Raw genomic sequence first — 90,908 nt, 5'->3', positions numbered from 1 at the left:
CGAGCCCTCGAAGCCGACGGCATCCTCACCCGCCACGACTGGCACCCCGAATGGAACTACACCCTCAACCCCACGACACGCACAGATTAATCATTCGCGAGCCCTAACCGCAGGATCCCGGCGTTGTTCACGAGGATGTCGATGCCGCCGAGCGCCTCGATCGCCTCGCCGACCCTCAGCCTCGTGTCGGACTCGTCGGCGAGGTCGACGCGGTGGAAGGTTCCACCGATGCGCTCGGCTTGCGCCCGACCCGGCTCCTCGAGCACGTCGAGCACCGCGACGGAGGCGCCCTCCGACGCGAGCCGGGCGGCGATCGCCGCGCCGATCCCGCGGGCTCCGCCGGTGACGATGGCGCGGCGACCGGCGAGCCGGACGCCGGCGGGGGAGAGAGGGACGTCCATCTTGCGCACTCCTTCGATGCCGGGATCGTCAGCCCGGCAGGCGCTCGGCCGTCCAGCCGTCGCGGGTGCGGGTGTACTCGACACGGTTGCTCGGGCCGTCGGCGTCGCCACGCCAGAATGTGATCCGGCGAGGCACCACCCGGAACCCGATCCACGTCGGCGGCGCCGCGAGGGTACCCTCGGGATGCGCCCCAGCGGACGCGGCCCACGCGCGTCGCCGTTCGGCGGTGCCGAGCCCGGCGAGTTCGGGCGAGTTCGACCAGGCGAGCAGCTGGAGGTACCGTGAGCGCGCCCGGTACGCGGCATCCGCCTCCGCCGTGGAGGCCCGCTCGGCGTCGCCGACCACGGTGAGCTGCCGGCCGAGGTCGACCCACGCGAACGCGAGCGACACCCGGGGGTTCGCCGCCAGCTCGCCGGCCTTCCGGCTGCGCGCATCGGTGTGGAAGTACAGCGCCTCGCCGTCGAACTCGCTGAGCAGCACGTTGCGGGTGTGGGGGTACCCGTCGGCGCCGATCGTCGCGAGCGTCATCAGCGGCCGGAGCTCATCGGTGTTCGCGGGGAACCAGAGGCCGAGCAGTTCCACCGGGTCGGCGAGCGTCTCGTCGGGGTCGGGCTGGTCGGTGCCGAACGTCTGCGTGCTCGTGACGATGATGCGGCCCGCCTCGTTCACCGCTCGGCCCTCCGGGGCCGGAACCGCGCGATCTCCTCGAGCGATCGCGCGCTCTCCTCGACGGCGGTCTCGAAGATCTGCGCCCCGCGCTCGGCTGTCGCTGCGGTCGGATCGCCGATCACGCCAGAGGGGTCGAAGTCGTCGCTCAGCCAGCCGAGGATCACCGGCGTGGAGTGGAACCCGATGCGCGGAACCTCCGCGAGGTGCTCGGGCACCATGCGCCGGGCGTGCGAGAGGTCGACGAGGTCGGGGCGCAGGTGCAGCATGAGCGACGTCTCGCCGTGCCCGCCGTGGATGCCCATGTCGAGTTCGTCGGGCCCCGCGACGCCGTCGCCAGCGGGCACCGGGTAGCCCATGAAGAAGGTCTGCAGGCCGAACCGACGGCGCAGCTCGCGCAGCGCCACCTGCAGGAGGGCGACGTTGCCGCCGTGGCCGTTGAGGAACACGAGCTTGCGCGCGGGCGTCGTCGCGATCGACCGGCCGAGATCGACGAGCGTGGCCATGAGGGTCTCGGCCGTGAGCCACATGGTGCCCGGTGCCCAGCTGTGCTCGTCGGACTTGGTGTAGGCGAGCGGATGCAGCAGCCACGCGTCGACGCCGCGGTCGACCGCCAGGTCGACGGCCGCCGTCGCAACGGCCTCGGCCATGATGCGGTCGGTGGCGAGCGGCAGGTGCTCGCCGTGGTGCTCGATCGCGCCCGTCGGCAGCACGAGCACGGAATCGGACGTGAGGATGCGGGCGACCGCGGGCCCGGCGAGTTCCTCGAGCAGTCGGCTCACGCGGACGCACCGCTGACCATGAGGGGGTTGCTCTCGGCCGTCGCGGGAGTCGGCGCGGGCAGCTTGCCGGGATTGAGCAGCGCGAGCGAGTCGGTCTCGGCCTTGAGGTCGCGGGTGCGCTCGATCTCGACGTCGACGAACCACTGGTGCGGGTTGTGGGTGCTCACGCCCAGCTCGTTGAGGGCCGAGAAGCCGGCGACCACGGCCTCCTCGCTCTCGTACTCGCCCGCGAGCATGCCGATCGGGCGGCCCTTCTGGGCCTCGATGTGCAGCATCCCGCCGGGGTAGACGGCGTGCACCTCGTCGATGCGTTCGACGAGCGCGTCGCCGCCGACCTCGACGTGGAAGTACCTACCCGGGTAGGCCTTCTGCAGCCACTCGATCGGGTGATTGTACGAGATCATGCTGAGCCGCATGATCTCCTGCGCGCCCTCGCGCACCTCCTCGACGACGCCGCCCGCCGATTCGACGAGGGCGGATGCCGCGGCGACCGTCCGGGCGTCGAGGATCGTCCGCAGGCTCGCGCGACCCTTCGGGATGCCGGTGTTGGACGGCAGCGCGTCGGCGAGTTTCGGCAGGTCTGCCGACACGAGGCGCGGCGTCGGCTCGAGCCCGCCCACCCGCATGACGACACCGAGGGCGTCGTGGAAATCGTCGAAGCTCGCATAGAACGCGCGCCACTCCTGTAGCGGCTCGAGCTGCACCGTCGCACGGGCGATGATGCCGGCGGTGCCGTAGTTGTGGAGGTAGGGCTGGGCGGCTTCGCCCTCGACGTGCACGAGCTCTCCGTCGCCCACCGCGTGCACGACGTCGAGCGCGACGACGAACGGGCCGCCGGCGATCACCCCGTGCGCGATCGAACCCGTGCCGCCCGACCCGCCGGCGAGGAACCCGCCGATGGTGCTCTGCGCCGTCGAGGGGTACATGAGCAGCTGCTGGTCGATCGCCCAGGCCTGGTTCTCGATCCTGGCGAGCACCGCGCCGGCCTCGGCGGTGACGTACCCGTCGCCGATCTCGACGATCGCGCGGGCCCGACTCGTGTCGAGCACCAGCCCGCCGGCCATGGGGATGCCTTGGCCGTAGTTGCCTGTGCCCTTGCCGCGCGGAGTGATCGGCACGCCGTGGCGTGCCGCCGCGGCGACCACCTGCCCGATCTGCTCGGCGTTCGCCGGGTAGGCGACGACGTCGGCCAGCCCGAGCGGCAGCTTCGCCGAGATGACAGGTGAGAGCCGGCATCCGTCGACGGAGGCGCGTTCGCGGGTTGCGAGGTCGATGCTCACGCCGCGCTCGCCGAGGAGGGCGGTCAACTCGGCGACGAGTCCGGCGAGGTCGGGAGTCGGGGTCATACGTGTCTTCCTTCGAGGCGGCCGGGGAACCGGGAAGTCTGCGGGTCGGGGAGGCGACGGATGCTGCTTCCCCGACCCGTGACTCGGACTAGAAGCCGAGGGACTCGTCGATGAACTCGTTCGTGTAGATGTCCTCGGGTGCGAGGTCGGCCGGGATCTCGAAGCCCTGCTGCTTGTAGATCGGAACGACGATGTCGAACAGCTCCTGCACGCGAGCGGCGTCGAGGTTGCCGATGGTCTCGTCGGGGCCGTTGCCGATGAGTTCGCTCACCATCGTCTCGACGGAGTAGTCGGCGACGTCCTGCGAGTAGACCCAGCCCGTGTCGTACGCGTCGACGAGTTCGAGGATCAGCTCGTTCGTGGCTGCCGGGTCGGCGTAGTAGTCGAGTTCGGCCTGCTGGAGCACCGGAACGAGCCCGGCGAGGCAGTCGGAGTACTCGGTGACGTTCTCGGGCTTCAGCGACATGACCGCCGCGTACTTCGGGTAGCCGGCATCGTTGATGAGCTCGTAGTCGACGGGCTTGCCCCACTCCGAGACCTCGTTCTCGTAGATGAACGGCTCGGCCGAGGCGAAGCCCTGTTGGGCGATCTTGCCGCCCTCCGACACGAACACGGCGGGGCTGCCGTCGTAGGTGGCGTCCACCTGGTCGGCGCTGAGCACGCCCGCGCCCACGAAGTAGTCGATGTAGGTGCCGCCGGGGAAGACGCGGATGGTCGCGCCGGTCTCACCGAGGTCGGCGATGCCGGTCACGTCGGGGTAGGTCTCGGGGTCCCACATGATCATCTGCGGGTCCTTCTCGAGCGGGGCGAAGACGCCGACGGTGGGCAGGTCGCTCGCGTGCGCGATCGCCTCGTCGGTGCCGACGTACGCCATGAAGATGGTGTCGTCGTTGTACATCTGCGCGTTCGGCTGCGTGAAGCCGGTTGCGGGACCGCCGGCGAGGATCGTCACGTCGACGCCCGTGTACTCGTCGCCGGCCATCAGCGGGCCCGTGACCGACTTCACCGAGTCGTCGATCGTGTAGCCGTCGCCGACGAGCTCGTAGAGGTGGCCGTGCTCGGCCTCGGGATTCCAGTCGGTCTGGATCCTGATGTCGGCGGGGCACCCGGCGGCCGCCAGGTCGATCGAACCGACCTCGAGGTCGGCTGTGTCCGCCCCGGCGTCGTCGCTCGCGGGGCCGCTGCAGGCGGTGAGGGCCAGGCCGCCGGCCATGAAGCCGGCGACCAGGGTCGCTCGGGTGGTGGTGATTCGCATGGGATCTCCTCTGGTGGTGGGGGTGGTGCGGGCTGTGGTGGGGTGGTGCGGGCTGTGGTGGGGTGGTGCTGGAGTGGTGGGTTCGCTGGGCCTGTCGAAGCGAGCGTGCCGTGCACGGCATCCCGTCGACGGGCTCGTGGACCTCAGGTCAGGCGAAGTCGTACCACTTGCCGACGACGCGTCTGCCGAGCCAGCCGAAGAACCAGAACACGACGACGCCGAACAGCGACGCGAGGATGATCGCGGCGAACAGCGCGTCGGATTCGAGGCGGGCGGTGTACTTCGAGATGAGCGCGCCGATGCCCGGCGTGCCGCGCTGGAAGAAGAAGTCGCCGACGATGGCGCCGACCACGGCGAGACCGGCCGAGATGCGCATGCCCGCGAAGATCGCGGGAAGCGCGGCGGGGAACTGCAGCTTCTTCAGCACGATCCAGCGGTTCGCGCGCTGCAGCGTGAACAGCTCCCGCTGGGCGGCGTCGATCGACTGGAGGCCGAACAGCGTGTTCGAGACCATCGGGAAGAGCGCGATCAGGATTGCGACGATGACACGGGCGAAGAAGTCGAAGCCGAACCAGAAGCCGATGAGCGGCACGAGCGCGAGGATCGGGATGGTCTGCAGGATCACCGCATACGGGTAGAGCGAGCGCTCGATCCACTTCGCCTGGTTCATCGCGATCGCCCAGACGACGCCGAGCACGATCGCGACCAGCAGGCCGGTGAGGGCGACGGTGGCGGTGTTCCACAGGGCCTCGTACATGTCGGGCGCGACATCGGGGTCGAAGTAGACCGCGAGCACCGCATGCGGCGGCGGCATGAGGTACGACTTCGATGGGTCGAGGAGCACCGATCCGACGAAGTACCAGCCCGCGATCATGAGGATCGCCACGGCGACGGGCGGACCCCAGCTCGCGATGCCGCCACGTCGGCCCCGGCGCCTGAGCGGCACCGGCGCGACCGTGGTGGGCGCGATCTCCTGCCCGGCCTCGCGGTGCTCGATCATGCCCTCGGTGCTCATGCGCCGTGTCCCGCTCGGAGTGCGTGCGAGACCTCGCCGACGAGGGCGGCGAACTCGCCCGTGTAGCGGATGTCGGGATCGCGCGGCATCGGGAAGGGCACGTCGAACGTGTCGACGATGCGCCCCGGCCGGCCCGACATCACGACGACCTTCGTCGAGAGGTAGACGGCCTCGCTGACGGAATGCGTGATGAACAGGCCCGCGAACTGCTGCTCGACGAAGAGCTTGAGGAGTTCGTCATTGAGGTACTCGCGCGTGATCTCGTCGAGGGCGCCGAACGGCTCGTCGAAGAGGAAGAGCTCGGGATCGAGCGTGAGCGAGCGGGCCAGCGACGCGCGCATTCGCATGCCGCCCGAGAGCTGCCGTGGCAGGTGCTTCTCGAAGCCCGAGAGGCCGACGAGCTCGATCGCCCTGCGCGCCTTCTCGCGTCGCACGGCCTGAGTGTCCCACTGCAACTCGGCGAGCAGCTCGACGTTGGCCTGCACGTTCCGCCAGGGCAGCAGGGTCGGATCCTGGAAGACGTAGCCGACGCGACCCGTGTTCACGGTCGCGGTGCCCTCCGACGCCGTCTCGAGACCCGACGCGATGCGCAGGAGCGTGGACTTGCCGCAGCCCGATGGGCCGACGACCGTGACGAACTCGCCGCGTCGCACGGTGAGGTCGACGCCCGAGAGCGCGATCGTGCCGTTCGGGTAGGTCAGCTGCACGTGCTCGAAGTCGATCAGCGTGGGCGTGGGCGTGGGCGTGGGCGTGGGCGTGGCGGTGGTCGTGCTCGTGATGGCGGGTGCGCGTTCGGTGGTGGCCATGCGCGTCTCACCCCTTTCCGATGAGGGCTGCGGATTCGTTGCGGCTCGGCGCCGGCACGGTCGTCGGCTCGGCGATCTGGTAATGCACGGTGCTGCGGGCGACGATGCGGCCCGAGTGGATGACGATCCGGTCGACGGATGCCTCGGCGATGACGGCCCCGAGGCTCGCGCCGCGCACCGCCACGAACTCGGCGGCGGCGCCCGGTTCGGCGCCGGCACGGGGCATCCGCATGATGTCGCGAGCACCGTTGGAGACGAGGTGCCAGGCCTCTTCGAGCCCGAGGTGCCCTGCGATCACGAGCAGTGCCGCCGTCTCGAGGGCGTCGCTGCGGCCGAGCGGGTTGAACGGGTCGCGCACGTTGTCGGCGCCGGCGCCGACGATGACGCCCGCATCGATGAGCGGACGCAGGGCGGTGAGCCCGCGCGGGGTGGCGACCGGATGCTGTCGGCCCTGCAGGTAGAGGTTGGTGATCGGGAGGCTGACGACGCCGATGCCGGCCTCGACGAGTTCGGCGATGACCTCGGCGAGCTCGTCGGCGGGCAGGGTGCCGAGTCGCACGCTGTGGCCCGCGGTGCGCACGAGGTGCTCGGGCCAGCCGCGCACGATGCGGGCGAACTCGCGCATCGTGACGGGGCCGTCGAGCGCCTCGTCGGTGTGCAGGTCGACCCCGATGCCGCGGCGCTCGGCGATGGCGAGGAGCCGGCGGGTCTCATCGTGCGCGTCGTCGGCGAGGTGCGGCGCGCCGCCCGCGAGATCGAGCCCGCGGTCGAGTGCGCCCTCGATGGTCGCGTCGTCCATGCCGACAGGAGGGAGGGCCACGAGTTCGAGGTCGATGAGGCCCGCGAGGTCGTCGCGGAGCCGCACGAGCGCGTCCACTCCCCGGTACGGGCGTTCGCCCGGCAGCAGGTTGACGTGGCTGCGGATCGCCGTGGTGCCCGTACGGAGCAGCTTCAGCGCCGCGTCGCGCGCGCGGCCGTAGATGTCGTCTTCGCTCAGACGCTCCTGATAGGCGTGGAAGGACTCGATCGCTGCGGCGAGGTCTCCGAAGGGCGGGTTGATCATGTCCCATGTGAGCGCCTTGTCGAGGTGCGCGTGCGGCTCGGCCGCGGCCGGGAGCAGCACGTATCCGTCGAGATCGACGACGCCCGCGGCATCCGTCACCGTCGCCGTGCGGGCAGGCAGCACCCGGGCGACCGTGTCGCCGTCGAGCACGACGTCGGCGGTGCGACCGTCGACGAGGGTCGCACCGCGGAGCACGGAGACGGGGTGTGGGAGCACGCGGTCGGGCCTCCTCGCGGTTGGCGGATTCGGCACTGTATCCGGCGAACGAGTGTTGATAATGTGAACATTCCCGAGCGTACGGACGGCCCGTTTCAGCGCGGTAACCCGGATGTTTCAGTCGCGAGAAGCGGAGCGTCGCGAGCGCGGCGGCACGCAGGAGGACGGAGATCATGGACGCCCAGGTGGACCGCCAGGTCGAACTCGTCGGCGCGCGAATCCGCAGCCTCCGGCGTGCCCGTTCGCTCACGCTCGTGCAGCTGGCCGAGCAGTCGGGGCTCTCGCATCCGTTCCTGAGCCAGGTCGAGAACGGCCGTGCCCGCCCGAGTTTCGCCTCACTCGACCGCATCGCACGCGCGCTCGGCACCACCCAGGTCGAACTGTTCGCCGTGCTCGCCGAACCCGGTCGCAACACCACGCCGACCGAGGGCGCCGTCGTCATCGACTCCGGCGCCGTGTCGGGACCGTTCGCGGAGGGCACCGCCCGCGTATTCGAGACCGGCGCGGTCTCGTTCACGCCCATGGAGATCGTGTCGAGCGCCCGGGACTTCGGCGAGTACTTCGTGCACGACGAGGAGGAGTTCTGCTACGTGCTCGAGGGTTCCGTCGAGGTCGACCTCGACGGAGAGGTCGTGCCGTTGCGCGCAGGCCAGGCCATCTACTACCGGGGCGGGGTGTCGCACCAGTGGCGATCGGCCGACGGCGGAACCTTCCGGTTGCTCTACGTGAAGCAGCGCCTCCAGGGTGCCGGTCCAGAGCGCGCATGACGATCGCACCCGAGTTCGGCGTCGTCGTGCGCGCGAAGACCGCGATAGCCGACGGCGTGGTGCGCATCGACCTGGAGCGCGACCCGCCCGAGCGCTCTTCAGCTCCTGCAGGAGATCTGGTCCCATCCCGCCTGGGGCGGGCATGTGGCCCATTCTCCTGCAGGAGCTTCAGCTTCTCCCGGGGGGAGCCCAGGTGAGGGACGGGGGAGGCGCCGTCAGCGGCCGACGCGGGCGTGCAGGTCGCGCACGAGGTCGCGTTCGTCGGCCGTGACGAGCGCGTAGTCGCGCACCACCACGCGCCCGGCGACGATGACGTGCCGGGGTCGGCGCCCGGGCGACGCCCACAACAGTCCCGCGACGGGGTCGGCGACGCCCGCATCGGCGACGCCCGCGACATCCCACACGCACACGTCGGCCGCCGCGCCGGGCCGAAGGTGGCCGAGCTCGGGCCGGCCGAGCCCGAGCGCCGACCCTTCGGTGGCCATGCCGAGCACGTCCTGCGCGACGAGCGCCGGCCCGCGCAGCCCCGAGACCTGCATCGCGAGGCGGGCGTCGGCGAGCAGGTGCCCGGCGTCGTTCGAGCCGCCGCCGCTCGTGCCGAGCCCCACGATCACGCCCGCGTCCCGGAGGGCGGCCACCGGTGCGACACCCCAGCCCATCATGACGTCGCAGCCGGGCGCGTGGGTGGCGGTGACGCCGGATGCCGCGAGCCGGGCGATCTCGTCGTCGGTCGCGTCGCACAGGTGCGCGAGCGTCACGTCGGGCGCGAGCCAGCCCCATTCCTCGAGGAGCTCGAGGGGGCGACGCCCGTACCGCTCGAGCGCGACGGCCACGTCCACCTGCTCGTTCGACTGCGTGCGACGACGCAGGTCGTGCCGCGCGGCCACCTCGCCGAGGAGGCGGAACGTCGCCTCGGAGTCGCTGTGCACGCCGGCCGGGCCCACGGCGAGCTGCAGCATCCCGTCGCGGGAGACGCCGCCGGGTCCGAGCGGGAGGGCTTGCGCGATCGCGTCGGCCGAGGCCGCGGCCTCCTCGGGGTCGTCTCGCGCGGATCCGCGGACGAAGGCGATGCGCGCGCCAAGGGAGGCCGCGGCATCCGTCACCGCCTTCGCGATGCCGACCGTGTCGGCACCGCTCGGCCAGGTCAGGTGGTGATCGGCGACGGTCGTGACGCCCGCGAGGAGGCCCTCGGCGAGGCCGACCCGCGCCGCGACCGACGTGAGCCCGGGGTCGATGCCGGCGGCGGCGTAGGCGGCCGCCATCGTCGGCAGCCAGGCCGACATCGGGACGCTGCGGGTGCCGGGCAGCGTGCGGAACGCGCTCTGCAGCAGATGATGGTGGGCGTTGACGAGTCCGGCGGTGATGACGCATCCGGTGGCGTCGATGCGCTCGGGCGCCGCGCCGGTCCCGTCCACGACGACGCCGCCGGCGAGGTGCAGGTCGCCGGTGCGCACGGTGGCGGCGTCGACGAGGATCGCCTCTGCGCCGCTGAGGGTGAGCATCAGCCCTGCACCCGGCTTGCGTGACCGACGATGGTCACCACGATCGTGATGACCGCCGAGATCGCCACGCCGAGGGCGATATGCGCGTTCAGCGCCAGCGCGCCGGCGGCGGCGCCGGCCCCGATGAGCGCGATCGCCCCGGCGCGCCGCCGCCACGGGTGCGCTTCGACTCGGGAGCCGAAGACCGAGTCGGCCGCGAGCCCCGTGATCGTCGAGGTCACGACGACCGTCGTGACATCCTTCACCGCGATATGGCGGGCGGCGCCCGCCTGTGCGCCCATGGCGAGGCCGAGTGCCGTGGTGACGGCGAGCAGCACGGGCTGGGCGGGGTCGTCGAGCGTGATCATCACGGCGCCGGATGCGACGAGCACGAGTGCGACGATCGCGAAGACGACGGTGGTGCGCAGGCTCCACCCGGCCGCGAGATCTCGGAGGAGTCGCCCGGCCACCGCGGCGCCGAACATGAACCCCGCGAGCGCGAGCACCGGGCCGGCGATCGGCAGCCCGTCGGCGCCCGTGAGGGCCATGCCTAGGATGACGATGTTGCCTGTCATGTTGCCCGTGAACACGCGGTCGAGTCCCAGGTAGCCGACCGCGTCGATGACGCCGGTCGAGAAGGTGAGGGCGAGCATGAGGCCAAGGTGGGTGCCGGCGGGATGGCGGCGCAGCGTCGAGATCAAGGGACTCCAAGAGGGGGCGGCCCCGTGTCGACACCGTCGGCGAGCACCCGGGGGGACTGGGCGGTACTCTCGACCAGAATGACACAGGTCCGGTCGGGGCCACACGCGGACGGGGTGCTGGATGGGCGGATTTCGGGGAGTGCTGCAGGCGGGCGAGGGCGTGGGCGATGCGACCTACCTGCCGGCCGAAGCCGCGGCGCTCGGCTGGGGGCGGCTGCCCGCGCGCGGCGACTCGCCCGTGCTCACCGTCGACCCCGGCGACGAGGTGATCATCGACACGCTGAGCCACGAGGGCATCCTCGAGGACCAGGGCCGCGACCCGGTCGCGTTCTTCGCGGCGCACGGCGTGCCCCGCGAGCACGTGCTCGACGAGGCCGTCGCGCTCGCGGCATCCGACCATCCGCACGACCCGGCGACGGACGGACCGCACGTGATCACCGGGCCGATCCACGTGCGTGGCGCGCGGCCCGGCGACCTGCTGCGCATGACGGTGGTCGACGTGACGCCGCGGGTGCCGTACGGCGTGATCTCGAACCGGCACGGGCGCGGCGCACTGCCGGGCGAGTATCCGCAGCGGGCCGGCAATGTGAGCGTGTTCACGCCGATCGAGCAGGATGCCGCGGGGCGCTGGTTCGGCGCCCTGCCCCTGGTGGAGGGCGGCGAGCGCAGCGTGCACTTCCCGCTCGCGCCGTTCCTCGGCACCATGGGCGTCGCCGTGGACGCCGATGAGCGCCCGCACTCGGTGCCGCCCGGCCCGCACGGCGGCAACGTCGACATCAACCTCCTCACCGAGGGCGCGTCGCTGTACCTGCCGGTGCAGGTGCCGGGCGCGCTCGCGTACGTCGGCGACCCGCACCTCGCGCAGGGCGATGGCGAGGTGGCGCTCACGGCGCTCGAGGCGTCGCTGCGGGCGACCATCCGGTTCGACGTCGTGCCCGCCGAGACCGCGGTGCGCGAGTTCGGCGAGGTCGCGGGCCCGCTCGCCGAGACGAGCGAGTACCTCGTGCCGACGGGCCTCGACGCCGATCTCGACGTCGCCATGCAGCACTGCGTGCGCCAGGCGATCGGCCTGCTCGGCGCCCGCTACGGCATGGCGCCGCACCTCGCCTACGCGTATCTCAGCGCGGCGACCGACTTCGACATCTCGCAGGTCGTCGACGTCGTGAAGGGCGTGCACGCGCGCATCCGCACGAGCGACTTCCGGCTCGTGCGGCGGGGCGGGGGTGCCGCGTGACCGAGCGGATGCCGCGGCCGCACGCCGCGGGCGACGGCGAGGTGCCCGTCTTCCTGCCCGACGGGGTCGAGGCGCCGGCTGGGCTCGTCGAGGCCGCGCTGGGGTACGAGGCGGCCCTCATGGCCGACGACCTCGAGTCGCTCGCAGAGTACTTCGCGCCGGGGCCCGACACGCTGCGTGGCGATGAGGGCGGACTCCTCGTCGGACACGACACGATCACGCGGTTCCGCGGGCGGCGCGGCGGGGCGCCACAGCGGCGCATCGAGGCGCTGCACGTGCGGCCCATCGACGACGACCACGCGTGGCTCGCGGCGGTCACCGCCCCGCTCGGCGGCGGTCGCGGGCTCGTCGGCCAGCTCTGGGAACGCCGCGACGGCGCATGGCGCATCTCGGCCGCGCACGTCTCCGCGCCGCCGCGGGCCATGGACCCGAGGGTGTGGCGCGTGGTCGGGGATCCGCTCCTCGGCCCGACCGGCTCGGGCCCGCTCGACGGGCACACGATCGCCGTGAAGGACGTCATCGCCGTCGAGGGGTTCGCGCTCGGCGCGGGCGTGCCCGCATACCTCGCGGGCGCCGCCCCCGCGCCCCGGTCGGCGCCCGTGCTCGATGCGCTGCGGGCGGCCGGGGCATCCGTTCGCGGCATCGCGCAGACCGACCAGTTCGCCTACAGCATCGCCGGGCGCAATGCGGCCTACGGCACCCCGCCGAACCCCGCGGTGCCCGGCGCGATCTCGGGCGGCTCGTCGAGCGGCCCGGCATCGGCGGTGGCCATGGGCCACGCGACCATCGGGCTCGGGACCGACACGGCGGGGTCGATCCGCATCCCCGCGTCGTACCAGGGCCTCTGGGGGCTGCGCACTACGCATGGCGCCATCAGCGTCGACGGCGTGCTGCCGCTCGCGCCGAGCTTCGACACGGTCGGCTGGCTCACGCGTGACGGTGAGACGCTCGCCGCGGTGACGCGAGCGGCGTTCGAGCGGATGCCGCAGCAGCGCGTCGATGCCGTGCGGCTCGCGACGGCGGCGCTCGAACTGCCGGCGCTCGACGCACCAGCCCTCGTGCTCGCGCCCGCGCTCGCCGACTCGGCGACCCCCGAGGTCACCCGAGCCTTCGCGGCCGGGCTCGACGCGCTGCGTTCGTCGGGAGGGCGCGTGGACGTGCTCGACGACGACGCGCTGGTCGCCGGCGCGCTCGACGAACTGTACGAGGCGTTCCGCACGGTGCAGGCGGCCGAGGCGTGGGCGCAGCACGGGTCGTGGATCACCGCGCACCCGGGCGCACTGGGCGAGGACATCGCGGCACGCTTCGCTTGGGCGGCCTCCGTCACGGCCGACGCCGAGGCCGCGGCTCGCGAGCGCCTGGCCGTGGCGCGCACCGCACTCGACGCCGCGCTCGGCGACGCCGTGCTCGTGCTGCCGTCCGCGGCATCCGTCGCCCCACCCGTCGACGCGGCGGGCGCCGAAATCGAGGCGATCCGGGCGGCGACGCTGCGCATCACGACCGTCGCCGGCGCGACGGGCCGGCCCGCCCTCTCGGTGCCCGGCCTCATGGCCGGCGGCGCGCCCATCGGCGTGTGCTTCGTCGGGCCGCGCGGCACTGACCTCGGCCTCGTCGAGCGCGCACAGGAGTGGGCGACGGCACTGAAACACGGCTGAGTCGTCGCGCCGACCGCGAGATGTTCCCATGTTGTTGTGGATACGGGTGGCGGGGAGCCATACCGTGCGTGGGAGTTCCGGACTTCGGTACGGACTTCCTCAGTTAGGAAGTCGGTGAGGAGGTCGGTTCGTCGTCCTCGAACAACGGTGTCTGGAGGCCGAGCGGGGTCAGGCGATAGCGGTTGTCACGGCGGCCGCGGCCGGGGGCTGTCGACTCGATGTGTCCTTCGTTCTTGAGCGTTCGCAGCCAGTGTTCGGCGGTCTTCGAGGTCAGATCGAGCAGGTCGCTGACTTCGCTCTTGGACAGTTCGCCGTGAACTTCCAGGAGTCTCAGGATCTGGCGGCGGCGGTTCGGGCGTGGTCGTTTGCCGCCTTCGCGCACGCTCGTCGCAGAGTTCGAGAGCGTGTAGCTTGCGCCACGCTTCAGTCCGGTCTGGTCGATGAGTTCGCGTGCGACGAGGTCTTGAAGCTCCTTCGTCGCGCGGTTGCTGTCAGCGATACCGGTTGCTGCCCGGTACCGCGCGTTGGTCATGGTCTCGCCGTGCCGCATGAGCGCAAGTCCAACGCACTGGGCATCGGTGAGGCCATCGCGGCCGAGCAGCTGGAGCCAGGTGAAGGTCTCCTCGTCGAGCAGCGTGTGGTTGGGGAGCGTCACTTCGAATGAGGTGGTGCCGTCCTTGAACCGCGGCGGGCTCATCCCGGCTTCGCGAAGCGCTGCAAGCATGGTGCGGATTCCCGAGCCGCGGTTCTCGCAGACAGTGCGGTCTTCACCGGGGATCTGCACGTCTTCGAGCATCTTCAGCAGCGAACCGTTTCGTGCGGAGGACGTGCCCTCATCGCCGAGATGCTCGACGTCGACCGCTCCGAAGAGGCCGCCGGGGTTCATGATGCGCAGCCGGTCGGGATACATTTCGATCTGCACCTGCGTACCGCGGGAGCCTGGGGTGAGATCGCGGTGAACGAGCGCGTTGACAACCGCTTCGCGTAACGCTTCGGGCGGGTATTCCCAGGTATCGCGCCGTCCGGCGCCGACGATGAGCGCACGTTTCTTCATGTTCCTCTGTACGACCCTGAGCGCTTCTTCGACCATGACTGGGATCGGTCCGTCGATGCTTGCGTTATCCAGGAATCTGAGACCGGCCGCGTCACGCACGCCCGTGATCGTCGGGTAGGAGACGAACGTCACGTCGAGTTGCGGGAAGAACTGTTGCGGGTAGCGTCCCAGCGCGAGAAGTCCGGCGAGTGTCGGGTGATCTGCCCCGTCGGAGCCTCTGGCGATCACTTTGGTCATCCTGAGGATGACGGCGTCGGCCTCATCCGCGAAGATGCGCGCGTTCGTTCCTGCACGTAGGCGGCTGGTGTACCTCGTGACTTCCGCGGTATCGAGGTCGTCAATAGTCGCTTCGAGGACGGGTTCATGGTCGAATGTGGGCTGACCGCGGTCGGCCACGAGTTGGTGCACCTCCTCCGCGGTGAGTCGTCGGTCGTCGTCGCCGACCCGGATGAAGGCGCCGCGGTCCAGGCCGCGTGACTTGACGTAGCAAGGCTTCTGGTTGCGCGGGAGTTCTGGGATATCGGCGATGACCAGCGTCTGCCCGTCGACCTCGGCGAAGTCGATTTCTGGCACCAGGGGCGGCACCATGTCGTCGCGTGCCCACGACGCGAAATCGGCCATGATCTTCGTCGGCTCGCGGACTCCAACTGCAGTGAAGTTGCCGCCCTCATCAAGGCCAAGGATGATCGTGCCGCCGCCAGGTGTGTTCGAGAACGACGAGAGCGTCTCCAGCACGGACTTGGGAAGGGCGGTCTCGGCTCGTTTCGCCTCGATGGAGGTCGCCTCGGCGCCGAACTTGCGCAGGGCTGCCACGACCTGAGTGGCGTCGTTCATCGGCCACCTCCTCACACGGGCAACAGATTAGTATCTTAGCCCATTACGTTAGGATATAGTGACGCTCGGTTAGGATGTTGTCAACCGGGCGAACTCGGTTCCTGATGGCTGCCGCTCCTCGGGCGCGGAATCGACGACGCGGTAGCGTCGGTGCGGCCCTCGTCCAGCACGCACGCACAGCAGTGGGCAACGGCACTGAAACACGGCTGAAACCGTCGCGTCGTAGCCTGACGCCCTGAACCGCAGATCCAGGGAGTCACATCATCGCCGTGCCCATCGACCCGCCGGCCCGCCTTCTCATGGGGCCGGGCCCCGTCAACGCCGACCCGCGCGTGCTGCGCGCGATGTCGGCGCAGTTGGTGGGCCAGTTCGACCCGTTCATGACGGCGACCATGAACGAGACGATGGAGCTCTACCGGGGGGTCTTCCGCACCCGCAACGAGGCGACGCTGCTCGTCGACGGCACCTCGCGGGCGGGCATCGAGGCGGCCATCGTGTCGCTCGTCGCCCCCGGCGACCGCGTACTCGTGCCGATCTTCGGCCGGTTCGGGCACCTGCTCGCCGAGATCGCGCGGCGTGCCGGGGCCGACGTGCACACCCGCGAGATCGAGTGGGGCGGCGTGTTCTCCGTCGGCGCCATCGAGCGGGCGATCGTCGAGGTGCGGCCCGCGCTCCTCGCCATCGTGCACGGCGACACGTCCACCACCGTGGCCCAGCCGCTCGATGAGCTCGGCGCGATCTGCGAACGCCACGGCGTGCTCTTCTATACGGATGTCACCGCCTCGCTCGGCGGCAATCCCTTCGAGCTGGACGCGTGGGGCGTCGACGCCGCGACCGCCGGCCTGCAGAAGTGCCTGGGCGGCCCGTCGGGCAGTGCGCCCATCAGCCTCTCGCCGGCGGCCGTCGAGCGCATCGAGGCGCGGAAGAGCGTCGAGGCCGGCATCCGCGCCGACGGCGACGCCGTGCTCGACGAGCCGATCCGCTCCAACTACCTCGACCTCGGCATGATCCTCGACTACTGGGGCGAGCGGCGGCTGAACCACCACACCGAGGCCACCACGATGCTCTACGGCGCCCGCGAGTGCGCCCGGCTCCTCCTCGAGGAGGGCATGCATGTCGCGATCGAACGCCATCGGCTGCACGGCTCGGCGATGCTCGCGGGCGTCGAGGCGCTCGGCCTCGACGTCTTCGGCGACCGTGCGCATCGCATGCACAACGTCGTGGGCGTGCACATTCCCGACGGCGTCGACGGCGAGCGCGTGCGCCGGGCGCTGCTGGAGGACTTCGCCATCGAGATCGGCACGTCGTTCGGGCCCCTGCACGGCCGGATCTGGCGCATCGGTACCATGGGGGTCAACGCCAGGCGGGACGCGGTGCTCACCACGCTCGCCGCGCTCGAGCAGGTGCTGCGGGCCGAGGGACATCCGCTCACCGCCGATTCGGGCGTGGGCGCGGCGCGCGACGTCTACTCGGAGACGGCGGCATGACCCGCGCGCCCGGCCCCGGATCGCTCGCGGCGGCCGAGCGCGTGATGCAACGATGCGACCGGCTCGCCGAGATCTCGGGGAGCCCCGACCTGCTCGAGCGCGTGCACCTGTCGCCTGAGCACCGGCGGGCCAACGAGCTCGTCGCCGAGTGGATGACGCAGGCCGGCCTCAGCACGTGGCAGGACGCCGGCGCCAACCAGTGCGGCCGCATCGAGGGCGCCGAGCCCGGACTTCCCGCCCTGCTCATCGGCTCGCACCTCGATACCGTGCGCGACGCGGGCCGCTACGACGGCATGCTCGGCGTGCTCCTCGCCGTCGAGGTCGCCGCGCGGTTCGCGAGTCGCGCCGCCGAGCTTCCGTTCGCGCTCGAGGTCGTCGGCTTCTCCGACGAGGAGGGCACCCGGTTCGGCAACGCCCTGCTCGGCAGCCACGCCCTCGCCGGCACCTTCCCCCCCGAGTGGTGGGGGCTCGCCGATGGCGACGGCGTGACCCTCCGGCAGGCGTTCGCGGACTTCGGCCTCGACCCGGCCCGCATCGGCCGAGCCGCCCGCCGGCCCGAGTCGCTCATCGGCTACCTCGAGGCGCACATCGAGCAGGGCCCGTACCTCGAGGAGGCCGACCTCCCCCTCGCCGTGGTCACCTCGATCGCGGGGGCGCGGCGGTTCGAGCTCACCATGACCGGGGTCGCCGGGCACGCGGGCGGCACGCCCTACGAGCGCCGCCACGACGCGCTCATCGGGGCGAGCGAGCTCGTCGTGGAGGTGGAGTCGGTCGCCCGGGCGAGCGGCGTGATCGGCACCGTCGGGCGCATGCAGGCCTTCCCGGGCGGGGTCAACGTGATCCCGGGCCGGGTCGAGTTCAGCCTCGACCTCCGGGCCTCCACCGACCACGAGCGCGACCGCGTGCTCGCCGAGATCATCCGCCGAGCGAACGTGATCGCCGAGCGGCGCGGGTTGCGCTTCGAATCCACGGAGATCTACCGGGCGGATGCCACGGCGTGCGCGCCATGGCTGCAGGACGCGATCGCGAGCGGCATCCGCCACGCCGGCAGCGAGGAGCCGATGGCCATGTGGAGCCGCGCCGGACACGACGGCATGGCCGTGAGTGCGGTTGCCGACGTCGCCATGTTGTTCGTGCGCTGCGGCCGGGGTGGCATCAGCCACTCTCCCGACGAGATCGTCGACGTGCGGGATGTCGCGGTCGCCCTCGACGCGTACGAGGCCGCCGTCGTCGAGGTCGCCGAGCGCGTGCGCGCCGAACCCGGCCGGCTCGGCTCCGACCGACTCGGGGCGGCGTGATGGAGCAGAGCCTGCGTGAGGCGATCCTCGTCGACTACGCCCGGCGACGACCGGGTTGCGGTTTCGATGGTGCCGGCTCACGGGTGACGGATGCGACGGCAGTGCGTTCCGTGCACCGGCGCAACCCGCTCTGCGGTGACGAGGTCGTTCTGCGGCTCGAGGTCGCAGCGGGCGACGCGACGATCACGCACCTGCGTTGGGACGGCCGCGGGTGCATCGTGTCGCAGGCGTCGGCGGCGATGCTCGCGTCACGTGCCGAGGGGATGACGGCGGCGCAACTCCAGCGCCTCTCGCGGGAGGTGCACGAGCTCATCGTCGATCAGTCCGGCGCACCCGGCGACATCGACGAGAACGACGACCTCGCGACGCTCGCCGGCATCGGCCGCTTCCCGCTCCGGGCGCGCTGTGCGGCGCTCGCCTGGGACGCGCTCGATGAGGCGATCGGGCGCGACTCGGCACCGGTCACCGGTCACGATCGAGGCCCGGAGTGAGGTCGCCGCACTCGACGGCGGCGACGCGGTGCTCTGAGAGGTATTCGTTCGCCCCGGTGTCACCCGAGACGCTCGCCGTGACCGCCGGCCAGTGCGACCGGCCGATGAGCACCGGATGTCCCGGCCGGCCTCCGAACACGGCGCGCACGAGCGCCGTGGCGGCATCCGGTCCAGCCCGATCGAGCACCCGTCGACCGACGCTCGCCGGCAGGTCGGGCAGGTCGACGAGGCTCACGAGAACGCACGCGGCGTCCGTCGACTCGGCGAGCCCGAGCCCGGCGCGCAACGACGCCGACAACCCCAGCGACCAGTCCGGTGCCACCACGACCCGGGCGTCGTGGGGCACGAGGGCGCGAGCCGAGTCGGCCTCGGCCCCGAGCACCACGGCGACATCGCCGCAGCCGGCCGCACGGAGCATCCGGCAGCCGAGCGCGACCCACGGCTCGCCCGACGCGTCGTGCATCAGCGCCTTGGGCCGACCCATGCGGGCGCCCGCGCCGGCCGCGAGCAGCAGACCGAAGGGTCGGAGGATCATGGCTACAGTTAACCGGAGCCGCCCGGCGCGGCAGGCAAGGAGCACGACGTGAGCGACCGAACCGAGGCCGGTGAGCGATTCCGAGACGAGCTGCGCGCGTGCCTGCACGTCGAGCGCTGGGTCGACGAGGTGGCGGATGCCGCGCCGTACGCCTCGCTCGATGCGCTCCTCGCCGTGGCGTCGGCGGCTGCGACGCCCCTCACCCCGGCCGAGATCGACGAGGCGCTCGCGGCGCATCCGCGCATCGGCGAGAAGCCCGCCGGCGACGGCGCCGCGGCGCGGTTCTCGCGCGCTGAGCAGTCCTCGGCAGACGCCGGCGACGCCGAGCTCGCCGCCGCGATCGTAGCCGGCAACCGCGCCTACGAGGAGCGGTTCGCCAGGGTTTTCCTCATCCGCGCCGCCGGGCGGTCGCGGTCGGAGATCCTCGCCGAGCTCGACAGGCGCCTCGCACTCGATGGCGCGAGCGAGCTCGCCGTGGTGGGCGAGCAGCTCCGCGAGATCATGCTGCTGCGGCTCGAGAAGCTCTTCGCGGATGCCGCGACCCCGATCAGTGCGCCGGCATGAGCGCGCGCAGCCACGTCACGAGCCACGTGCTCGACGCGTCGCTCGGCCGGCCCGCGGCCGGCGTCGCGGTGCGGCTCGATCGGCTCGACCGTCTCGCCGACGGCGGCTGGTCGCCGGTCGCCGACGAAGTGACCGACGCCGACGGCCGGGCGTCGCAACTCGGCCCCGAGGCGCTCGATCCCGGGGTGTACCGGGTCGTGTTCGACACCGGCGCGTACTTCGGCGATCGGCCGACGCTCTACCCCGAGGTGGTGATCGTGTTCGAGCTCGCCGAGGCATCCGAGCACTACCACATCCCGCTGCTGCTCAGCCCGTTCGCCTACTCGACGTACCGGGGGAGCTGAGCGTCGGGCTGCGGTGTATCCGATTCCCGGAATGACGAGCGCGATCGGCCACGACGTTGCGGCGTCCGGGTTCAGTTCGTGCAGCGCGGTCATCTCGAGACGGTACCGCACCCTGGAATGGTCGCAATTGGGGCTCGCTCGCGATGGTCGCTCAGATGCACGTGACCAGGCGGCCGTCGGCAGACGGCCGTCCGACACGTGCGATGACGGAGTTCGCCAGCGCCGTCAGTTCTGCCTCGCCCTCCAGTTCCACTGTGAGGCGGCGGCCGGCGAGACGATGGAACTCCGACCGTCACGCAATGACCGACGGCCTGATGGCACCGGGCCTTTCCGCGGATTGCCATCTCGCCGGAACCTCGGTACCGGGGTGCCGAAGTGCCCGAGTGCCGAAGTACTGCGCCCCGAGAAACGGATCACATTCGCCGACGCGAACCAGGATCAGCTCGACGAGCCCGGGCCGGGACCCTGGCGCAGATCGCGAGAACGGAATTCGCTCAGGCCCCGCCCAGCGCGCCGCCACGCTCCAGCAGCACACCCCGCGGTTCGTCGCCGACCGGCCGCCCGCGCAGCCATGTGCCCGCGACGACGCCCCGCAGCCGCGCGCCCGCGTAGGCAGACACCGGATTCCGGTGCGCGAGCGCGGCCGGCTCCACGGTGAACTCCGCGTCGGGGGCGAACGCCACGAGGTCGGCGTCGGCGCCGAGCGCGATGCCGCCCTTGCGCTCGAGCCCGACGAAGGCGGCGGGCGCCGATGACATCCAGCCGAGCACGCGGTCGAGAGAGATGCCGCGTCGGGATGCCTCGGTCCACACGTTGGCGAGGCCCAGCTGCAACCCCGAGATGCCGCCCCAGGCTCGGCCGAAATCGCCGTCGAAGCCGAGCTTCAGCTCCGCCGTGGCCGGCGAGTGGTCGGAGACGACGAGGTCGATGGTGGCGTCGAGGAGCCCCTCCCAGAGCCGGTCGCGGTTCGCCTCGTCGCGGATCGGCGGGCAGCACTTGAACTCGGTGGCGCCGTCGGGGATGTGCTCGGCGTCGAGGGTGAGGTAGTGGGGGCACGTCTCGACCGTGACCCGCAGCCCCTCGGCCTTGGCGTCGGCGATGAGTGGCAGGGCGGATGCAGACGAGAGGTGCAGGATGTGCGCGCGTCCACCGGTCGCCCGGACGCCGTCGATCACGCGCTCGATCGCGGTGAGCTCCGCCTCGGGCGGCCGCGACGCGACGAACCGTCGATAGCTCGAGCCGCCCGCGTTCTCGTGCGCGGCGAGCACGGCCGGGTCCTCGGCGTGCACGATGAGCAGGCCGTCGAACTCGGCGAGCTCCTCGAGGGCCGACGTGAGGCCCGCCGGGTCGAGGTGAGGGAACTCGTCGACGCCCGAGGGCGCGAGGAAACACTTGAAGCCGAACACGCCCGCGTCGTGGAGCAGGCGGAGGCGGCCGGAGTTGCCCGGCACGGCGCCGCCCCAGAAGCCCACGTCGACGAACGACTGCGTCGCGGCCGCAGCGCGCTTCATCGCGAGGGCGTCGGGGTCGATCGTGGGCGGGATGCTGTTCAGCGGCATGTCGAGGATCGTCGTCACCCCGCCTGCGGCCGCGGCCTGTGTCGCAGAGGCGAAGCCCTCCCACTCGGTGCGGCCGGGTTCATTGACGTGCACGTGCGTGTCGACGAGGCCCGGGATCAGCCGCTCGCCGGGCGGGATCGTCACGCGAGACCGTGCCCGCAGCGGTGCACCCACGGGCTCGATCGCGGCGATGAGGCCACCGCGAACGCCGATCGCCGCCGAGCGGAAGGCGCCGTCGACGAACGCGGCCCCGGTGTCGACGACGAGGTCGAAGTCGGGATCGAGGTGGTCGCCCGGTGACGTCATGGTTCCTCCTGCTGCGACCGTATCAACGCCGGGTTTCCGGCTCGTTGCGCGTGGCGACGGCGGCCGGCGGCGTCCGAACGCCGACATATGATCGACCTCTCGACGAGGGGACGGAACATGCTCGAACTTGCCGCCGAGATCGGCGAACGCCTCGCGCGCGGCGAGCGGTTCGCGCTCGCCACGGTCACGGCCGTGGCGGGTTCGGCGCCGCGTGCCCCGGGCGCGTCGATGATCGTGGACGCCGACGGCCGGGTCACCGGCAGCGTTTCGGGCGGCTGCGTCGAGGGCGCGGTGTACGAGCTGTGCGAGCGGGTGCTCACGGGCACCGGCGTCGAGCGCGGGCGCTTCGGCATCGACGACGAGAGCGCCTTCGCGGTGGGGCTGGGCTGCGGCGGCGAGATCGACGTCTTCGTGCAGACGGCGGATGCCACTCGCTTCGCAGCCGCCCCCTTCGAGCGTGCGCGCTCCGGCGCGTCGAGTGGCCTCGCGGTGCTCGTCGCGGGCCCGGGGCAGCTCCTCGGCCGGGTCGTCGTGCCGGGTTCCGCCGACATCCTCCGGGACGCCGACCTCGCGGCATCAGGTGTTCGCGGTCTGACGGCGGCCCGCATCGACGCCGAACTCGACCGACGCATCCGATCGGGTCGGTCGGGGCTCGTTCGCCTCGACTGCGAGGGCGACGAGCTCGCGTTCTTCTGCGAGAGCCGGCTCGCGCCGCCCCGCATGCTCATCACGGGGGCGGTCGCGTTCGCCGAGGCGCTCTCGGCCGCCGCGGCACTGCTCGGCTACCGCGTGACCGTGTGCGACCCGCGTCCCCTGTTCGCGACGCCCGAGAGGTTCCCCGCCGCCCACGATGTCGTCGCCGGCTGGCCGGTCGATCTCCTCTCCGAACTCGACGTCGACGAACGCACGGTCGTGTGCGTGCTCGGCCACGACGCACGCAGCGACATCCCGTTCCTCGCCGCAACCCTCGCCCTGCCCGTCGCCTACGTCGGCGCGCTCGGCTCGCGTCGCACGCACGAGGAGCGACTGCGGTTGCTGCGCGAGGCCGGCGTCGGCGACGCCGAGCTCGCCCGGCTGCACTCGCCGATCGGTCTCGACCTCGGCGCCGCGACCCCCGAGGAGACTGCGGTGTCGATCCTCGCCGAGATGATCGCCTCGCGTTCGGGCCGCGACGCGCGCCCGCTCAGCGCGACCACGGGACCGATCCACGCCCGGCCCGAGCACATGGCCCCTGCGGCATCCGGGGGCGCGTGACTCCGAGAATGTTCACAGGGGAAACATTCTCGTCATAACCGTTGGGTTCACTGGATCTCGGAGGGGGGATCCATGGACCTCGACATGATCACCACGTACCGGTTCGCGCGCACGCGCGGCGACCTTCGGCTCCGTCAGTCGGAGCGCTTCGTCGCCGGCGGCACGTGGATGTTCTCCGAGCCGCAGCTCGACGCGACCGGGCTCGTCGACCTCACGACCATGGGCTGGCCCTCGCTCGAAGCGAATGACCAAGGACTCCGTATCGGCGCCACCTGCACGATCGCGGAACTCGCCGCGATGCCGCGGCGCGACGGCTGGACGGCGCAACCGCTCTTCCTCGAGAGCGCGACGGCGCTGCTCGCCTCCTTCAAGGTCTGGAATGCCGCCACCGTCGGCGGCAACGTCTGCCGGTCGTTCGCCGCGGGCGCCATGATCTCGCTCGCGGTCGCCCTCGACGGCGTCGCCGTGATCTGGACGCCCGACGGCGGCGAGGTGCGGATGCCGGTGGAACGCCTCGTCACGGGCAACGGCACCAACCTGCTCGAGCACGGCGACGTGCTGCGCGCCATCGAACTCCCCGCCTACGCGCTGCGCGGGCGTACCGCCTTCCGCAAGATCGCGCTCGCCGAGCTCGGCCGGTCGGGCGCCGTGCTGACCGGCCGCGTCGACGACGACGGGCGGGCCGTGTTCGGCATCACGGCGGCGGTCACGAGGCCGGCCGTGCTGCGGTACGACCGGCTCCCGGCTGCCGCGACCCTGCGAGCCGACGCGACAACCGTCGACGGGTACCACACCGACCCGCTCGGCGCCGCCGACTGGCGACGCGAGGTGAGCGCGGTGCTGCTCGAGGAGATCCGGCAGGAGCTCGCCGCATGAGGTTCAGCGTCAACGGCCGCGAGCAGGAGGCCGCCCCCCGACCAGGGCAGTGCCTGCGCACGTTGCTGCGCGAGCACGAGCACTTCGAGGTGAAGAAGGGCTGCGACGCGGGTGACTGCGGCGCCTGCTCGGTGCTCGTCGACGGCGAGCCGGTGCATTCCTGCATCACCCCGGCGCAGCGCATCGACGGCCGCTCCGTCACCACGGTCGCGGGCCTCGGCACAGCCGACGACCCGCACCCGATGCAGCAGGCGTTCGTCGACCACTTCGGCTTCCAGTGCGGCTTCTGCACGCCGGGCATGATCGTGACCGCCTCGACGCTGGACGCCTCGCAGCTCGACGACCTGCCACGGCTCATGAAGGGCAACCTCTGCCGCTGCACGGGCTACCGGAGCATCCGCGAGTCGATCGCTTCCGGCGTTCGCGGAAGCGAGGCGGATGCCGCCCGCCCCCGCCGCGCGCGCAACCTCGGGTCCTCGGGCGCCGACGACCGGCCGACATCGCTCATCGGGCACTCGCAGACGCCGCTGGCGGCGCATCGCGTGGTGACGGGGGCCGAGCCGTTCACCTTCGACACGATGCTCCCCGGCGCCCTGCACCTCCGGGTGCTCGCGTCCCCGCACGCGCACGCCCGCATCCGCTCGATCGACACCAGCGCGGCGCTCGCGGTCGAGGGCGTAGAACTGGTGCTCACGCACGAGGATGCGCCGGCCACGCGCTTCTCGACCGGCCGCCACGAGCACCGCACCGACGACCCCGACGACACGCGCGTGCTCGACGACGTGGTGCGCTTCATCGGGCAGCGCGTGGCCGCGGTCGCCGCATCGACGGTCGCGGCCGCCGAGGAGGCCTGTCGCCGCATCGTCGTCGACTACGAGGTGCTGCCCGCGGTCTTCGACCCCGAGGCGGCGCGGGCGCCCGGTGCTCCGCTGCTGCACCCCGACCGCACCCCCGACGACCGCGTCGACGAGGCCCACCGCAACATGGTCGCGGCCCTGCACGCCGGCTTCGGCGGCGACGCCGACGCGGCGCTCGCGGCATCCGACGTCACCGTGTCGGGCAGCTGGCGGACGCAGCGCGTGAGCCACGCCCAGCTCGAGACGCACGGGTCGCTCGGCTGGCTCGACGACGAGGGCCGGCTCGTGGTGCGCACGAGCTCGCAGGTGCCGTTCCTGGTGCGCGACGAGCTCTGCCACGTGTTCGCCCTGCCACAGGAGCGCGTGCGCGTGTTCACGGCGCGGGTCGGCGGCGGGTTCGGCGGCAAGCAGGAGCTGCTCACCGAGGACCTGGTGGCGCTCACCGTGTTGCGCACCGGCAGGCCCGCCGCCTACGAGCTGAGCCGGCACGACGAGTTCGTGCGCACGACCGTGCGGCATCCGATGCGCGTCGCAGTGTCGCTCGGGGCTTCGCGTGACGGGCGGCTGACCGCCATGAAGGTCGACGTGCTGAGCGACACCGGCGCCTATGGCAACCACTCGCGCGGCGTGATGTTCCACGGATGCACCGAATCGATGAGCCTCTACTCGAGCCCCGTGAAGCGCGTCGACGCCGAGGTCGTCTACACGAACAACGTGCCGTCGGGCGCCTTCCGCGGCTACGGCCTCGGCCAGGTCATCCTCGGGGTCGAGTCCGCGATGGACGAGCTCGCGATCGAACTCGGCATCGACCCGTTCGAACTCCGCCGCATCAACGCCATCCGCGAGGGCGAGGTGCCGCTCGGCTTCGAAGGCGATCCCGAGCCCGACATCGTGCCCGGCAGCTACGGCCTGGACCAGTGTCTCGACCTCGCCGAGCAAGCCCTGCGCCGCGGCAACGCCGCCGCGGCACCCGAAGGCGGGCGCTGGCGGGTCGGCGAGGGCATGGCGGCATCCATGATCGCCACGACGGCGCCGCGTGGGCACATCGCGAAGACCTCGGTACTGCTGCGGCCCGATGGCACGGTCACGCTCGGCGTGGGCACGAGCGAGTTCGGCAACGGCACCACGACGGTGCACGCGCAGATCGTCGCCACCGACCTCGGCACCACCGTCGACCGCATCCGCCTGCACAACTCCGACACCGACGGGGCTCGGTACGACACCGGTGCCTTCGCGTCGGCGGGCACGACCGTGGCGGGCAAGGCGCTGCACTCCGCCGCGCTCGCCCTGCGCGGCATCCTCGTCGAGACGGCCGCCCGCATCACGGGCACGGATGCCGCGGCGTGCACGCTCGGCGTCGACGGCGTACGTGCGGGCGGCCGGCTCGTGTCGTTTCCCGAGCTCATCGCCGCCGCACCCGACGAGCACCGGCACGGGGACGGCATCCGCACGCACGGCGACGAGTTCGGCGAGCAGCGGTCGCTCGCGTTCAACGTGCACGCCGTGCGCGTGGCCGTCGACGTGCGCACGGGCGTCGTGCGCATCCTGCAGTCGGTGCAGAGCGCCGATGCCGGCACCGTGATGAACCCCGAGCAGTGCCGCGGGCAGGTCGAGGGCGGTGCCGCCCAGGCGATCGGCGGAGCACTCTACGAAGAGGTCGTGGTCGGTGCGGACGGACGCGTGCAGACGCCCGTCTTCCGTCTGTACCGGGTTCCCCAGCTCGCCGACGTGCCCGACACGGAGGTGCTCTTCGCCGTCACGAGCGACGACCTCGGCCCGTTCGGGGCGAAATCGATGAGCGAGAGCCCCTACAACCCGGTGGCGCCGGCGATCGGGAATGCGATCCGCCGGGCGATCGGCGTGCGCCCGTACGAGACGCCGTTCTCGCGCGACCGGGTTTGGCGACTCGTGCACGAGGCTGCGGCGTCCGACCCCGCACGTGTCGACGCGGCATCCGACCGCGTGGCATCCGACCCCGCTGCGTCCACCACATTGCCCGCCGCGGACGCGGAGAGTGAGCCGATCGACGCCTGAGCAACCAGAAGGAGCAAGATGGCCATCATCCTCGGAGACCACCAGTACGGCAAGGCGGAGAACCGGATCGTGCGGATCGTGCGCGACACGCCGCGGCACGAGATCCACGACGTGAACGTGTCGACTGCGCTGCGCGGCGACTTCGCACCGGCCCACCTCGTCGGCGACCAGTCCAACGTGCTGCCCACCGATTCGCAGAAGCAGACCGCATACGCCTACGCGAAGCGCCTCGGCACAGCGTCGATCGAGGAGTACGGGCTCTCGCTCGCGCGACACTTCGTCGACGACGTGCCGCCGGTCGCCGCCGCCCGCATCGAGATCGAGGACTACGCATGGGAGCGCGCGCTCGTCGACGGCGTCGAGCACGACCACACCTGGGTCCGGAAGGGACAGGAGGTGCGCACCGCGTCGGTGACCGTGGAGGGCAGAGGGGACGCCCAGCGCACCTGGATCACCGGCGGGCTGAAGGACCTCGTCATCCTGAAGTCGACCGGCTCGGAGTTCCACGGCTTCTACGAGGACGAATACACGGTGCTCGAGCCCACGACCGACCGCGTGATGGCGACCTCGCTGGTGGCGACATGGCGGTTCACCACCACCGAAGCCGACTGGAACGCGGTGTACGCCGGGGTCAGGTCGCTGCTCGTGCGCCAGTTCGCCGTCGTGCACTCGCTGGCGCTGCAGCAGACCCTCTACGAGATGGGCAAGGCGGTGCTCGAGGCGTACGACGTCATCGCCGAGGTGCGGCTCTCGGCGCCGAACAAGCACCACTTCCGCTACGACCTCGAGCGGTTCGGCATCGAGAACGACAACGAGGTGTTCCACGCCGACGACCGGCCGTACGGCCTCATCCAGGCGAGCGTCACGCGTGACGACGCGCCCGATGCGGGTCCCGCCTGGCGCCGGCAGGACGCGTTCGCCTGAGGCGAGCGTCCGGGTCCGACGCCCGGCCGCCGGACCCGGTGAGCCGAGCTACGGCACCACGATCGCCCGCCCGCGCAGCGTGCCCTCGTGCAGCCGGCGGTACGCTTCGGGCGCATCGTCGAGCGAGAACACCTCGGTCTCGACGTGCACGAGGCCGGCGCGGGACAGGTCGAACACCTCGAACAGCTCCGACCGCGAGCCCCAGTACGGCGCCCGAACCACCGAGTCGTAGGGGGCGGCGAGCAAGCCGCTCGGCAGGGTGCCGGCTCCTACGCCCACGAGCACCACGTCACCCTCGACCGCGACCATGTCGTGGCTCGCGTCGAGTGTCGGCTGGATGGCGACGAAGTCGAACACCGCAGTGGCGCCCCTGCCGTGCGTGAGCTCGCGTACACGCTCGGCGGACTCGCCGTCGGAGGGGAAGACGTGGTGCGCGCCCACCTCCGTCGCGAGCTTCAGTTTCTCGACGCTCACATCGAGGGCGATCACCATCGCGGGGGTGAGGGCCCGCAGCATCTGGATCGCGACGTGGCCGAGCCCGCCCGCGCCGATGACGACCGCGGTCGAGCCAGGCACGAGCTTCGGCAGCGACATCTTGATCGCGTGATAGGGAGTCAGCCCGGCATCCGTCAACGCCACGTTCGCGACCGGGTCGAGGTCGCCGATCGGCAGGAGGTGCCGCGCGTCGGGCACGAGCATGTACTCCGCCATCGAGCCGGGTGCGCCGAGTCCCGGAGGGGCGATGCCGAGCTCCGCCGCACGCGGGCAGTAGTTCTCCTTGCCCTGCGCGCACTGGTAGCAACGCCCGCAGCCTTGGGGCCCGTATACCGCCACGGATTCGCCCAGCGCGAGTCCGGTGACGCCGTCACCGAGCTTGTCGACGACGCCGACGCCCTCGTGACCGAGCGTGAGTGGGAGTCCCCACCCGTACTGGTCGGCGGGCAGCCCCATGATGAAGCTGTCAGAATGGCAGGCGCCTGCCGCGGTCACCTTGAGCCGCACCTGCCCCGGACCCGGTTCGGGTGTCTCGACCTCGACCACCTCGGGTTCGGCGCCGATCTCGCGGTATTGCAGTGCCTTCATGTCCTCGTGCTCCGTTCGTTTCGGCGGGATTCGCCTGCGGCCCCAGTCTGCACGGTCGGGGCGACGGATACCGCGACGAAAGTCCCACCGTCGACGCCCGCACACGGCAGGCTGGGGTCATGAGCGGATATGCGAATCCAGACCGGCCCGACCTGCGGCTGAGCGACGCCGAGCGCGACGAGGCCGTGGGGCAGCTCGCCGACGCGCGCACCGTGGGACGGCTAGTACCAGGAGCGCGCGAGCGCGGCGCGGTGAGCCGTCACCAGGGGCGACCTCATGCCGCTCTTCGCGGCTTCGCGTGGTCCTGGCTGTGGTTCTTCCTCATCCCGGTCGTCGCGATCATCATCTACGGCCCGGGTGGTGGCGGCCGCGGCTCCCGGGACTAGGCTTCCGGTCCCTCAGTCCTTCTTCACGGCCTTCGGGCGGATCCGGACGCGGTTGCCGCCGGTCTCGTCGAGTTCGACCACGCCCGCACGCGACTTCACGAAGTCGGTGAACGAGGCGAAACCGAGCCGGCGCTCCTGGAAGCCGGGGTCCATGCGGAGCATCTGGTTCTTCACGGCACCGCTCGCCTGCCACTCCTGGTCGTTCTTCGCGCGCAGCAGCTCCAGGGCTTTCAGCAGCAGGCGCCCGGGGTTGCGCGTCGTCGCCGTCGTCGCCTCCTCCGATTCGGGGCTCGTGCGACGTGCGGTCGACTTCGCAGCCTTCCCCACGGCGGTCTCGGTGGCGGGTTGGTTGGTCGGCGGTTCGGCCCGCCTCGATTCCGCGAGTTCGGCGACGGTCGCGTCGACTCCCGCTCCCTGCTTCGGCTTCCCCTCGCGCGACGACGCACGGCGCGATCGAGCAGGGGCGGATGCCTCGGGCGCCGCCGCCGGCTCGACCGGCGTCTCGACCGTTCCCGCCTCGTCCTCCTCGACCGCGGCATCCGTCGACAGCAGCGCGTCGTAGTCGGCGAACTCGTCGCACGACGCGGTGAGCGCACGGCTCGTGCCGCCCGACACCCCGATGCCCACGACGTAGCGGCCGAGCCGCTTGCACTTCTGGGCGAGGGCGACGTAGTCGGAGTCGCCCCCGACGATGACGATGTGGGTCAGGTCCTCGATGCGAAACATGTCCTCGACCGCGTCGACGGCGAGGCGGATGTCGGCGCCGTTCTTCGTCGCCGACAGTGGGAACAATTGCACGAGGTCGACCGCCCGGTCGATGAGTTGGCCGCGATAGCTGGCGTTCACGGGCGTCGACCAGTCGGCGTACGCACGTGAGATCGCGATCGTGCCGAACGTCGCGGCGAAGTCGAGCACGGCGTCGATGTCGACCGTCGCCTTCTTCAGGCGCGCGGCGGCCTGCGTGCCGGGCGAGACGGTCTTGGTGCGAGACGTGTCCTTGCGGTACGCGCCGTCGCCGTGCAGCTGGTCGTAGCGCGAGATGACGATGTTGTCGAAATCGAAGTACAGGGCCACGCGGGGTTCTGTCGAGGCGGGCATGTCGACCTTCCGTTGCTGGGCGTCACCTCGATCGTAGGCCCGCGGGTTGAGGAGCGTCCGGCGGAACGCCACCGCCCCATGTTTCCGTTCGCGCGTGCGGTGCCCGCCCGGAGGGGCACGCGGCGTACGAACGGGAACACGGGACGAGAAGCGCGCTCCGACGGTCGGACGCTCAGCCGGCGGATGCCGCGGCGAGCTCGCCCCCGGCGCGCACGCCGGCGGCCTCGAGCACCTCGAGGAACGCCTTCATCCACGTGCCGTTGTCGGGCCACGCGCGGGCCGTGACGAGCTTGCCGTCGACCACGCCGCCGCCGTTCTCGAACACGCCGCCGGCCGTCTCGACGTCGACGGCGAGCTCGGGGTATGCGGACGACGTGCGGCCGTGCAGCACCCCGGCGGCCGCGAGCAGCAGCGGTCCGTGGCAGGTGGCCGCGACCGGGGCATCCGTCTCGAAGAAATGACGCACGATGCGCTTGGCGTCCTCGTTGTTGCGGATGTACTCGGGCGCGCGACCGCCGGGCACCACGATCGCAACGTAGTCGGCCGGGTCGACGTCGGCGAACGCGACATCCGCCGGCCAGGTGTGGCCGAGCTTCTCGGTGTACGTGTCGAAGCCGTCGACGAAGTCGTGCACGACGAACTGCAGCTTGCGCGCCTCGGGTGCGCCGATGTGCACCTCGAAGCCCGCCTCCTGCAGGCGGTGGTAGGGGTAGAACACCTCGAGGGTCTCGGCGGCGTCGCCGGTGAGGATGAGGATCTTCGACATGGGTACCTCTCTGTACGTCGGGCCTGCGTGGAGCAGGCGGAGGGGAGCGGGCGAGCGGATGCCGCGGTGCCCGCGATCTCCACCCTGCGCGCCGGCGCCGCGGGTGTCACGCCCGCTTCGCACTATGTGCGAATCCCGGGGGAGGTTCGCTCGCTCGGTCGGCCCGCGACGGCGACGCGACCGGCGCCGCGGCGTAGCATCGGCGTCATGAGCGCAGTGGAGCGCCGAAGCGGCGCGGGCATCCAGTCGGCCGAGCGCGCGCTGCGCATCCTCGAACTCGTCGGCGCCGCGCCGACGGGTCTCACCGCCGCCGAGATCGCCGAGCGGCTCGGGCTCGGCCAGTCGACCGCCTACCGGCTGCTCGCCACGCTGCAGCACGAGGACTACCTGACCCGCCAGCCCGGCGAGCACCGCTACATCCTCGGCCGCTCGGTCGACCAGCTCGGACGCGCGCTGCAGGTGCAGCTCGTCGCGACCGACCCCGTGCGAGCGGTGCTCCGCGCCCTGCACGACACGGCGCACGCGCCCGCCTACCTCACGGTGTTCCGTGGCGACGACATCGCGGTGGCGCACATCGCGGACTCGCCCGAGCACCCGCGCATCGGCCAGCTGCACGTGGGCTTCGCCGAGGCGTCGCACACGACCGCGTTCGGCAAGCTCATGCTCGCGTCGCGCGACGACGCTGCGGTCGCACGGTTCCTCGAGAAGCGCGGCGCCGCCAGGCTCACGGCGGCGAGCGTGACGGATGTCGCGACGCTGCGGGAGCAGCTCGACGAGGTGCGCGCCCAGCAGCTCGCCGTCGAGGTCGAGGAGTACCTGCCGAAGCTCGCGTGCATCGCCGCGCCCGTGCGCAGCCCCGCCGGACGCGTCGTCGGCGCCGTGTCGGTGTCGGTCTCGGCGAAGGACCTGCCGTCGCGGGCGTGGGAGCTCGAGCGGGCGGTGCGCCGTGGCGCATGGCAGGTGTCAGCGCGCGTCGCCGGCTGAGTCGCCACTCCCTCAGCCCATGTTCCCGTTCCCGCACGGGGTGTCCATCCGGCGGGGCACGTGGCCCGCGAACGGAGACATGGACGCGTCACCCGCTGCCGTAGGTGTGGGAATACCCATACATGAGGTGATGCGGGAATATGTCCACATCCCGGATTGTGATGATATTCTCACATCGTACGTTGTGTGGATATTCCAGCATTGGGGACTCTCATGCCATCCGTTGACATTCGGAAGCCTGCCGACCTCGGCCAAACCCTGCGAGCTGCCCGCGAAGCACGCTCGGTCACGCAAGAGGAACTCGCCTCCGCGCTCGGGTTCTCGAGGTACTACCTCAGCGAACTCGAGAGTGGGAAGCCCAACATGTACGCGACCCGCCTGTTCCGCGCGTTGCGTAAGCTCGGCGTTCGTGTCACGGTGAGCTTCGATCTGCCGAGGGCTCGAGAGAGCCTCGATGGCTGATCGGCTCGAGGTGTACCTGCACGACAACCGGATCGCAACCGTTGCCCGCGCACCAAGGCGAACCCGCGAGTTCGTGCAGCTCACGTGGGCCGAAGACTTCGAGTCGAGCGCCGTTCGGCTGACCGAGAGTTTCGCGGCGATTCCCGGTCGCGCCCCTGCGGTGAACCTCGTCTCGCGGTTTCTCGGCGGGTACGCACCCGAAGGCAATCAGCGCAGAGCGATGGCGGCTGAGCGAGGGATCCATGAGCGAGATCTCTTCGGGCTCCTGAGCGAGTTCGGCGGGTCGATCGCCGGCGCACTGACCTTCCGACTTCCCGACGAACCACAGCGGTACGAACCGTCGTACGAGGAGTTGTCGGACGCAGCACTCCGCAGACTGATGAAGAAAGCGATTGAGGACCACGACCAAGGCATCCGTGACGACAGCCGGTCGATGATCCAGGGCTTTCAGCCGAAACTACTCGTGGCGAAACTCGGGGACAGCGACTGGTTGCTGCCCCGTGGGCGGGCCCACTCGACGCACATCCTGAAGCCGCAACTCGCCTCCCGGCCGCACAAGGTCGTCGACGAGTTCTACAGCCACGAGCTCGCCCGGCACGCGGCACTCGCAGGCTTTCGCAGCGAACTGCTCACGGTCGGCCCAACTCGCTATCTCGCGATCGAGCGGTTCGATCGAGTCGTGGCCGGTGCCACCGTGCACCTCGTCCACCAGGAGGATGCCGCTCAGGCGCTCGGCCTGGAATGGACCGATGACGAGGCGAAGTTCCAGGACAGAACTCGTCAGAACAGCCCCGAACGTCCGAGTGCGTACCGGATCGCGGAGATGGTCGCCGGGCTCGGCGACGATGCGGTACTCCATACCTGGTTGCGGCAACTGATCTTCCGTGTGCTCGTCGGTGACAACGACGGCCACGCGAAGAACGTCGGCATCCTCCATCTTCCCGGAGAGGATCGACTCACCGACCTGTACGACGCCGTGCCGAACCTGCATCAAGAGGGTCGGATCGACTGGACGATGGCGTTCGCGATCGGCGGTGAGTTCGACCACCGCAAGGTCAGCGTCGATCGGATCGCGGAGGAGGCCCAGTCGTGGGGCGTGCTCGGGCGATCGGCCATCGAGACGACGATCGCGGACTCACTGGCGCGCTTCACGGATGCGCTCAGCCACGTGAGAGTCCCGCGCGGTGTATCGCCGGGACTCCGAGATGCGTTCGAATGGAACGCGTCTCGACTGGTCGACGGAAAGCAGATCAGCGAGCGGCGGCACTGAACAGAACCATCGGGTCTGGTGAACAGGTCAGTCGGTGGCGGGCGCGCACCCACCGCCGGCGTTTCCGTTCCCGCGCGACGTGTCCATCCGGCAATGCACGTGGCGCGGGAACGGGAACATCGGGCACGTTACGCCGCCGCCGCGGCCACGACGTTGTGCAGCTCGTCGGCGTCGACGCCGAGCCGCCTGAAGCCGGCGCCGAGGTTCGTGAGCAGCACGAAGCACACTCCTGCTGACGGCGTGATCCAGAACTCGGCTCCCGCCCAGCCGCCGTGGCCGAACGTGTCGCGGGCGAGCAGCCCCTGGGCCGAGTTGCGCAGGTTCCACGTGAAGCCCCAGTCCTGGCCGCGGCTCTCGACGTAGGGCTCGAGCTTCGGCAGCCCCGCGGTGAGCGGGCGCAGCATGGCATCGTACGTGACGGGTGCGACGCCGGAACCCGGATGCCGCAGCGTCGCGAACCGGGCGTGGTCCACGCCCTGCTCGGCGGCGTCGACGGGAGCGTGCGACGACATGTCGGCGTCGAAGGTGATGCCCGGGGCATCCGCTCGCTCGCCGACGACCGCGACCGCCCGCTCCCACGGCGCACCGCTCGCGTGCTCGATGAGCGCCGCGACGCCCTCGAACGCGATGGACGAGTATCGCGACATCGTGCCGGCTGCGAAATCCCGGCCTGGTGCGAGGAGCGAGAGCCGCAGCCCGAGTGGCGTCTCCATCGGCGGCTCGGCGATGCCCGAGGTGTGGCTGACGAGGTGGCGCAGGCGCACGACGTCGTCTCGATCCGACCCGAACTCGGGCACGGCGGCGGTGAGCGGCGTCTCGGGCGTGAGTCGGCCCTCCTCGACGAGCCGCAGGGCGGTGAGCCCCATGATCGGTTTCGTGGCAGAGAAGAGCGGGTAGTGGTCGTCGACGGATGCCGCGCGCCCGCCCTCCGACCCGAACGCGTCGAGCGCGACGACTCCCTCGGCGGTGGCGATGCCGAGCACGGCAGTCGGCAGCGGTCCGTGCTCGACGTGACGGCGCACCCAGTCGAAGGCGTGGTCGAAACGGGGCATGGGATCCTCTCTCGTGGTGCGGTGGCGGTCTGCTCGCGAATTCCGAGGATGAGCAGCGGGTCAGCTGCGCAGCACGACGTTCACGGGTTCGTCGCCCCGGAGCATCCGCTCGATCTGCTTACGCAGGAGCCGCGCCATTCGGGGCATCATCGCGCTCGACGCGCCGCCGACGTGGGGCGAGATGAGCACGTTCGGCAGCGCGAACAGCGGATGGCCCTGGGGCAGCGGCTCGGGGTCGGTGACGTCGAGGCCGAACCGCAGGCGACCGGATGCCGCCTCCGCGAGGATCGCCGCGGTGTCGGCGATCTTTCCGCGGGAGATGTTCACGACGAGGGCGCCGTCGGGCAGCGCCGACAGGAACGCGCCGTCGACAAGGTGCGTGGTCTCCGCGGTGAGCGGCACGCCGACGATCACGATGTCCACCCCGGGAAGGAGTGCAGGGAGCTCGTCGATGCCGTGGATGTGCCCGGTGTCGTCGTCGCGTGCCCGCGAGGCGACCCGCACGAGCTCGACCTCGAACGGGGCGAGCCGGGCCTCGATCGCGCGGCCCACCCCGCCGTAGCCGAGCAGCATCACACGACGGTCGGCGAGGCTGGCGTGGAGTGCGGGCGCCCAGCGGCCCTCGACCGCGCCGCGCACGAAGCCGGGGATGCCGCGCTGCACGGCGAGCGTGAGCGTGAGCGCGAGCTCGGCCGTGGAGGTCTCGTGCACGCTCGCCGCGTTCGCGTAGACGTGACCGGGCGGCAGAGCGGGGGCGATGTCGTCGTAGCCGATGGACTGCGCCTGCACCAAGCGCGTCCACACGTGCTCGAGTGCGCCGAGGAGGCGCGCGGTGCCCATGTAGGGCGGCACCACGATATCGAGGTGGTCGGCGGGCGGCGGGGTCGAGAGGTCCCAGACGACGACGTCGACGCCCTCGGGCACGCCGCCGGGGCCGTGCGTGAGGGCCTCCCGCAGGGTCTCCCCGGGCACGGACACGAGCAGGCGGGATTCGGTCATGCCGCCATCCTTCCAGAGCGACATCCCGATCCGTGGGGCGAGCAGAGACCGGCGGCGGGATCTCGGCCACGCGTCGGCATCACGGCAGCTGCGCGACCTGTGCGCGGATGATCCGTTCCACGACCTCGGCGGAGACGTTCGGCCCCTCGGGTACCTTGTCGAACCCCTTCAGGAGGCCGTCGACCGCGAGTGACGCGATGCCGTGGCTCAGCGTGCAGAGCTGGAGGAACACCGTCTCCACGTCACCGCTGATGTCGCCCGCGGCGTGGACCTCCATCACCAGCGCACGGAGACCATCGAGGGCTGCACGCCGCGCGCGGTCGAGGCTGTCATCCCCCGCCGCTGCCGACGGGGTTCGGAAGATCGCATCGAAATGGGCCGGATGCCGCTGGGCGAACGCGACGAACTCCATGGCGTCGGACACGAGTCGCTCACGTCCGGGCAGCTGTGCGTCGCGTTCCTGCGCGACGCAGAGTTCGTCGTCGAGGAGTTGGAGCCCCTCGAACGCCAGTGCCCGGATCATGCCGTCCCGGCTGCCGAAGAAGTGCGTGGGCGCCGCGTGCGAGAGTCCCGCATGGCGGGCGACCTCGCGGAGGCCGACGTTGCTCACGCCCTGTTCGCGCGCCAGCTCCTCCAGGGCTCGGAGGAGCGCCGCGCGGCCGGGGGAACCGGTGCCCTGAGCGGCATCCATCACCGACGTTCCGGTCGTCGCCACTGCCGCGTTTGCGGTCTCCGTCATCCTGCCTCCATCCTGCCTCTTGACAATGTAAAGCGATCGTCACTACCCTGCTTTACATCGTAAAGCCTTGACAATGTAAAGCGGAGGTGCAACATGGTCGACATCACGAACGAGGACGTCTGGCAGGCCATCGCCGAGGAGAACTTCCTGGTGATCGGGATGGTGTCCGGCCGCGGCGAGGCGCGCACGGCCGGGGTCATGCACCACGTGCACGACGGCGTCATCTGGTTCACCACCAACGACCGGGAGTGGAAGGCGCGGCACATCGCCGCGAACCCGGCGGTTTCGGTCACCGTGCCGATCGCGAAGCGGGTGCCGTTCGTGCCGTGGGTGAAGATCCCGGCAGCGACGATCACGTTCCAGGGCGTCGCCGAGACGATGCCTGCTGCCGACCTTCCCGGTGACGTGCGCCGCGCGCTCCTGCATGGGCTCGAGGTCACCGACGGCGGCGAGCGCGGCGCCCTCATCGCCATCGCCGTGCGGCCGACAGGCGACTTCGTCACCTACGGCGTCGGGGTCTCGGTGCTGGGCATGCGCGACACCGAGGGCGCTCGCGGGCGCGTGCCGGTCGCGGCATCCGTCGTGGCCTGAGCGCGCGGTGCACCTGAGCGCGGGCGGTGCGCCTGCTACCGTGGCGGCCATGGGAGAGGACGAGGCGGCCGTCCGGGCCTGAGCTCCGACGGACCCGCTCGCGCGACGAGCAGGGCCGCGCACGCCGTGCGCGACGACCCGATCGGCCCGACGACGAGTGCGCAGAGGCCCTGAAGGAGCGGCAGCACCGCGAGGCCCTGCTCGATGAGCGTGCCGAGGTCCCCGCCCGAGCCCTTCACCCCGATGATGCGCAAGGTCTGTGGTGTGGGTGCCGCGGACTCGTCCGGTCGGTCGAGATGCCCGTGCTCGATCACGAGCGGTCTGCTGTGGCATTCGCGTCGGGCAGGGCGAGTCCGGCACCGGGCACCGGCCGCACGGCGAGCATTGTCGGGTGGTCGATGAAGGCTCCCGCGGGTACGGCGACGGATCTCGCCGACGGAGCGCGCGTCTCCTGCGCGACCTCGGGTGTGGCGCCGGGCGCAGGCGCCCCGCCGGCGGAGTCGATGATACCTGCCCACGGCGACGCTCGCCACGACCAAGTTACCGCAGGGTGGTGATACATGCCCGCCGCCGTGCCCCTGGGTGAGCCCGCGGCCGCGCACCGTGCCGGTTGCCTCGTTCGCCTGCCTGTGGGTCTGGAGTTCTATCAGGTTCGCACGGGATCGAGAAGGCGCATGTGGCGAGTGACACCCGCCATTCGCGACCTATCGAGAAGCGATGTACCCCCAGTCCGGCCCCGTCGCCTGAACCCACGCCGACATCATTCGTGAGGTGCCCAGCGTGCCCTGCCACGCCCCGTCGGGTCAAGCGACCGCGTGACGAGGTGCAGGCACTTCAGCGCCGCGGCGTCGTTCGGGGAAGTGTCCTCGCGCACGCACGGCGCGCCGGTAGGGCCGGGACCCCGGCTGGCGACGATCCCCGGGATCAGCCCGCACCTGGCCGAGTCGATCCTCGCCGAAACCGGGACCGACATGACCACGTTCCCCACCCCGGCGCACCTGAAAGCGGCACCACGCCCTCCCACCACCGCATCTTCGCGTCAGACAAGACGACGGGCCTGACTGCCGGCAGGGCTACCGCCGCCGGGGCTACTGCTGGGCGGGTGCTGACTCTACGGTCTGCACCCACAGCTCCCCCTCGGCGTACATGGCCCGCATGGCCTTCTTGTCGAACTTGCCGACGGAGGTCTTGGGAACCTCTTCAACGAACGCCCAGTGTTCAGGCAACTGCCAATGGGCGAACTCGCCGGACAGGAACTCCCGCAGTTCCTCGGGGGTGACTGAATGCCCGTCGCGCACGACGACAGCGGCCAGCGGGCGCTCGCTCCACTTCTCGTCGGGCACGCCGATCACCGAGGCCTCCAGCACGGCCGGGTGGCCCATGAGGACGTTCTCCAAGTCGACGGACGATATCCACTCTCCACCGGACTTGATGACGTCTTTCGACCGGTCGGTTATGGTCACGTAGCCGTCGGGGGTGACGGTCGCGATGTCCCCTGTGCGCAACCAGCCGTCGTCGAACTCCTCGGCGATCTCCTCTGGTGTGGCACGGAAGTAGCTGCCGGTGATCCAGGGGCCGGCGAGCTCAAGCTCTCCCTGGGCCTTACCGTCCCAGGGCTGCGAGGATCCGTCGGCGGCCACGATTCGAGCCTGGACTCCGACCGCGAGTCGGCCCTGGGTAACCCGGTAGCGGAACGCCTCCTCGCCCTCCACCCCAGGCGGGGGCACGGCCACGCTGGCCAACGGAGACGTCTCGGTCATGCCGTAGGCATGCAGCACCTGGATGCCGTGGCGCTCGTCGTACGCCCTCATTAGCGCCGGCGGGCAGGCCGCACCACCGACGAGCAGTGCGCGCAGCGAGGAAGTGTCAACCTCGTGGGTGTCCAGGTGGTTGAGCAGGCCCGCCCAGATGGTGGGCACCCCGCCGCCTGTGGTCACCCGCTCCTGCTGGATCATCGCGGCGAGGGGTTCGGCCTGCAGGAACCGGTCCGGCAGCACCAGGCTCGCCCCCATGGCGAGTGCTCCGTGCACCAGGCCCCACGCGTTGGCGTGGAACATGGGGACGACGGGAAGCACCCGGTCGGTCGGCCCGATCCCGATGGTGGATGCCAGACCGAGCTGCAGGGAGTGCAAGAAGATCGACCGGTGGCTGTAGACCACACCCTTCGGCTCTCCGGTCGTACCGGACGTGTAGCACATCGCCGCGGCCTGGGTCTCGTCGAGCCGCGGCCAGTCGTAGGTGTCGGGCTGGTCGCCGATGAGCTGCTCGTAGTCGTGCACCTCACGACCTGATGCGTCCAACGCCGCCCGCACTTCGGAGGGAACCGGCCCGTTGACCACGACGTGCCGGACCGTGCTCATCTCGGGCAGCAGTTTGGCGAACGCGGGTGCCAGCGAGTTGTCGACGATGACGACCTGATCCTCGGCATGATTGGCGACGTATACCAACTGCTCCGGGAACAGCCGGATGTTCAACTGGTGCAGCACCGCACCCATGGAAGGAACGCCGAAGTACGCCTCGACGTGCTCGGAGTTGTTCCACATGAACGTCCCGACCCGCTGGTCGGGGGTGACGCCGAGCTTGGCGCGCAGGGCATTGGCCAACCGGGCGGTGCGCCGACCGAGTTCGGCGTAGGAGACCCGGCGCGGCCCGTCGGCCGTCCAGGTCACCGCTTCGCCGGTGGACCCGTGCAAACGGGACGCGTAGGTGAGGATCTCGGAAGTCAGCAGGGGCCCCTGCTGCATTGTGCTGTGCACGGAAATGTTCCTCCTCGTTGAGGCGTCGATGACGAACCTGGATACGCCACCAATATACACTTCGCCGGGGTCGCTGCGGGCCGGGCGGGAACATCACCCGGGACGAGCATGACAGTCGCCCCGCATCCGGCCACCCCGCCGTCGCCGGTGGCTCTGGTCGCGGGCGTCGGTACGCACAAGCACACGCACCAGGCCGCGGTCTCGGTCCTGGCCGGCACGGACACCGCGATCCCGGAGACTGGTGACGGTGCTGCCGAGTCGATGCGGATCCTCATCGGTGAGCGCCGCTCGGCTGCGAAGACGCGGGCGCAGGTGATGAACCAGATCCATGCGTTGCTGATCACCGCTCCTGAGCCGGCAGACGTCGAAGCGGCTCGCGGTCCGTCACCTCACGGTGCAGTCAGAGATCGACCTCACCGAACAGCAGCTGGACGCACCGGTCCGTCAGGTGAACCCGACACTGCTGTCGCTCGACGGCGGTGCGGCCGGACTACGGTGATACGTTCGCGACGTCGGTCGTGAGCCTTGTCCCGCTCTTCCTCGCGTTCCTCATCGGGCAGCGTTACCTGATCAAGGGGTTCGCGACCACCGGCATCAAGTAGCCGATGCTGCCTCGCAGCGGCCGCCCGTCTCGCAGTGGGCGTCCGTTTCGCGACGCCCGGACTGCGGATGCTCCGTCAATCGGTGCAACGGCTTCGGCAGCGGGATCGGCGTGGTGAGCGCCACCTCCTCCGAGAAGTCCGCCGGGACGAGTCGGTCGGTCGGGACCGGTGGCACGAGCGTGCGATCGCGATCCCGGACGCGCTGCTCGGCGGCCACGTCGCGAACGACCTCGACGGGCTGGGTGGCGATCGCGGCGAGGGCCGCCGTCGGGGCATCCGCGAATCGGACGACCGGCCGCCACCGGTTCTGCGGATGCCTCGTCAGGTGCATGCCCCGCGCGACGATGAGCCAGCCAAGGCCGATGAGTGCGGCCACCGCTCCGGACGCCGCGGCCACGCCGAGCGCCCATCGGGGTCCGAACGCGTCGGCAACGGCGCCCACGATGGGAGCGCCGACCGGGGTGCCGCCGACCATGACCGCCATGTACAGCGCCATGACCCGACCGCGCAGGGCGGGGTCGGTCGTGGACTGCACGTAGCCGTTCGCCGTCGTGAGGACGGTCACCACGCCGAGCCCGATGAGCACCATCGAGGCCGCGAAGGCCCAGAAGGTCGGCATCAGCGACGAGATGAGCGCGGCCAGGCCGAAGAACCCCGCGGCGATGATCACCACGCGCAGGCGGGCGCGGTCGCGTCGTGCCGCGAGCAGCGACCCGGCGAGCGATCCGATCGCGAGGATCGAGGAGAGCAGGCCGAACTCGCCGGCACCGCGACCGAATTCTACCGCCATCGTCGACGCGAAGATCGGGAAGTTCATGCCGAAGGCACCGATGAGGAACACGATCACGAACACGACCACGAGGTCGGGCCGGCCGGCGAGGTACCGGAACCCGGCGACCAGTTGCCCCCGCTGCCGCGGCCCCCTGACGTGCTGCCGCATGGAGTCGGTGCGGAGCAGGGCGAGCGCGCCGAGCATCGCGAGGAACGTGGCCGCGTTGGCGATGAAGACCCAGCCCGAGCCGACGACCACGATGAGCAGGCCTGCGACCGCAGGGCCGATGAGCCGCGCGGAGTTGAACGACGCGGAGTTCAGCGCCACGGCGTTCGACATGTGCGAGTCGGACACCAGGTCGGTGACGATCGTCTGGCGTACGGGCGTGTCGACGGCGCTCACGACGCCGAGTGCGAGCGCGAAGGCATAGAGGTGCCAGAGCTGGGCGACACCCGTGACGAGCAGCACGCCGAGCGACAGGCCGAGCAGCATCATGGCGCCCTGGGTGAACATGAGCGTGCGTCGCCGGTCGAAGCGGTCGGCGATGAGGCCCGTGACCGGAACGAGCAGGAGCTGGGGTGCGAACTGCAGGGCCATCGTGATGCCGACGGCGAAGGCGTCGTTGTCGGTGAGCTCGGTGAGCACCACCCAGTTCTGCGCGGTCGCCTGCATCCAGGTGCCGACGCTCGAGACGAGGGCGCCGATGAACCAGATGCGATAGTTGCGCACGGCGAGGGAGCGGAACATGGCACTCATCGGGTGGCGAGTCCTCCCATCAGTTCGGTGGCACGGGCGAGGATGGCGCGATCCTCCTTCGAGAGTTCACGGAGGCGCGTGGTGAGCCACGCGTCGCGCTTGGAAAGCGTCTCCCGCACGACGTCGTGGCCCGCGTCGGTGAGCGCGATGTTGGCCTTGCGGCGATCGATCTCGTCGGCGGTGCGGGCGAGGTAGCCCGACTCCTCGAGGCAGTTCACGGTGCGGTTCATCGACGGCGCCGACACCCGCTCGCGCTCGGCGAGCTCGGTGAGGGTCTGGCTCCCGAAGCGAAAGAGCCCGCCGAGCACGGAGAACTGGGCGTCGGAGAGCGCCTGGTCGGCCTTCTGCGCGCGAAGCCGCCGGGACAGCCGGAAGGTCGCCATGCGCAGTTCGGTGCTGAGTTCTGCGATGGTGGCCATGGATCGTTAGGCTAGCTCATTAGGCTTGCTAAGTAAAATTGCCGGCCGAGCCGGGCGCTCTGGACCGAGGATCTCGATCACGGCCTGCGCGTGTCGGGGGTCGAGCTGCGCAATCCCTTCGAGGGCTGACCGTCGGTCGTCGGATGCCGCCCGCACGACGCATGCCCGAAACACCGCGGTAACCGGCGGCTGGAAGCCTTCCGTCATGGGCACCCTCTTCGACGGCTACGCCACGACCCGGTCGGGCCGGACGCGTCGGCGCGCGAGCCGCCCGTGGGATGAGATGTTCCCCGCCGACGCGGTGAGCGTGCGCGAGCCCTACCGCGAGCTCTATCCCGCGCTCGCCCGGATGTCGCAGGAGGAGCTCCGTGGCCGCACCGACGCGCTGGCGAGCTCGTACCTCGCGCAGGGCGTCACGTTCGACTTCGCCGGCGAGGAGCGGCCGTTCCCGCTCGACGCCGTGCCGCGCGTCATCGCGGCATCCGACTGGATGCACGTCGAGGCCGGTGTGGCGCAGCGGGTGCGGGCGCTCGAGCGGTTCCTCGCCGACGTGTACGGGCCGCAGTACGCGGTGCGCGACGGGGTCATCCCGGCGGCGCTGATCAGCTCGTCGACGCACTACCACCGCCAGGCCGCGGGCATCGTGAGCGCCAACGGCGTGCGCATCCACGTCGCCGGCATCGACGTCATCCGCGACGAGCAGGGCGCGTGGCGGGTGCTGGAAGACAACGTGCGCGTGCCGAGCGGGGTGAGCTACGTCATCTCCAACCGCCGGGTGATGGCGCAGACGCTCCCCGAGCTGTTCGTGTCGATGCGGGTCCGGCCCGTCGGCGACTACCCGAACCGGCTCCTGCAGGCGCTCCGTGCGAGCGCACCCGAGGGCGTCGAGGATCCGACGGTCGTCGTGCTCACGCCCGGGGTGCACAACTCCGCCTATTACGAGCACACCCTGCTCGCCCGGCTCATGGGCGTCGAGCTCGTCGAGGGGCGCGACCTGTTCTGCTCGGGCGGGCGCGTGTGGATGCGCACGACGGCCGGCCCCACACGCGTCGACGTGATCTACCGCCGTGTCGACGACGAGTTCCTCGACCCGCAGCAGTTCCGGCCCGACTCGGTGCTCGGGGCCCCGGGCCTCATGCTCGCCGCCCGCCTCGGCCACGTGACCATCGCGAACGCGGTGGGCAATGGCGTCGCCGACGACAAGCTGGTCTACACGTACGTGCCCGATCTCATCCGGTACTACCTCGGTGAGGAGCCCCTACTGCCCAACGTGCACACGTGGCGGCTCGAGGAGCCCGACGCGCTCGCCGAGGTGCTCGACCGACTCGACGAGCTCGTCGTGAAGCCCGTCGACGGCTCGGGCGGCAAGGGCCTCGTCGTGGGTCCGGATGCCTCGAAGTCGACGCTCGCCGAGCTGCGCGGGCGCCTGCGCAAGGACCCGCGCGGCTGGATCGCGCAGCCCGTCGTGCAACTGTCGACCATCCCCACGCTGGTCGAGGACGGCATGCGCCCGCGCCATGCCGACCTCCGCCCGTTCGCCGTGAACGACGGGAACGACGTGTGGGTGCTGCCCGGTGGGCTCACGCGGGTCGCGCTCCCCGAGGGCCAGCTCGTCGTGAACTCGAGTCAGGGCGGCGGTTCGAAGGACACGTGGGTGCTCGACCGGGAGCTCGCGACCGGGCCCGTCGCCGTGGCGGGTGCGCACGCCCGAGGTGTCGGCGCGCTCGTCGCGGACCAGGCCGCGCCGGCGACCGCCGCGGAGCCAGTCGTCGCCTCGACGGGGCCCGACCCAGGCCTGCACCTGCCCGAGTCGTCGCCGCAGGACGAGGAGGAGCCCGCCCAGCAACAGCAACAGCAGCAGCAGCAGGTCCGGTGGTCGAGTAGCGCGCGCAGCGCGCGTACCGAGACCAGATCACCAGATCTCGGTACGGCTGCCTCGCGGGCCCCTCGACCACCGATGGCAGGGGAGGTGACGCCATGCTGAGCCGCATCGCCGAGTCGCTGTTCTGGATCGGCCGCTACATCGAGCGCAGCGACGGCACCGCGCGAATCCTCGACGTGCACCTGCAGCTGCTCCTCGAGGACCCGTGGATCGACGAGGACACCGCGTGCCGCTCGCTCCTCTCCGTCATGGGCAGCGAGGCGAATGACGATGTCGCGCTCGGACGCGACGACGTGATCGCGCTGCTCGCGGTCGACCCCACGCACCCCGCGTCGATCGCGCACTCGATCGCCGCAGCCCGCGAGAACGCCCGGCGCGCCCGGGAGATCGTCTCGACCGAGCTGTGGGAGGCGCTGAACCAGACGAACGCGCGGATGCCGCGGCGCATCGGCCACGACAAGACGCACGAGTTCTTCCGTTGGGTGCGTGACCGCGCGGCGCTCGCGATCGGCGTCGTCGATTCCGCGACGAGCCGCGACGAGGCGTGGCACTTCTTCGCGCTCGGCCGCGCCATGGAGCGCGCCGACATGACCGCGCGCCTGCTCGCAACCCGCTCGCTCACCGAGGCGAGCGGGCCGAGCTGGACCACGATCCTGCGCAGCTGCGGCGGCTATGAGGCGTACCTCCGCAGCTACCGCGGGGTGCCGTCGTCGCAGTCGGCGGCGGAGTTCCTGCTGCTCGACCGCTTGTTCCCGCGCTCGATCATCTCGAGCGTCATCCGCGCAGAAGAGTCGCTGCGCGAGATAGACCCGCGGGCCGGCAGGGTCGGCGTGACCGACCAGGCGCGGCGACTGCTCGGCCAGATCCGCTCCGAGCTCGAGTACCGTCCGATCGCCGAGATCCTCACCGACCTGTCGGCATACATGGAGCACGTCCAGACGGTGACGTCGTCGGCGAGCGAGGCGGTCCGGCAGCGCTACTTCCCGTCGAGCGTGGTGCCGGTCTGGATCGGGGAGGTCACGTGAGCCGCATCCGCATCGTGCATCGCACGGGGTTCAGCTACGCCGAGCCCGCGACGGCGTCGTACAACGAGGCGCGCATGCTGCCGCATTCGGGCGGCGAGCAGTTCATACTGCAGGCCGGGCTCGACATCCGTCCGGGCGCGACGCAGCACTCGTACCTCGACTACTGGGGCACGCGCGTCTCCACGTTCGAAGTGCTCACGCCGCACCGCGAGCTGTCGGTCACCGCGACGAGCCTCGTCGAGGTGCGTCCGGCGCCGGTGCGCCGCATCGAGCTCGGCTGGCGCGAGCTGGCCGCGGCAGCGACTTCCGCGGTGGGCCTCGTCGAGGCATCCGGCCTGTCGACGGCGACCGCGCCGCCCGCCGAGGTGGCCGCGCTCGCCCGCGAGATCCGCGACGAGGGCGCTCCGGTCGGCGAGACGGCGCTCGAGATCTGCCGCGCGGTGGGCAGCGGCATGGAGTACGTGCGGGGGGTGACCGGCGTGCACTCCACCGCTGGCGAGGCGTGGGCGGAGCGCAAGGGCGTCTGCCAGGACATCGCGCACGTGGCGCTCGGCGCGTTGCGGTCGGTCGGGATCCCTGCGCGGTACGTGTCGGGTTACCTGCATCCCGATCCGGGCGCGGCACTCGGCGAGACCGTCATCGGCGAGTCGCACGCGTGGGTGGAGTGGTTCGCGGGCGACTGGCGCGGTTACGACCCCACCAACCTCGCCGAGGTCGGCGACCTGCACGTGCTCGTCGGGCGTGGCCGCGACTACAGCGACGTGCCCCCGCTGCGAGGGGTTTACGCGGGCCCCGGGGCATCCGAGTTGTTCGTGTCGGTCGAGATCACGCGGGTCGGCTGAGTCGGCGGCCCGGCACGTTCGGAACCGAGGGGATGCCGCGACTGCCACAATGGCCGCATGCCCACGTTCACCGACGACCACGGGGTCCGCATCCATTACCAGTCGTGGCGCGTGCCCGACCCGACCGCCGTGGTGCAGCTCGCGCACGGCATCGGCGAGCACATCGGCCGCTACGCCGAGCTCATCCAGGCGCTGAACGACGCCGGGTACTCGGTGTGGGCCGACGACCACCGGGGGCACGGGCAGACGGGCTTCGAGCAGCACGGCGGCGACCTCGACCGCATGGGCCAGCCGGGCCCGGGCGGCATGCGGGCGGCGATCGCCGCCGTCGAGCGGTTCACCGAGGTCATCCGCGAGACCGAGGGCGACGACGTGCCGCTCGTGATCCTCGGGCACTCGTGGGGCTCGTTCATGACCCAGCACGTCGTGAACCGGCATCCCGGAAGCTACGACGCCGTCGTGCTCACCGGCACCGCCTGGCTGCAGCTCGGCTACACGAACATCGGCGACCTGAACAAGCGCTTCGCGCGACCGGGTGGCACCGCCGTCGAGTGGCTGAGCCGCGATCCCGATGTCGCGGCGGCGTGGGAGGCCGACCCGTACACGACGAACCGCACGCTGCAGCAGCTGTTCGGCTGGCCGCAGTCGTTCACGCTCATGACGCGGCCGTCGAAGCGCATCCCGAGCGAGCTGCCGCTGCTCATCATGATCGGCTCCGACGACCCGGTCGCGGGCGAGCGCAGCGCGCTGCGGCTGCTGCAGGACTACCAGCGGCGGAGCGGGCTCGTCGACGCGCAGCTCATCGTCTACGAGGGGGCCAGGCACGAGGTCTTCAATGAGACGAACCGCGCCGAGGTGCGCGCCGACCTCATCCGCTGGCTCGACGAGCGGTTCGCGGTCGACTGATCGCCTGCACCCTGAGCTTCGCAGGAGAACGGCCGATTCACCGGAGCGAGTGCGAGTTCACCTCCTGTGAACCCTCCGGTTTCCTGCGCGGGCATGGACAGCGCCCCCGTCGCGGCATCCGGCGACCGTAGGCTGGACCTCATGCACGGTGAGTACAAGGTTCCCGGCGGCAAGCTCGTGGTCGTCGACTTCGACGTGGTCGACGGCGTCATCCGCAACCCGCGCGTGGCTGGCGACTTCTTCCTCGAACCCGACGAGGCGCTCGACGACCTGAACCGGGCGCTCGAGGGCCTTCCCGCGGCATCCGACGCCAAGCAGATCGCCGCGGCGGTCACGAAGGGCCTGCGCCCCGACGCGGTGATGCTCGGCTTCTCGGCCGACGCCGTCGCGGTCGCGGTGCGACGCGGGATGACGGATGCCACGACCTGGTCGAACTACGAATGGGAGCTCGTGCACGACCCCGCCGTGGCGCCCCGACTGCACCTGGCGCTCGACGAGGTGCTCGCCACCCGGGTCGGCGAGGGGCGGCGCAAGCCCACGCTGCGCTTCTGGGAGTGGGAGGAGTCGGCGGTCGTGATCGGCTCGTTCCAGTCGGTGCGCAACGAGGTCGACCCCGACGGGGCCGAGAGGTACGGCTTCGAGGTCGTGCGGCGCATCTCGGGGGGCGGCGCGATGATGATGGAGAAGGGGAGCGTCGTCACCTACTCGCTCTACGTGCCCGCCGAGCTCGTGCAGGGCATGAGCTTCGCCGACTCGTACGCGTTCCTCGACGACTGGGTGCTGCAGGGCCTGCGCTCCATCGGCGTCGAGGCGACGTACCAGCCGCTCAACGACATCGCGAGCCCTGCCGGCAAGATCGGCGGAGCCGCGCAGAAGCGACTCGGCTCGGGCGGAGTGCTGCATCACGTGACCATGGCGTACGACCTCGACAACGAGAAGATGCTCGAGGTGCTGCGCATCGGGCGCGAGAAGATCAGCGACAAGGGCATCGCGTCGGCGGCCAAGCGCGTCGATCCACTGCGATCGCAGACGGGTCTGCCGCGCGCCGAGGTCATCGAGGCACTCAAGCAGACATTCACGGGACTGTACGGCGCGATGCCCGGATCGGTCACTGCGGATGAGCTCGCCGAGGCGGAGGAACTCGTCGCGTCGAAGTTCTCGACCCGGGAGTGGCTCTACCGCGTGCCCTGACGGGCGGGCGCGACGCTGCGCGCTCCGGTGGACGATACCTCCGAGGCATCCGGATGCCTCGTCCACAACCCGCGAGGAAGGCTCAGCCATCCCCGGTACAATCGCCGGGTGGATTGGTGGATCTGGGTCGGCATCGCCGTGCTCGTCGTCGGCGGCGCATGGCTCGCCGTGCGACGCGGGTGGATCGACCTCTCCGACAAGACCCGCCGCGGTGGCGGCGGCGTCATGATGATCGGCGACGAGGTGTTCGCGCCCCGCAAGCACGAGGCGCAGGCTGAGCTCGACCGCCAGAGCCGCCTGCCCGCGCCGGCACCGCTGCCCGGCGACGGCGACAAGGGAATCGCGTTCGCCTCCGACGGCGCCGACGACGAGCACCCCGATCGATTCCGCGGGCGCATCCGGCTCGACATCGATCGCGGCTGAGGGGCTCCGCGGGTCGCGGGCGCCGTGTTCTCAGCTGAGCGGCAGCACGCCCTCGAGCCCTGCGCCCCACGCCTTCGCGCGTTCGAGCTCGCCGTCGGCGATGGGTCCCGAGTAGCCGTGCACGCCGAACGTCTCGGGCTTGGCCGCGGGCCGGAACCCGAGCGCGACGAGCTTCTTCATCGCCTTCTTCGCGGCGGACCCGGGCAGCCGCGGCGAGACCGTGCGCGTGTCGAACGTCGCCACCGCCACGGCGCTGCTGGGAGCCGAAAGTCGCTCGATCCACTCCCGGATGCCGCTCGCGGGGATCCGCGTGGCGCCCTGCTGGCGCGCCGACTCGCGGGTCGACGTGCTCGACATCGAGAACGCGTGCGTCGGCCCGCCGACCACCAGCAGGTCGACGTCGTCTTCGATCGCGGGCGGTGCGGATGCCGCATCCACGACATCGACCGTCTCAGCCCCGATGCCCGCAGCGATCTCGCGCGCGATCTGCTCGGTGTTTCCCCAGATGGACTCGTAGACCACCATCACTCGCATGTCGGACCCCCTCCCGCGCCACCCTACGCCGACCGCGCGATGAGGTGAACCCGCTGGCAGACTGGAGCCGTGGCATCCGACGAACCCGACCGCATCATCCACGCTGAAAACCTCGACGTGCTGCCGACCCTGCCCGACGGGCGCTTCACGCTGGTGTACCTGGATCCGCCGTTCAACACCGGGCGCATGCAGGCGCGGCGGGCGACGCGTCACGTGCGGGTCGCGGCGACCGCGCTCGCCGCGGGCTCGGATGGCGAGCAGGTGACGGATGCCCCGCGCCCCGCGGCATCCGGAACCATCACCGGCTTCCAGGGCCGCCAGTACGAGCGCATCCGCGGCGACCTGCTGCGCTACGACGACCGCTTCGAGGACTACTGGGCGTTCCTCGAGCCTCGGCTCACGGAGGCGTGGCGCGTGCTCGCCGACGACGGCACGCTCTACCTGCATCTCGACTACCGGGAGGCGCACTACGCGAAGGTGCTGCTCGACGCGCTGTTCGGGCGGGAGTGCTTCCTGAACGAGATCGTGTGGGCCTACGACTACGGCGCCAAGGCGAAGCGCAAGTGGCCGACGAAGCACGACACGATCCTCGTGTACGTGAAGGACCCAGCCCGCTACTGGTTCGACTCGAGCGCCGTCGATCGCGAGCCGTACATGGCGCCCGGGCTCGTGACGCCCGAGAAGGCCGAGCTCGGCAAGCTGCCGACCGACGTGTGGTGGCACACGATCGTGTCGCCGACCGGGCGCGAGAAGACGGGGTACCCGACGCAGAAGCCCGAGGGGATCCTTCGCCGCATCGTGCAGGCGTCGACGCGCGAGGGCGACTGGGTGCTCGATTTCTTCGCGGGGTCGGGCACGACCGGCGCGGTCGCGGCGACGCTCGGCCGGCATTTCGTGCTCGTCGACGAGAACACCGAGGCGATCGAGGTCATGCGAGCCCGGTTCAAGGATGTCGCGGGCGTCGAGTTCACCGCGGGTTGATCTCACGGATGTCGCGAGCAGCCGAAGGGCCAGCGCCCCCGCGCCGGCCGGGGTCGGTGCTCAACCCACCTTCGTCCAGTCGCCGCAATCGCTGGACCTGAAGTCCTGCCCAGCTGCCACAGTGACGGTGATGCTGCCCATGGTGCCGTAGTCGTTCTCCACGATGTCGGAGTAGTTGGTTCCCGAGACGGTGACCACCCAGTAGCAGCTGCTCCCGGTGGCGTCCGCCTGGTACGTCCCCGCTTCCATGGTCGAGCCCACCGTGTAGACGTACCCGTCCTTGAGCGTCGTCGCGGCGACCCGCTCCTCCGTCGTCGAGATCTCGGTCTCGCGCCGGTCGAGTTCCGCTTCTCGCGTGTCGACCGCGCCTTCACGCTCGATGAGGTCGAGCTCACGGTCCTTGTAGGTCTCGAGCTGACCGCTCAGGCTCTCGGCGCGGTCCTGTTCGCTCTCGAGCGCCTCGCGAAGCTCCGTGGTCTCGTTCACGCGCGTCACGCTGAGTGTCACGACCGCGACGAGGGCCACGACGGCGATGACACCGGCCGCGATCAGCGCCAGGAGCAGCGGATTCCACGACTTCTTGCCGGCGAGCTGACTTCCCGCCGGCACCGCGCTCTGGTCAGCCGTGGCCTCCCCGGACATCAGCCGGCCACCGTTGAGAAGATGGCCGCGCCGTATTCGAACGGCGTCGGCGCGATCGACACGGTCACGTCTGCGGCATCCGCCAGCGAGTACGCCATGGTCCACGAGAACGACTGCCCTGGGAGCACGTCGGCGTTGCCCCCGAAGGGCTCGAGCGCCACGGTGTCGTTCGACAGGTCGGTGATCGACTCGCCCTTCACTCCTCCCGAGGTGACTTCGGGCATCGAGAGCAGTTCGATGGTCGCGTCGCTGCCGTTGACGACCGTGAAGGTGATGGTGACGTTGTTCGGTTGTGTCGCGCCGGCCGCGTACTGCGACGGAGTGTAGGGCGCCGGGGCAGCGACGGTCAGGGCGACACCGTCCTCGTAGGTGAAAGTCCCCCCGAACGGTGTCACGTCGGGCTGCGCCGGCGCCGGTGCGTCGGATGCCACGGCCGCGGGCTCGTCGCGCGAGGTCGTCGCTCCGCCGGTCTGTGCGCACCCGGTGAGGGCCAGGCCGGTGAGCAGGATGGCGGCGGCGGTGATGCTGATGCGAGTGTTCATGAGTGGTTGCCTTTCACTTGGTTGGGTTGGGAGTGTGTCGCGGGCGAGCAACGCCGGGTCAGCCGGTGAACTCGATCACGATGTCGAGGCCGTTCGAGGGGTGATAGCCCCACGACGCCGAGAGGTCGTCCCACTCGGCGGTCTGGCGCCCATCGAGCGCGCGGGTGCTGTCCATGCGAGTGATGACGCTGTCGGGCACGTCGAGTTCCACGAGCACGCAGACGACGTCGGTGAGTTCCGCCCCGCTGGTTTCATCGCCCTCGGTCTGCAGCGACACGCTGTCGCCGTCGTCGCCCACGACGATCCAGGCGTTGTCGGCGACATCGCAGGTCTCCACGGCCCTCGTGATGGGACTCGGGGTCACGGCGGCCGTGATGGCACCGAACAGCGGCCCCGCGAGTGCGCCGACGACGACGCCTGCGATGAGACCGATCCCGATGCCGGCTGCTCCGAAGGCGAGATGTCGCGTACTCGGGGTGCCTGCGTCCGGCGGCGTGCCCGGAACAGCAGGATCGGCGATGTCGGCGCGCTTGTCGGGTTCAGCCTGAACGTCGACCTGTGGATTGGACTCTTCGGTCATGATGGGTTCCTTCAGAACCGCGGTAGCTGCAGGAGGTTGTCGGTCTCCCGCCCGTCGGCGACGGTCGTGAGATGGCGCCGGCCGTTGATGCCGGCGCGGGTGATCACCAGCGCCTGGGCTCCGGTGACGTCGTGGCGGCTGTAGATGACGGTGCCGGCGTCGATGGCGCGAACCATCGCGTCGGTCGACGCGACCGTGAGCGGCCCGGACATCGTCTTGGAGTACTGCACGGCCGTGATGTGCTCGCTTCGGAGCCCGGGCGACTGCACCCTGACTCGACGGATGAACGGCATGTTCTGGCTCCTTCGTTCGGCGTTGGGGACGTCGTTGAAGGTAGAGCGGAAGAGGCAGCAGTCGGCGCGAGGCATCCGATAAGAGGAGTTATCGGCGATGCGCCGCGAGTGCGACGGCAGGACCCGCTATCGTGACGCATGCCGGGCCACGCGACTGGCCCCGATCGACGAGCGGAGGCGGCCGATGACCACTGTCGCAGAAGCGACCGACCTTCGAATCGGCCTCGCCGACATCGCACGGCTGGCCCGCGTCCAGCGCGCCGTCGTGTCGGTGTGGCGCAAGCGGTTTTCGAGCGGCCCGGGCGCGTTCCCCGGCCCTCGCGAGACGAAGGGTGGCATCGAACTCTTCGACGCCGTCGCGGTCGCGCGCTGGCTGGTCGACACCAATCACGGAAACAACCCAGACGCGCTCACCGAGGCGGCCCTCTATGCCAGACCTCAGGGGTTCGATGGTTCGTACCTCGACGTCATCACGTCCCTGCTCGCCCTTCGAGCCGCGCACGGGTCTGAACTCGGGGCGCTGGCGCGGGACGACCTGATCGATCTCGCTGACGAGACCGATCCCGACGACGAGGCGTTGTTCCGCGAGCTCGATCGCGTCAAGTCGGGCCTCGAGCGGATGGCGCGGCACGCCGATCAGCTCGTGGAGGCGGCATACGGGGTCGCTCCGGCGTTCGAGCACACGCTCGTCGCGCACCGGCGTTCGAGTCGCGATGACGGGAGATCGGAACTCGCCGCCGAGGCCGCATCGCTGTGCGCCGAGATCGCGATCGAGCTCGCCCTGACGAATCCGCTGGCGGATGCCGCGGCACCGCGTTTCGCGGATCCCACCGGCGCGTGCGCCGATCGGCTGATCGATATCGTCGACCGGCTGACGGATGTCGCCGACCCGGTCGTGATGAGTGCCGACGGCGACACGTCGGCGGCGAGGCTCCTGCGCCGACGCCTGCTCGCCCATGGCGTTCCGCGAACCGGACTCGCCGTCGACGCCGTCGGCGACTTCCAGGTGAGCGGACCGGTCGTGAACGTGGCGCAGTACCCCTCACCCGATGGTGGGGCGCTCGACGCCATGGCCACACTGTCGGCCGTCGACCAGATCGCACTGCAGATGGATGCCGCGCAGCGAGCGGTCGTGGTCGCGCCGTCGTCGGTGCTCGTCGACGGCGGGCTCCAACCGCAGGCGGCCGCCCTCCGCTCGCAGGTGCTGCGCACCGATCGGGTTCGAGCGATCGTGCGGCTTCCGGCCGGACTCCTGCCATCGGCGCCGCGCCAGCACCTGGCGATCTGGGTGCTCGGACCGGCGCACGAGGGCATCGCCATCGCCGATCGTTGGACGATGCTCTCCGATCTCAGCACGTTCGAGCTCACGCCGGTCGTGCGCGCCGATCTCGTCGGCGATCTCGCCGCGGCCATGGGCGACCGGCAGGCGGTGCATGCGCACTCGTTCACCTTCACGCGCGTGACTCCCACCAGCAGGGTGCTCGCACGCTCCGGCTCGCTGCTCGATGCCGGCGGGTCGCTGCGCCATGCCCCCGAACGGGCCAAGGTCGACGCCGAGGCATCCGCTCGCTTCGATCAGATCGTGGACGATCTCGGCGCGGATTCCGTGCCGACCTCCCTGCGCGCGGCTGTGCCCTCCGCTTCCCCGACTCGCGTGCCGCCGGCGACACTCGCCGACCTGGTGCGTGAGGGCCACGTACGTTACGTGCCTGGCTCGCGACTCGATGTCGGCGACCTCGCGGCCGACGACCGTTCGGGATTCACCGTGATCGGCCCCGAAGAGGTGCGCGGCGAGCGCACGCCGGGCGACCGGCGGATCGACCGACTTCGCCTCGCCGCGACATACCCGTCGGCGCGTCTCACCGAACCCGGCGACGTCGTGTTCCTGACCGGTGCCGAGCCCGCCGCCTGGGTGGACTATGACGGCTCATCGGTCGTGATGGCGCCCGCCCGCGTGCTGCGCATCAACCGCGACGATGACGCAGGCCTGCTGCCCGACGTCCTCGCCATGGACATCGCGCGAAGCGCGCCCGCGACGCCGTGGCGTGCATGGACGGTGCGCCGCGTCGCGACCGACCAGCGAGCGCCGCTCGCGCGCGCCCTCGCCGACCTCCGCAGTGCTCGCGCTGAGGCGCTGCAGCGGACCGCCGGGCTCGAGGAACTCGAGCATCTGATCGTGGCGGGAACGACCGCCGGAACGCTGACCCTCACCGAACCGCTGGCCGAGTAGCTCCGCGAGCAGCGTCGCGCACCGAGACCAACCGAAAGGAACCCAATGCCCCCGAGAACCAAGCCCGCCCCCGCGACCCCCTCAACCATGAAGGAGCTGAAGGACACGCTCTGGAAGGCCGCCGACAAGCTGCGCGGCTCGATGGATGCGTCGCAGTACAAAGACGTGATCCTCGGGCTCGTGTTCCTCAAGTACGTGAGCGACGCGTTCGACGAGCGCCGCGGGCAGATCGCAGCCGAGCTGCGCGCCGACGGCATGAACGACGAGCAGGTAGCGCAGCTCATCGACGATGTCGACGAGTACACCGGTCGCGGGGTGTTCTGGGTTCCGGATGCCGCGCGCTGGGGGTTCCTCGCCCAGAACGCGAAGGGTCTGCCTCCGACAGGTGGCGAGCCGGCGAAGTCGATCGGTCAACTCATCGATGAGGCGATGAACGCGATCATGACCGCGAATCCGTCGCTCGCGGCGACGCTGCCGCGCATCTTCAACCGCGACAACGTCGACCAGCGCCGCCTCGGCGAGCTCATGGATCTCCTAAATTCGGCGCGGTTCACCGGCGACGGGGCGAAGCGCGCCCGCGACCTGCTGGGCGAGGTCTACGAGTACTTCCTCGAGAAGTTCGCGCGTGCCGAGGGCAAGCGGGGCGGAGAGTTCTTCACGCCGGCGGGGGTGGTGCGCGTGCTCGTCGAGGTCCTGGAGCCGACGAGCGGCCGCGTCTACGACCCGGCGTGCGGGTCGGGTGGCATGTTCGTGCAGGCCGAGAAGTTCCTCGAGGCCCACGATCGCGAGGGCAGCGACATCTCGGTCTATGGGCAGGAGCTCAACGAGCGCACCTGGCGCCTCGCGAAGATGAACCTCGCAATTCACGGCCTGAACGGCAACCTCGGCCCGCGTTGGGGAGACACGTTCGCTCGTGACCTGCACGCCGACATGCAAGCCGACTACGTGATGTCGAATCCGCCGTTCAACATCAAGGACTGGGCGCGCAATGAACAGGACCCGCGCTGGCGCTACGGCGTGCCGCCCACCCGCAACGCGAACTACGCGTGGATCCAGCACATCCTCTCGAAGCTCGGCCCAGGCGGGCAGGGCGCCGTGGTCATGGCGAACGGCTCGATGTCGTCGAACTCGGGCGGCGAGGGACAGATCCGGGCGCAGATCGTCGAGGCCGACCTCGTGTCGTGCATGGTCGCGCTGCCCACGCAGCTGTTCCGCTCGACCGGCATTCCGGTGTGTGTCTGGTTCTTCGCTCGCGACAAGGCCGGCGGCCCGGGTGGTGCGATCGACCGCACGGGCCAGGTGCTCTTCATCGATGCCCGAAACCTCGGATACATGGTCGACCGCGCCGAGCGCGCGTTGAGCGACAGCGACATTGCGAAGATCGCGAACACGTTCCATGCCTGGCGCGGCACGAAGTCGATCGCTGAGCCTGTCGAAGCGACGGATGCCGCGCTGCCGGCGTACGCGGACGAAGCAGGGTTCTGCTACTCGGCGACGCTCGACGAGATCAAGGCTGCGGACTACGCGCTGACGCCGGGGCGATATGTCGGCGCAGCGGAGGTCGACGACGACGGGGAACCGATCCAAGAGAAGCTCGAGCGACTGCAGAGCGAGCTCCTCGCGCAGTTCGCGGAGTCGGAGCGGCTCGCGAGCGTCGTGCGGACACAGTTGGGGCGCGTTCATGTCTGAGTGGCCGCTGGTTCGCTTGGGTGTTCTGGTGACCAAGATAGGATCCGGGGCAACACCTCGTGGTGGCGCCAGCGTCTATCGCGAAGAAGGCATTTCGTTCATTCGCTCGCAGAACATCCTCGACAACTCAATGCTCCTTGATGGAGTCGCGCGCATCACGGATGAGGCGGCCGACGCGCTTAGGAGTGTGACTGTTCTCGCCGGCGATGTACTTGTGAATATCACGGGTGATTCGGTTGCGCGAACGTCACTCGTCGACCCTGCTGTCCTGCCGGCGCGCGTGAATCAGCACGTCGCTGTCATTCGGACAAACGGTCGTCTAGATAGTCGATTCCTTCAGAAGTACTTGGTGTCGCCGAGAGGGAAGACGGCACTAATGACCCTTGCGACCGGCGGTGCCACGAGGAAGGCGCTCACCAAAGCGCACCTTGAATCGCTCGCTATTCCACTTCCCCCGTTGGGCGAACAGCGCGCAATCGGTGAGGTGCTCGGCGCCCTCGACGACAAGATCGCCGCCAACACCAAGCTCGCCGCCACCGCGCGTGAACTCGCACTCGCAATGGTGCCGGTCGCGGGCGATCGGGCACCGGTGCGGGAACTCGCGACTCTGCAGAAGGCGCAGATCGATCCGGGAACGCTAGGCGACGAAGCCGTAGATCACTACAGCCTTCCGGCGTTCGACTCAAGGAATGGCCCGGAAGTGGTCAAAGCTACCAGCATCAAGAGCAGCAAGTTCGTTGTGTCGGAGCCGTCTGTGCTGATTTCGAAGCTCAATCCTAGGTTCCCTCGCGTGTGGGACCTCGCGCGATTGAATGGGCGACGGGCGCTGGCGTCGACCGAGTTTCTCGTCCTGGAGCCGCGTGGGATATCGACTTCTGTTCTTTGGAGTCTTCTTGCCCAGCCGTCGTTCGGTCGAGCTCTCGAGTCGAAGGTCGCGGGTACTTCAGGCAGCCACCAGCGGGTGAAGCCGATCGAGGTTCTCTTGGCTGGCGTGTCCGACCCGCGCGGCTGGCCCGATGAGTCGCGGGCAAGCATCGAGTCACTCTCATCCGCGGCTTTGGCGGCCGACGCGGAGAACCGAACCCTCGCAGCTATCCGCGACGCCCTTCTCCCGCAACTCATGTCCGGAGGACTCCGTGTTCGGGACTTCGAAAGGGTTGCCGATGGGACGTAGCGGCAAGTTCAGTAGGCGGAACGACCGCGAGGCCAGGCGGGCAGCCCAGCAGCAGATGGACGCGAATGACGCGCCCGCGATCTGGGAACGCCCGCCGAAGGAAGAGTGGGATCCACCGTCCGAGTTTTCGGTTGCTCTCTCGGCGACGAGCCGACTCTTTGTGCGAACGAACAACTACCGGGGCAAGTGCATCGATTTCGCGATCTGTCATCAGGTCGGCGGGCCGTACCGATGGCGCGACATCTTCCGAGTAGACTCCTCGCACGACACCGTCCACCGTCACGACCTCACCAGGGGAACCGACCAGCGAGAGACCATTGAATCGATCAACGGGCCGCTAACGGTCGACCGACAGTACACTGAACAGTACGACTTCATGCTTGCGACGTGGGAACAACGAGAGAGGGAGCAGGGAGATGGCCGAGTCGATGAGCGCTGAGCGGCGCCAGCTAACGGCCAAACTCCTCGGTACGATCACACGGCTCGGCATCGATCGTCATCTGAAAGTGACCGGGGTTGATGGGTCGAAGCCAATCGTAATTGCATTCGGCGACGAGTCGATCGGTGACGTGTTCGAGCGGGTTGCATGGAGCGCCGGTTTCGCGAACGTATTCGTGGTGATGTCCGATGATGACATTGCGCTTGTGAGTGTGCTTCCACCTGCATCATCTCTCGTCGAGCGTGAGTCGGAGCCGCTTGAACTGCTGAGCCCAGACAGTCCGATCGAGATGCTCGTCGAGGCGAGCCGCAAGGTGGAGGGCGGGGGATTCAATATTCGCATTGCGAAGTCGACTGCGAAGATCGACGCAGTCGAAGACGCGGCAAGACTCGTCGGGGTGAGCTGATCCTGCTCACGCTGGCGTGCGGTCACCCCATCGCGCCATGGCGTCGCACAACTCGCGGCGCGGTTTCAACCCGCCGCCCTGTGTGTCGGCGATGTGCGCGGTAAGGCCGTCGAGACTGGCGCCGAAGGTGTTGGCGTCATTGGCCGCTTCGGCAGCGAGAGCATCCTCATAGCCCGTTCGCTGTCGGACAAGGTCGCACTGAAGGTCGCTGAGGGTGCGCTCTGTCGGCGCGGGGACGGCGAACAGCGCGAACCGGGATCGTCCGGTGCCCGAATAGTTCCCGCGGACGGCGCGCTGCTGGTGGTATGTGCCGTACTGGGTCGCGAAGTGATTGCTTGCTTGTTCGTTGACAGAACGGTGTCAACGACGCCCGGAGCCGCGAGATAGCGGGCGGAATATGCTTGCTCGGTAGTTTCTCGCGGCGGGTGGTGGCCTCCGAACATTGTGATCGATCGCGAACTTCCAATTCTGTGCGCGATCGATCACAATGGGTGAAGTGCGCGAACGCGCACGTCGTCGAAGGAGAACGTATGCGAGTTCGAAGCGTTCTGGAGGTGGGGGCTGCGGCGCGCGACCGCCGGGAAGCGCTCGGCTGGTCACAACAGGCGCTCGCCGAGCGTGCAGGAGTCACGCGCGAGTGGGTCGTGCGTTTCGAAGGGGGCAAGGCGTCGGTCCGCCTCGACCGCGTCTTCGACATCATCACTGCCCTCGGCCTCGTCGTCGACCTGCAGGAGCGTACCTCGACCGAGCCGGGCGGCCGTTGATGGCACGATTCCCGAAGCTCAACGTCTACCTCGACGGCGACTTCGTCGGGGATCTGCGCCAGACCGACGCGGGCGCCACGACCTTCACCTACGACGACGACTACCGACGCCACCCGGAGGCGACCCCGCTGTCGCTCTCGATGCCGGTGTCGCGTGCGAGCCATCCGCCGCGCGCTGTGGTGCCGTTCCTCCAAGGGTTGCTGCCCGACAGCGGCGGCAAGCTCAGCGAACTGTCGACGGCGTTCCACACCTCTGCGCTGAACCCGTACGGGCTGCTCGCCTTCGTCGGCCGTGATGTCGCCGGGGCGGTCCAGATCCTTCCTCCCGATGAATCGGCGCGTGACGCCGGCCCGCGCGAGGAGCGCGTCGAGGCGCTCTCCGCCGACGCCGTCGCCGACCTGATCGATGACCTCATCAAGAACGCCGACACATGGGGCACGCGTGATGTCGCCGGCCGGTGGAGCCTGCCCGGGGCGCAGCCGAAGGTCGCGCTCTTCCGGAGCATCGACGGTGAGTGGGGCATCCCGCTCGATGCGACGCCAACAACGCACATCCTGAAGCCCGCTGTTCCTCCCTTTATCGAACACGACGTGAACGAGTACGTGACGATGCACGCGGCGGCGCATCTCGGGCTCGACGTCGCCGACGCCCAACTCCTGACCACGACCCGAGGCGACCGCGTGTTCGTCTCGAAGAGATACGACCGCGAGGTCGTCGACGGGGTCTGGCGTCGCCGGCACCAGGAGGACTTTTGCCAGGCGCTCTCCGTCATGCCTGCCCAGAAGTACCAGTCGGACGGTGGCCCGGGCTTCGCACGCATGGCTCAGCTCATCGACACCTTCCCGAACGTGGAACAGCGACGGAGAAGTCAGCGACGGATGTTCGACGCGATGGTGTTCAACGTGTCGGCCGCGAACACCGACGCGCACGCGAAGAACTACTCGATCCTGCTGGACGCCGAGCGCGCGGAGCTAGCGCCGCTCTACGACCTGGGTACTCACCTCGTGTACCCCGCGACACGACCGCTCGCGTCGGCGATGAAGGTGGGTGACGAGTACCGCCTCGACGGGATCGGCATCCGCGACTTCGTCGCCGTGGGTCGGAAGCTCCGCATCCCCGCCGACGAGGCTGAAGCGCGAGCGTTCGAAATCCGGGCGGGACTCGCGGACGCCTTCGCCGCTGCCGCTCAGACCATCGCGTCGAGCACCGAGCGGGCGATCGCTGACCGGATCACCTCGGCGGTCGCCGCGCACGCATCAAAGCGCGGATGGATCGACCGATGAACGGGGTTATCAGCGGGCACGCGTCGCACTGCGGCATCCGCTCATACGCTGGCATCACGTCGCCGACAGGGGGAACGAACACGTGACCGGATTCTCAGAAGCCGAATGGGAGCAGCTCGCACTCGACACGCTCGCCGAGCCGCTGCTCTGGCGGCCCGCGGCCGGTGAGGCCATCGCGCCGGGCGCCGACGAGCGCGACTCGTGGAGCGAGCTGCTGATCCGGCCGCGCCTGCTCGCCGCGATGCAGAAGCTCAACCCGGCCGTGCCGGCGACGTACCTGCTGCAGGCGCTCGCCGAGGTCGTCGCGCTGAAGTCGCAGGACCCGATCGCTGAGAACCACCGCATCCACGAGATCCTCGTGGGCGGCTATCGGCTGAGTTACCTCGATGCCGACGGCACCGAGCACAACCCGACTATCCGGCTCGTGAGCGCAGACCCCGACGAGAACGACTGGCTCGCGGTCAACCAGGTCACCATCCGGCAGGGTGACCGCACCCGTCGCTTCGACCTCGTGCTCTTCCTGAATGGCATGCCTGTGAGCATCATCGAGCTCAAGAAGGCCGGCACCGAGCGGGCGGATGCCACGTCGGCGCACGCGCAACTCACCACCTACCTGCGCGAGTTCCCGATGGCGTTCCGCTTCTGCGTGTTCGTGCTCGCGAGTGACGGGCTCGAAGCGATCTACGGCACGCCGTTCACGCCGCTCAACCACTTCTCGCCGTGGAACGTGGACGACGACGGCGAACCCGTGGAGGCGAACCGGCAGGTCGATGGCGAGACCATCTTCGCGCTCGAGGACGCGCTCAACGGCCTCTACAACCACGAGCGCTTCCTGCAGCTCATGCGCGACTACACCGCCTTCGACGAGGGCGACGAAGGGCTCGTCAAGCGCATCGCAAAGCCGCACCAGTACTTCGCGGTGTCGAAGGCGGTCGGCGCGACCCGGCAGGCCGTGGCATCGAACGGCAAGGCCGGCGTCGTCTGGCACACGCAGGGCTCGGGCAAGTCGATGGAGATGGAGCTCTACACCGCGCTCGTCATGCGCGAGCCGGCACTGAAGAACCCCACCGTCGTGGTCATCACCGATCGAAACGAGCTCAACGGGCAGCTCTACGCCGGCTTCGACCGCAGCCTGCTGCTGCCCGAGAAGCCCAAGCAGATCCGCCTGCGACGCGAACTGCGCGAGGAGCTGACGAACCGCACCACCGGCGGCATCTACTTCACGACCCTGCAGAAGTTCGGGCTCAGTCAGGCCGAGAAGCAGGCCGGTGTGGAGCATCCGCTGCTCTCGAACCGGCGCAACATCATCGTGGTCGTCGACGAAGCCCACCGCAGCCACTACGACGACCTCGACGGGTATGCGCGTCACCTGCGTGATGCGCTGCCGAACGCCACGCTGATCGCGTTCACCGGCACGCCGGTCTCGTTCGACGAACGCAACACGCGCGATGTGTTCGGCGAGTACATCGACATCTACGACCTCAGCCGGGCAGTGGCGGATGGCGCGACCGTGCCCGTCTACTTCGAACCGCGCCTCATCAAGGTGCGGCGGGCCGAGGAACTCAGCGAGGAGGAGATCGACCTCGCCGCCGACGAAGCCACCATCGGGCTCTCCGACGTGGAACGGGCTCGGCTCGAGGCATCCGTCGCCGTCGTCAACGCCGTGTACGGTGCGCCCGAGCGGCTCGAAGCGCTCGCCGCCGACCTCGTCGCGCACTGGGAGGAACGACGTGAACGGATGCGGCCGTTCATCGGCGGCCCGGGCAAGGCGCTGATCGTCGGCGGCACCCGCGAGATCTGCGCGCGGCTGTATGGCCAGATCGTGAAGATCCGCCCCGACTGGCACTCCGACGACCTCACCGGCGGGCGTATCAAGGTCGTCTACTCGGGCACGCCGTCGGAGAAGTCGCCGGTCATCGCAGCGCACGTGCGCCGCGACAGCGCGAACGCCGCCATCAAGGAACGCCTGCGCGACGTCGACGACGAGCTTGAACTCGTGATCGTCAAGGACATGATGCTCACCGGCTTCGACGCCCCGCCGCTGCATACGCTCTACCTCGACCGGCCGCTCAAGGGTGCACTGCTGATGCAGACGCTCGCCCGGGTGAACCGCACCTTCCGCGGCAAGGAGGACGGGCTGCTCGTCGGGTACGCGCCGATCGCCGAGAACCTCAGTGCCGCGCTCGCGGAATACACGGTCACCGACCAGAAGACGAAGCCGGTCGGGCGTGACATCGACGAAGCGGTCTCGCTCGCGGTCGAGCTCGTCGAGCGGGTGCGTGGCCTGGTGGCTGGCGTCGACTGGCGGGCGAAACTCGCCGCCGGCGGACCGAAAGCGTACCTCAACGCGGTGAGCGGCACAGTCGCGTATCTGCGCGATCTGCAGAACCTGCTCAACGACCCGAAGCTCGAGGGCGAGACGCTCGCCGCCCGCTACCGCCGCTACTCGGGGCAACTCGCCAGGGCATGGGCACTCGCCTCGGGACAATCGACGCTCGTGAACTACCGTGAGGAGATCGCGTTCTACGAAGAGGTGCGCGTATGGATGGCGAAGTTCGACGCCGCCGAACGCAAGGCCTCGGGTCAGCCGATTCCCGAGGACATCCAGCGTCTGCTCGGCAGTCTCATCGCGCAGGCGACGGATGCCGGCGACGTCGTCGACATCTACGAGGCCGCGGGGATGCCGCGGCCGTCACTGTCGCAACTGACGCCCGAGTTCGCGCGTCGCGCCCAGCAGGCACGCAACCCGCAGCTCGCGATCGAGGCGCTCCGCGACCTGCTCCTCGAGGAGTCGGCCGCGGTCTCGCGAGGCAATCTCGTGCGCGAGCGCGCGTTCTCGGCGCGGATCGCCGAGCTCATGAACAAGTACACGAACCAGCAACTCACCTCGGCCGAGGTCATCGCCGAACTCGTCGAGCTGGCGCGCGAAGTGGCGGCGGAGGGCAACCGCGGGCAGCACTTCTCGCCGCCGCTCAACGACGACGAACTCGCCTTCTACGACGCCGTCGCCCAGAACGAGTCGGCGGTCGAGATCCAAGGTGAGAGCGTTCTCGCCGAGATCGCTCGCGAACTCGTCGCAATCATGCGCCGTGACGTGCGCACCGACTGGACCGTGCGCGCCGATGTGAAGGCGAAGCTGCGCTCGTCGATCAAGCGCCTGCTCGTGCTCAAGGGGTATCCGCCCGACAAGCAGCCCGAGGCCATCAAGCTCGTCATGGAGCAGATGGAGTCGATGGCGCCGCGGTACTCAGAGGAACGGAACGCGTGAACCGAGACGGGGCCCCGCTCCGCCGAGACGGAGTTCACGTATTGATCGTTCTCTCAAACAGCGGTATAAACAAGCCATGGAGTCAGCAGAGCTCCCGGTCGCACGACTGACCTCCGAGCTGTTCAAGGCGATCGCCCACCCGGCGCGAGTTCGGGTGATCGAAGTGCTCCTGCGCGGCGAACGCTCGGTCGGCGCTCTCGCCGAAGCGCTCGGCATGGAGATTTCGCACCTCTCGCAGCAGCTGGGCGTGCTGCGCCACGCGAACATCGTCGACAGCCGGCGTGAACGCTCGTCGGTCATCTATTCGATCCGTGACCCGCGGATGTCGCAGCTGCTCGCCGTCGCCAGGCAGCTGCTCACCTCCACCCTCGAAGACTCACGCGATCTGCTCATCACGATCGAAGACCTGGAGCGGCCGACGGCAGCCTCCCGCAGCGGCGCCGAGTCGTCGCGGTGACGACGTCGAAGCTGATCCGGCTCATCGCCCGGACCGGCCGGATCGCGGAGCCGGCGCCGGAGGCCGCCGGCGAGCGCCACGCCGGTGCGCGGGCGCTCCGCGGGAGCGTTCACGTGCGCTATGTCGACGTCGGCGGAGCGACCGACTGCGCCATGGAGATCGCGGCGGCCTTCGGGCCCGTCTACGACCTCGAGCGCTACGGGGTCCGGCTCGTGGCATCCGCCCGCCATGCCGACGTGCTGCTGGTCACTGGAGTCGTCACGCGCAACATGCTCGAGCCGCTCCTGCTCACCGTCGAGGCGACGCCCAGGCCGCGGCTGATCGGCGCGGTGGGCGACGCCGCCATCGGCGGCGGGCCGTTCGTCGGCGGGTACGGGGTCGCGGGCGTGGTCTCCGACTTCGTTCCTGTCGACTTCGAGATTCCGGGCAGCCCGCCCGAGCCGGCCGAGATCGTCGCGGCACTCCGCAGGATCTCCGGCCGATGACGCCCGTGTACTGGGGGTTGCTCGCCGAGATCGTGCTCGCCGGGGCGGCAGCCGCGTTCGCGTTCCTCCCGGGCGAACGAGCGCGCTCCCGGCTCGCCGGGGGCACGTGCGCGGCGCTCGGCGCTGCGGGAGTCGTCACCGGGGTGCTGGCCATGACGGGCGGCGCGGGCGGGCTCGAGATCGCCGTCGCGGTGCCGGTTGAACCCCTCCGGTTCGCCCCCGACCCGCTCGGCGGGCTGTTCATCGTGCTCGCCTCGTCGGTCGGCCTGCTGATCTCGCTCGCCGGTGCTGTCTCGGTGCACGGAGCCGCGGCCTCGCGCACGGCCTGGCTCGCGCTGCCGCTCTTCCTGGTCGGCATGCAGCTGGTGCCCGCCGCGGCCGATGCACCCTCGTTCCTGCTGGTGTGGGAGGCGATGGCGCTCGGCTCCACGATCCTGCTCCTCGCCGGGCACACCGCCAGCCGACGGGTGAGCTCGGCCACCGTCTGGTACGCGGTCATGTCGCAGCTGAGCTTCCTGCTGATCGTCGCCGGCTTCGCGGTGCTGTCGGCAGCGGCAGGCGGAACGAGTTTCGCGGCGTTGTCCTCGGTCTCGCCGACTTCGGCGCCGGCGGCGGTCGCCGTCGTGCTCCTCGTGCTCGGGTTCGGGAGCAAGGCGGGTCTCGTCCCCCTCCACGTGTGGCTGCCGCGTGCGCATCCCGAGGCACCGAGCCACGTCTCGGCGGCGATGAGCGCGGCGATGGTCAAGATGGGGGTGTACGGCATCCTCGTCGTGGTGGTGCGACTCGTCCCGGGCGGACCGGACTGGTGGGGGATCCTCCTGCTCGTGCTCGGCGGCGTCTCAGCGGTGTACGGCATCCTGCAGGCATCCATCGCGAGCGATCTCAAGGTGCTGCTCGCGTACTCGACCACCGAGAACGTGGGCCTCATCGTGCTCGCGATCGGTGCGTCGGTGCTGCTGAGCGCGCATGGAGTGGATGCCGCGGCCGGCTGCGCGCTCGTCGCGGCGCTCCTGCTCGCCGTCAGTCACGCCGTGTTCAAGGTGACGCTCTTCCTCGCCGCGGGCTCGGTGCTGCACGCCACAGGCGAGCGCAACCTCGACCGGCTCGGCGGACTCGGACGACGGATGCCGTGGACCGCCGCCGCCTTCGGCATCGCCGCCCTCGGGGCCGCGGCACTGCCGATCAGTTCGGGGTTCGTCGCCGAATGGATGCTCCTCCAGTCCCTCGTGCACGGCACCCGCGTCGACGGGGTCCCGGTCTCGGTGACCGTGTCGATCGCCATGCCGCTCGTCGTTGCGGTCGTCGCGCTGACCGCGGGACTCGGCGTGCTCACCTTCGTGAAGGCGTACGGCATCGGCTTCCTCGCCCGTCCGCGCTCGGCGGCCGTCGCCGAGGCGCACGAGTCGCCCGTGCTCGTGCGCGTCGTGCTCGTGATCGCGGCGGCTGGGGTCGTGCTCCTCGGCCTTGTGCCGGGTCCGCTCGCGACCGCGGTCGCGTCGGTGCTGCCCGGCGGTCCCGAGGCCGTCGTCGCGACCGCGGGACTGCTCGGCGTCGACCTCGTCGCATTCGATGCGATCCTCGACCCCGTCGCCCTCGTGCTGCTCGCCGGGGTGCTCGCCACGCTCGTCGTCGCGGCGACGGTGCAGGCGGCGTGGCGACATCCGCAGCGCATCGATGCCTCGGTGTGGGGCGGCGGGGGCCTGCGCGCACAGCCGCGCATGCAGTACACCGCGACCTCGTTCGCCGAGCCTGTGGTGCGCGTCTTCGACGACGTGCTCCAGCCGGCCAGAGACGTCGAGGTAACCCATGCGGGGGAGTCGCGCTACCTCGTGAACCGCGTGACGTTCAGCCAGAGTGTCACCGACCTCGTCGAACGCGGTCTCTACCGGCCCGTGCTCAGGGTCGTCGATCGCTTCGGGGTGCTCGCCCGGCGCATTCAGAACGGCAGCATCCACCTCTACCTGACGTACTCGTTCATCGCGATCATCGTCGTGCTGGTGGTGGCGACGCTGTGAACCTCGTGACCGTGATCGTGACCCTCGTGCAGGTCATCCTCTTCGCAGCGCTCGCGCCGCTGCTCGTCGGGGTGATGCGCCAGGTGCGCGCGCGCCTCGAGGGCCGCGCCGGAGCCGGTGTCTGGCAGCCGTGGCGCGACCTGCGCAAACTGCTCGGGAAGGAGCCGGTGCGAGCGCGAGGCAGCAGCTGGATGCTGCGGGCCGGCCCGCTCGTGCTCGTGCTCTCGAGCCTCGTGCTCGCCGCGCTGCTGCCGCTCGTGACGACGGTGGCCGAGCGACTCGTGACCGGCGACCTGTTCGTCGTCGTCTCGGTGCTGCTCATCGGAGCCGTCGCCCTCGCACTCGTCGGGCTCGACGCGGGCACGGCCTTCGGCGGAATGGGCTCGAGCCGCCACATGACCGTGCTCGCGCTCGTCGAGCCCACGCTGCTGCTCGCGATCTACGCGCTCTCGATCCCGACCGGCAGTTCCGACATCGCGACGATCGTCGAGGCGAGGCTCGAAGATCCCTCGATCATCGTCTCGCCGGTCGGCCTGCTCGCCATGGCGGCCCTGGTCATCGCGGTGGTCGCCGAGACCGGGCGGCTGCCCGTCGACAACCCCTCGACCCACCTCGAGCTCACGATGATCCATGAGGCGATGCTGCTCGAGAGCTCCGCGCGCGACCTCGCATGGCTCGAGTTCGGCTCATGGCTCAAGCTCGGCGCGCTGCTCGGGCTCGTGGGCAACCTGCTCGTGCCGTGGGGAGTCGCGACCTCGACGGACGCGCTCCCGGTGCTCGTCGGCGCCGCAGCGGCGGGGGTGAAGGTCCTCGTCCTCGGGGCCCTCCTCGCCGCGGGCGAGGTGCTGCTCGCCAAACTGCGCCTCTTCCGGGTGCCCGAACTCCTGGCCGGGTCGTTCGTCCTCGCCTTCCTGGCCGTCGCCGTCTCGGCCATGGTGTCGTGAGGTGAGCCGATGACCGAGTCGACGTATGCGGAGCTCATCGGCCTGTGCGCAGGTGCGCTGCTGCTCACCTCGGTGCTGACCGTGTGGTATCGGTCGCAGCGCGCCTCGATCCGGGCGCTCGCACTGCAGGGGGTCGCACTCGCCGCGCTCGTCGCCGTCGTCGCCGTCGACCGCTCGGAGGCGGAGCTCATCGTCGTGGCGGCGCTCGTGCTCGTGCTCAAGGGCATGGTGCTCCCATGGGTGCTCTCGCGGCGCCCCGCGCCGGCGACCGGCGCGCCTGCGCCGCCGCAGCGTGGCGCCGGCAGCGCAGGCGACCACGGCGCAGGCGACCACGGCGCAGGCGACCACGGCGCAGGCGACCACGGCGCAGGCGACCACGGCGCGGAGACGCCCATGCTCAACCCGGTCGCCACGCTCGTGGCCGCAGCGCTGCTCGGGATCGTCGCCTACGCCGTGATCTGGCCGCTCGTCGCCGGCAGCGCGAGCCCGGCGGCGCACGCCGCGCCCGTCGGCATCGCGATGGTGCTCATCGGCTTCCTCGTCCTCGTCACCAGGAGGCGTGCGATCTCGCAGCTCGTCGGGTTCCTCGCGCTCGACAACGGCATCGCGACCGTGGCGTTCCTCGTCTCCGGCGGCGTGCCGATCCTCATCGAGTTCGGGGTGTCCCTCGACATCCTGCTCGTCACGCTCATCCTCCAGGTGTTCTCGCGCCGAATGCGCGCGGTGTTCGGTGACACCGACGTCGATCGCATGAGGGAGCTGCGCGACTGATGACGTACCTGCTCCTGCTGCCCCTGGTGCTCCCGCTCGGACTCGGGGCCTGCACGCTCTTCCCGCGGCTGCGCCGGCTGCGCCGGTATTCGGGAGTGATCGCGAGCGCGGTGATCCTCGGCGCAGGGGTCGCTGCGATCGGCGTGAGCGCCGGGGGCGACGCGCTGCTCGGGCTCGGCGGCATCCTGCGAGCCGATTCGCTCTCGTCCTACATGCTGGCGGTCGTCGGCGCGGTCGCCCTCGTGGCGACATGGGGAGGCCTGCGGCCCGAGGAACCAGCCGGGCCGCTGCCGGCCGGCTCGCCGCCGCGGGGGATGTACGCGGCGCTGGTGTGCGTGTTCCTGTCGTCGATGTCGCTCGCATTGCTCGCCGACAACCTCGGCGTCATGTGGGTGGCGATCGAGGCGACCACGATCGCGACCGCCTTCCTCGTCGGCCACAACCGCACGCGCCGATCGCTCGAGGCGGCGTGGAAGTACGTCGTGCTCGCGCCCGCGGGCGTGGCGATCGCCTTCCTCGGGATCGTGCTGATCTACGCCGCCTCGACGGGCAGCGAGACACCCACCCTGTCTTGGATCGGACTCACCGCACTGCCGCTCGACCTCGACCCGGGGCTCGTACGAGTGGGCGCAGCGCTCGCGGTGCTCGGCTTCGCCACGAAGGCCGGGCTCGCGCCCATGCACAGCTGGCTCCCCGACGCGCACAGCCAGGCCCCGTCGCCCGTCTCCGCGCTCATGTCCGGCGTGCTGCTCTCGGTCGCCCTGTACGCGATCCTGCGTGTGCAGGCCGTCGCCGACGCCGTGATCGGGCCGGAGTTCCTGAGCGCGCTCCTCGTCGCCGGGGCACTGCTCTCGCTCGCGGTCGCGGCCGCGCTCCTCATCCGGCAGCGTGACTTCAAACGGATGCTCGCCTACTCGAGCATCGAGCACATGGGTGTCATGGCGCTCGGCGCGGCGATCGGCACTGCCGCGATCCCGGCCGTGCTGCTGTACGTCCTCAGCCACGGGCTCATCAAGGCGAGCCTGTTCGTGCTCGCGGGGCGACTGCTCGCCGTCGAGGGCACGTCGACGATCGCGGAGGTGCGGGGCCTTCTCGCGCGGCGTCCCGGCATCGCCGTGCCCTGGCTGGTCGGGATGACGGGACTGCTCGGATTCGCGCCGTTCGGCATCTTCTTCGCCGAGGTCGGCGTGTTCTTCGCCGGGTGGGACGCCGGGTTGGGCGCTGCGGTCGCAGCGGCGCTCGTGCTCCTGCTCGTGGTCTTCGCGGGGCTCGTGCGACTGACCGTCGGCATGGTCTTCGGCCCCCGGGGGCGCGAGGCTGCGGCGGAGACCGCGGTCGCGACGGGGGCCGGGGAGCCGGCGGGCGAGCCGGAGGGCCCCGACCGCGCCGCGCACGGACCCGCCCTTCCGATCGCGCTGGCGCTCGCCGCCGCCGCGATCATCCCGTTCCTGGCCGACCCGATCGGCTCGGTGCTCTCGGACGCCGCAGCAGCGTTGGCAGGCGTTCGATGAACGCGCGGCAGCCGGCGGCGGTCAGCCGGGCGGTGGATCGCCTCGATCTCGTGCGCGAGGCATCCGCGCTGCTCGATGCCGGTCGGCGGCTCGCGATGATCGCGTGCCATGACGACGATGGGATGTTCCGCATCGTCTACCTCTTCGCCGGCGAGCCGGGCGCGGGCGACACGGGCGCGGGCGACTCGGGAGGCACGGGCACGGCCCGTAGGGGCCCCGTCGAGCTCGTGGTCGCCGTCCCCGCGGACGACGCGTGGGTGCCGAGCCTGGCCGCGCTGAGTTTTCCCGCCGGCCAGTTCGAGCGCGAGATGTTCGACCTCTACGGGGTGCTGCCCCGCGACCACCCGCTGCCCCACCGACTGCTTCGCCACGCGCACTGGCCGCACTCGTGGCATCCGATGCGCAACGACGCCCGGGTGATCCCGCCGTTCGCCCCCGACACGGCCGCGTACCCCTTCGTCGAGGTCGAGGGCGCGGGGGTGTACGAGGTCGCGGTCGGACCCGTCCACGCCGGCATCATCGAGCCGGGACACTTCCGCTTCTCGGTGGTCGGCGAGACGATCGTGCGCATGGAGACCCGGCTGTGGTTCCTGCATCGCGGCGTCGAGAAGCTGTTCGAGGGGCGGCGGCCGGAGGATGCGATCGCACTGGCCGAGCAGATCACCGGGGACACGTCGGTTGGGCATTCGCTCGCCTTCGTGATGGCCGTGGAGACCGCCGCGGGCGTTGAGGTGCCCGACGACGATCGGCTCGTGCGCGCGCTGCTGCTCGAGCTCGAGCGCATGCACAACCACGTCACCGATCTCGGTGCGCTGGCCAACGACGCGGCGTTCGGCATCGCGAACATCCATGCGCAGCGCATTCGCGAGCGGCTCATGCGCCTCGATCGTGCGGTGGCGGGCCATCGTCTGCTACGCGGATGCCTCTCCATCGGCGGCGCGCGGCTGCGATCGCTCCCCGACCCGGCGGCCCTGCTCGCGATCGCGCACGAGGTCGCCGAACTGGTCGAGATCACGCTCACGCACCCGGTGGTGCTCGACCGCTTCTCCGGCACCTCGCAGCTGCATGCGGAGCAGGCCCGCGGCGTGGGCACCCTCGGCTACGTCGCACGCGCCTCCGGCGTCGATGTCGACGCGCGTCGCGAGCTGCCGTTCGCCGAGCTGGGCGACTCGTTCGAGGTCGTCGTTGAGACGGGCGGCGACGTCCTCGCGCGCTATCTCGTGCGCGCCCGCGAGTTCGGCGTCTCGGCCCGCGTCTGCGCCGATCTCATCGCGCGGCTGGGTGGATCGACCGGCCGCGGCGCGGCGCTCCGGCCCGCTGCAGCGGGCACCGGTGCCGCCTTCGTCGAGGCGTGGCGCGGAACGCTCGTGCATCGCGTCGAGCTCGCCTCGGACGGCCGCCTCGCGCGCGTGAAGATCGTCGACCCGTCGTTCCTGAACTGGCCGGCGCTGCCCATCGCGCTCGCCGACACGATCGTGCCCGACTTCCCACTCACCAACAAGAGCTTCAACCAGTCGTACGCCGGCAACGACTTGTGAACCAGGTCGTGCGCGGCGATATGATGGATTTGTGAACCCATCCGACGACTCCTACACCGATGCCGAGGGGGAGGAGCCGAGCGACTTCTCCGGCTCGCAGCGACCTCTCTACGCCATCAAGGCCAACCTCTTCAAGGGGCTCGCGCATCCCGTGCGCGTTCGCGTGCTCGAGGTGCTGTGCACGTCGGACGAGGTCTCGGTGACCGAGCTGCTCGATGACACCGGCCTCGAGGCGTCCAACCTCTCGCAGCACCTCTCGGTGCTCCGTCAGAATCACCTCGTCGTAGCCGAGCGCCGTGGCAGCCAGGTCTTCTACGCCCTCGCATACCCGCAGGTCGCCGACCTGCTGCGCCTGTCGCGCTCGCTGCTCGCCGAGATCCTCCAGCAGACGAAGCAACAACTCGTCTCGACGACGAACCTGCCCGCCCTTCCCCCGCGCACCCGCGCACAGGAGAAGTGACACTCGTGAACGGAATCGAACGCGTCACCTCGCTGCTGCCCAGCAGGAAGGACTACCGCTGGATCCGCCGCACCTGGCGCGGCGACCTCCTCGCGGGAGTCACCGTCGGCATCGTGGCGCTGCCGCTCGCCCTCGCATTCGGCGTGAGCTCGGGCGCGGGTGCCGCGAGCGGACTCGTGACGGCGATCGTCGCCGGTCTCGTCGCGGCGGTCTTCGGCGGATCCAACATCCAGGTCTCCGGTCCGACGGGCGCGATGGTCGTCGTGCTCGGCCCGATCGTCGTGAGCCACGGCGTCGGCGTCGTCGCGCTCGTCAGCGTGCTCGCGGGCATCGTGGTGCTCGTCGCGGGGATGCTCAGGCTCGGCCGTGTGGTGTCCTACATCCCATGGCCCGTGATCGAGGGCTTCACGCTGGGCATCGCGATCATCATCTTCCTGCAGCAGGTGCCCGCCGCGGTCGGCGCGAAGGCGGGCCCGAGCACCAATTCATTCCTCGCCGCACTCGAGTCGCTCCGCGGGATCGACTGGTCCACGGCGTGGTGGTCGATCGGCGCCGTCGCGGTGGTTGCGATCATCATGACCTTCGGGCGATTCGTGCACCAGCAGTTCCCCGGATCCCTCGTCGCGATCGTCGTCGTGGCCGTCATCGCGACCGTGGCGGATCTTCCGCTCGCCCGGATCGGAGCGCTGCCGAGCTCGCTGCCGAGCCCGCTCGTCCCGTCGATCGACTGGGCGAGCGCCGGCTCGCTGATCGGCCCCGCGCTCACGATCGCGGCGCTCGCCGCGATCGAGTCCCTGCTCTCGGCGCGGGTGGGGTCGACCCTGGCCGACACCGGGCCCTACGACGCCGATCGAGAGCTCGTCGGCCAGGGTCTTGCGTCGATGGCCTCCGGGTTCTTCGGCGGAATGCCCGCGACGGGAGCGATCGCACGCACGGCCGTCAACGTGCGCAGCGGCGGTCGCACGCGCGTCGCGGCGATCGTGCACGCGCTCGCACTGCTCGCCGTGGTCTACTTCGCGTCGACCGTCGTGTCGCAGGTACCGCTCGCAGCGCTCTCAGGAGTGCTCATGGTCACCTCGACGCGCATGATCTCAGGCGCGACCATTCGCAGCGTCGTGGGATCGGGCCGGTCCGATGCCGCCGTGTTCATCGTCACCGCGCTCATCACGGTCTCGTTCGACCTCATCGTCGCGGTCGGCATCGGCATCGCGTTCGCGGCGTTCTTCGCCCTGCGGACCCTGTCGAGGTCCGGCGGCGTGCATCGGGAGGAACTCCCGGGTGCCGCTCAGCCCGGTGACGAGCACATCGCGCTGTTCCGCCTCGACGGCGCGCTCTTCTTCGGTGCCGCGGAGCGCATGCTCGATCGTGTCGGCCGCATCAGCAATGTGTACGTCGTCATCATTCGGATGTCGCAGCTCCAGCTGCTCGATTCGACGGGCGCGCGCGTCATCACCGAGATGGTGCACGCTCTCGAGCGTCGTGGGATCACCGTGCTCGTCAAGGGCATCCAGCCGCGGCACCTCAGGCTCGCCGAGCGAGTCGGAGTGATCGACTCACTCCGGCACACGAACCACCTGTTCGACGAGCTCGACGCGGCGGTCGAGCACGCCAGAAGCCACGTCGGGCGAAGCCTCGCCGCCGAAGAGGCTGCGCTCGAAGCCGCGGAGCGGGAGGCGGCCTGACTCGCTGCGGCGGGCAAGAGCGCTGCGGCGGGAGTCACGCCGACGCCCGCACGACGAGCCCCGTCGGCAGGATCGTCTGGTGCGGCACGTCCTCGTCGCCCTCGAGCAGGCGGATGAGCACGTCGGCCCGGCGAGGGCGGCGGGGCTGTCGTCGAAGCCGACGATCGCGACATCCTCAGGTACCCGCAGCGCGCGGTCGCGCAGCACCGTGAGCACGCCCGTGGCCATGAGGTCGCTCGCGACGAAGAGCGCGTCGACATCGGGGGCGCGATCAAGCAGGCGCCGGGCGGCCTCTGCGGCGCCGGGCGCGGTGAAGTCGGCGGTCTCGACGAGGTCGTCGGGCAGGCCCGCCGCGCGCACGGCGTCGTGGAAGCCGTCGAGCCGGTCGATGCCGGCGGGCATGTCGATCGGCCCCGTGATCGACCCGATCCTCCGACGCCCGTGCTCGATGAGGTACCGGGTTCCGGATGCCGCGGCCGCCCGGTTGTCGACGTCGACGAAGTCGTCGTCGTGGTCCGAGTCGCGGGGGGCGACCGCCGAACACGAGCGGCACGGCCGGTCGGTAGCCCACGAGGATGCCGTCGCCGACGTGGGCCGTTCATGGGCGGATGCCGCGGCGCGCCGGCCTATGCCGACGCGCGCCGCACGAGCCGCGTCGGCATGAGGTTGCGGTGCGGCACTTCGGCCTCGCCGGCGAGCATGCGCAGCAGCAGGTCGGCCATCTCGAAGCCCATCTGCTCCGACGGCTGGTGCACGGTCGTGAGCGGGATGGCCGACGAGCTCGCGGCGGGGCTGTCGTCGAAGCCCACGACGGCGACGTCCTCCGGCACCCGTCGCCCGCGTTCGCGCAGCACCGAGAGTGCGCCCGTCGCCATGAGGTCGCTCGCGACGAACAGTGCGTCGAGGTCGGGCACTCGGTCGAGCAGGCGCCGGGTGGCGGCGACGGCGCTCGCGACCGACCAGTCCCCGGTCTCGACCGCGTCGGCGGGCAGCCCGGCCACGGCCATCGCGCGCCGGAACCCCTCGAGCCTGTCGACTCCGGCGGGCATGTCGAGCGGGCCCGTGATGGTGCCGACGCGGTGGCGGTTGATGGCGATGAGGTGCTCGGTACCCGTCATGCCGCCCTCGACGTTGTCGACGTCGACGTAGATCTCGTCGTCGGACTCGTGCGAGGGCCGGCCGCCGAACACCATCGGCACCGAGTCGAAGGCCTCCCACAGCGCGTCGTCGCCCTCGTGGTGCGACACGACGAGCGCGCCGTCGACCACGCCCGAGCGCAGGTAGCGCAGCGCCTTGCGGCCAGGGTCGTTGGTGGCGACGAGGAGGTTCAGCAGGTACTCGCTGTCATCGAGGCGTCGCGCGATGCCCTGCACGACGGCGGCGAAGTACGGATCGCCGAAGAACCGCGTCGTGTCCTCGGGCACGACGAGCGCGATCGCCTGGGTCGTGCGGCTCGCGAGCGACCGGGCCGCGCGGTTGGGCACGTAGTTGAGCTTCGCGATGGCCGCGTTCACGGCGCGCGCGACGTCGGGACTGACCTTCGGCGATCCGTTCACGACCCGGCTCACGGTCGCGCGCGAGACCTTCGCCTCGCGCGCGACCGCTTCGAGCGTCGGTGCGGCGGGCCGTGCGCGAACCCCACACGCTTGCATGTCCGCCAGTCTATTTCGGTCGCGCTCCCGCCGCCCGTCCGGGGAGGCTGGGCGTACACTCGTACGGTGTCAGCGAGCCAGTATCGAGATCCATCCGATCGCGCGAGGCAGAACCGTCGCCTCGCGATCGCGATCTCGCTGAGCCTCGTGCTCGTCGCCGTCAGCGCTGTCGTGATCGGCATGGTCGCGGGCGCGGCGCCCGACGACCGCCCCGCCGCTGACGCCACCGAGACGCCGACGCCGCGCCCCGAGCCCGCCGTCGAGCCGCCGCCGGCCTCGATCGACACGTTCAACCGGGCTGCCTACTCGATCGACGACCCCGCGAGCATCTGGGTCGTGGTGAACAAGCTTCGTCCGATCAATCCCCAGGAGTACGAACCGGCCGACCTCGTGGATGTCCCCGTCGAGTACACGAACGAGCCGCTGCTCCGGCAGGAGGCATCCGACGCCGTGGTCGCGATGTTCCAGGCCGCGTTCGACGAGGCGGGCCTCGAGCTGGCCTCCAACAGCGCGTACCGCTCGTACTGGGCGCAGGACAGCATCTACGACGGCGACGACCTGACCACGGCCCGGCCGGGGTTCAGCGAGCACCAGACCGGGCTCACGATCGACATCGGCCCGCTGTCGGGGGAGTGCTCGCTCGACGAGTGCTTCGCTGAGACACCTGAGGGCATCTGGCTGCGCGACAACGCGTGGCGGTTCGGCTTCATCCTCCGGTATCCGGCCGACAAGACCCCGGTCACCGGGTACTCGTTCGAGCCGTGGCACTTCCGCTACGTCGGCGTCGACCTCGCCACCGAGATGCGCGAGACCGGCGTGACCACCCTGGAGGAGTTCTTCGGCCTCCCGCCCGCTCCCGAGTACGGCTGAGCGGATGACGCAGCCGAGTGTCGAGCGGATGCCGCGGACCGAGCGGATGCCGCGTCGCGGGGTCTCCCTCACGGTGCTCATCGTCAACCAGCTGCTCGCCGGCGTCGGCGTGGCATCCGGCATGGCGCTCGCGGCCATCCTCGTCGCCGACCTCACCGAGGTGACGGCCATGGGCGGCCTCGCGCAGTCGTCGAGCGTGCTCGGCGCCGCGCTCGCGGCCGTGCCCCTCGCGCGTCTCGCCGTGCGCGCCGGACGCCATGTGGCACTCGCCACCGGCTACGCGTGCGCGTTCGCCGGCGCCGTGCTCGTCGTCGTCGCGGCAGCGAGCGGCTGGGCGCCGCTCGTGTTCGTGGGGCTCGCGGGGTTCGGCGCCGCGGCGGCCGCGGGGTTGCAGGCCCGGTTCGCAGCGACCGAGATCGCCGCACCGGGCTTCGAGGCCCGGTCGATGTCGCTCGTGCTGTGGGCCACCACGATCGGATCGGTGGCCGGGCCTCTGCTCTCCGACGTCGGCGACGAGTTCGGCCGCTCGTTCGGCCTGCCCTCGCTCGTCGGCCCGTTCCTGTTCTCGGCGACCGCGTTCGCCCTGTCGGGGATCCTCGTGGGCGCGTTCCTGCGCACGCCGCGGGCGGGCCACCTCGAGACCGACGACCGCGCTGCCGCCGCCCCACCGGCCGAGGAGGCGAGCGGCGCCGATCCGCGGGTTGACGCGGCGAGCGGCGCCGTCTCGAAAGCCGCCCCTGCGCCGGCGCGCGTCGGCGCCTGGCAGGCCCTTCGCACGGCGGTGCGGAACCCGACGGCCCTCGTCGCGATCCTCGCGATCGTGTGCTCGCACACCGTCATGGTGGGCGTCATGGTCATGACACCCATCCACATGACCCAGCACGGCCTGTCGATCGCCCTCGTCGGCATCGTCATCAGCATCCACATCCTCGGCATGTACGGGGCGAGCCCGCTCATGGGCTGGCTCGTCGACCGCATCGGCTCGATCCGTGTCATCGCGATCGGCGCCGCGATCCTCCTCACCGCCACGATGATCGGCATCCTGGCGCCCGGCGACGACGTGCTGCTCGTGCCGCTCGCCCTCGGACTGCTCGGGCTCGGCTGGTCGGCCGGGCTCATCGGCGGGTCCACGCTGCTCACCACCACGGTCGACGAGCGCCTGCGCGTGCCGCTGCAGGGTGCGACGGATGCCGCGATGAACGTCGCGGCCGCGGCATCCGCGGCGCTCTCGGGGCTCGTGCTCGGAATCGGCGGATTCGCGGGGGTCAACGTGGTGGCGATCATCGTGCTGGTGCCGCTCGCGATCGCCGGACTGCGGCTCTCGGTGCTGAGCCGGCGCGCCCCCGCCTGATCCACGGCCCGCCGCTCGCGGTTCGGTTCGCCGCTGGCGCCGGTGCCCGTGGCGTGCGCGAACGCGCTCCCACGGTCCTCCCAGCCGGGCACACCAAGGACGCGGACTACTGGGACGCCGACACGGCTCTCGCCACAGGCGGCGGCTCGATCACGTACTTCTCGATCCGCTGAGCGCCTGGCCCACGACGACCTTCGCCTCGGCCTGCACCTTCGCCAGGTGCTCCGGCCCCTTGAACGACTCGGCGTAGATCTTGTACACGTCCTCGGTGCCGCTCGGGCGTGCCGCGAACCACGCGTCGGCCGTCTGCACCTTCACGCCGCCGATGGCCGCGTCGTTGCCGGGCGCGTGCGAGAGCTTCGCGGTGATCGGCTCGCCGGCGAGCTCGGTCGCGCCGATCTCGTCAGCCGTGAGCTTGCCGAGCGCCGCCTTCTGTGCGGGCGTGGCCACGGCGTCCGTTCGCTCGTAGGCCGGGTCGCCGAAGCGCTCGACGAGTTCCCCGTACAGCTCCGACGGCGACCTCCCAGTGACGGCGCGGATCTCGGAGGCGAGCAGGCACAGCAGGATGCCGTCCTTGTCGGTCGTCCACACCGTGCCGTCGAACCGCAGGAACGAGGCGCCCGCGCTCTCCTCGCCGCCGAACCCGACCGAGCCGTCGAGTAGCCCGGGCACGAACCACTTGAACCCGACCGGCACCTCCCACAGCCGCCGGCGCAGGTGGTGGGCGACGCGGTCGACCATCGAGCTCGACACGAGCGTCTTGCCGACCGCGGCATCCTTCCGCCATCCGCCGCGATGGCCGAAGAGGTATTCGATCGCCACCGCGAGGAAGTGGTTCGGGTTCATGAGCCCGCCATCGGGCGTGACGATGCCGTGCCGGTCGGCGTCGGCGTCGTTGCCGGTGAGGATGTCGTAGTCGCCGGCTCGGGTGAGCACCGAGGCCATCGCCTGCGGGCTCGACGGGTCCATCCTGATCTTGCCGTCCCAGTCGAGCGTCATGAACGACCACGCCGGATCGACCAGCTCGTTCACGACCGTGAGGTCGAGGTCGTAGCGGTCGCGGATGGCGTCCCAGTAGTGCACGGATGCCCCGCCGAGCGGATCTGCGCCGATGCGGATCTTCGCGCGGCGGATCGCGTCGAAGTCGATGATGTTCTCGAGGTCGGCCACGTACTCGCCGCGGAAGTCGTACGTGTCGACACCGCTCGGCTCGGCCTGGTTCACCTCGTGCAGGCCGCTGGCGATGAGCTCGTTCGCCCGGTTCGCGATCCAGCTCGTGGCATCCGAGTCCGCCGGTCCGCCGTGCGGGGGGTTGTACTTGATGCCGCCGTCCTGCGGCGGGTTATGGCTCGGCGTGATGATGATGCCGTCGGCCTCGCCCTGGGCCCGCCTCGCCGGATCGTTGTTCCATTTCAGGATGGCGTGCGAGAGGGCCGGCGTCGGCACGAAGTCCTCGAACTCGTCGGAGAGGGCGCGCACGCCGTTGCCGACGAGCACGTCGAGCGCCGTGGTGAGCGCCGGCGCGCTGAGGCCGTGCGTGTCGGCGCCGATGAAGAGCGGACCCGCGATGCCCTGCGCCGTTCGGTAGTCGACGACCGCCTGCGTGATCGCGAGGATGTGGTGCTCGTTGAAGCTCGTCGTGAACGATGAGCCGCGGTGGCCCGAAGTGCCGAACACGACCCGTTGCTCGGGCACCGCGGCATCCGGTTGCTGCTCGTAGTAGGCCCTGACGAGGGCCTCCACGTCGATGAGGTCGGACTCGGTCGCCGGGGTTCCCGCTCGCTCGTGCATATGCACCAGTCTGCCCCGCTGCCGCTCTGGCTTCCACAATTCAGGAACTCGGCTGCGCGGGTCGAGGAACCCACGTCCTCGATTCAGGAACGGGAGGCTCAGGCTGAGGATGCCCTGTCCACAATTCAGGAGCGCTTGACCCATCCCACGCGGTCACGGGGAAATCTGGAAGAGGAGACGGCGCCGCGCCGTTGCGCTCCTGAATTCTGCACCGCCGCACTCCTGAATTCGGCACAGCCGCGCTCCTGAATTCTGCACAGAGATCAGAGGAGCGCGTGCACCCCGGATGCCACGGTGAAGATCGCGAGCCCGGCGAGCGCGCCCACGACGGTGCCGTTGATGCGGATGAACTGCAGGTCGCGTCCCACCTGCAGCTCGAGCTTCTCCGTGGTCTCGCGCGGGTCCCACCGCTCGACGGTCTCGGTGATCACGCCGGCGATCTCGTGGCGGTAGCTGCGGACGAGGTACGCCGCGGCATCCGTCAACCACTCGTCGACCTTGGCCACCAGTTCGACGTCGGTCGTGAGCCGGGTGCCGACCTCGATGAGCGCCTGGCGCAGGCCGGCGCGGAGTTCGCTGCCGGGGTCGGCGAGCGCCGTCTCGAGCGTCGCCTTGATGCTCGCCCATGCCTCCCCGGCGAACTCCCGCACGCGAGGGCTCCCGAGCAGGTCTGCCTTCAGCTGCTCGACGCGCGCGATCATCTCGGGGTCGTGCTGCAGGTCGTCGGTGAGGTCGGCGAGCCACCCGTCGATGGCCCCGCGAAGCGGATGCCCCTGATCCTCACGCACCGCCCGCACGAACGCGAGCACCTCGCGGTAGGCGCGATCGTCGACGAGTCCGCCGACGAAGGACGGCACCCATTTGGGCAGGCGGGTCGAGACCATGCTGCCGAACGCCTCGGGATGCGCCGCGAGCCATCCATCGGCCTTCTCGAGCAGGGCGTCGACTGCCGCGCGGTGCTGACCGGCGGCGACCAGGCGCGTGCCGATGCGGCCGATCGCCGGCGACCATTCAGGCTCGAAGAGGTGGCGGCGTGCGAGCTTGTCGATGACGTCCTCGACGTCGTCGTCGCCCAGCAGGGCCAGGATGCTGCGCCCGGCGACCGCGGTCTCGGCCGTGATCCGGTCGGCGTGCTGGGGCGTCGCGAGCCAGTCGCCGAGTCGGCGGCCGATGCCCATCGAGCGGAGCTTGCCGAGCACGACCTCGTCGGAGAGGAACTCGTTCTCGACGAAGGCGCCGAGGCTCGCCCCGATCTCGTCCTTGCGGCGCGGGATGATCGCGGTGTGCGGGATGGGGATCCCGAGCGGATGCCGGAACAACGCGGTCACCGCGAACCAGTCCGCGATCGCGCCGACCATCGCACCCTCCGATGCGGCACGCACGTAGGCGAGCCACGGTATCTCGTCCTGCAGCGTGAACGACACCGCGAACACGACGGCGGCGGCGAGCAGCAGCCCGAGCGCGACGCGCTTCATCCGTTGCAGCGCGGCCAGCCGTTCGGCGTCGGTCGGCAGCGCCCGGCGCTCCTCGATGATCGTCATGGCCCCTCCTCACCTGCGGGGTTCCGTACGGCATCGACGCTAGCCGCTCGTCTCCGGCACGGTGGCTAGGCTGGCTGCATGACGGATGCCGCGCCCACACCCCCCGAGGAGACCTACTCCTACCTGGGGCCGGCCGGCACCTTCACCGAGGCCGCGCTCAAGCAGGTGCCCGAGGCCGTCGGCAAGCACTGGCGGTCGGTGAACAACGTCGGCGAGGCATTGTCGGATGTCACGAGCGGCCGCTCGACCGCCGCGATGATCGCGATCGAGAACTCCATCGAGGGCGGCGTCTCGGCCACGCAGGACGCGCTCGCGACCGTGCCCGGCCTGCGCATCGTCGGCGAGTACCTCGTGCCGGTGAACTTCGTGCTGGTGGCGCGACCCGGCACGGCGCTCGCCGACGTGCGCATCGTCAACGCGCACCCCGTGGCCTACGCGCAGTCGCGCGGATGGCTCGAGCGCGAGCTCCCCGACCACGGGCACATCCCGTCGTCGAGCAACGTGCAGGCCGCCTCCTCGCTCTTCGAGCCCGACAGCAATGCGGATGCCGCGGTCGCGCCCCCTGGCATCACCGAGCACCTCGACGTCGACGTGCTCGCCCGCGACATCGGCGACAACCCCAATGCGGTGACTCGGTTCGTGCTGGTGTCGCGCTCACGGGTGCTCGCGGCGCCGACGGGGGCCGACAAGACGAGCCTGATCGTCGAGCTGCCCACCGATGAGCCCGGTGCCCTGCTCTCGTTGCTCGAGCAGTTCTCGACGCGCGGCGTGAACCTGTCGCTCCTCGAGTCACGACCCATCGGCGACGCGCTCGGCCGCTACCGTTTCGTCGTCGACCTCGACGGCCACATCGCCGATGAACGCGTCGCCGACGCGCTGCTCGGCCTGCGCCGCACGAGCCCGAACGTGATCTTCCTCGGCTCCTACCCGCGCGCCGATCGGCGCGAGGTGTCGTACCACTCGAAGTACGACGACGAGATCTTCATCGAGGCGCGCGACTGGCTGCGCGGCCTGTTGAGCGGCGAGCCCGACTGAGGCTGCCGCGGGCGTATCGGAGAGGGGGAGGTGTGAGCGAGGCGAAGACTCCGCGGATCGATCCGCGCTTCGACCCCCGCTTCCAGCGGGGCTATGTTCCGGATGCCGCGGCTGGAGCCGCCGAGGGATCGGTCATCGCCGAGGCTCCGGACGCGCCGGTCGCGCTGACGGCGCCGACGGCCGGGCAGGTGGCGGCCGCGCCGATGGGGTCGCCCGCGACATCCGACCCCGCCTCCATTCCGGGCGGCCTCGCGGCCGTCGAGGCCGATGGCCGGGCCGCGGAGACGCTCGCTCACGTCGCACGCGCAGAGGGGGAGCGGCTGCAGGGCGGCGAGACGTCCGCTCGCATGAATGCCCGGCAGCCGTCCGTTCCCGACGACGAGCCGGGGCTCGCCGCGCTCTTCGAGACGCCGAGTCCCGAGCGGCCGTCGAGCATCGCGCCGTGGTTCATCGCGGGCTGGGGCGTGGCCGTGGTCGCGTCCGTCGTCGGCGTCGCGCTCTGGTGGTCGTCGATCGTGAGCCAGGACTTCTACTCCGGCCCCAGCAACGAGTCGGATCGCTGGTTGCAGCTTCTCGGCTGGATGGTTGCGCCGTCGCTCGTCGAGGCCGGCCTGCTCGGCCTCGTCGCGATGCTCGTCTGGACGGGCGTGCGACACGCGCGCGGCTACGAGGAGCCATCGTGATTCCGGGCCTGTTGCGGAACCCGGCCGCGATCCTGCTCGCGGTCGCGGTGGTGCTGTCGGTGATCGCGGCGACGTGGGCGCTCGGCGTCGTCGTCGACTACCAGGGCAGCTCGTGGCAGGGGGAGCCCACCGAGGAGCAGCTCTGGGAGGAGCGGCTCATCCAGGCCGTGCAGTCCGTCCCCCCATGGGCGACGATGCTCGGCGTCTCGGCGACGCTCGGCATCATCATCGTCGGGGCAGCGTCGAGCCGACCGGGCCGAGGCCGTTACCGCTCCACGCGCACGATGAGCGCGGCCGGGTCGACCGCGAACCGCGCCGCCGTCACGACGCCGAACTCCTCGCCGTCGATCTCGACCTCCTGGGGCTCACCCTCGATCGAGACGTCGACCGACCGGCCGCGCGAGTAGACGATCTCGCGCCGGCGGTTGCCGCCGGTGAGGTCGATGAGCTGGCGGCCGATCGCCGACTTGGCGAGCACCCGGTTCTCCCACGCGACCTTGCGCCATATGAGCAGCCAGCCCCAGGCGTTGCGGGGCTGCAGCCGCACGACGTCGAGGTGCCCGTCGTCGAGCTCGGCGTCGGGGATGAGCTCGAGATTGCCGGGCAGGTAGCCGAGGTTCGCGATGAGCATGCTCGAGACGCGCGAACGGCGGGGGCGCCCGCCGTCCATGCGGTGCACGGCGCGGAAGGGCTTGGACGCGGGGATCGCGCGCAGCCCGGCGTCGACGTAGGCGAGCCACCCGACGCGCCGTTTCAGCTCGGGGTTGGTGGTCGCGATCATCGTCGCGTCGATGCCGATGCCGCTCATGACGAGCGACACGTGCGACTCGATGCTCCCGTCGGGCCGCGTGAGGTCGGCCACGAGCACGTCGACGGCGCGATCCAGGCCCGAGAAGGCGAGCACCACCGCATCGAACTGGTCGTTCACGGGGATGCCGAGGTTGCGGGCGAACAGGTTGCCCGTGCCGAGCGGCACGAGTCCGAGAGGAATTCCCGTGTCGCGAAGGGCCGCCGCCACCGCCCGCACGGTGCCGTCGCCCCCGACCGCGATGACGAGGTCGACTCCGGCCGCGAGCGCCTCGCGCGCCATGCCCTTGCCCGGGTCTTCGGCGGTGGTCTCGAGCCACAGCGATGGTGCGAACTCCTGGAGGCGCTCGGCGCGGGCGACGGCGTCGCGCAACTCGTCGAGCCCGCCCTTCGTCGGGTTGAAGATGACCGCGGCCCTCGGACGCCCGGCCGCGGCATCCGTCAACTGGTCGTTCGCACGCGCCGTCACGAAGCCAACGGTATTGCATACGCCCCGGCGACGAACCGCTCGGGGCACGCGGACGCGACGGATGCCCCGACTAGACTTGCTCGGGTGATCGACCCTGTGCTGCTCCGCGAGAACCCCGAGCTGATCAAGCGTTCGCAGGAGCTGCGCGGCGAATCCACAGCGCTCGTCGACGCGGCCGTCGAGGCGGATGCCGCGCGCCGCACGGCGATCGCCGTGTTCGAGTCCCTGCGTGCCGAGCAGAACGCGTTCGGCAAGCAGGTTGCGCAGGCACCGAAGGTGGCGAAGGCCGCCCTCCTGTCGGAGGCACAGGAGCTCGCGGCGCGCGTGAAGGCCGCGAGCCAGGCCGCGAACGACGCGGATTCCGAGTTCATCGAGGTCGTGCAGCGCATCGGCAACGTCGTCATCGACGGCGTGCCCGGAGGCGGTGAAGACGACTACGTCGTGCTCAAGGAGGTCGGCGACCTCCCGGCGTTCGGGTTCGAGCCCCGCGACCACCTCGAGATCGGCGAGCTGCTCGACGCCATCGACATGCAGCGCGGCGCGAAGGTCTCGGGTGCGCGCTTCCATTACCTCAAGGGGATCGGGGCGCGGCTCGAGCTGGCGCTCATGACGATGGGCCTCGACCGGGCGCTCGCGGCCGGCTTCACGCCGCTCATCACCCCGACGCTCGTGCGGCCCGAGATCATGCAGGGCACCGGATTCCTCGGCGCGCACTCCGACGAGATCTACTACCTGCCCGACGACGAGCTCTATCTCACGGGCACGAGCGAGGTCGCGCTCGCCGGCTACCACGCCGACGAGATCCTCGACCTGTCGAGCGGCCCCACCCGGTACGCGGGCTGGTCGACGTGCTACCGGCGCGAGGCGGGCAGTGGCGGCAAGGACACCCGCGGCATCATCCGGGTGCACCAGTTCAACAAGCTCGAGATGTTCAGCTTCGCGTTGCCCGACGACGCCGAGGCGGAGCACGAGCGCCTGCTGACCTGGCAGGAGGAGATGCTGCAGAGCCTCGGCCTCGCCTACCGCGTCATCGACGTCGCCGCGGGCGACCTCGGGTCGAGCGCCGCGCGCAAGTACGACATCGAAGCGTGGGTGCCGACGCAGGGGGCATACCGCGAGCTCACGTCCACCTCGAACTGCACGACCTTCCAGGCGCGTCGCCTCGACATCCGTCACCGCACCGACGGCGGGAAGACCGCACCCGTCGCCACCCTCAACGGCACGCTCGCCACGACGCGCTGGATCGTCGCGATCCTCGAGACGCACCAGCAGGCCGACGGCGCGGTCGTCGTGCCCGAGGCATTGCGCGGCTACCTCGGCGGCGTCGAGGTGCTGGAGCCCGTCGCACGGTGAGCGAGCGGATGCCGCGGGCCCACGCCGCGCCCGAGCCCTGGCTCGTCGCGCTCGACGTCGACGGCACGATCCTGCATGAAGACGAGACGATCGACGAGCGCGTCGCCGAGGCGGTCACCTCCGCGGTCACCCGCGGACATGAGGTCACGCTCGCGACCGGCCGCTCGTGGGCCACCACCGGCCCCGTGCTCGAACGCCTCGGCCTCGCGCCCGAGTACGTCGTGTGCGCCAACGGTGCGATCACGATGCAGCGCGACGATGCGGCATCCGAGGGGTACGTCCGCGCACACGTCGAGACCTTCGACCCGACCGCGGTGCTCGAGCGCATCCGCACCCACCTGCCGAGCGGGCGGTTCATGGTCGAGGTGCCCGACGGGTTCCGCTTCTACACCGAGGGCATGAGCGACTGGAACCTCGACAACGCGCAGCAGGTCACCTTCGAGGAGCTGCTCGACCGGCGGGCGACGCGCGTCGTCGTGATCTCGCCCGACCATGAACTCGAGGAGTTCCTCCGGCTCGTCGACGACATGGGCCTGCACCAGGTCAGCTACTCCATCGGGTGGACGGCTTGGCTCGACATCGCGCCCGACGGAGTCAGCAAGGCGACGGCGCTCGAGCGCGTGCGCGGTTGGCTCGACGTGCCGCTCGACCGCGTGATCGCCGTCGGCGACGGCCGCAACGACATCGAGATGTTCACCTGGGCGAGTGCCGCCGGACGCGCCGTCGCGATGGGGCAGGCGCCCGACGAGGTGCGTGCCGCCGCCGACGAGGTCACCGCCGACATCCATCACGCCGGCCTCGCCGCGGTGCTGGACTCGTTGCCCTGACCGGCATCCGGCACCCCCACAGGCGCGCCGGATAGGATCGTGCGCGACGGAAGGGGGCACCGTGGGCCAGCCGGGCATGCGCGGATCCACGGTCGAGCCTCCCGTCCCGACCCGGCACGGACGGATGCCGCGGCACGACACCCGGATCACCGCCGCGAAGATCGCCGCATCCGTCGTCGGCGTGTTGGCCGTGAGCGCCACGGCCGTCGCAGCCTACGCGGCGATCGACCTGCTGAGGTCGGTGAGGCCCCCGGTCGAACTGCAGAGCGAGAAGATCCTCGAGGGCGTGCCCGACATCGGCGCCATGGAGGGCGGGCTCAACTTCCTGCTCGTGGGCAGCGACAAGCGCCCCGACGACGGTGCGTTCGGCGACCCCGAGGAGGAGTCGGCCGTACTGAACGACGTCACGATGCTGCTGCACATCTCGCAGGACCACTCGCACGTCGAGGTCGTGAGCTTCCCGCGCGACATGCTCGTGACGGTGCCCGAGTGTCCGGATCCCGAGGATCCGGCATCGATGCTGCCCGAACTGTACGACACCAGGATCAACGAGGTGCTCTCGTGGGGTGGGCTCGGCTGCGTCGCATCGACGGTCGAGCAACTCACCGGCGTGCAGATCCCGGTCGGCGGCATCGTCGAGTTCTACGGCGTGGCAGCGCTGTCCTCCGCCGTCGGCGGCGTGGAGGTCTGCGTCGCCGAGCCGATCAGCGACGACTACACCGGTACGTACCTCGACGCCGGCACGCATTCCCTTTCCGGCATGCAGGCGCTGCAGTTCCTCCGGGTCCGCCACGGTGTCGGCGACGGCAGCGACCTTGGGCGCATCTCGAACCAGCAGACGTTTCTGGCCTCGCTCATGCGCACCCTGCAGAGCTCGGGCACGCTCGGCGACCCGGTGAAGCTGTACTCCATCGCGAAGGCCGTGCTCTCGAACATGACGCTGTCGACCGTCCTGCAGAACCCGGTGCAGCTGGTCTCGATCGCGAGAACCCTGCAGGACGTCGACCTCTCGAAGATCGCGTTCGTGCAGTATCCGACCGCCTACACCGACGACTTCGGCGCCGTCTACCCGACGGAGTCGGCGACCGTGCTCAATGCCGCGCTGCAGGCCGACCGTCCGGTCGCGATCGATCCCAACGCGACGGCCAGCACCGATTTCGGAACCGTCGCCGACCCGAACGCGCAACCCGCGGAGCCGTCGCAGCCCCAGACGCCGGCGACCGCCGACCCGTCGGCGACGCCCGCGCCGGAGGCTCCGCCCGCCGAGGTGCTGCCGGGCGACATCACCGGACAGACCGCCGCGGAGGTGCGCTGCTCGAGCGCGAACGAGGGTTGACGACCTCAGCACCCTCACAGGCGGGGCTGGAAGGCTCCCGTTGAAATGCGCTTCGGCTAGAATCGGGGCCTGCCGCACGTCGCCGCCCTGAGACGGGCATCGCCGTGCGCTGAGGAGGGCTGTCCGAGCGGCCGATGGAGCTGGTCTTGAAAACCAGTGGGCAGCAATGCCTCGTGGGTTCGAATCCCACGCCCTCCGCGTACGCGCACGATTGACGACGACTTCGAGAGGAACCCGGTTGAACCACGACCTGCGCCACAGCTCACGTCGCACCGCGAAGGCCGCCTCCGTCGCCCGCCACGGCCGCCTGAAGCGGCACAGCAGCTGGCAGACCCTCGCCAAGATCGTCGGTTCCATCGTCGCCGTCGCGCTCGTCTCGGGCTCGGCCGTGGCCGCATACGCCGCGTTCGATCTCGCCGCCACCGTGAAACCCACGCTGACACTCGATAACGAGGAGGTGCTCGAGGGCGTACCCGACATCGGCGCCATGGAGGGCGGCGTCAACCTCCTCATCGTCGGCAGCGACAGTCGCGAGGGCCAGGGCACGGCATTCGGCGACCCCGAAGAGGAGACCGCGGTCCTCAACGACGTCACCATGCTCCTGCACATCTCCGAGGACCACTCGAACGCCTCGGTCGTGAGCTTCCCGCGTGACATGCTCGTGGACGTGCCCGAGTGCGCCGACCCCGAGGATCCTTCGGGCGATCCCCTCTGGGAGCTGTACGACGTCAAGATCAACAGCGTGCTCTCGCACGGCGGACTCGGCTGCGTCGTGAAGACCGTGGAGGCGGAGCTCGGCATCACCATCCCGTTCGCGGGCATCGTGCAGTTCCTCGGCGTCGCGGGTCTCTCCGAGGCGGTCGGCGGCGTCGACGTGTGCGTCGCGGAACCCATCGAGGACGAGTACACGGGCACCTTCCTCGACGCAGGCACCCACACGCTCTCCGGCATCGCGGCCCTCCAGTTCCTGCGCACGCGCCACGGCGTGGGCGACGGCAGCGATCTCGCGCGTATCTCGAACCAGCAGGTGTTCCTTTCCGCTCTCGCGCGCAAGCTGCAGGGAGAGGGCACCCTCGCCGACCCCGTACGGCTCTACTCGATCGCCAAGGCAGCACTCTCGAACATGCAGTTGTCCAGCAGTCTCATGGACCCGACACGAATGATCTCGATGGCCAAGGCGGTGAACGACACCGACCTCGGCAAGATCGCGTTCATCCAGTACCCGACGGCGTACGTCGACGGGGGTGGCGCTGTCGCTCCGACCGACTCGGCGGAGTACGTGCGCACCGCACTCCAGAGCGACCTGCCGGTCGCGTTCGACCCCGCGGCTCAGGAGTCGGCCTTCGCGTCGGCCACCGATCCGAACGCGGCGCCTCCCGTGGAGGTACCTCCCGAGGAGGTCCCGGCCGAGGAGACGCCCACCGAAACCGCCGCGCCGGCACCCGCCGCGGAGGCGCTCCCAAGCGACGTGGCGGGCCAGACCGCCGCCGACGTGCGCTGTTCCGCGGGTCGGACGCTCGACGACCAGTACGAGTAGCGGCGTCCGCTCGGATTCGTCCGAGCCGCTCGATGCTTCTCGGATCTCCCTCGAATCGTCATCGACGGCATGTGCGGGTTATGATGACATTCGCGTGTGCGCGCAAGCGCACCGCGAGGAGACGTCGCATAGTCCGGTCGAGTGCACCACCCTGCTAAGGTGGAGTCCCCGTAAGGGGACCGAGGGTTCAAATCCCTCCGTCTCCGCGCTTTCAGTGTGGTTCAGGGACGTTCAGTGAGGTTGAGAGACTTTCGCCGACATTTGCAGTCTGACTTGGGCTGTCTCGATCTCCATTGTGCTGAGCTTTCTGCATCCGTTGGCCTCTCGGATCCGCGCAGATTGCTCAGCTGCTTGAAGTTTGCGTAAAGGAGACCGAGGGACACGCTCCCTCCGTCCCCGACCCGGTCTCTGGCCGGATGATGCGGCAGACTTGGATCGTGTCGCGGCGGAAGAAGAAGCCATCGGGGAACCCTGCTCGTCGCGGGCTGTCGTTCCAGGAGCGTGTCGTTGTCCGTCAGTTCGAGCGGTGGATGACCGAGGCGGAACTGACGTTCACTGAACATCGTGTTCGGCGGAGAGCCGCTCGTCCGGTCGATGTGGGAGTTACCTGCGCTGACTGCGTGGTGGGAGGCGTTGCGAGCAGCTGATCTCATCGAAGTGACCCGCACTCGCGTACGGCAGGGGCATGCGACATCCGCCTGGCTCACCGACGAGCTGCCCCCGGCTCGAAGAGGCGGGTGCACTGGTGAGCGTCCTCTCCGCGCAGCTGCTCACCTTCGCACGACAGGCGAGCCGGATGCCTGGGCCAGCGCGCTCGCGCGACTCACCGTGGTTCAAGCGATCGAGACGCTCGAACCCGGCGCCGTGGATGCCACACTCAACCTTGATCCACCGGTTTGAGGGGACGGGTCGGGGTGTGGTGGAAGAAGAAATGTCCTTCTGACGTGGGAAAATGGTGGTTGCTTAGATCACCGGTTGCCACGTTTGGAAGGACACTTCTCAGGTGCGAGTCTCTCATGTTCTGTCCCCGGTTTTCGATGACCCGAACCTCGTGTCGGCGGCCGGGCTGGTGCCGGTGCTGGAACTGGCCGAGCAGTGCGGGCTGAGCGAGTTGCTGCGGGAGCATTTGACGATCCCGTCGCCGAACCGGACGGTCAAGGCCCGCACGGTGATCGCGGGGCTCCTGGCCGGCGCGGACGATACCGACGGGCTCGACGTGCTGCGCTCGGGCGGGATGAAACGAGTGGTCGCCGGGGTGCGGGCGCCGTCGACGGTCGGCACCTTCCTGCGGAAGGCCACGCACGGGCACGTCCTGCAGCTGGGTGCGGTGAACCGGGGACTGTTGGAGGGCCTGGCCTGCCACGTGCCTTCCCTGGTCGGCTCGTCGAACATGGTGCTGATCGATCTGGACGACACCATCCGCGAGGTCCACGGCTACCAGAAGCAGGGCGCCGCGTACGGCTATTCCGGTGTCAGGGGACTGAACGCACTGGTGGCGGCGGTCTCCACCGATCACAGCCTGCCGGTGATCGCGGAAGCCGGGCTACGCAAGGGGAACGCCCGTTCCGGGGACTCCCGGGATGGTACGCGTCCCGCGCCCTTGCCACGATCGGGCAGGATCGTCCCGAACCGGCAGGTCCTGACTCGCGGGGACTCCGCGTTCTGCACCCACGCGCATGTGGCCGCCGTGATGGACGCGAGAGCGTGGTTCTCGTTCACGATCCCGCAATGGGCGACCGTGCACGCCGCGATCGCGTCGATCCCGGAGAACGCGTGGATCCCGATCGAGTACCCCGAAGCGGTCTGGGACGATCAAGCGGGCGGGTGGGTTTCCGACGCGGAAGTCGCCGAGACCGCGTTCACCGCGTTCACATCCCGCAAGAACGACGAACAGGTGCGCTGCCGGCTCGTGGTGCGCAGAGTCAAACGCCTCAGCGGCAACATCAAGCACGGGCAGGACACCCTGTTCGACACCTACCGGCATCACGCGTTCATCACCAACTCCACGCTGAGCACCGTCGAAGCCGACCGCCGCCACCGCGGCCACGCCGTGATCGATTATCTTGATGTCGGAGTTATGCCGATGTTGTGCGGGAGCGCCTGATCAGGGGCATGTTCGGGTCGGATAGTTCGGCATAACTAGGGATAGTTGCATGCT

At 70.3% G+C, this 90,908-nt stretch carries 84 protein-coding genes, 2 tRNA genes and 2 pseudogenes; 54 read left to right on the top strand and 34 right to left on the bottom strand.

Features of this window, described 5'->3' with window-relative positions; genetic code table 11:
• Positions 1–86: 86 nt before the first annotated feature.
• The 8 genes from IEX31_RS13675 to IEX31_RS13640 all read right to left on the bottom strand — a co-directional run bounded on the left by IEX31_RS13675 (position 87) and on the right by IEX31_RS13640 (position 7,551).
• Positions 87–401: an SDR family NAD(P)-dependent oxidoreductase gene (locus IEX31_RS13675; RefSeq protein WP_188743978.1), complete on the bottom strand. Its 315-nt coding sequence runs from the start codon at positions 399–401 to the stop codon at positions 87–89.
• Between the two features lie 28 nt (positions 402–429).
• A complete protein-coding gene (locus IEX31_RS13670; protein WP_229662357.1) occupies positions 430–1,071 on the bottom strand; it encodes a pyridoxine/pyridoxamine 5'-phosphate oxidase in 642 nt (213 codons plus the stop codon).
• The gene (locus IEX31_RS13665) at positions 1,068–1,850 is read right to left on the bottom strand and encodes a creatininase family protein (protein ID WP_188743977.1); all 783 of its coding nucleotides are present in this window, start codon (positions 1,848–1,850) and stop codon (positions 1,068–1,070) included. The genes IEX31_RS13670 and IEX31_RS13665 overlap by 4 nt, the downstream gene beginning before the upstream one ends.
• A complete protein-coding gene (locus IEX31_RS13660) occupies positions 1,847–3,196 on the bottom strand; it encodes an FAD-binding oxidoreductase (RefSeq protein WP_188743976.1) in 1,350 nt (449 codons plus the stop codon). Before IEX31_RS13660 ends, IEX31_RS13665 begins: the two co-directional genes overlap by 4 nt.
• 88 nt (positions 3,197–3,284) lie before the next feature.
• The gene (locus IEX31_RS13655) at positions 3,285–4,451 is read right to left on the bottom strand and encodes a substrate-binding domain-containing protein (RefSeq protein WP_188743975.1); all 1,167 of its coding nucleotides are present in this window, start codon (positions 4,449–4,451) and stop codon (positions 3,285–3,287) included.
• Positions 4,452–4,599: 148 nt separating this feature from the next.
• Entirely contained in the window at positions 4,600–5,466 is an 867-nt protein-coding gene (locus IEX31_RS13650; RefSeq protein WP_188743974.1) for an ABC transporter permease, read from the bottom strand.
• Positions 5,463–6,272 (bottom strand): ABC transporter ATP-binding protein, encoded by an 810-nt coding sequence (locus IEX31_RS13645; RefSeq protein ID WP_188743973.1) that lies wholly within the window; start codon positions 6,270–6,272, stop codon positions 5,463–5,465. Before IEX31_RS13645 ends, IEX31_RS13650 begins: the two co-directional genes overlap by 4 nt.
• A gap of 7 nt (positions 6,273–6,279) precedes the next feature.
• Positions 6,280–7,551 (bottom strand): amidohydrolase family protein, encoded by a 1,272-nt coding sequence (locus tag IEX31_RS13640; protein WP_188743972.1) that lies wholly within the window; start codon positions 7,549–7,551, stop codon positions 6,280–6,282.
• A 173-nt stretch (positions 7,552–7,724) separates the two neighbouring features.
• On the opposite strand from IEX31_RS13640, the gene IEX31_RS13635 reads away from it, so the two are divergent.
• A complete protein-coding gene (locus tag IEX31_RS13635; protein ID WP_188743971.1) occupies positions 7,725–8,318 on the top strand; it encodes a helix-turn-helix domain-containing protein in 594 nt (197 codons plus the stop codon).
• Positions 8,319–8,533: 215 nt separating this feature from the next.
• Here the strand turns inward: IEX31_RS13635 and IEX31_RS13630 are convergent, their stop codons facing one another.
• Both IEX31_RS13630 and IEX31_RS13625 read right to left on the bottom strand, forming a co-directional pair.
• Complete coding sequence (locus tag IEX31_RS13630) at positions 8,534–9,820, bottom strand: amidohydrolase family protein (protein ID WP_188743970.1); 1,287 nt, start codon at positions 9,818–9,820, stop codon at positions 8,534–8,536.
• On the bottom strand, positions 9,820–10,452 hold the full coding sequence (locus IEX31_RS13625; RefSeq protein ID WP_188743969.1) for a DUF1275 family protein: 633 nt from the start codon (positions 10,450–10,452) through the stop codon (positions 9,820–9,822). Before IEX31_RS13625 ends, IEX31_RS13630 begins: the two co-directional genes overlap by 1 nt.
• 169 nt (positions 10,453–10,621) lie before the next feature.
• On the opposite strand from IEX31_RS13625, the gene IEX31_RS13620 reads away from it, so the two are divergent.
• Positions 10,622–11,734 carry an acetamidase/formamidase family protein gene (locus IEX31_RS13620; RefSeq protein WP_188743968.1) on the top strand — a complete coding sequence of 371 codons (1,113 nt, stop codon included), beginning with the start codon at positions 10,622–10,624 and terminating at the stop codon, positions 11,732–11,734.
• Complete coding sequence (locus IEX31_RS13615) at positions 11,731–13,389, top strand: AtzH-like domain-containing protein (protein WP_229662356.1); 1,659 nt, start codon at positions 11,731–11,733, stop codon at positions 13,387–13,389. Before IEX31_RS13620 ends, IEX31_RS13615 begins: the two co-directional genes overlap by 4 nt.
• Before the next feature lie 103 nt (positions 13,390–13,492).
• Here the strand turns inward: IEX31_RS13615 and IEX31_RS13610 are convergent, their stop codons facing one another.
• Positions 13,493–15,277 (bottom strand): ATP-binding protein, encoded by a 1,785-nt coding sequence (locus IEX31_RS13610; RefSeq protein ID WP_188743967.1) that lies wholly within the window; start codon positions 15,275–15,277, stop codon positions 13,493–13,495.
• Between the two features lie 299 nt (positions 15,278–15,576).
• Here IEX31_RS13610 and IEX31_RS13605 point away from each other — a divergent pair, with 299 nt between their 5' ends.
• The 3 genes from IEX31_RS13605 to IEX31_RS13595 are packed head-to-tail and all read left to right on the top strand — an operon-like array spanning position 15,577 to position 18,553.
• A complete protein-coding gene (locus IEX31_RS13605) occupies positions 15,577–16,764 on the top strand; it encodes a pyridoxal-phosphate-dependent aminotransferase family protein (protein ID WP_188743986.1) in 1,188 nt (395 codons plus the stop codon).
• On the top strand, positions 16,761–18,062 hold the full coding sequence (locus IEX31_RS13600; protein WP_188743966.1) for an allantoate amidohydrolase: 1,302 nt from the start codon (positions 16,761–16,763) through the stop codon (positions 18,060–18,062). Before IEX31_RS13605 ends, IEX31_RS13600 begins: the two co-directional genes overlap by 4 nt.
• The gene (locus IEX31_RS13595; protein WP_188743965.1) at positions 18,062–18,553 is read left to right on the top strand and encodes an iron-sulfur cluster assembly scaffold protein; all 492 of its coding nucleotides are present in this window, start codon (positions 18,062–18,064) and stop codon (positions 18,551–18,553) included. The genes IEX31_RS13600 and IEX31_RS13595 overlap by 1 nt, the downstream gene beginning before the upstream one ends.
• On the opposite strand, the gene IEX31_RS13590 is transcribed toward IEX31_RS13595, so the two are convergent.
• A complete protein-coding gene (locus IEX31_RS13590) occupies positions 18,525–19,088 on the bottom strand; it encodes a nucleotidyltransferase family protein (RefSeq protein WP_188743964.1) in 564 nt (187 codons plus the stop codon). The genes IEX31_RS13595 and IEX31_RS13590 overlap by 29 nt on opposite strands.
• Before the next feature lie 48 nt (positions 19,089–19,136).
• On the opposite strand from IEX31_RS13590, the gene uraD reads away from it, so the two are divergent.
• Together uraD and uraH are read left to right on the top strand one after the other, a co-directional pair.
• Positions 19,137–19,652 carry a 2-oxo-4-hydroxy-4-carboxy-5-ureidoimidazoline decarboxylase gene (gene uraD, locus IEX31_RS13585; RefSeq protein ID WP_188743963.1) on the top strand — a complete coding sequence of 172 codons (516 nt, stop codon included), beginning with the start codon at positions 19,137–19,139 and terminating at the stop codon, positions 19,650–19,652.
• A complete protein-coding gene (gene uraH, locus IEX31_RS13580) occupies positions 19,649–19,996 on the top strand; it encodes a hydroxyisourate hydrolase (protein WP_188743962.1) in 348 nt (115 codons plus the stop codon). Before uraD ends, uraH begins: the two co-directional genes overlap by 4 nt.
• A 494-nt stretch (positions 19,997–20,490) precedes the next feature.
• Here the strand turns inward: uraH and allB are convergent, their stop codons facing one another.
• Positions 20,491–21,861, bottom strand: coding sequence for an allantoinase AllB (gene allB, locus IEX31_RS13575; protein WP_188743961.1), 1,371 nt, complete (start codon positions 21,859–21,861; stop codon positions 20,491–20,493).
• 117 nt (positions 21,862–21,978) lie between these two features.
• On the opposite strand from allB, the gene IEX31_RS13570 reads away from it, so the two are divergent.
• The 4 genes from IEX31_RS13570 (at position 21,979) to pucL (ending at position 27,806) form a co-directional block, all read left to right on the top strand.
• The gene (locus IEX31_RS13570) at positions 21,979–23,115 is read left to right on the top strand and encodes an XdhC family protein (RefSeq protein WP_188743960.1); all 1,137 of its coding nucleotides are present in this window, start codon (positions 21,979–21,981) and stop codon (positions 23,113–23,115) included.
• Between the two features lie 72 nt (positions 23,116–23,187).
• Positions 23,188–23,991: an FAD binding domain-containing protein gene (locus tag IEX31_RS13565; RefSeq protein ID WP_188743959.1), complete on the top strand. Its 804-nt coding sequence runs from the start codon at positions 23,188–23,190 to the stop codon at positions 23,989–23,991.
• On the top strand, positions 23,988–26,882 hold the full coding sequence (locus tag IEX31_RS13560; protein WP_188743958.1) for a molybdopterin-dependent oxidoreductase: 2,895 nt from the start codon (positions 23,988–23,990) through the stop codon (positions 26,880–26,882). Before IEX31_RS13565 ends, IEX31_RS13560 begins: the two co-directional genes overlap by 4 nt.
• Positions 26,883–26,900: 18 nt before the next feature.
• Entirely contained in the window at positions 26,901–27,806 is a 906-nt protein-coding gene (pucL, locus tag IEX31_RS13555) for a factor-independent urate hydroxylase (RefSeq protein WP_188743957.1), read from the top strand.
• Between the two features lie 48 nt (positions 27,807–27,854).
• On the opposite strand, the gene IEX31_RS13550 is transcribed toward pucL, so the two are convergent.
• A complete protein-coding gene (locus IEX31_RS13550) occupies positions 27,855–28,889 on the bottom strand; it encodes an NAD(P)-dependent alcohol dehydrogenase (protein WP_188743956.1) in 1,035 nt (344 codons plus the stop codon).
• A gap of 119 nt (positions 28,890–29,008) precedes the next feature.
• Between IEX31_RS13550 and IEX31_RS13545 the strand changes: the two genes are divergently transcribed.
• Positions 29,009–29,275, top strand: coding sequence for a DUF1707 domain-containing protein (locus IEX31_RS13545; protein ID WP_188743955.1), 267 nt, complete (start codon positions 29,009–29,011; stop codon positions 29,273–29,275).
• A gap of 12 nt (positions 29,276–29,287) precedes the next feature.
• Here the strand turns inward: IEX31_RS13545 and IEX31_RS13540 are convergent, their stop codons facing one another.
• Together IEX31_RS13540 and IEX31_RS13535 are read right to left on the bottom strand one after the other, a co-directional pair.
• Positions 29,288–30,373, bottom strand: coding sequence for an NYN domain-containing protein (locus tag IEX31_RS13540; RefSeq protein ID WP_188743954.1), 1,086 nt, complete (start codon positions 30,371–30,373; stop codon positions 29,288–29,290).
• A 172-nt stretch (positions 30,374–30,545) separates the two neighbouring features.
• The gene (locus tag IEX31_RS13535) at positions 30,546–31,139 is read right to left on the bottom strand and encodes a DJ-1/PfpI family protein (RefSeq protein WP_188743953.1); all 594 of its coding nucleotides are present in this window, start codon (positions 31,137–31,139) and stop codon (positions 30,546–30,548) included.
• A 207-nt stretch (positions 31,140–31,346) separates the two neighbouring features.
• Here IEX31_RS13535 and IEX31_RS13530 point away from each other — a divergent pair, with 207 nt between their 5' ends.
• The 3 genes from IEX31_RS13530 to IEX31_RS13520 all read left to right on the top strand — a co-directional run bounded on the left by IEX31_RS13530 (position 31,347) and on the right by IEX31_RS13520 (position 33,855).
• A complete protein-coding gene (locus tag IEX31_RS13530; RefSeq protein ID WP_188743952.1) occupies positions 31,347–32,123 on the top strand; it encodes an IclR family transcriptional regulator in 777 nt (258 codons plus the stop codon).
• Between the two features lie 213 nt (positions 32,124–32,336).
• The gene (locus tag IEX31_RS13525) at positions 32,337–32,585 is read left to right on the top strand and encodes a helix-turn-helix domain-containing protein (protein ID WP_188743951.1); all 249 of its coding nucleotides are present in this window, start codon (positions 32,337–32,339) and stop codon (positions 32,583–32,585) included.
• Positions 32,578–33,855: a type II toxin-antitoxin system HipA family toxin gene (locus IEX31_RS13520; RefSeq protein ID WP_188743950.1), complete on the top strand. Its 1,278-nt coding sequence runs from the start codon at positions 32,578–32,580 to the stop codon at positions 33,853–33,855. The genes IEX31_RS13525 and IEX31_RS13520 overlap by 8 nt, the downstream gene beginning before the upstream one ends.
• 128 nt (positions 33,856–33,983) lie before the next feature.
• Here IEX31_RS13520 and IEX31_RS13515 read toward each other — a convergent pair whose 3' ends face one another.
• From IEX31_RS13515 to IEX31_RS13505, 3 genes are all read right to left on the bottom strand, one after another.
• Entirely contained in the window at positions 33,984–34,907 is a 924-nt protein-coding gene (locus tag IEX31_RS13515) for a serine hydrolase domain-containing protein (protein ID WP_188743949.1), read from the bottom strand.
• 60 nt (positions 34,908–34,967) lie between these two features.
• A complete protein-coding gene (locus IEX31_RS13510) occupies positions 34,968–35,906 on the bottom strand; it encodes a 2-hydroxyacid dehydrogenase (RefSeq protein ID WP_188743948.1) in 939 nt (312 codons plus the stop codon).
• A 79-nt stretch (positions 35,907–35,985) separates the two neighbouring features.
• A complete protein-coding gene (locus IEX31_RS13505; RefSeq protein WP_188743947.1) occupies positions 35,986–36,645 on the bottom strand; it encodes a TetR/AcrR family transcriptional regulator in 660 nt (219 codons plus the stop codon).
• Between the two features lie 93 nt (positions 36,646–36,738).
• Here IEX31_RS13505 and IEX31_RS13500 point away from each other — a divergent pair, with 93 nt between their 5' ends.
• Positions 36,739–37,236 carry a pyridoxamine 5'-phosphate oxidase family protein gene (locus IEX31_RS13500; RefSeq protein ID WP_188743946.1) on the top strand — a complete coding sequence of 166 codons (498 nt, stop codon included), beginning with the start codon at positions 36,739–36,741 and terminating at the stop codon, positions 37,234–37,236.
• A gap of 35 nt (positions 37,237–37,271) precedes the next feature.
• Here the strand turns inward: IEX31_RS13500 and IEX31_RS13495 are convergent, their stop codons facing one another.
• Entirely contained in the window at positions 37,272–37,490 is a 219-nt protein-coding gene (locus IEX31_RS13495) for a hypothetical protein (protein ID WP_188743945.1), read from the bottom strand.
• A gap of 506 nt (positions 37,491–37,996) precedes the next feature.
• Positions 37,997–38,126, bottom strand: a pseudogene (locus IEX31_RS19625) (transposase); the annotation flags it as partial.
• Between IEX31_RS19625 and IEX31_RS13485 the strand changes: the two are divergent.
• Entirely contained in the window at positions 38,097–38,297 is a 201-nt protein-coding gene (locus IEX31_RS13485) for a transposase (RefSeq protein WP_188743944.1), read from the top strand. The pseudogene IEX31_RS19625 and the gene IEX31_RS13485 sit on opposite strands and share 30 nt — an antisense overlap.
• Positions 38,298–38,324: 27 nt before the next feature.
• On the opposite strand, the gene IEX31_RS13480 is transcribed toward IEX31_RS13485, so the two are convergent.
• Positions 38,325–39,980, bottom strand: a complete 1,656-nt coding sequence (locus IEX31_RS13480; protein WP_229662355.1) for a long-chain fatty acid--CoA ligase — start codon at positions 39,978–39,980, stop codon at positions 38,325–38,327.
• A gap of 491 nt (positions 39,981–40,471) precedes the next feature.
• On the opposite strand from IEX31_RS13480, the gene IEX31_RS13475 reads away from it, so the two are divergent.
• Positions 40,472–40,594, top strand: coding sequence for a hypothetical protein (locus tag IEX31_RS13475; RefSeq protein WP_425549684.1), 123 nt, complete (start codon positions 40,472–40,474; stop codon positions 40,592–40,594).
• Here the strand turns inward: IEX31_RS13475 and IEX31_RS13470 are convergent.
• Both IEX31_RS13470 and IEX31_RS13465 read right to left on the bottom strand, forming a co-directional pair.
• Positions 40,587–42,113, bottom strand: a complete 1,527-nt coding sequence (locus IEX31_RS13470) for an MFS transporter (RefSeq protein ID WP_188743943.1) — start codon at positions 42,111–42,113, stop codon at positions 40,587–40,589. The genes IEX31_RS13475 and IEX31_RS13470 overlap by 8 nt on opposite strands.
• Positions 42,114–42,118: 5 nt before the next feature.
• Positions 42,119–42,541 carry a MarR family winged helix-turn-helix transcriptional regulator gene (locus tag IEX31_RS13465; protein WP_188743942.1) on the bottom strand — a complete coding sequence of 141 codons (423 nt, stop codon included), beginning with the start codon at positions 42,539–42,541 and terminating at the stop codon, positions 42,119–42,121.
• 205 nt (positions 42,542–42,746) lie between these two features.
• On the opposite strand from IEX31_RS13465, the gene IEX31_RS13460 reads away from it, so the two are divergent.
• From IEX31_RS13460 to IEX31_RS13435, 6 genes are all read left to right on the top strand, one after another.
• The gene (locus IEX31_RS13460) at positions 42,747–44,525 is read left to right on the top strand and encodes a circularly permuted type 2 ATP-grasp protein (protein WP_188743941.1); all 1,779 of its coding nucleotides are present in this window, start codon (positions 42,747–42,749) and stop codon (positions 44,523–44,525) included.
• Positions 44,519–45,448, top strand: coding sequence for an alpha-E domain-containing protein (locus IEX31_RS13455; protein WP_188743940.1), 930 nt, complete (start codon positions 44,519–44,521; stop codon positions 45,446–45,448). The genes IEX31_RS13460 and IEX31_RS13455 overlap by 7 nt, the downstream gene beginning before the upstream one ends.
• Positions 45,445–46,290: a transglutaminase family protein gene (locus IEX31_RS13450; RefSeq protein ID WP_188743939.1), complete on the top strand. Its 846-nt coding sequence runs from the start codon at positions 45,445–45,447 to the stop codon at positions 46,288–46,290. Before IEX31_RS13455 ends, IEX31_RS13450 begins: the two co-directional genes overlap by 4 nt.
• A gap of 57 nt (positions 46,291–46,347) precedes the next feature.
• Positions 46,348–47,196 (top strand): alpha/beta hydrolase, encoded by an 849-nt coding sequence (locus IEX31_RS13445; RefSeq protein ID WP_188743938.1) that lies wholly within the window; start codon positions 46,348–46,350, stop codon positions 47,194–47,196.
• A gap of 141 nt (positions 47,197–47,337) precedes the next feature.
• The gene (gene lplAB, locus IEX31_RS13440) at positions 47,338–48,387 is read left to right on the top strand and encodes a lipoate-protein ligase LplAB (protein ID WP_188743984.1); all 1,050 of its coding nucleotides are present in this window, start codon (positions 47,338–47,340) and stop codon (positions 48,385–48,387) included.
• Between the two features lie 108 nt (positions 48,388–48,495).
• Positions 48,496–48,810 carry a hypothetical protein gene (locus IEX31_RS13435; RefSeq protein WP_188743937.1) on the top strand — a complete coding sequence of 105 codons (315 nt, stop codon included), beginning with the start codon at positions 48,496–48,498 and terminating at the stop codon, positions 48,808–48,810.
• A gap of 30 nt (positions 48,811–48,840) precedes the next feature.
• Here IEX31_RS13435 and IEX31_RS13430 read toward each other — a convergent pair whose 3' ends face one another.
• Positions 48,841–49,344, bottom strand: coding sequence for a flavodoxin family protein (locus IEX31_RS13430; RefSeq protein ID WP_188743936.1), 504 nt, complete (start codon positions 49,342–49,344; stop codon positions 48,841–48,843).
• A gap of 69 nt (positions 49,345–49,413) precedes the next feature.
• On the opposite strand from IEX31_RS13430, the gene IEX31_RS13425 reads away from it, so the two are divergent.
• Entirely contained in the window at positions 49,414–50,325 is a 912-nt protein-coding gene (locus IEX31_RS13425; protein WP_229662354.1) for a DNA-methyltransferase, read from the top strand.
• Positions 50,326–50,385: 60 nt separating this feature from the next.
• Here the strand turns inward: IEX31_RS13425 and IEX31_RS13420 are convergent, their stop codons facing one another.
• The 4 genes from IEX31_RS13420 to IEX31_RS13405 are packed head-to-tail and all read right to left on the bottom strand — an operon-like array spanning position 50,386 to position 52,382.
• Entirely contained in the window at positions 50,386–50,967 is a 582-nt protein-coding gene (locus tag IEX31_RS13420; RefSeq protein ID WP_188743935.1) for an Rv1352/Rv1906c domain-containing protein, read from the bottom strand.
• Entirely contained in the window at positions 50,967–51,509 is a 543-nt protein-coding gene (locus IEX31_RS13415) for a hypothetical protein (protein ID WP_188743934.1), read from the bottom strand. The genes IEX31_RS13420 and IEX31_RS13415 overlap by 1 nt, the downstream gene beginning before the upstream one ends.
• Before the next feature lie 58 nt (positions 51,510–51,567).
• On the bottom strand, positions 51,568–52,089 hold the full coding sequence (locus IEX31_RS13410; RefSeq protein ID WP_188743933.1) for a hypothetical protein: 522 nt from the start codon (positions 52,087–52,089) through the stop codon (positions 51,568–51,570).
• Between the two features lie 11 nt (positions 52,090–52,100).
• A complete protein-coding gene (locus IEX31_RS13405; RefSeq protein ID WP_188743932.1) occupies positions 52,101–52,382 on the bottom strand; it encodes a DUF3892 domain-containing protein in 282 nt (93 codons plus the stop codon).
• 184 nt (positions 52,383–52,566) lie between these two features.
• Here IEX31_RS13405 and IEX31_RS13400 point away from each other — a divergent pair, with 184 nt between their 5' ends.
• The 17 genes from IEX31_RS13400 to IEX31_RS13320 all read left to right on the top strand — a co-directional run bounded on the left by IEX31_RS13400 (position 52,567) and on the right by IEX31_RS13320 (position 73,498).
• On the top strand, positions 52,567–54,612 hold the full coding sequence (locus tag IEX31_RS13400) for a DNA methyltransferase family protein (RefSeq protein ID WP_188743931.1): 2,046 nt from the start codon (positions 52,567–52,569) through the stop codon (positions 54,610–54,612).
• Between the two features lie 45 nt (positions 54,613–54,657).
• Positions 54,658–56,301: a class I SAM-dependent DNA methyltransferase gene (locus IEX31_RS13395; protein ID WP_188743930.1), complete on the top strand. Its 1,644-nt coding sequence runs from the start codon at positions 54,658–54,660 to the stop codon at positions 56,299–56,301.
• Positions 56,294–57,475: a restriction endonuclease subunit S gene (locus tag IEX31_RS13390; protein ID WP_188743929.1), complete on the top strand. Its 1,182-nt coding sequence runs from the start codon at positions 56,294–56,296 to the stop codon at positions 57,473–57,475. Before IEX31_RS13395 ends, IEX31_RS13390 begins: the two co-directional genes overlap by 8 nt.
• 55 nt (positions 57,476–57,530) lie before the next feature.
• The gene (locus tag IEX31_RS13385; protein ID WP_188743928.1) at positions 57,531–57,914 is read left to right on the top strand and encodes a DUF7718 family protein; all 384 of its coding nucleotides are present in this window, start codon (positions 57,531–57,533) and stop codon (positions 57,912–57,914) included.
• Positions 57,892–58,320, top strand: coding sequence for a hypothetical protein (locus tag IEX31_RS13380; RefSeq protein WP_188743927.1), 429 nt, complete (start codon positions 57,892–57,894; stop codon positions 58,318–58,320). Before IEX31_RS13385 ends, IEX31_RS13380 begins: the two co-directional genes overlap by 23 nt.
• 530 nt (positions 58,321–58,850) lie before the next feature.
• Positions 58,851–59,084 carry a helix-turn-helix domain-containing protein gene (locus tag IEX31_RS13375; protein WP_188743926.1) on the top strand — a complete coding sequence of 78 codons (234 nt, stop codon included), beginning with the start codon at positions 58,851–58,853 and terminating at the stop codon, positions 59,082–59,084.
• On the top strand, positions 59,084–60,367 hold the full coding sequence (locus IEX31_RS13370) for a HipA domain-containing protein (protein WP_188743925.1): 1,284 nt from the start codon (positions 59,084–59,086) through the stop codon (positions 60,365–60,367). Before IEX31_RS13375 ends, IEX31_RS13370 begins: the two co-directional genes overlap by 1 nt.
• 82 nt (positions 60,368–60,449) lie before the next feature.
• Positions 60,450–63,635, top strand: a complete 3,186-nt coding sequence (locus tag IEX31_RS13365; RefSeq protein WP_188743924.1) for a type I restriction endonuclease subunit R — start codon at positions 60,450–60,452, stop codon at positions 63,633–63,635.
• A 76-nt stretch (positions 63,636–63,711) separates the two neighbouring features.
• The gene (locus IEX31_RS13360) at positions 63,712–64,092 is read left to right on the top strand and encodes an ArsR/SmtB family transcription factor (protein ID WP_188743923.1); all 381 of its coding nucleotides are present in this window, start codon (positions 63,712–63,714) and stop codon (positions 64,090–64,092) included.
• Positions 64,089–64,577, top strand: a complete 489-nt coding sequence (locus tag IEX31_RS13355) for an NADH-quinone oxidoreductase subunit B family protein (RefSeq protein WP_188743922.1) — start codon at positions 64,089–64,091, stop codon at positions 64,575–64,577. The genes IEX31_RS13360 and IEX31_RS13355 overlap by 4 nt, the downstream gene beginning before the upstream one ends.
• Positions 64,574–66,592, top strand: a complete 2,019-nt coding sequence (locus IEX31_RS13350) for a proton-conducting transporter transmembrane domain-containing protein (RefSeq protein WP_188743921.1) — start codon at positions 64,574–64,576, stop codon at positions 66,590–66,592. The genes IEX31_RS13355 and IEX31_RS13350 overlap by 4 nt, the downstream gene beginning before the upstream one ends.
• A 5-nt stretch (positions 66,593–66,597) precedes the next feature.
• Positions 66,598–67,536, top strand: coding sequence for a respiratory chain complex I subunit 1 family protein (locus IEX31_RS13345; protein ID WP_229662353.1), 939 nt, complete (start codon positions 66,598–66,600; stop codon positions 67,534–67,536).
• Between the two features lie 9 nt (positions 67,537–67,545).
• The gene (locus IEX31_RS13340) at positions 67,546–68,307 is read left to right on the top strand and encodes a hypothetical protein (protein ID WP_188743919.1); all 762 of its coding nucleotides are present in this window, start codon (positions 67,546–67,548) and stop codon (positions 68,305–68,307) included.
• A complete protein-coding gene (locus IEX31_RS13335) occupies positions 68,307–69,818 on the top strand; it encodes a proton-conducting transporter transmembrane domain-containing protein (protein ID WP_188743918.1) in 1,512 nt (503 codons plus the stop codon). The genes IEX31_RS13340 and IEX31_RS13335 overlap by 1 nt, the downstream gene beginning before the upstream one ends.
• Positions 69,815–71,356, top strand: a complete 1,542-nt coding sequence (locus IEX31_RS13330) for a hydrogenase large subunit (protein WP_188743917.1) — start codon at positions 69,815–69,817, stop codon at positions 71,354–71,356. The genes IEX31_RS13335 and IEX31_RS13330 overlap by 4 nt, the downstream gene beginning before the upstream one ends.
• A gap of 31 nt (positions 71,357–71,387) precedes the next feature.
• Positions 71,388–71,816, top strand: coding sequence for an ArsR/SmtB family transcription factor (locus IEX31_RS13325; protein WP_188743916.1), 429 nt, complete (start codon positions 71,388–71,390; stop codon positions 71,814–71,816).
• Positions 71,817–71,821: 5 nt separating this feature from the next.
• Entirely contained in the window at positions 71,822–73,498 is a 1,677-nt protein-coding gene (locus tag IEX31_RS13320; RefSeq protein ID WP_229662352.1) for a SulP family inorganic anion transporter, read from the top strand.
• A gap of 90 nt (positions 73,499–73,588) precedes the next feature.
• Here IEX31_RS13320 and IEX31_RS13315 read toward each other — a convergent pair.
• Together IEX31_RS13315 and IEX31_RS13310 are read right to left on the bottom strand one after the other, a co-directional pair.
• Positions 73,589–74,128 (bottom strand): annotated as a pseudogene (locus IEX31_RS13315) (substrate-binding domain-containing protein); the annotation flags it as partial.
• Positions 74,125–75,150 carry a LacI family DNA-binding transcriptional regulator gene (locus IEX31_RS13310; RefSeq protein ID WP_188743915.1) on the bottom strand — a complete coding sequence of 342 codons (1,026 nt, stop codon included), beginning with the start codon at positions 75,148–75,150 and terminating at the stop codon, positions 74,125–74,127. The gene IEX31_RS13310 and the pseudogene IEX31_RS13315, both read right to left, overlap by 4 nt.
• Before the next feature lie 66 nt (positions 75,151–75,216).
• On the opposite strand from IEX31_RS13310, the gene IEX31_RS13305 reads away from it, so the two are divergent.
• Positions 75,217–76,020 carry a M15 family metallopeptidase gene (locus IEX31_RS13305; RefSeq protein ID WP_229662351.1) on the top strand — a complete coding sequence of 268 codons (804 nt, stop codon included), beginning with the start codon at positions 75,217–75,219 and terminating at the stop codon, positions 76,018–76,020.
• Between the two features lie 4 nt (positions 76,021–76,024).
• Positions 76,025–77,371, top strand: coding sequence for an MFS transporter (locus IEX31_RS13300; RefSeq protein ID WP_229662350.1), 1,347 nt, complete (start codon positions 76,025–76,027; stop codon positions 77,369–77,371).
• Between the two features lie 150 nt (positions 77,372–77,521).
• Here the strand turns inward: IEX31_RS13300 and pgm are convergent, their stop codons facing one another.
• Both pgm and IEX31_RS13290 read right to left on the bottom strand, forming a co-directional pair.
• The gene (pgm, locus tag IEX31_RS13295) at positions 77,522–79,162 is read right to left on the bottom strand and encodes a phosphoglucomutase (alpha-D-glucose-1,6-bisphosphate-dependent) (protein ID WP_188743914.1); all 1,641 of its coding nucleotides are present in this window, start codon (positions 79,160–79,162) and stop codon (positions 77,522–77,524) included.
• 263 nt (positions 79,163–79,425) lie between these two features.
• Positions 79,426–80,703, bottom strand: coding sequence for a DUF445 domain-containing protein (locus IEX31_RS13290; RefSeq protein ID WP_188743913.1), 1,278 nt, complete (start codon positions 80,701–80,703; stop codon positions 79,426–79,428).
• Positions 80,704–80,781: 78 nt separating this feature from the next.
• On the opposite strand from IEX31_RS13290, the gene pheA reads away from it, so the two are divergent.
• Entirely contained in the window at positions 80,782–81,738 is a 957-nt protein-coding gene (gene pheA / locus IEX31_RS13285; RefSeq protein ID WP_188743912.1) for a prephenate dehydratase, read from the top strand.
• A 32-nt stretch (positions 81,739–81,770) separates the two neighbouring features.
• The gene (locus IEX31_RS13280; RefSeq protein ID WP_188743911.1) at positions 81,771–82,421 is read left to right on the top strand and encodes a hypothetical protein; all 651 of its coding nucleotides are present in this window, start codon (positions 81,771–81,773) and stop codon (positions 82,419–82,421) included.
• A 265-nt stretch (positions 82,422–82,686) separates the two neighbouring features.
• Here the strand turns inward: IEX31_RS13280 and IEX31_RS13275 are convergent, their stop codons facing one another.
• A complete protein-coding gene (locus IEX31_RS13275) occupies positions 82,687–83,697 on the bottom strand; it encodes a diacylglycerol/lipid kinase family protein (RefSeq protein WP_188743910.1) in 1,011 nt (336 codons plus the stop codon).
• A gap of 84 nt (positions 83,698–83,781) precedes the next feature.
• On the opposite strand from IEX31_RS13275, the gene serS reads away from it, so the two are divergent.
• The 7 genes from serS to IEX31_RS13240 all read left to right on the top strand — a co-directional run bounded on the left by serS (position 83,782) and on the right by IEX31_RS13240 (position 90,854).
• Positions 83,782–85,050, top strand: a complete 1,269-nt coding sequence (gene serS / locus IEX31_RS13270) for a serine--tRNA ligase (protein ID WP_188743909.1) — start codon at positions 83,782–83,784, stop codon at positions 85,048–85,050.
• Positions 85,047–85,877, top strand: a complete 831-nt coding sequence (locus IEX31_RS13265; protein ID WP_229662349.1) for an HAD family hydrolase — start codon at positions 85,047–85,049, stop codon at positions 85,875–85,877. Before serS ends, IEX31_RS13265 begins: the two co-directional genes overlap by 4 nt.
• Before the next feature lie 61 nt (positions 85,878–85,938).
• Positions 85,939–87,213: an LCP family protein gene (locus tag IEX31_RS13260; protein WP_188743908.1), complete on the top strand. Its 1,275-nt coding sequence runs from the start codon at positions 85,939–85,941 to the stop codon at positions 87,211–87,213.
• A gap of 113 nt (positions 87,214–87,326) precedes the next feature.
• Positions 87,327–87,411, top strand: a tRNA-Ser gene (locus IEX31_RS13255).
• Between the two features lie 40 nt (positions 87,412–87,451).
• On the top strand, positions 87,452–88,750 hold the full coding sequence (locus tag IEX31_RS13250) for an LCP family protein (RefSeq protein ID WP_188743907.1): 1,299 nt from the start codon (positions 87,452–87,454) through the stop codon (positions 88,748–88,750).
• 117 nt (positions 88,751–88,867) lie between these two features.
• Positions 88,868–88,956 (top strand) — tRNA-Ser (locus IEX31_RS13245).
• Between the two features lie 797 nt (positions 88,957–89,753).
• Positions 89,754–90,854 (top strand): IS1380 family transposase, encoded by a 1,101-nt coding sequence (locus IEX31_RS13240; RefSeq protein WP_188743906.1) that lies wholly within the window; start codon positions 89,754–89,756, stop codon positions 90,852–90,854.
• Positions 90,855–90,908: the final 54 nt, after the last annotated feature.

It is taken from the genome of Agromyces bauzanensis, from assembly GCF_014645655.1.
GTDB classification, from domain to species: Bacteria; Actinomycetota; Actinomycetes; order Actinomycetales; family Microbacteriaceae; genus Agromyces; species Agromyces bauzanensis.
This window is presented reverse-complemented; position numbering and strand designations above follow the sequence as displayed.

What these genes read in the sequence shown, in the direction of transcription:
- IEX31_RS13560 (WP_188743958.1), top strand. Translation starts at nt 23,988, where the DNA reads ATGAGGTTCAGCGTCAACGGCCGCGAGCAGGAGGCCGCCCCCCGACCA.
- IEX31_RS13500 (WP_188743946.1), top strand. Translation starts at nt 36,739, where the DNA reads ATGGTCGACATCACGAACGAGGACGTCTGGCAGGCCATCGCCGAGGAG.
- IEX31_RS13545 (WP_188743955.1), top strand. Translation starts at nt 29,009, where the DNA reads ATGAGCGGATATGCGAATCCAGACCGGCCCGACCTGCGGCTGAGCGAC.
- IEX31_RS13310 (WP_188743915.1), bottom strand. Translation starts at nt 75,150, where the DNA reads ATGCAAGCGTGTGGGGTTCGCGCACGGCCCGCCGCACCGACGCTCGAA.
- IEX31_RS13620 (WP_188743968.1), top strand. Translation starts at nt 10,622, where the DNA reads ATGGGCGGATTTCGGGGAGTGCTGCAGGCGGGCGAGGGCGTGGGCGAT.
- IEX31_RS13675 (WP_188743978.1), bottom strand. Translation starts at nt 401, where the DNA reads ATGGACGTCCCTCTCTCCCCCGCCGGCGTCCGGCTCGCCGGTCGCCGC.
- IEX31_RS13460 (WP_188743941.1), top strand. Translation starts at nt 42,747, where the DNA reads ATGGGCACCCTCTTCGACGGCTACGCCACGACCCGGTCGGGCCGGACG.
- IEX31_RS13300 (WP_229662350.1), top strand. Translation starts at nt 76,025, where the DNA reads ATGACGCAGCCGAGTGTCGAGCGGATGCCGCGGACCGAGCGGATGCCG.
- lplAB (WP_188743984.1), top strand. Translation starts at nt 47,338, where the DNA reads ATGCACGGTGAGTACAAGGTTCCCGGCGGCAAGCTCGTGGTCGTCGAC.
- IEX31_RS13430 (WP_188743936.1), bottom strand. Translation starts at nt 49,344, where the DNA reads ATGCGAGTGATGGTGGTCTACGAGTCCATCTGGGGAAACACCGAGCAG.
- IEX31_RS13530 (WP_188743952.1), top strand. Translation starts at nt 31,347, where the DNA reads ATGAGCGCAGTGGAGCGCCGAAGCGGCGCGGGCATCCAGTCGGCCGAG.
- IEX31_RS13570 (WP_188743960.1), top strand. Translation starts at nt 21,979, where the DNA reads ATGCTCGAACTTGCCGCCGAGATCGGCGAACGCCTCGCGCGCGGCGAG.
- IEX31_RS13650 (WP_188743974.1), bottom strand. Translation starts at nt 5,466, where the DNA reads ATGAGCACCGAGGGCATGATCGAGCACCGCGAGGCCGGGCAGGAGATC.
- IEX31_RS13550 (WP_188743956.1), bottom strand. Translation starts at nt 28,889, where the DNA reads ATGAAGGCACTGCAATACCGCGAGATCGGCGCCGAACCCGAGGTGGTC.
- IEX31_RS13390 (WP_188743929.1), top strand. Translation starts at nt 56,294, where the DNA reads ATGTCTGAGTGGCCGCTGGTTCGCTTGGGTGTTCTGGTGACCAAGATA.
- IEX31_RS13535 (WP_188743953.1), bottom strand. Translation starts at nt 31,139, where the DNA reads ATGTCGAAGATCCTCATCCTCACCGGCGACGCCGCCGAGACCCTCGAG.
- IEX31_RS13600 (WP_188743966.1), top strand. Translation starts at nt 16,761, where the DNA reads ATGACCCGCGCGCCCGGCCCCGGATCGCTCGCGGCGGCCGAGCGCGTG.
- IEX31_RS13505 (WP_188743947.1), bottom strand. Translation starts at nt 36,645, where the DNA reads ATGACGGAGACCGCAAACGCGGCAGTGGCGACGACCGGAACGTCGGTG.
- IEX31_RS13455 (WP_188743940.1), top strand. Translation starts at nt 44,519, where the DNA reads ATGCTGAGCCGCATCGCCGAGTCGCTGTTCTGGATCGGCCGCTACATC.
- IEX31_RS13655 (WP_188743975.1), bottom strand. Translation starts at nt 4,451, where the DNA reads ATGCGAATCACCACCACCCGAGCGACCCTGGTCGCCGGCTTCATGGCC.
- IEX31_RS13330 (WP_188743917.1), top strand. Translation starts at nt 69,815, where the DNA reads ATGAACGCGCGGCAGCCGGCGGCGGTCAGCCGGGCGGTGGATCGCCTC.
- IEX31_RS13410 (WP_188743933.1), bottom strand. Translation starts at nt 52,089, where the DNA reads ATGACCGAAGAGTCCAATCCACAGGTCGACGTTCAGGCTGAACCCGAC.
- pgm (WP_188743914.1), bottom strand. Translation starts at nt 79,162, where the DNA reads ATGCACGAGCGAGCGGGAACCCCGGCGACCGAGTCCGACCTCATCGAC.
- IEX31_RS13445 (WP_188743938.1), top strand. Translation starts at nt 46,348, where the DNA reads ATGCCCACGTTCACCGACGACCACGGGGTCCGCATCCATTACCAGTCG.
- IEX31_RS13590 (WP_188743964.1), bottom strand. Translation starts at nt 19,088, where the DNA reads ATGATCCTCCGACCCTTCGGTCTGCTGCTCGCGGCCGGCGCGGGCGCC.
- pucL (WP_188743957.1), top strand. Translation starts at nt 26,901, where the DNA reads ATGGCCATCATCCTCGGAGACCACCAGTACGGCAAGGCGGAGAACCGG.
- IEX31_RS13605 (WP_188743986.1), top strand. Translation starts at nt 15,577, where the DNA reads ATGGGGCCGGGCCCCGTCAACGCCGACCCGCGCGTGCTGCGCGCGATG.
- IEX31_RS13465 (WP_188743942.1), bottom strand. Translation starts at nt 42,541, where the DNA reads ATGGCCACCATCGCAGAACTCAGCACCGAACTGCGCATGGCGACCTTC.
- uraH (WP_188743962.1), top strand. Translation starts at nt 19,649, where the DNA reads ATGAGCGCGCGCAGCCACGTCACGAGCCACGTGCTCGACGCGTCGCTC.
- IEX31_RS13420 (WP_188743935.1), bottom strand. Translation starts at nt 50,967, where the DNA reads ATGTCCGGGGAGGCCACGGCTGACCAGAGCGCGGTGCCGGCGGGAAGT.
- IEX31_RS13395 (WP_188743930.1), top strand. Translation starts at nt 54,658, where the DNA reads ATGCCCCCGAGAACCAAGCCCGCCCCCGCGACCCCCTCAACCATGAAG.
- IEX31_RS13630 (WP_188743970.1), bottom strand. Translation starts at nt 9,820, where the DNA reads ATGCTCACCCTCAGCGGCGCAGAGGCGATCCTCGTCGACGCCGCCACC.
- IEX31_RS13515 (WP_188743949.1), bottom strand. Translation starts at nt 34,907, where the DNA reads ATGCCCCGTTTCGACCACGCCTTCGACTGGGTGCGCCGTCACGTCGAG.
- IEX31_RS13625 (WP_188743969.1), bottom strand. Translation starts at nt 10,452, where the DNA reads ATGCTCGCCCTCACCTTCTCGACCGGCGTCATCGACGCGGTCGGCTAC.
- IEX31_RS13290 (WP_188743913.1), bottom strand. Translation starts at nt 80,703, where the DNA reads ATGACGATCATCGAGGAGCGCCGGGCGCTGCCGACCGACGCCGAACGG.
- IEX31_RS13370 (WP_188743925.1), top strand. Translation starts at nt 59,084, where the DNA reads ATGGCACGATTCCCGAAGCTCAACGTCTACCTCGACGGCGACTTCGTC.
- IEX31_RS13525 (WP_188743951.1), top strand. Translation starts at nt 32,337, where the DNA reads ATGCCATCCGTTGACATTCGGAAGCCTGCCGACCTCGGCCAAACCCTG.
- IEX31_RS13350 (WP_188743921.1), top strand. Translation starts at nt 64,574, where the DNA reads ATGACGCCCGTGTACTGGGGGTTGCTCGCCGAGATCGTGCTCGCCGGG.
- IEX31_RS13380 (WP_188743927.1), top strand. Translation starts at nt 57,892, where the DNA reads ATGGCCGAGTCGATGAGCGCTGAGCGGCGCCAGCTAACGGCCAAACTC.
- IEX31_RS13595 (WP_188743965.1), top strand. Translation starts at nt 18,062, where the DNA reads ATGGAGCAGAGCCTGCGTGAGGCGATCCTCGTCGACTACGCCCGGCGA.
- IEX31_RS13470 (WP_188743943.1), bottom strand. Translation starts at nt 42,113, where the DNA reads ATGTTCCGCTCCCTCGCCGTGCGCAACTATCGCATCTGGTTCATCGGC.
- IEX31_RS13610 (WP_188743967.1), bottom strand. Translation starts at nt 15,277, where the DNA reads ATGAACGACGCCACTCAGGTCGTGGCAGCCCTGCGCAAGTTCGGCGCC.
- IEX31_RS13415 (WP_188743934.1), bottom strand. Translation starts at nt 51,509, where the DNA reads ATGAACACTCGCATCAGCATCACCGCCGCCGCCATCCTGCTCACCGGC.
- IEX31_RS13340 (WP_188743919.1), top strand. Translation starts at nt 67,546, where the DNA reads ATGACCGAGTCGACGTATGCGGAGCTCATCGGCCTGTGCGCAGGTGCG.
- IEX31_RS13540 (WP_188743954.1), bottom strand. Translation starts at nt 30,373, where the DNA reads ATGCCCGCCTCGACAGAACCCCGCGTGGCCCTGTACTTCGATTTCGAC.
- allB (WP_188743961.1), bottom strand. Translation starts at nt 21,861, where the DNA reads ATGACGTCACCGGGCGACCACCTCGATCCCGACTTCGACCTCGTCGTC.
- IEX31_RS13480 (WP_229662355.1), bottom strand. Translation starts at nt 39,980, where the DNA reads ATGCAGCAGGGGCCCCTGCTGACTTCCGAGATCCTCACCTACGCGTCC.
- IEX31_RS13660 (WP_188743976.1), bottom strand. Translation starts at nt 3,196, where the DNA reads ATGACCCCGACTCCCGACCTCGCCGGACTCGTCGCCGAGTTGACCGCC.
- IEX31_RS13335 (WP_188743918.1), top strand. Translation starts at nt 68,307, where the DNA reads ATGACGTACCTGCTCCTGCTGCCCCTGGTGCTCCCGCTCGGACTCGGG.
- IEX31_RS13645 (WP_188743973.1), bottom strand. Translation starts at nt 6,272, where the DNA reads ATGGCCACCACCGAACGCGCACCCGCCATCACGAGCACGACCACCGCC.
- IEX31_RS13385 (WP_188743928.1), top strand. Translation starts at nt 57,531, where the DNA reads ATGGACGCGAATGACGCGCCCGCGATCTGGGAACGCCCGCCGAAGGAA.
- IEX31_RS13565 (WP_188743959.1), top strand. Translation starts at nt 23,188, where the DNA reads ATGGACCTCGACATGATCACCACGTACCGGTTCGCGCGCACGCGCGGC.
- pheA (WP_188743912.1), top strand. Translation starts at nt 80,782, where the DNA reads ATGACGGATGCCGCGCCCACACCCCCCGAGGAGACCTACTCCTACCTG.
- IEX31_RS13400 (WP_188743931.1), top strand. Translation starts at nt 52,567, where the DNA reads ATGACCACTGTCGCAGAAGCGACCGACCTTCGAATCGGCCTCGCCGAC.
- IEX31_RS13510 (WP_188743948.1), bottom strand. Translation starts at nt 35,906, where the DNA reads ATGACCGAATCCCGCCTGCTCGTGTCCGTGCCCGGGGAGACCCTGCGG.
- IEX31_RS13375 (WP_188743926.1), top strand. Translation starts at nt 58,851, where the DNA reads ATGCGAGTTCGAAGCGTTCTGGAGGTGGGGGCTGCGGCGCGCGACCGC.
- IEX31_RS13360 (WP_188743923.1), top strand. Translation starts at nt 63,712, where the DNA reads ATGGAGTCAGCAGAGCTCCCGGTCGCACGACTGACCTCCGAGCTGTTC.
- IEX31_RS13635 (WP_188743971.1), top strand. Translation starts at nt 7,725, where the DNA reads ATGGACGCCCAGGTGGACCGCCAGGTCGAACTCGTCGGCGCGCGAATC.
- IEX31_RS13405 (WP_188743932.1), bottom strand. Translation starts at nt 52,382, where the DNA reads ATGCCGTTCATCCGTCGAGTCAGGGTGCAGTCGCCCGGGCTCCGAAGC.
- IEX31_RS13520 (WP_188743950.1), top strand. Translation starts at nt 32,578, where the DNA reads ATGGCTGATCGGCTCGAGGTGTACCTGCACGACAACCGGATCGCAACC.